General features: G+C 73.2%; 96 protein-coding genes and 5 pseudogenes (1 of these 101 running past the window's edge). 57 read left to right on the top strand and 44 right to left on the bottom strand.

Translation table 11 applies throughout. The annotated features are described in order from the left end of the window. Together ACFW3D_RS13210 and ACFW3D_RS13205 are read right to left on the bottom strand one after the other, a co-directional pair. On the bottom strand, window positions 1-858 hold the 5' portion of the coding sequence (locus tag ACFW3D_RS13210; RefSeq protein WP_500504202.1) for an L-dopachrome tautomerase-related protein. Its footprint begins 153 nt before the window's first position; the window shows 858 of its 1,011 coding nt (coding positions 1-858); it begins with the start codon at window positions 856-858; its stop codon lies beyond the left edge, outside the window. A 610-nt stretch (window positions 859-1,468) separates the two neighbouring features. Beyond that, window positions 1,469-1,648, bottom strand: a pseudogene (locus ACFW3D_RS13205) (helix-turn-helix domain-containing protein); the annotation flags it as partial. A 145-nt stretch (window positions 1,649-1,793) separates the two neighbouring features. Between ACFW3D_RS13205 and ACFW3D_RS13200 the strand changes: the two are divergent. Beyond that, window positions 1,794-2,315 carry a glycine betaine ABC transporter substrate-binding protein gene (locus ACFW3D_RS13200; RefSeq protein WP_500504200.1) on the top strand — a complete coding sequence of 174 codons (522 nt, stop codon included), beginning with the start codon at window positions 1,794-1,796 and terminating at the stop codon, window positions 2,313-2,315. A 65-nt stretch (window positions 2,316-2,380) separates the two neighbouring features. Here ACFW3D_RS13200 and ACFW3D_RS13195 read toward each other — a convergent pair whose 3' ends face one another. Next, window positions 2,381-3,322, bottom strand: coding sequence for an oxidoreductase (locus ACFW3D_RS13195; protein WP_500504199.1), 942 nt, complete (start codon window positions 3,320-3,322; stop codon window positions 2,381-2,383). Between the two features lie 97 nt (window positions 3,323-3,419). On the opposite strand from ACFW3D_RS13195, the gene ACFW3D_RS13190 reads away from it, so the two are divergent. Together ACFW3D_RS13190 and ACFW3D_RS13185 are read left to right on the top strand one after the other, a co-directional pair. Further along, window positions 3,420-4,061 carry a TetR/AcrR family transcriptional regulator gene (locus ACFW3D_RS13190; protein WP_500504197.1) on the top strand — a complete coding sequence of 214 codons (642 nt, stop codon included), beginning with the start codon at window positions 3,420-3,422 and terminating at the stop codon, window positions 4,059-4,061. Continuing rightward, window positions 4,042-4,470 carry a PPOX class F420-dependent oxidoreductase gene (locus ACFW3D_RS13185; RefSeq protein ID WP_500504195.1) on the top strand — a complete coding sequence of 143 codons (429 nt, stop codon included), beginning with the start codon at window positions 4,042-4,044 and terminating at the stop codon, window positions 4,468-4,470. Before ACFW3D_RS13190 ends, ACFW3D_RS13185 begins: the two co-directional genes overlap by 20 nt. Window positions 4,471-4,556: 86 nt before the next feature. Here ACFW3D_RS13185 and ACFW3D_RS13180 read toward each other — a convergent pair whose 3' ends face one another. The 5 genes from ACFW3D_RS13180 to ACFW3D_RS13160 all read right to left on the bottom strand — a co-directional run bounded on the left by ACFW3D_RS13180 (window position 4,557) and on the right by ACFW3D_RS13160 (window position 9,518). Continuing rightward, complete coding sequence (locus ACFW3D_RS13180) at window positions 4,557-4,985, bottom strand: MarR family winged helix-turn-helix transcriptional regulator (protein WP_500504194.1); 429 nt, start codon at window positions 4,983-4,985, stop codon at window positions 4,557-4,559. A 30-nt stretch (window positions 4,986-5,015) separates the two neighbouring features. Further along, on the bottom strand, window positions 5,016-6,860 hold the full coding sequence (asnB, locus tag ACFW3D_RS13175) for an asparagine synthase (glutamine-hydrolyzing) (protein ID WP_500504193.1): 1,845 nt from the start codon (window positions 6,858-6,860) through the stop codon (window positions 5,016-5,018). Between the two features lie 150 nt (window positions 6,861-7,010). Then, window positions 7,011-7,745 carry a polysaccharide deacetylase family protein gene (locus tag ACFW3D_RS13170; RefSeq protein WP_500504191.1) on the bottom strand — a complete coding sequence of 245 codons (735 nt, stop codon included), beginning with the start codon at window positions 7,743-7,745 and terminating at the stop codon, window positions 7,011-7,013. Beyond that, complete coding sequence (locus ACFW3D_RS13165) at window positions 7,742-8,680, bottom strand: DMT family transporter (RefSeq protein ID WP_500504190.1); 939 nt, start codon at window positions 8,678-8,680, stop codon at window positions 7,742-7,744. The genes ACFW3D_RS13170 and ACFW3D_RS13165 overlap by 4 nt, the downstream gene beginning before the upstream one ends. A gap of 4 nt (window positions 8,681-8,684) precedes the next feature. After that, window positions 8,685-9,518: an SDR family NAD(P)-dependent oxidoreductase gene (locus ACFW3D_RS13160; protein WP_500504189.1), complete on the bottom strand. Its 834-nt coding sequence runs from the start codon at window positions 9,516-9,518 to the stop codon at window positions 8,685-8,687. Window positions 9,519-9,824: 306 nt separating this feature from the next. Here ACFW3D_RS13160 and ACFW3D_RS13155 point away from each other — a divergent pair, with 306 nt between their 5' ends. The 8 genes and pseudogenes from ACFW3D_RS13155 to ACFW3D_RS13120 all read left to right on the top strand — a co-directional run bounded on the left by ACFW3D_RS13155 (window position 9,825) and on the right by ACFW3D_RS13120 (window position 21,073). After that, complete coding sequence (locus ACFW3D_RS13155; RefSeq protein WP_500504188.1) at window positions 9,825-10,958, top strand: MGDG synthase family glycosyltransferase; 1,134 nt, start codon at window positions 9,825-9,827, stop codon at window positions 10,956-10,958. A gap of 4 nt (window positions 10,959-10,962) precedes the next feature. After that, window positions 10,963-11,463, top strand: a pseudogene (locus tag ACFW3D_RS13150) (permease); the annotation flags it as partial. Window positions 11,464-11,608: 145 nt separating this feature from the next. Next, window positions 11,609-12,010 (top strand): helix-turn-helix domain-containing protein, encoded by a 402-nt coding sequence (locus ACFW3D_RS13145; protein ID WP_500504187.1) that lies wholly within the window; start codon window positions 11,609-11,611, stop codon window positions 12,008-12,010. Window positions 12,011-12,104: 94 nt separating this feature from the next. Then, a complete protein-coding gene (locus ACFW3D_RS13140; RefSeq protein WP_500504186.1) occupies window positions 12,105-12,515 on the top strand; it encodes a VOC family protein in 411 nt (136 codons plus the stop codon). Window positions 12,516-12,657: 142 nt separating this feature from the next. Then, window positions 12,658-13,728 (top strand): trypsin-like serine peptidase, encoded by a 1,071-nt coding sequence (locus tag ACFW3D_RS13135; protein ID WP_500504185.1) that lies wholly within the window; start codon window positions 12,658-12,660, stop codon window positions 13,726-13,728. A 235-nt stretch (window positions 13,729-13,963) separates the two neighbouring features. Further along, complete coding sequence (locus tag ACFW3D_RS13130; RefSeq protein ID WP_500504184.1) at window positions 13,964-17,293, top strand: ABC transporter permease; 3,330 nt, start codon at window positions 13,964-13,966, stop codon at window positions 17,291-17,293. A gap of 1 nt (window position 17,294) precedes the next feature. Continuing rightward, on the top strand, window positions 17,295-20,069 hold the full coding sequence (locus ACFW3D_RS13125; RefSeq protein WP_500504183.1) for an FtsX-like permease family protein: 2,775 nt from the start codon (window positions 17,295-17,297) through the stop codon (window positions 20,067-20,069). Continuing rightward, window positions 20,066-21,073 (top strand): ATP-binding cassette domain-containing protein, encoded by a 1,008-nt coding sequence (locus ACFW3D_RS13120; RefSeq protein ID WP_500504182.1) that lies wholly within the window; start codon window positions 20,066-20,068, stop codon window positions 21,071-21,073. Before ACFW3D_RS13125 ends, ACFW3D_RS13120 begins: the two co-directional genes overlap by 4 nt. Before the next feature lie 95 nt (window positions 21,074-21,168). On the opposite strand, the gene ACFW3D_RS13115 is transcribed toward ACFW3D_RS13120, so the two are convergent. Next, window positions 21,169-21,879 carry a Type 1 glutamine amidotransferase-like domain-containing protein gene (locus ACFW3D_RS13115; protein ID WP_500504181.1) on the bottom strand — a complete coding sequence of 237 codons (711 nt, stop codon included), beginning with the start codon at window positions 21,877-21,879 and terminating at the stop codon, window positions 21,169-21,171. Window positions 21,880-22,172: 293 nt separating this feature from the next. On the opposite strand from ACFW3D_RS13115, the gene ACFW3D_RS13110 reads away from it, so the two are divergent. The 3 genes from ACFW3D_RS13110 to ACFW3D_RS13100 all read left to right on the top strand — a co-directional run bounded on the left by ACFW3D_RS13110 (window position 22,173) and on the right by ACFW3D_RS13100 (window position 27,734). Continuing rightward, entirely contained in the window at window positions 22,173-26,240 is a 4,068-nt protein-coding gene (locus tag ACFW3D_RS13110) for a discoidin domain-containing protein (RefSeq protein ID WP_500504242.1), read from the top strand. A gap of 95 nt (window positions 26,241-26,335) precedes the next feature. Beyond that, window positions 26,336-26,905 (top strand): GNAT family N-acetyltransferase, encoded by a 570-nt coding sequence (locus tag ACFW3D_RS13105; protein WP_500504179.1) that lies wholly within the window; start codon window positions 26,336-26,338, stop codon window positions 26,903-26,905. Window positions 26,906-26,933: 28 nt separating this feature from the next. Continuing rightward, window positions 26,934-27,734 (top strand): hypothetical protein, encoded by an 801-nt coding sequence (locus ACFW3D_RS13100; RefSeq protein WP_500504178.1) that lies wholly within the window; start codon window positions 26,934-26,936, stop codon window positions 27,732-27,734. Here the strand turns inward: ACFW3D_RS13100 and ACFW3D_RS13095 are convergent. The 3 genes from ACFW3D_RS13095 to ACFW3D_RS13085 are packed head-to-tail and all read right to left on the bottom strand — an operon-like array spanning window position 27,715 to window position 30,481. Beyond that, window positions 27,715-28,275 (bottom strand): cysteine hydrolase family protein, encoded by a 561-nt coding sequence (locus tag ACFW3D_RS13095; protein WP_500504176.1) that lies wholly within the window; start codon window positions 28,273-28,275, stop codon window positions 27,715-27,717. The two genes, ACFW3D_RS13100 and ACFW3D_RS13095, sit on opposite strands and share 20 nt — an antisense overlap. Further along, entirely contained in the window at window positions 28,251-30,035 is a 1,785-nt protein-coding gene (locus ACFW3D_RS13090) for an MFS transporter (RefSeq protein WP_500504174.1), read from the bottom strand. The genes ACFW3D_RS13095 and ACFW3D_RS13090 overlap by 25 nt, the downstream gene beginning before the upstream one ends. Continuing rightward, the gene (locus ACFW3D_RS13085) at window positions 30,032-30,481 is read right to left on the bottom strand and encodes a MarR family winged helix-turn-helix transcriptional regulator (protein ID WP_500504173.1); all 450 of its coding nucleotides are present in this window, start codon (window positions 30,479-30,481) and stop codon (window positions 30,032-30,034) included. Before ACFW3D_RS13085 ends, ACFW3D_RS13090 begins: the two co-directional genes overlap by 4 nt. Before the next feature lie 181 nt (window positions 30,482-30,662). Between ACFW3D_RS13085 and ACFW3D_RS13080 the strand changes: the two genes are divergently transcribed. The 7 genes from ACFW3D_RS13080 (at window position 30,663) to ACFW3D_RS13050 (ending at window position 36,383) form a co-directional block, all read left to right on the top strand. Continuing rightward, on the top strand, window positions 30,663-31,397 hold the full coding sequence (locus tag ACFW3D_RS13080; protein ID WP_500504171.1) for a hypothetical protein: 735 nt from the start codon (window positions 30,663-30,665) through the stop codon (window positions 31,395-31,397). Window positions 31,398-31,500: 103 nt separating this feature from the next. Next, window positions 31,501-32,556, top strand: coding sequence for an ABC transporter substrate-binding protein (locus ACFW3D_RS13075; protein WP_500504169.1), 1,056 nt, complete (start codon window positions 31,501-31,503; stop codon window positions 32,554-32,556). Window positions 32,557-32,671: 115 nt separating this feature from the next. Then, complete coding sequence (locus ACFW3D_RS13070; RefSeq protein ID WP_500504168.1) at window positions 32,672-33,676, top strand: FecCD family ABC transporter permease; 1,005 nt, start codon at window positions 32,672-32,674, stop codon at window positions 33,674-33,676. Further along, window positions 33,673-34,803, top strand: coding sequence for a FecCD family ABC transporter permease (locus tag ACFW3D_RS13065; RefSeq protein WP_500504167.1), 1,131 nt, complete (start codon window positions 33,673-33,675; stop codon window positions 34,801-34,803). The genes ACFW3D_RS13070 and ACFW3D_RS13065 overlap by 4 nt, the downstream gene beginning before the upstream one ends. Next, window positions 34,800-35,609, top strand: a complete 810-nt coding sequence (locus ACFW3D_RS13060; protein ID WP_500504166.1) for an ABC transporter ATP-binding protein — start codon at window positions 34,800-34,802, stop codon at window positions 35,607-35,609. The genes ACFW3D_RS13065 and ACFW3D_RS13060 overlap by 4 nt, the downstream gene beginning before the upstream one ends. A gap of 58 nt (window positions 35,610-35,667) precedes the next feature. After that, the gene (locus tag ACFW3D_RS13055) at window positions 35,668-35,988 is read left to right on the top strand and encodes a hypothetical protein (protein ID WP_500504165.1); all 321 of its coding nucleotides are present in this window, start codon (window positions 35,668-35,670) and stop codon (window positions 35,986-35,988) included. Beyond that, on the top strand, window positions 35,985-36,383 hold the full coding sequence (locus ACFW3D_RS13050) for a VOC family protein (RefSeq protein ID WP_500504164.1): 399 nt from the start codon (window positions 35,985-35,987) through the stop codon (window positions 36,381-36,383). The genes ACFW3D_RS13055 and ACFW3D_RS13050 overlap by 4 nt, the downstream gene beginning before the upstream one ends. Window positions 36,384-36,406: 23 nt before the next feature. Here ACFW3D_RS13050 and ACFW3D_RS13045 read toward each other — a convergent pair whose 3' ends face one another. Continuing rightward, window positions 36,407-37,594, bottom strand: a complete 1,188-nt coding sequence (locus ACFW3D_RS13045) for a HEAT repeat domain-containing protein (RefSeq protein WP_500504163.1) — start codon at window positions 37,592-37,594, stop codon at window positions 36,407-36,409. Between the two features lie 167 nt (window positions 37,595-37,761). On the opposite strand from ACFW3D_RS13045, the gene ACFW3D_RS13040 reads away from it, so the two are divergent. Then, window positions 37,762-38,406 carry an LAETG motif-containing sortase-dependent surface protein gene (locus tag ACFW3D_RS13040; RefSeq protein ID WP_500504162.1) on the top strand — a complete coding sequence of 215 codons (645 nt, stop codon included), beginning with the start codon at window positions 37,762-37,764 and terminating at the stop codon, window positions 38,404-38,406. A gap of 115 nt (window positions 38,407-38,521) precedes the next feature. On the opposite strand, the gene ACFW3D_RS13035 is transcribed toward ACFW3D_RS13040, so the two are convergent. Continuing rightward, a complete protein-coding gene (locus ACFW3D_RS13035) occupies window positions 38,522-39,118 on the bottom strand; it encodes a GNAT family N-acetyltransferase (protein WP_500504161.1) in 597 nt (198 codons plus the stop codon). 218 nt (window positions 39,119-39,336) lie between these two features. On the opposite strand from ACFW3D_RS13035, the gene ACFW3D_RS13030 reads away from it, so the two are divergent. Together ACFW3D_RS13030 and ACFW3D_RS13025 are read left to right on the top strand one after the other, a co-directional pair. Then, entirely contained in the window at window positions 39,337-40,209 is an 873-nt protein-coding gene (locus tag ACFW3D_RS13030; RefSeq protein ID WP_500504160.1) for an alpha/beta fold hydrolase, read from the top strand. A gap of 59 nt (window positions 40,210-40,268) precedes the next feature. Next, window positions 40,269-41,195: a pyridoxamine 5'-phosphate oxidase family protein gene (locus ACFW3D_RS13025; protein ID WP_500504159.1), complete on the top strand. Its 927-nt coding sequence runs from the start codon at window positions 40,269-40,271 to the stop codon at window positions 41,193-41,195. A 6-nt stretch (window positions 41,196-41,201) separates the two neighbouring features. On the opposite strand, the gene ACFW3D_RS13020 is transcribed toward ACFW3D_RS13025, so the two are convergent. Next, window positions 41,202-41,417, bottom strand: a complete 216-nt coding sequence (locus ACFW3D_RS13020; protein ID WP_500504158.1) for a hypothetical protein — start codon at window positions 41,415-41,417, stop codon at window positions 41,202-41,204. Beyond that, complete coding sequence (locus ACFW3D_RS13015; RefSeq protein WP_500504157.1) at window positions 41,414-42,094, bottom strand: RNA polymerase sigma factor; 681 nt, start codon at window positions 42,092-42,094, stop codon at window positions 41,414-41,416. The genes ACFW3D_RS13020 and ACFW3D_RS13015 overlap by 4 nt, the downstream gene beginning before the upstream one ends. Window positions 42,095-42,246: 152 nt before the next feature. On the opposite strand from ACFW3D_RS13015, the gene msrB reads away from it, so the two are divergent. Continuing rightward, window positions 42,247-42,714 (top strand): peptide-methionine (R)-S-oxide reductase MsrB, encoded by a 468-nt coding sequence (gene msrB / locus ACFW3D_RS13010; protein WP_500504156.1) that lies wholly within the window; start codon window positions 42,247-42,249, stop codon window positions 42,712-42,714. A gap of 1 nt (window position 42,715) precedes the next feature. Beyond that, entirely contained in the window at window positions 42,716-43,228 is a 513-nt protein-coding gene (gene msrA / locus ACFW3D_RS13005) for a peptide-methionine (S)-S-oxide reductase MsrA (protein ID WP_500504155.1), read from the top strand. A gap of 93 nt (window positions 43,229-43,321) precedes the next feature. On the opposite strand, the gene ACFW3D_RS13000 is transcribed toward msrA, so the two are convergent. From ACFW3D_RS13000 to ACFW3D_RS12955, 10 genes and pseudogenes are all read right to left on the bottom strand, one after another. Next, window positions 43,322-43,837: a CGNR zinc finger domain-containing protein gene (locus ACFW3D_RS13000; protein ID WP_500504154.1), complete on the bottom strand. Its 516-nt coding sequence runs from the start codon at window positions 43,835-43,837 to the stop codon at window positions 43,322-43,324. Window positions 43,838-43,941: 104 nt separating this feature from the next. Beyond that, entirely contained in the window at window positions 43,942-45,558 is a 1,617-nt protein-coding gene (locus ACFW3D_RS12995) for an ABC-F family ATP-binding cassette domain-containing protein (protein WP_500504153.1), read from the bottom strand. Between the two features lie 44 nt (window positions 45,559-45,602). After that, a pseudogene (locus tag ACFW3D_RS12990) lies at window positions 45,603-46,046 on the bottom strand (ATP-binding cassette domain-containing protein); the annotation flags it as partial. Between the two features lie 257 nt (window positions 46,047-46,303). Then, window positions 46,304-46,936 (bottom strand): annotated as a pseudogene (locus ACFW3D_RS12985) (ATP-binding protein); the annotation flags it as partial. A 70-nt stretch (window positions 46,937-47,006) separates the two neighbouring features. Then, the gene (locus ACFW3D_RS12980) at window positions 47,007-47,312 is read right to left on the bottom strand and encodes a hypothetical protein (protein ID WP_500504152.1); all 306 of its coding nucleotides are present in this window, start codon (window positions 47,310-47,312) and stop codon (window positions 47,007-47,009) included. Between the two features lie 153 nt (window positions 47,313-47,465). Further along, window positions 47,466-47,801 (bottom strand): hypothetical protein, encoded by a 336-nt coding sequence (locus ACFW3D_RS12975; protein WP_500504151.1) that lies wholly within the window; start codon window positions 47,799-47,801, stop codon window positions 47,466-47,468. 40 nt (window positions 47,802-47,841) lie between these two features. Beyond that, window positions 47,842-48,594 (bottom strand): ferredoxin reductase, encoded by a 753-nt coding sequence (locus ACFW3D_RS12970; protein WP_500504150.1) that lies wholly within the window; start codon window positions 48,592-48,594, stop codon window positions 47,842-47,844. After that, window positions 48,564-49,163 carry a molybdopterin-dependent oxidoreductase gene (locus tag ACFW3D_RS12965; RefSeq protein WP_500504149.1) on the bottom strand — a complete coding sequence of 200 codons (600 nt, stop codon included), beginning with the start codon at window positions 49,161-49,163 and terminating at the stop codon, window positions 48,564-48,566. The genes ACFW3D_RS12970 and ACFW3D_RS12965 overlap by 31 nt, the downstream gene beginning before the upstream one ends. Window positions 49,164-49,309: 146 nt before the next feature. After that, window positions 49,310-50,365, bottom strand: coding sequence for an aldo/keto reductase (locus ACFW3D_RS12960; protein ID WP_500504148.1), 1,056 nt, complete (start codon window positions 50,363-50,365; stop codon window positions 49,310-49,312). 90 nt (window positions 50,366-50,455) lie between these two features. Next, window positions 50,456-51,904 carry an MFS transporter gene (locus ACFW3D_RS12955; RefSeq protein WP_500504147.1) on the bottom strand — a complete coding sequence of 483 codons (1,449 nt, stop codon included), beginning with the start codon at window positions 51,902-51,904 and terminating at the stop codon, window positions 50,456-50,458. A 280-nt stretch (window positions 51,905-52,184) separates the two neighbouring features. Here ACFW3D_RS12955 and ACFW3D_RS12950 point away from each other — a divergent pair, with 280 nt between their 5' ends. Next, window positions 52,185-52,775, top strand: a complete 591-nt coding sequence (locus tag ACFW3D_RS12950; protein WP_500504146.1) for a TetR/AcrR family transcriptional regulator — start codon at window positions 52,185-52,187, stop codon at window positions 52,773-52,775. 63 nt (window positions 52,776-52,838) lie between these two features. On the opposite strand, the gene ACFW3D_RS12945 is transcribed toward ACFW3D_RS12950, so the two are convergent. After that, entirely contained in the window at window positions 52,839-54,101 is a 1,263-nt protein-coding gene (locus tag ACFW3D_RS12945) for an NAD(P)/FAD-dependent oxidoreductase (protein ID WP_500504145.1), read from the bottom strand. A 185-nt stretch (window positions 54,102-54,286) separates the two neighbouring features. Between ACFW3D_RS12945 and ACFW3D_RS12940 the strand changes: the two genes are divergently transcribed. Then, complete coding sequence (locus tag ACFW3D_RS12940) at window positions 54,287-55,438, top strand: serine hydrolase domain-containing protein (RefSeq protein ID WP_500504144.1); 1,152 nt, start codon at window positions 54,287-54,289, stop codon at window positions 55,436-55,438. A gap of 28 nt (window positions 55,439-55,466) precedes the next feature. On the opposite strand, the gene ACFW3D_RS12935 is transcribed toward ACFW3D_RS12940, so the two are convergent. After that, window positions 55,467-56,891 (bottom strand): hypothetical protein, encoded by a 1,425-nt coding sequence (locus ACFW3D_RS12935; protein WP_500504143.1) that lies wholly within the window; start codon window positions 56,889-56,891, stop codon window positions 55,467-55,469. A 61-nt stretch (window positions 56,892-56,952) separates the two neighbouring features. Here ACFW3D_RS12935 and ACFW3D_RS12930 point away from each other — a divergent pair, with 61 nt between their 5' ends. Together ACFW3D_RS12930 and ACFW3D_RS12925 are read left to right on the top strand one after the other, a co-directional pair. After that, window positions 56,953-57,693 (top strand): TetR/AcrR family transcriptional regulator, encoded by a 741-nt coding sequence (locus tag ACFW3D_RS12930; RefSeq protein WP_500504142.1) that lies wholly within the window; start codon window positions 56,953-56,955, stop codon window positions 57,691-57,693. A 96-nt stretch (window positions 57,694-57,789) separates the two neighbouring features. Beyond that, on the top strand, window positions 57,790-57,978 hold the full coding sequence (locus ACFW3D_RS12925; protein ID WP_326570932.1) for a DUF4236 domain-containing protein: 189 nt from the start codon (window positions 57,790-57,792) through the stop codon (window positions 57,976-57,978). 9 nt (window positions 57,979-57,987) lie between these two features. Here the strand turns inward: ACFW3D_RS12925 and ACFW3D_RS12920 are convergent, their stop codons facing one another. After that, window positions 57,988-58,590 carry a GNAT family N-acetyltransferase gene (locus tag ACFW3D_RS12920; protein ID WP_500504141.1) on the bottom strand — a complete coding sequence of 201 codons (603 nt, stop codon included), beginning with the start codon at window positions 58,588-58,590 and terminating at the stop codon, window positions 57,988-57,990. Window positions 58,591-58,732: 142 nt separating this feature from the next. Here ACFW3D_RS12920 and ACFW3D_RS12915 point away from each other — a divergent pair, with 142 nt between their 5' ends. After that, complete coding sequence (locus tag ACFW3D_RS12915) at window positions 58,733-59,131, top strand: YybH family protein (protein WP_500504140.1); 399 nt, start codon at window positions 58,733-58,735, stop codon at window positions 59,129-59,131. Window positions 59,132-59,283: 152 nt separating this feature from the next. Beyond that, window positions 59,284-60,012 (top strand): SMI1/KNR4 family protein, encoded by a 729-nt coding sequence (locus tag ACFW3D_RS12910; RefSeq protein WP_500504139.1) that lies wholly within the window; start codon window positions 59,284-59,286, stop codon window positions 60,010-60,012. Window positions 60,013-60,064: 52 nt separating this feature from the next. Here the strand turns inward: ACFW3D_RS12910 and ACFW3D_RS12905 are convergent, their stop codons facing one another. After that, entirely contained in the window at window positions 60,065-60,736 is a 672-nt protein-coding gene (locus tag ACFW3D_RS12905) for an enoyl-CoA hydratase-related protein (protein WP_500504138.1), read from the bottom strand. Between the two features lie 207 nt (window positions 60,737-60,943). Here ACFW3D_RS12905 and tmpA point away from each other — a divergent pair, with 207 nt between their 5' ends. Continuing rightward, on the top strand, window positions 60,944-62,584 hold the full coding sequence (tmpA, locus tag ACFW3D_RS12900) for a 2-trimethylaminoethylphosphonate dioxygenase (RefSeq protein ID WP_500504137.1): 1,641 nt from the start codon (window positions 60,944-60,946) through the stop codon (window positions 62,582-62,584). A 760-nt stretch (window positions 62,585-63,344) separates the two neighbouring features. Here tmpA and ACFW3D_RS12895 read toward each other — a convergent pair. The 4 genes from ACFW3D_RS12895 to ACFW3D_RS12880 form a co-directional block, all read right to left on the bottom strand. Further along, window positions 63,345-64,124: a GntR family transcriptional regulator gene (locus ACFW3D_RS12895; protein WP_500504136.1), complete on the bottom strand. Its 780-nt coding sequence runs from the start codon at window positions 64,122-64,124 to the stop codon at window positions 63,345-63,347. Window positions 64,125-64,240: 116 nt separating this feature from the next. Then, window positions 64,241-66,208 carry a phosphocholine-specific phospholipase C gene (locus tag ACFW3D_RS12890; RefSeq protein ID WP_500504135.1) on the bottom strand — a complete coding sequence of 656 codons (1,968 nt, stop codon included), beginning with the start codon at window positions 66,206-66,208 and terminating at the stop codon, window positions 64,241-64,243. Between the two features lie 30 nt (window positions 66,209-66,238). Then, window positions 66,239-68,002: an endonuclease/exonuclease/phosphatase family protein gene (locus ACFW3D_RS12885; protein ID WP_500504134.1), complete on the bottom strand. Its 1,764-nt coding sequence runs from the start codon at window positions 68,000-68,002 to the stop codon at window positions 66,239-66,241. Window positions 68,003-68,346: 344 nt separating this feature from the next. After that, complete coding sequence (locus ACFW3D_RS12880) at window positions 68,347-69,246, bottom strand: glycoside hydrolase family 19 protein (protein WP_500504133.1); 900 nt, start codon at window positions 69,244-69,246, stop codon at window positions 68,347-68,349. 591 nt (window positions 69,247-69,837) lie between these two features. Here ACFW3D_RS12880 and ACFW3D_RS12875 point away from each other — a divergent pair. Then, the gene (locus ACFW3D_RS12875; protein WP_500504132.1) at window positions 69,838-71,235 is read left to right on the top strand and encodes an FAD-binding oxidoreductase; all 1,398 of its coding nucleotides are present in this window, start codon (window positions 69,838-69,840) and stop codon (window positions 71,233-71,235) included. A gap of 113 nt (window positions 71,236-71,348) precedes the next feature. Further along, window positions 71,349-71,783 (top strand): cupin domain-containing protein, encoded by a 435-nt coding sequence (locus ACFW3D_RS12870; RefSeq protein ID WP_500504131.1) that lies wholly within the window; start codon window positions 71,349-71,351, stop codon window positions 71,781-71,783. An 85-nt stretch (window positions 71,784-71,868) separates the two neighbouring features. On the opposite strand, the gene ACFW3D_RS12865 is transcribed toward ACFW3D_RS12870, so the two are convergent. After that, a complete protein-coding gene (locus tag ACFW3D_RS12865; RefSeq protein WP_500504130.1) occupies window positions 71,869-72,138 on the bottom strand; it encodes a hypothetical protein in 270 nt (89 codons plus the stop codon). Between the two features lie 598 nt (window positions 72,139-72,736). Here ACFW3D_RS12865 and ACFW3D_RS12860 point away from each other — a divergent pair. Then, a complete protein-coding gene (locus ACFW3D_RS12860; protein WP_500504129.1) occupies window positions 72,737-76,117 on the top strand; it encodes a S8 family peptidase in 3,381 nt (1,126 codons plus the stop codon). Window positions 76,118-76,474: 357 nt separating this feature from the next. Here the strand turns inward: ACFW3D_RS12860 and ACFW3D_RS12855 are convergent, their stop codons facing one another. Then, window positions 76,475-77,446: an aldo/keto reductase gene (locus tag ACFW3D_RS12855; protein ID WP_500504128.1), complete on the bottom strand. Its 972-nt coding sequence runs from the start codon at window positions 77,444-77,446 to the stop codon at window positions 76,475-76,477. Between the two features lie 396 nt (window positions 77,447-77,842). Here ACFW3D_RS12855 and ACFW3D_RS12850 point away from each other — a divergent pair, with 396 nt between their 5' ends. Next, window positions 77,843-78,619 carry a hypothetical protein gene (locus ACFW3D_RS12850; RefSeq protein ID WP_500504126.1) on the top strand — a complete coding sequence of 259 codons (777 nt, stop codon included), beginning with the start codon at window positions 77,843-77,845 and terminating at the stop codon, window positions 78,617-78,619. On the opposite strand, the gene ACFW3D_RS12845 is transcribed toward ACFW3D_RS12850, so the two are convergent. Beyond that, window positions 78,577-79,374: a hypothetical protein gene (locus tag ACFW3D_RS12845; RefSeq protein ID WP_500504125.1), complete on the bottom strand. Its 798-nt coding sequence runs from the start codon at window positions 79,372-79,374 to the stop codon at window positions 78,577-78,579. The genes ACFW3D_RS12850 and ACFW3D_RS12845 overlap by 43 nt on opposite strands. 131 nt (window positions 79,375-79,505) lie before the next feature. Here ACFW3D_RS12845 and ppk2 point away from each other — a divergent pair, with 131 nt between their 5' ends. The 8 genes from ppk2 (at window position 79,506) to ACFW3D_RS12805 (ending at window position 87,571) form a co-directional block, all read left to right on the top strand. After that, window positions 79,506-80,315: a polyphosphate kinase 2 gene (gene ppk2, locus ACFW3D_RS12840; RefSeq protein WP_500504123.1), complete on the top strand. Its 810-nt coding sequence runs from the start codon at window positions 79,506-79,508 to the stop codon at window positions 80,313-80,315. Window positions 80,316-80,570: 255 nt separating this feature from the next. Beyond that, window positions 80,571-81,329 (top strand): class I SAM-dependent methyltransferase, encoded by a 759-nt coding sequence (locus ACFW3D_RS12835; RefSeq protein ID WP_500504122.1) that lies wholly within the window; start codon window positions 80,571-80,573, stop codon window positions 81,327-81,329. A 56-nt stretch (window positions 81,330-81,385) separates the two neighbouring features. Next, window positions 81,386-82,345, top strand: coding sequence for a GerMN domain-containing protein (locus ACFW3D_RS12830; RefSeq protein ID WP_500504121.1), 960 nt, complete (start codon window positions 81,386-81,388; stop codon window positions 82,343-82,345). Between the two features lie 99 nt (window positions 82,346-82,444). Then, the gene (locus ACFW3D_RS12825; RefSeq protein WP_500504120.1) at window positions 82,445-83,101 is read left to right on the top strand and encodes a CBS domain-containing protein; all 657 of its coding nucleotides are present in this window, start codon (window positions 82,445-82,447) and stop codon (window positions 83,099-83,101) included. Between the two features lie 89 nt (window positions 83,102-83,190). After that, window positions 83,191-84,258 (top strand): alcohol dehydrogenase catalytic domain-containing protein, encoded by a 1,068-nt coding sequence (locus ACFW3D_RS12820; RefSeq protein ID WP_500504119.1) that lies wholly within the window; start codon window positions 83,191-83,193, stop codon window positions 84,256-84,258. A gap of 170 nt (window positions 84,259-84,428) precedes the next feature. Next, the gene (locus ACFW3D_RS12815) at window positions 84,429-86,372 is read left to right on the top strand and encodes an APC family permease (protein ID WP_500504118.1); all 1,944 of its coding nucleotides are present in this window, start codon (window positions 84,429-84,431) and stop codon (window positions 86,370-86,372) included. Window positions 86,373-86,486: 114 nt separating this feature from the next. Next, window positions 86,487-87,020, top strand: a complete 534-nt coding sequence (locus ACFW3D_RS12810; protein WP_500504116.1) for a hypothetical protein — start codon at window positions 86,487-86,489, stop codon at window positions 87,018-87,020. 56 nt (window positions 87,021-87,076) lie between these two features. After that, window positions 87,077-87,571 carry a universal stress protein gene (locus tag ACFW3D_RS12805; RefSeq protein WP_500504115.1) on the top strand — a complete coding sequence of 165 codons (495 nt, stop codon included), beginning with the start codon at window positions 87,077-87,079 and terminating at the stop codon, window positions 87,569-87,571. A gap of 3 nt (window positions 87,572-87,574) precedes the next feature. Here the strand turns inward: ACFW3D_RS12805 and ACFW3D_RS12800 are convergent, their stop codons facing one another. Further along, window positions 87,575-89,095, bottom strand: coding sequence for an alpha/beta hydrolase (locus tag ACFW3D_RS12800; RefSeq protein ID WP_500504114.1), 1,521 nt, complete (start codon window positions 89,093-89,095; stop codon window positions 87,575-87,577). A gap of 96 nt (window positions 89,096-89,191) precedes the next feature. On the opposite strand from ACFW3D_RS12800, the gene ACFW3D_RS12795 reads away from it, so the two are divergent. Further along, window positions 89,192-90,106 carry a helix-turn-helix domain-containing protein gene (locus ACFW3D_RS12795; protein ID WP_500504113.1) on the top strand — a complete coding sequence of 305 codons (915 nt, stop codon included), beginning with the start codon at window positions 89,192-89,194 and terminating at the stop codon, window positions 90,104-90,106. On the opposite strand, the gene map is transcribed toward ACFW3D_RS12795, so the two are convergent. Beyond that, window positions 90,093-90,860 carry a type I methionyl aminopeptidase gene (map, locus tag ACFW3D_RS12790; RefSeq protein ID WP_500504112.1) on the bottom strand — a complete coding sequence of 256 codons (768 nt, stop codon included), beginning with the start codon at window positions 90,858-90,860 and terminating at the stop codon, window positions 90,093-90,095. The two genes, ACFW3D_RS12795 and map, sit on opposite strands and share 14 nt — an antisense overlap. A gap of 66 nt (window positions 90,861-90,926) precedes the next feature. On the opposite strand from map, the gene ACFW3D_RS12785 reads away from it, so the two are divergent. From ACFW3D_RS12785 to ACFW3D_RS12765, 5 genes and pseudogenes are all read left to right on the top strand, one after another. Further along, complete coding sequence (locus ACFW3D_RS12785; RefSeq protein ID WP_500504111.1) at window positions 90,927-91,208, top strand: helix-turn-helix domain-containing protein; 282 nt, start codon at window positions 90,927-90,929, stop codon at window positions 91,206-91,208. 622 nt (window positions 91,209-91,830) lie between these two features. Beyond that, entirely contained in the window at window positions 91,831-92,469 is a 639-nt protein-coding gene (locus ACFW3D_RS12780; protein ID WP_089227948.1) for a PAS domain-containing protein, read from the top strand. Window positions 92,470-92,479: 10 nt separating this feature from the next. Beyond that, window positions 92,480-93,487, top strand: a complete 1,008-nt coding sequence (locus tag ACFW3D_RS12775) for an ornithine cyclodeaminase family protein (RefSeq protein ID WP_500504110.1) — start codon at window positions 92,480-92,482, stop codon at window positions 93,485-93,487. 32 nt (window positions 93,488-93,519) lie between these two features. Next, complete coding sequence (locus ACFW3D_RS12770) at window positions 93,520-94,650, top strand: DSD1 family PLP-dependent enzyme (protein ID WP_500504240.1); 1,131 nt, start codon at window positions 93,520-93,522, stop codon at window positions 94,648-94,650. Window positions 94,651-94,719: 69 nt separating this feature from the next. Then, window positions 94,720-94,913, top strand: a pseudogene (locus ACFW3D_RS12765) (exopolyphosphatase); the annotation flags it as partial. A 138-nt stretch (window positions 94,914-95,051) separates the two neighbouring features. On the opposite strand, the gene ACFW3D_RS12760 reads toward ACFW3D_RS12765, so the two are convergent. After that, window positions 95,052-96,062 carry a helix-turn-helix domain-containing protein gene (locus tag ACFW3D_RS12760; RefSeq protein ID WP_500504109.1) on the bottom strand — a complete coding sequence of 337 codons (1,011 nt, stop codon included), beginning with the start codon at window positions 96,060-96,062 and terminating at the stop codon, window positions 95,052-95,054. A gap of 363 nt (window positions 96,063-96,425) precedes the next feature. Then, on the bottom strand, window positions 96,426-97,775 hold the full coding sequence (locus tag ACFW3D_RS12755) for a hypothetical protein (protein WP_500504108.1): 1,350 nt from the start codon (window positions 97,773-97,775) through the stop codon (window positions 96,426-96,428). Between the two features lie 208 nt (window positions 97,776-97,983). Here ACFW3D_RS12755 and ACFW3D_RS12750 point away from each other — a divergent pair, with 208 nt between their 5' ends. Further along, entirely contained in the window at window positions 97,984-100,062 is a 2,079-nt protein-coding gene (locus ACFW3D_RS12750) for a SpoIIE family protein phosphatase (RefSeq protein ID WP_500504107.1), read from the top strand. Window positions 100,063-100,215: 153 nt separating this feature from the next. Then, a complete protein-coding gene (locus tag ACFW3D_RS12745; RefSeq protein ID WP_500504105.1) occupies window positions 100,216-102,657 on the top strand; it encodes a SpoIIE family protein phosphatase in 2,442 nt (813 codons plus the stop codon). Window positions 102,658-103,050: 393 nt separating this feature from the next. Here ACFW3D_RS12745 and ACFW3D_RS12740 read toward each other — a convergent pair whose 3' ends face one another. Further along, a complete protein-coding gene (locus tag ACFW3D_RS12740) occupies window positions 103,051-103,548 on the bottom strand; it encodes a cupin domain-containing protein (RefSeq protein ID WP_500504104.1) in 498 nt (165 codons plus the stop codon). A 156-nt stretch (window positions 103,549-103,704) separates the two neighbouring features. Between ACFW3D_RS12740 and ACFW3D_RS12735 the strand changes: the two genes are divergently transcribed. After that, complete coding sequence (locus tag ACFW3D_RS12735) at window positions 103,705-104,766, top strand: NAD(+)/NADH kinase (protein WP_500504103.1); 1,062 nt, start codon at window positions 103,705-103,707, stop codon at window positions 104,764-104,766. On the opposite strand, the gene ACFW3D_RS12730 is transcribed toward ACFW3D_RS12735, so the two are convergent. Next, window positions 104,651-105,676 (bottom strand): LysR family transcriptional regulator, encoded by a 1,026-nt coding sequence (locus ACFW3D_RS12730; protein ID WP_500504102.1) that lies wholly within the window; start codon window positions 105,674-105,676, stop codon window positions 104,651-104,653. The genes ACFW3D_RS12735 and ACFW3D_RS12730 overlap by 116 nt on opposite strands. A gap of 70 nt (window positions 105,677-105,746) precedes the next feature. Here ACFW3D_RS12730 and ACFW3D_RS12725 point away from each other — a divergent pair, with 70 nt between their 5' ends. Continuing rightward, window positions 105,747-106,904, top strand: coding sequence for a TDT family transporter (locus tag ACFW3D_RS12725; protein WP_500504100.1), 1,158 nt, complete (start codon window positions 105,747-105,749; stop codon window positions 106,902-106,904). A gap of 9 nt (window positions 106,905-106,913) precedes the next feature. On the opposite strand, the gene nagB is transcribed toward ACFW3D_RS12725, so the two are convergent. Then, a complete protein-coding gene (gene nagB / locus ACFW3D_RS12720) occupies window positions 106,914-107,696 on the bottom strand; it encodes a glucosamine-6-phosphate deaminase (RefSeq protein WP_500504098.1) in 783 nt (260 codons plus the stop codon). Between the two features lie 254 nt (window positions 107,697-107,950). On the opposite strand from nagB, the gene ACFW3D_RS12715 reads away from it, so the two are divergent. Beyond that, complete coding sequence (locus ACFW3D_RS12715) at window positions 107,951-109,009, top strand: AI-2E family transporter (RefSeq protein WP_500504239.1); 1,059 nt, start codon at window positions 107,951-107,953, stop codon at window positions 109,007-109,009. 242 nt (window positions 109,010-109,251) lie between these two features. After that, window positions 109,252-113,544 (top strand): discoidin domain-containing protein, encoded by a 4,293-nt coding sequence (locus ACFW3D_RS12710; protein WP_500504097.1) that lies wholly within the window; start codon window positions 109,252-109,254, stop codon window positions 113,542-113,544. The last annotated feature ends 95 nt before the right edge of the window (window positions 113,545-113,639 follow it).

Below are 113,639 nucleotides of genomic sequence, written 5' to 3'. Positions count from 1 at the left end.
CCAGATCAGCGGGTTGTCGTGGACGAGGGTGCGGAATCGTCCGTCCGTGTCGCGGACGACGAGCGCGTTGTGTTCGATGTCGCCTCCGTAGACGCGCCCCGTGCTGTCCGTCTCCAGCCCGTCGGACATCCCCTTCGTGCCCAGATTACGAACGGTCCTGGCGATCTGGGAATCCGGGACCCGGCGGTCGGTCAGACCGCTGGTCGGCACGGAGTACAAGGTGCGGCTGGAAAGGGGGCAGTAGTAGAGGGTCTTGCCGTCCGGGCTGAGCGCGATACCGTCCGATCCGATGTTGATGGGGCTGGTGGTGCCGTGCGCCGGCCGGTTGAGCATCCGTTTCCCGTCGATGACGGGGACGAAGTCCGGCACCGGGCGTACGGAAGGTTCGTTGTTGAGTCGCCGCCAGGATGCCCCTGATGCCAGATCCACGATGATCAGGCCGTTGGGGCCGTCCGGGGAGGCGTCTGTGAGGTAGGCCGTGCCCGCCCTGCCGCGCGTGAGGTCGAGTCGCACGTCGTTGACGAAGCTGCGGGGGCCCGCGACCTGACGCGGCAGCAGGATGGTCCGGACGACCTTGTCGGTGCGCAGGTCTACGGCGACGAGCTTGGGCCCGCCCACTGGCGCGTCGCCGAACCGGATGCGCCCGGTGTCGACCACCCACAGCCGGTCCGCCGCGTCGACGACGACGCTCTGCACCCCCAGGAAGTGGTGCGCGGGGTCGCGCGTGTCGGCGGTGTTGATCTCGCGGTTCGGGTAGGGGACCGCCTTTCCATTGCGCACCTCGGCGACCGAGTACGGAACCTTGTCCCCCCAGTGGGGGAAGTTCACGAACACCCGGCCGGTGCGTGAGACGCTCACTCCCGTGGGCATTGCTCCGCCGAACTCCGCGACGGTCTCCAGGCGTTCCCTTTTCTGCGTGGGTGCGGCGGGGCGTTCCCCGGAATCGGCCAGAGAGCTCCCTTGTGAGGTCTGGGCCGCGCCGCCACCGATACAGAGAGCGGCCAGCAGTGCGATGGCTCCACGGCTCGCTGTTTTCCTCCCAGTCACGTTCTGCTCCTGTTCCAGAGTCCAGGGAACGAGAATTTTCCGACTGATTTACCCATCCGTTCATTTACGGCCACAAGAACTCACACGAACCTATGAGCGATGAGGGTGGATCGCAACTGGAGCATTGTCGGGCCGGCGGACGGAAGGCGAGCAAACACGTTCGGCGCACGTTCCGGCACTCTCTGGAATTCGCGAAACGCATCGTGCCGCCCGGCCGCGCCCTGTCATATCCGGGGCGAGGGCATCATTCGCGATTCCACGGTGTCGCGTGCGTGGTGCGGTCCGCGTCGCGCAGGCGCTCCGCCACGTGCGGGGGCATCAGGGGGGCATGGGTGCTGAGGACGTCGAGGAAGGAGGTGGTGACCGGGTCCGGGCTGGTACGGGTGCATCCGGTCAGTTGTCGGCGCACGGGCGGATCGGCCGGAGTGGGCCGGACCCCGCGGGGCAGCCGTTCCAGCAGGGGGCCGCCGACCTCACGTTCCAGCGCCTGGAGCTGATGGGAGAGCCCGGGCTGGGTGGCATGGAGGCTTTCGGCGGCCCGGGTGAACGACCCCTCGTCCACGATGGCCACCAGGTATTCCAGCTGTCGCAGCGTTGCCATGAACTCGGCATATACAAACAATGCCAAATTCTTCTTGGACTTATGGTCGGCGCGGGTGGAGAGTGGTTTTCGTATGACGATCCGACGGGATCGGGTTTTCGGTCACGTTGTGAGGCCTCACTATCGGCCGTACTGCGTGTAGGCGGTGCCGCCTTATGTTCCCGTGGACGAGGTCGGGGAGATTGCCGATCTCGGCCGGCCCGGAATCGCCGGGCGAATGACGACAGTCATCGACGGCATCAACCCCGGCGCAGGAATCAGCCGCTTCTCCGCCACGATGGTGGGTACTTACGGCCTCGACCGGGCCGGATACACCTTCGCGCCCGGGGACGAGGAAGATTTCATCGCCCGTGTGAACCGCGGCATCGCCGCACGCGAATGGTTCGTGATCCCGCTGTGGCGCCCGCAGTTCCTCAACCGCCGCCACCGGCTGCGCCGACTCGAAGAGCCCAAGGGACTTCTGGGCACCGTGGACGACGCCTGCCCGGTCATCGGCCTGGAGGCGCTGGAACGCATTCGCCCCGAGGCGGTCTCACAACTGGACGCTCTGCGTCTGGGCGACGACGGCGTCGAGGACATCGACGCCGTCATCAACGTCAGCGGCCTGAGCCCGCTCCAGGCCGCCGACCGCTACCTCGCGTACCACCACCCCGACATCTCGCCCTGACCCGGCCCACGGCAGCACGAGCGGGAACCGACCGCACCGATGCCGGGGTGCACGGGTCCGTCCGTTCACCGCGAGGGGTACGAAACGCCGGTCAGTTCCTCGGAGATCGTCCACAGCCGGCGCTGGAGCGACGCATCGTAGGACCGACGGCTCGACCGGACGGCCTTCGGGTAGCCCCTGCTCTGCTGGAATCCACGCGGGCCGTAGAACTCTCCTCCCCGGACGTTCGGGTCCGTCGCGGCACGGAGAACGGTCAGCGCCCCCATCGCCGGGGACTGGAGGAGGAGTGGCCGGACGGCGGCGAACGCCGTGCGGGTGAGAGCGGACGCATGCGTCATCGCGTCCTTGGAGCCCGTGGTGTCGGCGCCGCCGGGATGGGCAGCGACGGCGAGCGGCCCGCCCGGGGGCAGCCTGCGCTGGAGCTCGTAGGTGAACAGCAGATTGGCCAGCTTGGAGTGCCCGTACGCGGCGGTCCGGTTGTACGGGCGCGTCCGCCATCCGAGATCGGTCAGGTCGATGGGACCTCCCATGCGGTGACCGGCGCTGCTGAGGGTGACGACGCGCGAGCCGGCGGAAGCGGGCAGCAGGTCGAGCAGCAGCCCGGTGAACGCGAAATGCCCCAAGTGGTTGGTCCCGAATTGGAGTTCAAAACCGTCGGCGGTCGTCCCGCGCGGGGTGTACATCACGCCGGCGTTGTTGATCAGCAGATCGATCCGGGGGCAGCTGCCGCGCAACTCGTCGGCGGCGCCGCGGACCGAGGCCAGGGAGCTCAGATCCAGCCGCAGCACACGCACCTCCGCGGCGGGCGCGGCGGACGTGATCTGGGCCGCGGCCCGCTTGCCCTTGTCCGGGTCGCGGACCGCGAGGACCACGGATGCGCCGCTCCGCGCGAGCGCCATGGCGGTCTGGAATCCGATGCCGGTGTTGGCGCCGGTGACGACCGCGGTGCGTCCGTGCTGATCGGGCATGCGGCCTGCGGTCCAGCGTGCGGGGGTCGGTCGGGGCATGTCTGTCTCCAGGTGTCACGCCGGGGCGGCCTCGATACGGGCACGTCGCGAGGTTAATGCCATTCACCTCGTGGTTAATAGTGTTAACCTCGGAGATGTGACAGTCAACCGGCGCCCCAGCGGCACCCATCACGGAGATCTGCGCAACGCGCTCGAGGAGGCCGCGCTCGCCCTGGTGGCGGAGCGTGGCCCGCACGGCTTCACCCTCGCCGAGGCGTGCCGGAGGGCCGGGGTGAGCGTGTCGGCTCCCTACAAGCACTTCGCCGACCGGGACGCCCTCCTGGCCTCGCTGGCACTGAGGGGCTACCAGGAGCAACAGCGCCGCTACAGAGCCGCACTGACCTCCACGGCGGACCCCGTCGACCAGTTGGCCGCGTTCGCCGCCGCCTACGTACGCTTCGCCGCCGAGGAGCGCGCGCTCTTCGACATCACGTTCCTGGCCGGCCTGGACAAGAGCCGACACCCCGAACTGACGCAGGCAGGTGCCGCCCTGCACGACGACCTGATGCCCGTCACCAGCCGGCTCACCGGTGACCCGGAGGCAGCGTTCGGTCTGCTCGTCCGCGTCTCCGCAGTCGCCCACGGACTTGCCCTGTTCCTCCAGCAGGACATGCTTCCCGGCACCTGGAACACCCTGGCAACGGTCGAGGCCCAAGCGGCGCTCACGGCCCGTGCCCTCATCGACCAACTGGCACACGCCACCGGCGCGGAGGGTCACCATGTCCACCGGGACCGATGACTTCGGGCACGCTCTCGACCGCATCCGCCGGGGCAGGTACGTCAGCCTGACCACACTCCGCAGGGACGGACGCACGGTCGCCACGCCCGTCGGCTGTGTCGTCCGGGACGGGATCCTGTACGCCCTGACACCGCCGGACTCGGGCAAGATCAAGCGGATCCGCAACAACGCTCACGTCACTCTCGCGCCTTGCGGCATGAACGGCACGGTTCCTGCCGGCGCGCCCGTCGCCCCGGGGACGGCCCGGCTCCTCGACGAGGCGGGGACCGCTCGTGTACGCGACCTGATGCGGCAACGGTTCCTCATGTACCGCCTGGTGCTGCTGACCGACCGGATCCTGCGCCGCGAACGCCCACTGGTGGCGATCGCCGTCTCCGCGCGAAACAGGCCACGTCCAGGGGACCGTTGACGACGAGGTCGGTGACGCGGTGGCCCCGGTCCCGGCCTCGGGTGCCGCCGCCGACAGGCCGGGGGTCCGGGGGTGCCGTCCGGGTATCAGTCGCAGTCCGTGAGGCGACGCAGCAGCCGGCCCGCCTCGAGGACCCTGCGCACGTCGTCCGGCGCCAGGGTGCCGAGGCGCGCAGCGAGGGCCTCGGCCTCACCGCGGGCCATCCTGACGAGTTCCCGCCTGCCCGGCGCGGTCATGACCACCCGCGTGGCACGGCCGTCGACCGGGTCGGGTTCGCGGCGGACCAGTCCGGCCGCCTCCAGCTGCCCGATCGCGGCGGTGACCGTGGGCTGGGTGCAGGCCGCCCGCTCGGCGAGGACGCCGACGCGTGAGGGACCGTACTGGTTCAGCAGGGCGAGGACGATGAGCGGGGTCGGCTGCACCCGCGGTTCGGGACGGGCCCGGCGCAGCAGCCGCACCAGTCGGTGCAGGGACACCACGAAGTCCAGGGCGTCGTCCTCGCTGACCGCCGCCATCGTCCGCCCCCTCGCTCCGTCTCCGTCGGGTCAGGGAATCCCGATCGTCGGCGAGTACAGGTCCATCCACAGCGCCAGGTCGAGGGCGCGTTCCAGGCCGTGCCGGGCGGCGTGGGTGCTGACCGGGGTGTCGGTCCGCACCGCGTCCCCCAGCCAGGTCCGGCTGACCAGGTCGAACACCGGGTGCGTGGGCTTGGCCAGCAGGTCCTTGGCGTTCTCCTGGAGCGCGACGAAGTACTTCGGGTCCTGGGTGGAGGGGTAGGGGCTCTTGACCCGGTCGTAGACCGAGCGGGGCAGCACGTCCGCGGTGGCCTCGCGCAGCAGGCTCTTCTCCCTGCCGTCGAAGGACTTCAGCGACCAGGGCGCGTTGTACACGTACTGGACCAGACGGTGGTCGCAGAACGGGACCCTGACCTCCAGCCCGTTGGCCATGCTCGCCCGGTCCTTGCGGTCGAGGAGGATGCGCACGAAGCGGGTGAGGTGGAGGTGGCTGATGACGCGCATCCGGTACTCGAAGTCGCTCTCGCCGTCGAGGCGGTCGACGCCGGCGACCGCGCGGCGGTAGCCGTCGTGGACGTAGCCCTCCAGGTCAAGGGCCTTGGCGACCTGGTCGGTGAGGATGTTGCCGTCGTCGCCGAACTCGGTCGTGAACCGCACCAGCCAGGGGAAGGTGTCGGCCCGGCGGGCCTCCTCGTCGAAGAACTGGCGGTAGCCGCCGAAGACCTCGTCCGCGGACTCCCCCGAGAGGGCGACGGTCGAGTGCTGCCGGATGGCCTTGAACAGCAGGTAGAGCGAGGAGTCCATGTCGCCGAGCCCGGCCGGGATGTCGCGGGCGCGGATCACCCTCGCCCGCACCTCGGGATCGGCGAGCTGGTCGGAGTCGAGGACGATGTCCTGGTGCTCGGTCCCGCAGAGCGCGGCGACGTCGTGGACGAACGGGGTGTCGGGCGTCCCGCGCAGGCTGTCGGGGACGAAGTGCTCGGTCTGGCCGACGAAGTCGACCGCGAAGCTGCGCACCTTCTCGCCCTGTTCACCGAGTTGCCGCGCCGCGAGCGCCGTCATCGCCGAGGAGTCCAGGCCGCCGGAGAGCAGGGTGCAGCGCGGCACGTCGGAGACGAGCTGACGGCGCACGATGTCCTCGAGCAGCTCGCGCACGCGCGCGATCGAGGTCTCCTTGTCGTCGGTGTGCGGCTCGGTCCGCAGCGACCAGTAGACGTGGGTGCGGATGCCGTTGCGCCCGACGGTGACCACCGTGCCGGGTTCGACCTCGCGCATGCCGTCCCAGATCGCGTGACCGGGCGTCTTGACGAACGCGAAGAGCTCCCGCAGCCCGTCCAGGGTGACACGGCGGGGGACGAGCGGGTTGGCCAGGATCGCCTTGGGCTCGGACCCGAACAGCACGCCGTCGTCGGTCGGGTAGTAGTAGAAGGGCTTGATCCCCATCCGGTCGCGGATCATGACGAGCTTCTGTTCACGGCTGTCCCAGATGGCGAAGGCGTACATGCCGTTGAGCCGTTCGGCGACGCCCTCCCCCCACTCAAGGTAGCCGCGCAGCACCACTTCGGTGTCGGAGGTGGTGGTGAAGCGGTGGCCGCGCGCGGCCAGTTCCTCGCGCAGTTCGGTGAAGTTGTAGGCCTCACCCGAGTACACCATCGCCACCGCGCCGCCCTCGGGTGCCTCCGCGCTCATCGGCTGCCGGCCGCCCGGCAGGTCGATGATCGCGAGCCTGCGGTGCCCGAGCGCGGCGGGTCCGTCGACCCACGTGCCGCGGTCGTCCGGACCGCGGCAGGCCATCGTCTCGGTCATCGCGTCGACCGTTTCCTGCTCGTTCCGCAGGTCCCTGCGGAACGAGATCCATCCGGCGATTCCGCACATGCGTATGCCTCCGGGCTGTCACTGTGCCCGTCCGTCGTTCGCGACGTCACGGATCGGGTTGGCCCTGGCCGGCTCCGCGGCGCGGTTGTCACTCTCGGTGATATGTATCGGGCACCTATCAATCGAGTCTCCGTCGGCTCCGGTCGACCGTCAAACGCCGGCGCCGACCCCGTGCTCCACGAGGGGGCCGACCGTCAGACCGGCTTCCCGGCAGACCCCGACCAGCGCGGGAAGCGCCGCGAGGGTCGCCCGCCAGGACCCCGGGGCGGAGGCGTGGTCGCTGTCGTGCAGCAGGACGGTGGCGCCCGCGCGCAGATCGGGGCGGAGCGTCGCCAGCACGGACTCCGCGGTGGCGTCGGGCGTCCAGTCACGGCCCCAGGCGCTCCACAGGACCGGGGTCAGGCCGGCGCGTGCCGCCGCCGCCCAGCGGCCGCCGGTGAGGATGCCGTACGGGGGGCGGTACCAGAGCGGCACGGTGCCGCAGGTCTCGCGGACGGCGCGGACGGCACGGGCCAGGCCGGTCCGCTCGCGTGCCGGATCCGGCAGCCAGGGACGGTCGTGGGTCCAGCCGTGGACGGCGATCTCGTGGCCGCGCCGGGCGGTCTCGCGAACGATCCCGGGGTGCCCGTCCACACGTGCGCCCAGGACGAAGAAGGTGGCCCGGACCGAGAGTTCGTCGAGGGCGTCCAGGAAGTGCGGGGTGGAGACCGGATCGGGACCGTCGTCGAAGGTGAGGGCCACGTGGTCGGGGCGCCCGAGGCCGGCCAGGGCGGGGAAGGCCCGGCGGCGCAGTCCGGGGAGCCAGGTGGCGGCCGGGACGACGTGGCCGGCCGCGAGGACGCCGCCCGCGAGCGCCGCCCGCCGGACGTCGGCGCCGCGCCTCATCGCGGCCCGCCGTGGACGGTGCGGTGCCGGCCCTCCGCGCTGCCCGGGCGGTGCCGGTGCGGCACGTCCCAGCCGCCGGCCACGGCGGGCGAACGCGACAGCCCGACGGCGCCGGCGGCCATCAGGGCGACGCCGGCCGCCTCGGGCACGACGTGCGCCCCCAGCGCGATCCTCTCCTCGAAGAGCGCCCAGCCCAGCGCCACGCTCACCACCGCGTCCCCGATGGTCAGCGCGGGCTGGGACGCCGCGAGGCTGCCGGCCCGCAGGGTGACCTGGAGCAGCAGGAGGCTGAGCAGCCCGACGGCGCCGACGGCGTACAGCTGCCAGGAGGCGAACACCCGGGGCAGGCCCTCGGGGACTCGCCCTGTGACGTCCTTGATCAGTGCCGCCGTGCAGGCGAAGCAGGTCGCCGTGGCGCACCCCAGGACGCAGGCCCGCGCGCCGCCCTCCAGCGCCCGCCCGACGAGCCACAGGACGAGCACGAGCAGCGCCAGCGCCGCACCGGCGCGCGGCCAGGTGCCCGGCAGGGCCTGCGCCTCGCCGCCGGACGGCGTCGCGGCGCCGAGGAACAGGGCCAGCCCTCCGGCCAGCGCCAGGAACCACAACCAGGTCGCGGCGTCGGGCCGCCGGGAGAACGCGAGGCTCCCCGCCATCAGGGTGAACAGCAGCTCGGTCGCCATCAGCGGCTGCACGACCGAAAGCTGTCCCACCGCCAGGGCACTGGCCTGCAGGCCGCCGGAGACCACGAGCGCCGCCATCCCGGCCGCCCAGAACGGGCGCCGGACGAGTTCCAGCAGACGCCGCAGCCGTCCGCGCACGCCGTGCGCCGCACCCCCGTCCTCCTCCTGCTGGAGGGCGGCGCGCCGCTGCAGCGCGGAGGCCGCGCCGTTGGCGAGGGCCGCCAGCAGCGCCAGTACGACGGTCAGGACGGGCACCGCGTCATCCGTACTTGCCCGCGAGCCGCCGGTAGACCCAGGGCATGACGCCTCGCACGGCGACCGGGACGCGCAGCCAGCGGGGGACGTACACCTCGTCCCGTCCGCGGCGGATGGCGTCGGTCACCACCCGGGCCACCCGCTCGACGGGCATCGGGCGTGGCCGGGACCGGGTGTACGCCACGCCGCGCGTCGCGAAGAACGGCGTGTCGACGACACCCGGGACGACGTGGGTGATCCTCACCCCGGTGCCGGCCAGCTCGTAGCGGAGCGAGTCGGCGAAGGCCCCCAGCGCCGCCTTGGCCGCGGAGTAGACGGCCTCCTCGCGGACGCCGACGCTGCCGGCGAAGGAGCCGATCAGCACGATGTGGCCGCTGCGCCGGGCCAGCATGCCCGGCAGCACCCGGCGGACCAGCTCCATCGCCGAGACGACGTCCACCATGAAGATCCGTTCGATGACGCCCTGCGGCATCGAGGCGAAGGGGCCGGCCCAGCCGATGCCCGCCCCGGCCACCAGCAGGTCGACCCGGCCGCCCGTCACGAGCCCGGCGTCGCGCACCAGCCGGCCGGTGCCCTCGGGGTCCGCCAGGTCGGCGGGCAGCGCGGTCCCCGAGGTGCGCTCCGCGACCGCCCGCAGGCGCTCGTGGTCGCGTCCGCTGACCAGCAACCGCCATCCCTCGGCGGCGAGGCGGTCGGCGATCGCGGCGCCGATGCCCGAGGACGCGCCGGTGAGCAGCGCGACGGGGGCCGGTCCGCCGGCCGGGTCCGCCGGGCCGCGCACGGGCTTGCCGTGCACCGCCTTGCCGCCGGAGACCGCTTGGGGAGGCTGAGAGGTCATGGCACCGCTTTCTGTCCCTGCCGCTGCAGCTGCCGCCCGAGGTGGCCGGTACGGCTCCCCCGGGGCACGTCCCCCCTCCGGTCTCAGTAAACCGCCCGATCGCCGGACCGGCTCTGCGGGCGACCCGGCCGGGACGCCCGGGGGGACGCCCCGGCCGTCGGTCGCACGGCGGTACGGGCGCTTCGTTTCAAGACGGGGCAAATCGGTTAGACCCGAGTAGTCCGCGACTGGTGTACGAGGTGATCACGTGCCGGATGTGTTCGCAGCAGCCCCGCCCGTCCGCCCCCGGCGGGACATGGTGTCGCGGTGACGCACACCGGGCGGGCGGGCCGTGAGCCCCGGCGTTTCCTCGTGCTCAGCGCCGCCATGGGAGCCGGCCACGACGCGGTCGCCGACGAGCTCGTCGCACGTCTCACCGCACGCGGCGGACAGGCCCGCCGGGCGGACGTCCTGGAACTCCTGCCCGCCCACGCCGGCGCGGCGCTGCGCGCGTTCTACCGCGCCACCGTCCTGCACCTGCCGCTGCTCTACGCGGGCATCTACGCGACCTTCCTGCGCCCGGGCGGATCACGCCGCACCCCCGGCCCGGGCGGGCTCGCCGGGCTCGCCGAACACGGGCTGGCCGAACTCGTCCGGCGCGAGCGGCCGGGGCTGGTCGTCCCGGTGTTCCACCTGGCGGCGCAGCTCACCGGCGGGATGCGGACCCGCGGATCGCTTCCGGTGCCCAGCGCGGTGGTGGTCACGGACTTCGACGTGCACAGCCAGTGGCTGCACCCCGGCAACGACCTGTACTGCTGCCTCACCGAGAGCGCCGCCCGCCGGGTGCGGGAAGCCACCGGACGCCCGGCCGCGGCGACCGGCCCCCTGGTGGCCTCCCGCTTCCTGGCGACCGCCCCGGACGCCGGGCCCTGGCACCGGGTGTTCCGTTCCCGGGCGCCGGGCCGGCCGGCCGTCCTGCTCTCCGCGGGTGCCTGGGGCGCCGGCACGCACCTGGCGGAAACCGCCGCCCTGCTCGCCCGGGCCGGTTTCCTGCCGGTGGCGCTGTGCGGCGAGAACCGGCGGCTGCGGGCCCGGCTCTCCCGCGTCCCGGGAACGCTCGCGCTGGGCTGGGAACGGGACATGCCCGGGCTGATGAGCGCGGCGGACGCGCTGGTGGACAACGCCGCGGGGCAGACCGCGCTCGAGGCGCTGGCCATGGGGCTGCCCGTCGTCGGCTACCGCCCCATCCCGGGCCACGGCAAGGCCGGGGCGCACCAGATGGCCGCGCTCGGCCTGACCCGCTTCGCCCCCGACCCGTGGACGCTGATCGACGTCCTGGACGGCCTCACCCGACCCCGCCGCACGCAGCGCGCCCCCTCCGCGGCCGCGGCCGCGCTCTTCACCGAGGACACCGCGGCGCACCTGATGGAGGCGTGCGCACCGGATCCGGTCGCGGTCTGACCGCATGGACGCCCTGCTGCACGCCCTGTCCATCACGGGTGCCATGACCTGGGACATCACCTGGGCGCTGATCCTCGGCTTCGCGCTGTCCGCGGTCGTCCAGGCCGTGGCCCGCAAGCAGGGCGTCGTCGGCCTGCTGGGCGACGACCGGCCGCGGACCCTGGTGATCGCGGCGGGCCTGGGCGCCGCGTCCTCCTCCTGCTCGTACGCCGCCGTCGCCCTCGCCCGGTCGCTCTTCCGCAAGGGCGCGGGCTTCACGGCGGCGATGGCCTTCGAGATCGCCTCCACCAACCTCGTCGTCGAACTCGGCGTCCTGCTGGCCCTGCTCATGGGCTGGCAGTTCACGGTGGCCGAGTTCGTCGGCGGACCGGTCATGATCGTCGTCCTGGCGCTGCTCTTCCGGCGCCTGCTCCGCCCTGACCTGCTGCGCGAGGCCCGCGCCCAGGCCGACCGCGGTCTCGCCGGGTCGATGGAGGGGCACGCCGCGATGGACCCGGTTCGCCGTACTGCCCATCCGGTGCTGCGCCCCTGGGGACCGTTCCGCCGTCGGACTCGCGCGACGAGTGCCGGTCCTGGTGAAGGCGGTCTGAAGCCGGCCGTCCCGCACACCGCCCACCGCCCCCGTCCGGGGCGCCGGGGCCTGTGGTCTCATGGGCGGCGTGAGCCGCGCCACCGAAGAGACCAACCGCCGGATGCTCCGGGCACGGGACGCGATGGACCGCGCCTACGCACAGCCGCTGGACGTGCCGGCGCTGGCGCGGATCGCCCATGTGTCGCAGGCGCACTTCACGCGCACCTTCCGGGCGGCCTTCGGCGAGACGCCGCACCGCTACCTGCAGCGCCGCCGCGTGGAACGGGCGATGTTCCTGCTGCGGGAGAGCGACCGCAGCGTGACGGACATCTGCTTCGAGGTCGGCTTCGGCAGCCCGGGGACCTTCAGCCGCACCTTCCGGGACATCGTGGGCACGTCACCGCGGGCCTACCGCAAGCAGGCGACGGCCATCGACGTGCCGACGTGCTTCGCCAAGGCGTGGCTGCGGCCGCGCGCCTGATCACCGGGCGAGCCGTGCCGGCCGCGCGAGGGGACGGGTGGGCCGAGCAGTTTTGGATAAGTTTCCGCCCGGCCCGCGCAGTAGCGTGATGCACATGTTCAACGCCATCACGCACTCGCAGATCTACGTCCTCGACCAGGACGAGGCCCTCGCCTTCTACGTCGGCAAGCTCGGCCTGGAGGTGAACGCGGACGTCGACCTGGGCTTCATGCGCTGGCTCACGGTGAGCGTCCCCGGCCACCCCGAGCGCCAGATCCTGCTGGAGAAGCCGGGCCCGCCGGCGATGTCCGAGGAGACCGCCCAGCAGGTCCGCGAGCTGGTCACCAAGGGCGCCATGGGCGGCCACCTGATCTTCAGCACCGACGACTGCCGCAAGACGTACGAGACCCTGCGGGACCTCGGGGTGGAGTTCACCGAGGAGCCGACCGAGCGCCCGTACGGGATCGACTGCGGACTGCGCGACCCCTTCGGCAACAGCATCCGCTTCACCCAGCCGAAGGCCTGAGCCGCGGCCGCCGCGAGGCGCCCGCGACCGGTCCCAACCGAATGCCCCTCCCGGACGTCTGTATCGCACGTCCTTCCGCCCGGAGGGCCCGTGCCACCGGCACGCGGCCCCCGGGCGGGCGATCAACGCCCCGAGGAGCATCATGCCGTCACGTCAGGCACCCCGTTCCGCCCCTCCGCACCGGCCGCTCCTGGCGACCGCCCTCGTCGCCGCGGCCGTGCTGGTCACCGCCCCGGAGGCGTCCGCCGCCGGGACCGTCCCGCCGTCCGCGGCCGCCGTGGCCACCCACGACCAGGCGGTGACCCGGGCCGAGCGGCAGGCCGTCCTCGACCACTGGACGCCGGAGCGGATCGCGGCGCTGACCCAGCCGTCGTCCGGCAACCCGCCCAAGAGCGGCCCCGACGGCGCCCCGTGGACGGAGCGCAACGGCCTCGCCCGCACAGTGGGCCGGCTGTTCTTCACCGACCACGGCGAGGACGCCAGTTGCACTGCCACCGTCGTCGACAGCGCCAACGGCAGCACCGTCGTCACCGCCGGGCACTGCGTGAACAACACCGACCTCATCGGTGAGGACAACCAGTGGACGCGGAACGTGCTGTTCGTGCCCGGCTACCACGACGGCCGGGCGCCCTACGGGAAGTTCACCGGCCGGCTGGGGGTCGTCGCCCCGGCCTGGCTGGAGAACGACCAGCAGCACGGCGAGGTGTACGGCGCCTACGACCAGGCCTTCGTGGTCCTCAACACGGACGCGCGGGGCCGGACGGTGCAGGACGCGGCCGGCGCGGCGCAGAGGATCGGCTTCGACCGGCCCGGCGGACGGACGGTCCACCAGTTCGGTTACCCCCGCTCGGCCTCGGACCCGGACCGTGAGGGCCTGCCCGAGTACACCGGCGAACGGCTCGCCTACTGCGCCGGACAGCCCGAACAGGTCGTCGGCACCCCCGAGTTCCCCGCGGCGAAGGGCCTGTGGGGGACCGAGTGCGTCATGGGCGGCGGCTCGAGCGGCGGACCGCGGATAGCCGGTCTCGACCCGGAGACCGGCGTGGGCACCGTCGTCGGCGACAACTCCGAGGGCAGCCGGCTCGACGCCGGGGGCAACGCCTGCGACCCCTGGGACCCGGCCCCGGGCTGCGCCCGTCACCTCGTCGGCCCGCAGTTCACCTCCGCCGTCACCGAGCCGCTCTACGAGCGCGCCGGACGCGCCGGACGCTGAGCGGGCGCCGAGCGGGCGCCGAGCGGGCGCCGAGCGGACGGCACCGGCACACCGGGCACCGCCCGGCCGCGGCCGGGCGGTGCCGTTCGCGCCTTTCGCCCAACGGCGTCCGGGATCACCGTCGTTGGGCCCGGAGCCAGTGACTCCCAACCCTCTCCCGGCGGCCGGGAGGGCGTTAGTCTGTGCAATCTCATTGCACGGGCCATCGAGAACGGGGGGCATGGTGCCGGGGTTCGTGTTCCTGCGTCTGCGCGCGCATCGCCTGCTGCTCGGCGCCGCCGTGCTCTCCGTTCTCCTCACCACCTGCGCCGTCGCGGCGCTCGCCGCGTTCAGCTCGGCCGTGGGGGACGCCGGTCTGCGGCGGGCGCTGCAGGAGCAGTCGGCCGCACGGACCCTGGTCGAGATCACCGCCGACGTCGACGGCAAGGACCCGGGCGCGGCGGACGAGGCCGTGCGCGCGACGGTCAGCGGCGCCTACGACGGCCTGCCGGTATCCGTCAGCGCGGTCACCCGTTCCGGGCCGTACGGGCTCCCGACCGCGCTGCGCCCGACCGGAGCCCCGCGCACCGTGGACCCGGACCTGACGGTGCTGTCGACGCTGGACCGGGCGCGGGTGACGATGGCCGAGGGCGCCTTCCCCGGTCCGCCGGCGGACGGCGGCCCGGTCCCGGTGGCGCTGCCCGAGGCCGCCGCCGCAGCGCTGAAGGTGCGCACCGGCCAGGAGATCACCCTGGCCGACCGACTGCACCGCGGCACGCTGCGGGTGCGCGTGACCGGGACATACCGGCCGGTCGACCGGTATGCCCTGTACTGGCGGCTCGACCCGCTGGACGGCCGCGGCGTGCGGACGCTCTCCTTCACCACGTACGGCCCGATGCTCACCGACCCCGCGGCCTTCGGCCCCGGAGGCGTCCCCGCGGTGGAGATGGCGTGGCAGACGCGGGGGAACTTCGCCGCCATGACCACGGCCCGCGCCGACGCCGTCAGCGCGAGCGTCCAGCGGACGGTGCAACGGCTGGACGCCCTGCAGGCCACGAATTCCCTGGTGGCGAAGAGTGAACTCCCCGACCTGCTAACGGAATTGCGCGGCACCCTGCTGGTGAGCCGGTCGACCCTGCTGATCAGCGTGCTGCAGCTGATGCTCCTGGCCGCGCTGTCGCTGCTCCTGGTCGCCGGACTGCTCGCGGAGGAACGTTCCGGCGAGACGGCGCAGTTGCGGGCCCGCGGCGGTTCGCGCGCCCAGATGACGGGTTTCGCCGCGGCCGAGGCCCTGTTGCTGACCGTGCCGGCCGCGGCTCTGGCCCCGCTGCTGTCCGGCCGGCTGGTGCGGTTGCTCGCCGGTCATGGGGCGCTGGCCCGGGCGGGGGTACGGCTCGAACCCTCGCCGGTGACCGCCTGGTGGGTGGCGGCGCTCACCGCGCTCGCCTGCGCCCTCGCCGTCGTCGGACCCGTGCTGCGGCACTCGGGGACGTACGCGCAGGAGCACTCGGCGCGGCGGCGCCGGCGGGCGCTGCCCGCAGCGGCGCAGGCGGGTGCCGACGCGGGGCTGGTGCTCGTGGCCGGCCTGGCCTTCTGGCAGTTGTCCCGCCGCGAGACGGGCGGCGGGGCGCTGAGCACGGACACCTCCGGACGGCTGGGACTGGACCCGGTCCTGGTGGGGGCGCCCGCGCTGTGCCTTCTGGCGGGTGCGGTGCTGGCACTGCGGCTGCTGCCGCTGGCGGCCCGGCTCGGTGAACGCCGCGCGGCGAAGGCCCGGGGGCTGCCGGCGTCCCTGGTGGGCTGGCAGCTGGCGCGCCGTCCCGGACGCGGGGCGGGGCCTGCCCTGCTGCTGGTCTTCGCCGTGTCGATCAGCATGTTCGCGATCGCGGAGAACAGCACCTGGACGCGGTCGCAGGCCGACCAGGCGGACTTCGCGGTCGGCGCCGACCTGCGCGTGTCCGGTTCCGCCACGCCTGCGTTCGGGCAGGGCGGGATCTACGACGACGTCCCCGGCATCACGGCCGTCACCCCGGCCGTCCGCGACACCGTGTCCCTCCCCCGCGACCTCGACGCGACCGTCGTGGCCGTCGACACCACCTCGGCCGCGCGAGTCCTGCGACTGCGCGACGACCTGTCCGCCGAATCCCTCGCCGACCTCATGCGGCCCCTGCGGGCGGACGGCGGCCCCGCCGCCCGCGACGCGGGGTTCGTCCTGCCCGACGGTACGGACCGGCTCCGCCTGACGGTCCGGCTCCGCGCCCTGGGGGACGGGGACCGCACCCTCGCCGGCACCGTGACGGACGAGTTGTCCGTGACGCTGACCGACCGGTACGGCGTCCCGTACACGCTCTCCCTGGGCGAGGTCCGGGCCGACGGCGAACAGCACGTACTGGAGGCCGACTTCGGATACGTGACGGGCCGGGCACGCGGCGCGGGCCCGGCCGGGCCGCTGCGGCTGACCGGCCTCAGGGCCGAGTACCCGGTGCCCCGCAAGAACGAGCGGCACAGCCTGACCGTCACCGGCGTGCACGTGGTGACCGGCGGCGGCGTCCGCGAGGTGCCCGCCCCCACCACGACGGCCTGGTCCGCCGGCACGCAGATCGACAACCCGGACTTCCCCGAGGCCCCCGGCCTCGGCTACCGCCCCGCGCACGCCGGCGCACCGCGTTCCGCCGCCGGCACCCCGCTGACCGTCCGCTACGACACCGGCGAGGAACCCTTCCAGAAGGACACGCCGAGCGGTGCCGACGGGGCCGCCCTCACCCTGCGGGCCGGGCCGCGGCCGCCCGCGGTGCTGCCCGCGGTCGTCACCGACGCCTTCCTGGGCGCGCTCGACGCGAAGCCCGGCGCCACCGTTCCCGTCGAACTCGGCGGCACACGGCTGTCCCTGCGCATCACCGGGTCGGTCCACGCGCTGCCCACCACCGGGCGGGACGGCTCCACGGGCACCGGCGGCGGCGCCGTCCTGCTGGACCTGGCGAGCCTCGAGCGCACGCTCGTCTTCCAGGAACAGCGCGGGCTGGAGCCCACCGAGTGGTGGCTCGCCGCCGGGCCGTCCGGCGCGCCCCGGGTGGCCTCGGCCCTGCGGGCCCGGGGGGACGCCGCCACGATCGTGGTCCGGGACGAGGCGCGGGCGGAGTTGCGGCGCGATCCGCTCGGCGCGGGTCCGCTGTCGGCCCTGCCGGCGGCGGTGGTGGCGGCCGCGGTGCTGGCCGCGGTGGGCTTCGCGGTCGCCGCGGCGGGTGCGGTGCGGGAGCGCTCGGAGGAGTTCGCGGTGCTGCGGGCGCTGGGGGCGCCGCAGAAGTCGCTGGCGCGGGTCATCGCGGCGGAGCAGGGGCTGCTGGTGCTGACGGCGGTGGGGGTGGGGGCGCTGCTGGGCGGGGTGCTGACCCGGTCCATCGTGCCGTTGATCGTCCTGACGGCGCGCGCTGACAGCCCGGTGCCCGCGGTACGGGTGGAGTTGCCGGCCGTGCCGCTGCTGGAACTGCTGGCCGCGGTGGCGGTGCTGCCGCTGCTGGCGGTGGTGGTGGCGGCCTTGCGCACGGCCGATCCGGTCCGCGCGCTGCGCCGGCAGGGAGGGGAATGAGATGACCGAGGTGCGTGCGCCCCGGCCGGCCTCGTGGACCGGTGCCCGACTGCGCGCCGCTCCGGGCGGGGCGCTGGCGCTGGCCGCCCTGGTACTGGTGACCGCGTTCCTCGCGGCGGCGCTGCCCCGCACCGTCGAGGCGTACGAGGACGCCGCGCTGCGGGACACGCTCCGGCGGGCCTCCCTGCCCGACCGCAGCGTCACCGCCACCTTGGACGTCTCGTTCTCCGGGGCACGCACCGGAGTCGGTTCGCCGTTCCGGGCGAGCGCCCTCGCCAGGACCGAGGACGCGTTCCGCAGTGTGGTGCGGCCACCGTTGGCCCTGGACACCGCGCAGACCGTGTACGGGGTGCGCAACGCGGTTGCGGCGGCCGCGACCGACCGCGGCCTGCCGCGTCCGACCGGGAACCGCGATCCGCGGGCGACACTCGTCTCGCAGCCGGGCCTCGCCGCCCGCTCCCGGCTCGTCGCGGGGCGCATGCCCGCGTCCGCCTCCGGTGGCTCCGGTGAGCGCGAGGTGGAGGCGGTGCTCACGGCCCGGACCGCGAAGGTGATGGGCGTCAAGGCGGGTTCCGCGGTCCACCTGCTGGACACCACCGGGGCCGGGCTGACCGTGCGGATCACCGGGATCGTCGAACCGCGCTCGCCCGGCGCCGCCTTCTGGAACGCCGAGCAGGACCTCCTCGCCCCGACCCTGGTGAGCGTCCCCGGGCCGCCCGGTGAGGACCCGGAGCACTACTGGCACTTCACCGCGCTGATCGGCCAGGACGCGGGCGGTGTGGTGCTCGACCTGCCCGAGGGCGCCCGTCTGTACTGGCACCATCCCGCCGACGTCGGCTCGCTCTCCGCCCGCGACGTGCCCGCGCTGCGCGACCGGCTGGCGTCGCTGTCGGGCGGGCCGGACTCCACCAAGCTGCGGCTGCTGACGGGCAGTCGGGCGATCACCGTGGGCCAGGACGGACTCGCCGAGCTGCTGGGGCCGTTCGTCCGGGAGCGAGAGGCGGCCGCGCCCCTGGTGCTGATCGCGGCGGTGGGCGTGGGCGCGGTGGCCGGCATCGTGCTGCTCATGGCGGGCGGGCTGTCGGCGACCCGCCGCCGTACCGAACTGCGGCTGCTGCGGGCCCGCGGAAGCAGCCTGACGCGCCTGTGCGCGAGTCTGCTGACGGAGACCGCGGTCGTGGCCGTGCCGTGCGCGGCGGCCGGAGTGCTGCTCGCGCTGCTGCTGGTGCCGGCTGGACGCTCGGCGCCCTCACTGCTCGCGGGGGCGCTGGTGGCGGCGGTCACCGTGCCGGCGCTGCCGCTGCGGGCGGTGCTGCTCGTCCGCCGGCTGGGTCCCGAGCAGCGCGACGACCTCGTGCAGACCCGGCCCTCGCGCCGCCGTACGGTGGCGGAGCTGACGGTGGCGGTCGTCGTGACCGGCGCGGTCGTGGCGCTGCGCCGCCGGGGCACCGCGGACGGCGGCACCGACCTGCTGACCGCCGCGGCACCGGTGCTGGTCGCGGTCATCGGGGCGCTCGTCCTGCTGCGGCTCTATCCGCTGCCGCTGCGGCTGCTGTCCCGGCCCGCGGCCCGGCTGCGGGGCACCGTCCTGTACCTGGGGCTGGCGCGGGCCGGCCGCACGCCCTCCGCCACGGCGCTGCCGCTGGTGGCCGTGCTGGTGGCGCTGGCCGTGACATCGTTCGGGGGCTCGGTGCTCACCGGCGTCGAGAGCGGCCGCGACCGCGCCGCCACGCGCGCGGTCGGCGGTGACGCCCGGATCGACACCCTCAACACGCTCCCGGACGGGCTGGACGCACGGGTCCGGCGGGTGCACGGCGTGCTCGGCACATCGCCCGTGCGGATCGAGTCGGGACTGTCGACGACGCCGGCAGGGACCCCCTACGACCTGGTGGTCGTGGATCCGGCCCGCTACGCCGCCCTGGTGTCGTCCACGGGGATCGGCGCCCCCTTCTCCGCCGACCGCCTGGAGGGCGACGGCACCGGTCCGCTCCCCGCGATCGTCTCCCCGGGACTGGCAGGGGAGTTCGGCACGACGACCGCAAGCGTGCAGGCCGCCGCCGGGGCCACACCGGTGCGTACCGTCGCCGTGCGCGACGTGACGCCGGCCGTCCAGGGCGGCGACTTCGTGATCGTCTCCGCCGCGGGTCTGGCCCGCACGCACCCCGAGACCGCCGACTCCCCCGTCCAGGCCCCGACCGCGCTCTACGTGACGGGGCCGCGGGTGGACGGGCGGGGGCTGAACGGCGTCGCGCGCGCCGCCTCACCGGACCTGACGGTGGCCCTGCGCTCCGAGGAACGCGCCTCGTTCACCTCCTCGGCGCTCCAGACCGGCGCCCGCCGGGTGTACCTGGCCGCCGTGGCCGCGGGCGCCGGCTACAGCGCACTGGCCCTGCTGCTGTCGCTGATGGTGCACACGCCGCAACGCAAGGCGCTCCTGGCGCGGCTGCGGACGATGGGGATGACGAGCCGCCAGCGGCAGTGGCTCGCCGTCCTGGAGACGCTGCCGCAGGTCCTGCTCGGCGCCCTCGGCGGCATCCTGGTCAGCCTCGCCACGGTCCCGCTGCTGCGTCAGGGGGTGGATCTGACCGCGCTGGCCTTCTCCGCGGCCAAGCCGGTCACCGGAGTGTCCGGGACGGTGCTGCGCACCGACGCGCCGTCGCTGCTGCTGCCCGCGGCCGCGCTGGTCGTACTTGCCTGCGCGGTGCTGGCGGGCCAGGCGTGGCTGACAGGACGGCGCGGAGAGGGAACGGAACTGCGGATGGGGGAACGTGAATGAGCCAGGACACACCGGGGACGGCGGAGCGCGGCGGCACGACGCTGGCGGAGCTGGAACGGCGCGTCATCGAGAGCCGGGAGCAGCCCGCCTACGGGCACGACGCCCTGATCGTCTGCGACCGCCTGGTGCGGATCTTCACCGCCCAGGGCGTGGAGGTCCAGGCCCTGCAGGGGCTGGACCTCCTGGTCGCCGAGGGCGAACTGATGGCGCTGGTCGGAGCGTCCGGCAGCGGCAAGTCCACCCTCCTCAACATCCTCGCCGGGCTGGACACCCCCACCGCGGGGGCGGCCTCGGTCGCCGGCTTCGACCTCCTCACCATGAACGCCGCGGCACGCCTGCGCTACCAGCGCGAAGTCGTCGGCTTCGTCTGGCAGCAGACCTCACGCAACCTCCTGCCCTACCTCACCGCCCTGCAGAACGTCGTCCTGCCCATGCGCCTGAGCGGCCTCGCGGGCCGCCGCGACCGTCACGCCCGGGCCACCGAACTGCTCGAGATGATGGGCGTCGGCTACTGCGCCGACCGCCGCCCGCAGCAGATGTCCGGCGGTGAGCAGCAGCGCACCGCGATCGCGGTGGCGCTGGCCAACCGCCCCTCGCTGGTGCTGGCCGACGAGCCGACCGGGCAGCTGGACTCGGCCACCGCAGAGCAGGTCTTCGCAGCCTTCCGCACCGCCAACGAGCAGCTCGGCACGACGATCGTCGTCGTCACCCACGACCAGGCGGTGGCCGCCGCCGTCGACCGCACCGTCGCCATCCGCGACGGCCGCACCGCCTCCGAGGTCGTCCGCCGCACCAGCACCGACGACGAGGGCCGCACCACCGTCCACGCCAGCGAATACGCCACCGTCGACCGCTCCGGCCGCCTCCAGCTCCCCCGCGACTTCACCCACGCCCTCGACATCCGCAACCGCGTCATGCTCGAACTCGAACCCGACCACATCGCCGTCCGCCCCGACCGCCCCGACCGCCCCGCCGACGACGCCGAGGGCGCACGGGACTCCTGATCCCGCTGTCCGTGGCGGGTGCGAGCATCGCTCCGCGCAGTTCACGAGGCGACGGCTCACGCCGGTCGCTGCGGCGCGGTGGCGCAGTGGCGTCATCACGGCAACAGGCGTGCGGGCAGCGCCGTCTCCCGCACCGTGCCGCCGGTCCCGGGCTCCACTCGGTGCAGGGTCGGGCCCGGTCGTTCCGCGACCACCTCCGTGAGCTCGCCGTCGGTGAACAGGGCCGCCGCGCCGTCGTCCAGTGCCCAGCCGGCGGGCAGTTCCCCCGCGGCCACGGCGGCGCGGAACGCCGGATTGCGGGCGGGCTCGCTGTCGTAGTGCGGGCAGAAGCCGCCCGGGAGCAGGCCGAGACCGTCGTGCAGGGGCGTGACGGGACCGAAGGAATCGGTGAGGCAGGCCTGGAACCAGCAGTTGACACCGGCGCTGATGCCGCACAGGAGCACGCCCCGGTCATGGGCCTCGCGGAGGACCGCGTCGAGGCCGTGCACCCGCCACACGGCGAGCATGGCCGCGGTGTTGCCGCCGCCGACGTAGACAACGTCCTGGGAGAGGACGAAGGAACGCAGATCCTCGTGGTCGCGGCGGAAGAGCGGCAGGTGGGCGGGTTCGCAGTCGCGCGCGGCGAACGCCGCGTGGAACTCCTCGACGTAGGGCTGCGCGTCACCGCTCGCGGTGGCAACGAAGCAGACCTTCGGGCGAGGCCGTCCGGTGGTGCGCAGCACGTATGTGTCGAGCGGTGAGCCGGGGGCACCGGGCGACCCGGAGAACCCGCCGCCCAGCAGCACGATCCTTCTCTTCACGGTCATGAGGACATCCTCGACGGCCGCCCGGCGGGCGGCACCTCTCGCCCCGGAACGCGGCCGGACCGGCCAACGGCGCGGACGGGCCAACGACTCTGACGGCGAACCGGGCCGATGTCAATATGTATTCCTAATTTAGGAGAATCCCGGAACGCGGCGTGCCCAAAACCTTGACAGGCTCTTCCCGGCGGGTGCATGTTCGGCAACGTTGTCATCGGGATGGCAACGTTGTCATCGCCATGATGCCAGGCCGTCTCGTCATTGAACATCCCTGAACGGAGCCGCTGTTCATGCCGGATATGTCCTCCCTGCCCTCCCGACGCGCCGTACTCTCCACCGGCTCCACCCTCCTCGCGGGGTTCGGGCTCGGCATGGCCTTCCCCGCCGCCGCCACGGCGCAGACCCGGTCCTCGAACCCCGCCGGCGCCCGGGGCGAGCTCGCCGCGTACCGCCCCGTCACGGTGTCCTCCACCGACTACGCCCCCACCCCGGCCGAGTTCGCCGTCGACGGCCTCGACCGGGTCGGCGTGCGGGGCTCCGGCTGGCGGGCCGCCGCCGGCGACCCGCAGTGGATATCCGTCGACCTCCAGGCCCTGTGCGAGGTCGAGTCGGTGCGCCTCACCTTCGAGGCGACGACCGACGACCCGCCGTACACCCCCGGGACGGGCGGCAACCCGCGCGACAACACCACCGGCCAGGAGATCCTGTCGAGTTGCGCCGTCGCCTTCGTGATCGAGACCTCGCGCGACGGGAAGTCGTGGACCGTCGTGCACCGCACCGACGACGGCAAGGGCGGGGTCGTGGAGATCGCCCTGCCCGAACCCGTCACCGCCCGCTGGGTGCGGATGACCGTCACCAAGCGCTCCAACGCCAACCCGCTGGGCCTCAACGGCCTCCAGGTGTACGGCACCCCGCGCGGCAAGCGCCCCGAGGCCACCGGCTGGACCGACTGGGGCACCCACCACCGCACTCCCCCGGCCCTCGAGGTCGCCGCCGACGGCACCGTGCCGCTGGAGTCCGGCTGGGACCTGACCATGGACGACTGGGCGGGCGGCACCGCCGCGGAGCTGTCGGCGCCGTCCGTGGACACCAGCGCCTGGCTGCCCGCCGTCGTGCCCGGGACCGTGCTGTCCTCGCTCGTCGCCGAGGGCCACCTGCCCGACCCGGTCGCCGGCTTCGCCAACCTGCACATCCCCGAGGCCCTCTCCCGCCACTCCTGGTGGTACCGGCGCGAGTTCCGCCTGCCCAAGGGCCTGCGCACCGGGGCCGGACGCCGCGTCTGGCTGGAGTTCGACGGGGTCAACCACGAGGCCGACGTGTGGCTCAACGGCAAGCAGGCCGGCACCCTCACCTTCCCCTTCGCCCGCGCCGCCTACGACGTGACCGCTCTCCTGGCCGCCGACGGCCCGCAGGCCCTCGCGGTGAGGATCAGCCCCATGCCGTTCCCCGGCAGCCCCGGCGACAAGGGCCCTGCCGGGCTCGCCTTCGTCGACGCCGGCGCGAACATGATGAACCGCAACTCGCCGACCTACCTTGCCTCCTCCGGCTGGGACTGGATGCCCGCCGTGCGCGACCGGGCCGCCGGCATCTGGAACCACGTGCGGCTGCGCTCCACCGGCGACGCCGTCCTCGGCGACCCCCGCGTCGACACCGTCCTGCCGGACCTGCCCGACACCGGCACGGCCGAGGTGACCATCGTCGTCCCGGTCCGCAACGCCGCCGCGGACGCCAGGTCCGTGACCGTCACCGCCGCCTTCGACGGCGTGCGCGTGCAGCGGACGGTCACCGTGCCCGGGGGCGGCAGCACCGACGTCGTCTTCGCCCCGGCCTCGGACCCGAAGCTGCGCGTGCGGAACCCGAAGCTGTGGTGGCCCAACGGCTACGGCGAGCCGGAGCTGCACCGCCTCACCCTCACCGCCTCCGTGTCCGGGCAGGAGAGCGACCGGCGCACCACGCGCTTCGGCCTGCGTCAGTTCGGCTACGAGTACGACGTTCCGCTGACCTTCCAGTCCGGCTCCAACGCCTACGCGCAGACGGTGACGTTCACCCGCCGGACCGCCCGCTACGTGCGGATCCTGTGCCGCACCCGGGCCACCGACTGGGGTTCGTCGATGTGGGCGCTGTCGGTGGCCGACAGCACCGTGCCCGACCTCGACCTCGCAGTGCACAAGGACGCGACCGCCTCCTCCACCGACGACCCCAGCAACCGCCCCGGCAACGTCACCGACGGGGACCCGGGCACGCGCTGGTCGTCGAAGTTCGAGGACGACCAGTGGGTGCAGGTCGACCTCGGCTCCGCGGTGCCCTTCGACCGCGTCGTCGTCACCTGGGAGCAGGCGTACGCCGAGACGTACACCGTCCAGGTCTCGGACAACGGCGACGACTGGACCGACGCCGCGTCCGTCGACAACGCCGCCGTCCCGCTGCCCTTCCAGACCTCGGGCTCGGCGAGTCTGCAGGACGTGGAGTTCGCCGCGACCACGGCCCGCTACCTGCGCATCCTCTGCCACACGCGCGCCACCAGCTGGGGCTCGTCGATGTGGGGCCTGTCGGTGGTCGACAGCGGCACACCCGGCACCGACCTGGCGCTGCGCAAGGAGGCCACCGCCTCGTCCTCCGAGGGCGACGGCAGCGGTCCGGGCAACGCGGTGGACGGCAAGCCCGGCACCCGCTGGTCCTCGGCGTACGAGGACGAGCAGTGGATCCAGGTCGACCTGGGCTCCCCGGTGCGGTTCGACCGGGTCGTCATCACCTGGGAGCAGGCGTACGCGAAGACCTACACCGTCCAGGTCTCCGACAACGGCGACGACTGGACGGACGTGAAGTCCGTCGACAACTCCACCGTCCCGCTCAAGATCAGCGTCAACGGCGTCCGGGTCTTCGCCCGCGGCGGCAACTGGGGCTGGGACGAGCTCCTGCGCCGCATGCCGGCGGAGCGCATGGACGCGGCCGTGCGCATGCACCGCGACATGAACTTCACGATGATCCGCAACTGGGTGGGCAGCAGCAACCGCGAGGAGTTCTACGCCAGTTGCGACGAACACGGCCTGCTGGTGTGGAACGACTTCCCCAACGCCTGGGCGATGGACCCGCCGAACCGCCAGGCCTTCCTCGACCTGGCGCGGGACACGGTGCGGCGCTACCGCATCCACCCCAGCGTCGTGGTGTGGTGCGGCGCCAACGAGGGCAACCCCCCGGGCCCGGTCGATGAGGGGATGCGCACCGCGGTGCGCGCGGAGGCCCCCGGCCTGCTCTACCAGAACAACTCGGCGGGCGGCATCGTCTCCGGCGGCGGCCCGTACGGCTGGGTCGAGCCCGAGCGGTACTACTCCGCGTCGACCTACGGCGGTGGCAGCTTCGGGTTCCACACCGAGATCGGCATGCCGGTCGTCTCGACCGCCGAGACGATGCGGCGCATGGCCGGCGACGAGCCCGAGTGGCCGGTCGGCGGTGTCTGGTACCACCACGACTGGAGCACCCGCGGCAACCAGGCCCCGCAGAACTACCGCGCGGCCATCGAGGGCCGGCTCGGCACGGCCGAGAACCTCGACGACTTCTCCCGCAAGGCGCAGTTCGTCAACTACGAGAACTTCCGCGCCATGTTCGAGGCCTGGAACGGCCGGCTGTGGGAGGACGCCTCCGGCCTGATGCTGTGGATGTCGCACCCCGCCTGGTACAGCACGGTGTGGCAGACGTACGACTACGACTTCGACGTCAACGGCGCCTACTACGGCGTCCGCAAGGCCGCCGAGCCCGTCCACGTGCAGGCCGACCCCGTGAGCGGCAAGGTCGTGGCGGTTAACCACACGCCCGCGGCTCTCAAGGGTGCGACGGTGTCCGCGCGGCTGCTCGACCTGTCCGGCCATCCGCTGTCCGCGGAGCGGCGCGGCACGGTGGACGTCGCGGCGTCCGCGAAGGCGGAGGCGTTCACCGTGGCGTGGACGGACGGCCTGCCGGACTTCCACCTGCTGCGGCTGAAGCTGACGGACCGTCACGGAGAGGTGCTGTCCGAGAACGTCTACTGGCGTTACCGCAAGCCCGAGCACATGCAGGCGCTCAACAAGGCCGCGCGGACCCGGGTCGCCGCCGACGTCACGGACACGGACCTCTCGGGCGACCGTCACGGGCTGACCGCGCGGGTGAGCAACCGGGGGTCCTCGGTCGCCTCCCTGGTCCGGCTCTCCCTGCTGGACGCCCGCTCCGGCGACCGGGTGCTGCCGACGCTGTACAGCGACAACTACCTGTGGCTGCTGCCCGGTGAGAGCCGCACGGTGACGCTGTCCTGGCCCGCGGGGGCGCTGCCGTCGAAGCGGCCGGAACTGCGGGTCGACGGCTACAACGTGCCGGCGGTCACCGCGCGGCCGTAGCCGGTCGCGCCGCCGTGGCGGTCACCTTCCCGGTGGCCGCCACGGCGGTCCCGCGCGCCGGGAACCCGTCCCACATCGCGGACGTCTGACAGGAGGTGACGACTTCTCCATCCCTGATGCGCCCGGCGCGGTTCGGCGACCTGGCGGCCATCGTGGACGTGCACACACAGGCACGTGCCGCGTACTACCAGGCGGGCGGCCTGCCCGGATCCGAGATCGACAGCCCCGACGGGTGGGCGCGCCGCCGCGCGACGTGGGCGCACGCCATCCAGTCGAGCGCGACGACGGTGCTGTGCGCCGTCGAGGACACCGAGGTGGTCGGTGTGGTGGCCATGGGGCCGCCCAAGGAGGGCGCGGAGGCCGCGCCCTCGTGCGGTGAGCTGCACCGGATCCATGTGCGCCCGGACCGCTGGGGCCGCGGCGTCGGAGGGCTGCTGCACGCCGAGTTCGTGCGCTTCCTGCGGGAGTCCTCCCTGGAGACGGGGCTGCTGGACGCCTGGGAGCGCAACAGCCGCGCCCTCGCGTTCTACAACCGTCACGGCTGGGTCCCGGAGGGCGGTCGCCGCCCCGGCCCGGGCGGCGTCGACTTCCTGCGGCTCCGGCTCGACCTGGGCGGCCGCATCGCCGCCACGGTGTCCTCGAAGGGCACCGTGCCGCTGGCCTGACCTGCGGCCCACTGGCATTCTGTGCGGCGTGCTGATCAACGGCTACGACCACGGACCTCTGACGGCCGGTGAGCCGCTGGTGGACCGGCCCGGCTTCTGGGCGAACCACCTCCTGGGGTGGTGCCAGGCCGGGCCGGACGGCGAGCGCCCCGAGCCGCAGTGGTTCGGGGACGACGGCGCCGACACCGACGCCCTGGCGGAGGTGCTGTACGACGAGCGGGCCTGGCCCGTCCTGCGGGTGCCGTTCCGGGACGGGCACAGCGCCGTCGCGGTCTTCCGGAACTTCGCCGACGACCCCGGGCTGGACTTCCTTCTCACCCATCCCGGCTGGGCCGGGGCGGAGACCCTGCTCTCGTTCGACGGCGACCGCCGCGGCCCCGGGTTGCGGTGGCGCCAACTGGTGCACGTCGCGGACTCCGTGCCGGATCGCGGGCCGGAGTCCGGACCGGACTCCGGGCCGGAAGGGGGCCTGTACGGCCCCGCCGCCCGGCTGCTGCTCCTGCTGCCCGTGCTCACCGACGGCCGGCGGAACGCGACCGAGGCCGTTCCGCGGATCGCCTCCGCGCTCACCGCGGTCGGGGCGCCGCAGGAGACGGCGGCGCTCACGGCCCGCTGCCTCATCGACGGGCCGGGGGACGGGGCCTGGCACGACCCGGCGTGGGGCTCGCCGCTCAGCGGCGGCACTCCGCGTGCCGGGGAGGGCGATGGATTGCCGGGCCGGGTGCCGTTGCCGGGCCTCGGCGTGACCGCCGCCCAGGGGGAACGGCTCGCCCGCGCCCTCGGCGGGCACGGGGAGCCGTCCACGGGGATCAGTGCGCGATCGACTTGACCCATTCCTCGACGGTGACGACGTCCGCCTGCCGGGGGAACACCTTCTCCGTGAGGACGCGGTGCACCTCGGGGTCGGAGTCCAGGCATCCGTCGGACAGGACGGTCAGTCCGTAGTCGAGGTCGGCGGCCTGACGCAGCGTGGACAGGACCACGCCGGAGGTGGCGATTCCGGTGAGCACGAGGCTGTCGACGCCGCGCGCCCGCAGGACCATGTCGAGGTCGCTGCCCGCGAAGGCGCTGACGCGCTTCTTGGTGACGACCACGTCGCCGGGCGCGGGCGCCACGTCGGGGTGGATCTCGGCGCCCGGGTCGCCCTCGGCGAAGCCGCCGCCCAGGGCGAGCGCGCCGAAGGTCCTGTTCCGGGCGCTGACCTCCGGGTGCCCGGCGCGGAACCCGATGACGACGTAGAGGACGGGGACGTCCGCGGCGCGCGCGGCGTCGATCGCGTCACGCAGCCGGGGCAGGTGGCCGTCGTCCCCGGTGAAGCGGTCCGTGATGGCCCGCTGGACGTCCATCACGAGGAGTGCGCTGTGCGCCATTCTTGCTGTCCTTTGTTCGTGCCGTTCTTGCTGTTCGTGCCGTTCGTGTCGCTCGGGTCGTTCGGGCCGTCACCGGGACGGCGCGCCGCGGGGGTGTCGCGGCGGCCGCGCAATGCCGAGGCGAGCGCGGCGATCAGGGCCATGACGGTGGCCGCCCCGAAGACGGTGACGAGTCCGTGGTGGAAGGGGCCGGAGACGAGCGCGGGGAAGAAGCCCGTGCCGGTGAGGATGTGCACCTGGTGCTCGGGCAGGGTGGCGAGGACCCCGCTGGGCCCGAGCAGATGGCCGATGGGGTTGTCGCCCAGGAAGGTGGCGAACAGGGTGCTCACCGGCGGCAGTCCGGCGACCTGCTCGGCCGTGCCGGCGGGCACGCCGTTCGCCCGCAGGCCGCTCTCCAGCGTCTGCGGCAGCGAACCGGCGAGCCCGGCGATCATCAGCGAGAAGCACAGGCCGATGGAGAGCGCGGTCCCGGAGTTCTGGAAGGTGGAGCGCATGCCGGAGGCGACACCGCGCTGTTCGGGTGCGACGCTGCCCATGATCGCGGAGGTGTTGGGGGCCGAGAACATGCCCTGCCCGATTCCGCTCACCAGCAGCATTGCCGCGAAGGCGGGGTACGGGAAGTCGACCGGGAGCGCGAGCAGGCCGACGAACGAGGCGGCCACCAGTACCAGTCCGGTGGTGGAGAACAGCCGGGCGCCGAAGCGGTCCGACAGATGCCCCGACAGCGGTCCCGCCACCAGGAAGCCCACGGTCAGCGGCAGCATGAAGATGCCGGCCCACAGGGGCGTCTGCTCGAAGTCGTAGCCGCGCAGCGGCAGCCAGATGCCCTGCAGCCAGATGATGAGGGTGAACTGCAGGCCGCCGCGGGCGATCGCGGTGAGCAGCGCCGCGAGGTTCCCGGCGGCGAAGGCCCTGACGCGGAACAGCGCGAGCTGGAACATCGGCTCCGCGACCCGGGTCTCCGCAACGCAGAACACCACGAGCAGCAGCACGCCCGCCGCCAGGCCGCCCAGCACCCAGGGGTTGGTCCAGCCCGTGGGGTGGCCGCCGTAGGGCTGGATGCCGTACGTGATGGCGGCGAGCAGGCCGCCGGCCCCGGCGGTGAAGGTGAGGTTGCCGATCCAGTCGATGCGTCCCGGCTTCCGCGCGCCGGTCTCCCGCAGGCTGCGGTAGGACCAGACGGTGCCGACGATGCCGATGGGCACGCTGATCCAGAACACGGCGCGCCAGTCGACGGTGGCCAGCAGGCCGCCCGCGATCAGCCCGAGGAACTGGCCCGCGAGCGCGGTGATCTGGTTGATGCCGAGCGCCATGCCGCGCTGCCGGGTGGGGAAGGCGTCGGTGAGGATGGCCGCCGAGTTGGCGGTCAGCATCGACCCGCCGACGGCCTGCACGATCCGGAAGCCGATGAGCCACAGGGCGCCGCCCCCGCCCCGCAGCGGGTCGAGGGAGAGCGCGAGCGACGCGCCGGCGAAGATCGCGAAGCCCATGTTGTACATGCGGACGCGGCCGAACATGTCGCCGAGGCGGCCGAGCACGACCACGAGGACGGCGGAGACCAGCAGGTAGCCGAGGATCATCCAGAGCAGGTAGCCGATGTTGCCGGGGGCGAGCGGGTCCAGGCCGATGCCGCGGAAGATGGCAGGCAGCGAGATGATCACGATCGAGGCGTCGATGGTCGCGATCAGCACGCCGAGCGTCGTGTTCGACAGCGCCACCCACTTGTAGCGGTCGCCGCCGTCCACCTGCGCGGCGGTCACAGCTCCTCCGCCAGCCTGTCGAGCAGCGGCAGCGCGTCGACCAGCCGGCGTCGCTCCTCCGCGGTGAACTCCCCGTCCAGCACGGCGGCCAGCCGCTGCACCGACTCCGACCGCCGGTCCGCGAGCACCTTGCGCCCCGCTTCCGTCACCGTCATCACGACGCGCCGCCCGTCGTGGGCGTCGGGGCGGCGGCTCACCAGCCCGCGTTCCTCCAGCGCGGCAAGCGTCGTCGCCATCGCCTGCGGGCGCACCCGCTCCAGCTCGGCGAGCGCGCCCGGCGAATCCGGGCCGTCCCGGTCCAGCCGCGCGATCACCGACACCTCCGACAGCGTGACGTCCCCCACGGCGTGCGCCTGCCGCAACCGCCGCGCGATCCGCCCCACGCTCAGCCGCAACGCGGCCCCGACCTCGGTCGGGTCACCGGCTTCGAGTGCCTTCGCATCCATATTCAGTAACAGTAGATTGATCAATCTGATGTAACTTTCCGGCTCCGGTCAAAACCAGGCCAAGAGACGGCTCCCGCCGCACGGCCCCGCCGGACCGCGATCTTCGATCCCGGTGACGCCGGGGCCCTTCTGCGCCAGTCTCTGTAGGACGTCACCGCGGAACCGTGCGACAGGGAGAGTCATGGACCTCAGCAAGCAGCCCATCGGCCGGGTCAGCCTGGACAAGGGATCAAGGGCGACCATCCCCCTGGAGAAGAAGGACCCGGAACTGACCATCGTGGCGTCCCTCGAATGGGACGGCGGCAGCGACGCACGCCGGAGCCAAGGCGCGGACCTGGACCTCTACGCGCTCTTCGTCCCGGCCACCGAGGCCGTCCGCGGGGCGGAACTGCCACCGGGTCACGTCTTCGAGCGTCCGCCCGGCGGGATGCTCAACCGTGCCGCCCGGGAGGCGAGAAAGGCACACGGCGCCGAGCTCGCCGCGCGCGTCGACACCGGGCACGCCGTGTTCTGGAAGGACCTCGGGGCCCTGGACCAGGCGCCGTTCATCCGGCTCGACGGCGACTCCCGCGAGCCCGGCACCGAGACCATCCGCATCCGGCGCGCCTCGGAGCAGGGATACGCGCTGATCTGCGCTTACAGCGCCGTGTCCAACGGCACGGGCAGTTTCCGGAGCTACGGCGCCCGTGCGGTGGTCACCGACGGCCGCGGCTCCACGGTGACGGTTCCGCTGTACGAGGAGAACAGCTTCGCCTACTGGGTCGCCATCGCCTTCATCGACTTCACGGATCCGCGAGGAGTGGGCATCCAGCACGTCGAGCGCTACAGCCGGCGCTGGTCCGAGAGCCGTCCCGTCCTGCACACGGACGGAACGATCGTCATGGACCGGGGCCCCGTGCAGTTCAAGCGGGGGTGACCGGAACGCACGGGGACCCCCCGATTGCGGAGGACCCACAGGCAACGCATAAGGTTAGGCTCGCCTAATACTTCAAAGGTGAACCACGTACAGGAGTCTCCACATGTCTCTTCGGCGCCGCGGCACAGCCGCCGTCGCTGTCGCCATCGCCGCCGCGCTGTCCCTCGCGGCCTGCGGCGGGTCCAGCAGCAACGGGAAGGAGGGCAGCGCAGCCGCCTCCGCGACCGCCGGTTCCAAGGACTCCAAGTCCGTCGCACAGGGCGGCAAGGACTTCGGGGACGCCGCGGAGAAGACGGCCGCGATGGGCACCACCGCCAAGCCGGGCGAGTGGCCGCGCACCATCACGCACGCCATGGGCAGCACCGTCCTCAAGGCGCAGCCGAAGCGCGTCGTCGTCCTGGACGTGGGCGAGCTCGACAACGTCGTCTCGCTCGGCGTCAAGCCGGTCGGCCTCGCGCCCACCGAGGGTTCGCCGGAGCTCCCGTCCTACCTCAAGGGCGAGGCGGGCAAGCCCGCGAACATCGGCACCATCAACAGCCTCAACCTCGAGGCGATCGCCGCGCTCAAGCCGGACCTGATCCTGGGCAGCCAGCTGCGCGCCGCCGACTCCTACGACGAGCTGTCGCAGATCGCGCCGACCGTCTTCTCCATCCGCCCCGGCTTCACGTGGAAGGAGAACTACCTCCTCAACGCCGCCGCGCTGGACAAGACCGCGCAGGCCAAGGCGAACCTGGACGCCTACGCGAAGAAGGCGGCCGGCCTCGGCACGAAGCTGGGCGCCGACAAGCCGAGCGTGTCGATGGTGCGCTACATGCCCGAGGGCAAGATCCGCCTCTACGCGAACGACTCCTTCATCGGCACCATCCTCAAGGACGTCGGCATCCCGCGGCCGAAGAACCAGGACATCGAGGACCTGGCCGCCGAGATCAGCGCCGAGAACATCGACCAGGCCGACGCCGACTACATCTTCACCGGCGTCTACGGCGACCCCAAGGCCACCGACAAGTCCAAGGCCCAGGGCAACCCGCTGTGGAAGAACCTGAAGGCGGTCAAGGACGGCCACGCCTTCGACGTCCCGGACGAGACCTGGTACCTCGGCCTCGGGGTCACCGCGGCCAACGCGGTCCTCGACGACCTGGAGAAGCACCTCACGGCCTGAGCCGTCGAGGCAGGCCGTTCCAGAGCCGTGTGCCGGGCGCCGGCGGGCCGTCGTGCCCGTCGGCGCCCGGCGCGCGTACGACACCCGACCCGGAAAGAGAGAGTGAGCGCGGCGCATGGCGCGACCGACCCGTCGCCGTATCGCCTGGCTGGTGGGGTGCGCGGCGATGCTGCTGATCGCCGTCCTGCTGAGCCTGGCCGTCGGCAGCCGTCAGATCGCCCCCGGCGAGGTGGTCCAGGCCCTGCTGCACGGCGGCAGCAGTGACGACGCCCAGGTGGTGCGGGCGCTGCGCGTGCCGCGCACCGTCATCGGCGTGCTGGCCGGCGCCGCCCTCGCCGTGGCCGGGACCGTGATGCAGGGCATCACCCGCAACCCCATCGCCGAACCCGGCATCCTGGGCGTCAGCCAGGGCGCGTCCGTCGGGGTGGTGTGCGCGATCGCGTTCCTCGGCGTGCACACGCTCACCGGGTACGTCTGGTTCGCCTTCGTGGGTGCGGCGGTCGCCGCCGTCGCCGTCTACGCCGTCGCCGCGGGCGGCTACCGCGGCGCCTCCCCCGTGAAGCTCGCGCTGGCGGGCGCCGCGATGAACGCCTTCCTCGCCTCGGTGGTCTCCGGGATCGTCACGACGGACGCCCACGCGCTGGACGAGTTCCGGTTCTGGCAGGTCGGCTCGATCAGCGGCCGCGGCAGCGACGTCATCGGCCAGATCTGGCCGTTCGTGGCCGCCGGGCTGCTGCTGGTCGCGGCCATGGCCCGGGGCCTGGACGCGCTGGCGCTCGGCGACGACGCGGCCAAGGGCCTCGGCCACAACGTGGCGCTGCTGCGCGTCCTGGGCGCGGTCGGGGCGACCGTGCTGACCGGCGCCGCCGTGGCCGCCGTCGGCCCGATCGCCTTCACGGGCCTGGCCGTTCCGCACATCGCCCGGGCCCTGGTCGGTGCGGCGCACCGCTGGGTGCTGCCGGTGGCCGCCCTCCTCGGGCCGGTGATGATCCTCGCCTCCGACGTGCTCGGCCGTATCGTCTTCCCGCCCTCGGAGGTGCCGGTGGCCGTCATGACCGCCCTGCTCGGCGTGCCCTTCCTCATCGCGCTGGTGCGGCGCCGGACGGTGGTCGCCGCATGAGCCGCACGAAGACCACGCAGATCACCGGGCCGACCGTCCCGCCGCCCACCGCCCCCACCGCCCCGACCGCCGCCCGCTCGGTGCGCCCGGCGGGCCACACCGTGGTGCGCCGCGGGCGCGGCAGCTTCCTCGTCCACCGCAGGGCCGTGCTCGTCGCCGCCGCGCTCGCCGTGCTGCTGGCGGCGGCCGTCGTGGTCTACCTCTGCGTCGGCGAGTCCTTCGTCTCCCCGGTGGAGGTCGTCAACGTCCTCCTCGGCCGGCCCAGCCCCGACCAACTCGTCGTCGGCACCCTGCGGCTGCCGCGGCTGGTCCTGGGCCTGCTCGCCGGTCTCGCCTTCGGCGTCGCCGGGGCGCTGGTCCAGACCGTCGCGCGCAACCCGCTGGCCAGCCCCGACGTCATCGGCGTGACCCACGGCGCGGGCGCCGCGACGGTCGCCGCGATGAGCTTCGGCCTCGCCTCGCACACCGCGCTCCCGTACGTCTCGATCGGGGGCGGGCTCGCGGCCGCGCTGCTGGTCTACGTCTTCGCCTGGCGCCGCGGGCTGCACGCGTCGCGCTTCGTCCTCGTCGGGATCGGCGTCTCGGTCGCCCTGGGCTCGCTGACCCAACTCTTCCTCACCAAGGGCGACTTCCTCGTCGCGCAGCAGGCCAAGGTCTGGCTGACGGGCTCGCTCAACAGTCGCGGCTACGACCAGGCCGCGCCTCTGGTGACGGTGCTGCTCATAGCGGTCCCCGCGATGCTGTGGGCGGCCAGGGCCCAGCGCGGGGCGTCCTTCGACGACGACACCGCCGTGTCCCTCGGCATCCGGCTGGACCGGATACGGCTCGGCCTGACCGCGCTCGGCATCGTCCTGGCGTCGGTGGCGACGGGAGCGACCGGACCGGTCGACTTCGTCGCGCTCCTCGCACCGCAGATCGCCCGGCGGCTGACCCGTACCGCGCAGGTCCCGCTGCTGTCCTCGGCGCTGACCGGCGCGCTCGTGGTCGTCGTCGCGGACCTGCTGGCCCGGCGCCTTTTCTCCCCCGTCGAACTCCCCGTCGGCGTCCTCACCGCAGCGGTGGGCGCCCCGTACCTGATGTGGCTGATCGCCCGCACCCGCAGCCGTTCCGGAGGCACCACCTCATGAGCCGAACCAGCCGACTCACCGCCCGGGAACTGACCCTGGCGTACGAGGACCGCACCGTCGTCGACGGCCTGGACCTGGAGATCCCGGACGGCCGGGTCACCGTCATCGTCGGCCCCAACGCCTGCGGCAAGTCCACGCTGCTGCGCGCGCTGGGCCGGCTGCTCAAGCCGCGCTCCGGCACGGTCCTGCTGGACGGCACCGAGCTCGCCCGCATCCCAGGCCGGCAGATCGCCCGTACCGTCGGCGTACTCCCGCAGAGCCCCACACCGCCGGACGGCATCACCGTCGCCGACCTCGTGGCGCGCGGGCGCCAGCCGCACCAGAAGTGGTGGCAGCAGTGGTCCGAGGCCGACGAACGCGCCGTCGCCGAGGCCCTGGAGCACACCGGCACCGCCGATCTCGCGGACCGGCCGGTCGACGAGCTGTCCGGCGGGCAGCGCCAGCGGGTGTGGATCGCCATGGCCCTCGCGCAGGAGACCGACCTGCTCCTGCTGGACGAGCCGACCACGTACCTCGACATCGCCCACCAGGTGGAGGTGCTGGACCTGGTCCGCCGCCTGAACCACGGGCGCGGCCGCACGGTCGTCGCCGTGCTCCACGACCTCAACCAGGCCGCCCGCTACGCCGACCACCTCATCGCCATGAAGGCCGGCCGGATCGTCGCCCAGGGCCCGCCCCGCGACATCGTCACGGCGGAACTGGTCCACGAGGTCTTCGGCCTCACGTCCGTCATCGTCCCCGACCCGGTCACGGGCAGTCCCCTCGTCGTCCCCGGGGTCCCCTGGCAGCCCGTGGCCACCGGCTGACCCCTCCCCCGCCGAACGCGGCACGGCGGAGGCCGCCGGACTCCGCCATACTGCCCGGGTGAACGCACCGGCGGGCCCCGTGATCCTCTTCGACGACGACCTCCACATGTACGTCCTCAGGGACGTCGCCCACGCCGAGGCCTACTGGGAACTGCCGGAGGAGTTCACCTGTGGCTTCGACGCGCACGCCCGCCCCCTGCGCATGACGGGCGAACCCCATCGGGTCGCCCTCGCACTCACCGGCGCGGCACCGGCCGAGGCGGAACTGCGCCGCCTCGTCGCCGACCACTACCGGCGTTTCCTCCCCCGGGAGGGGCCGCCGCTTGCCGCCGGCCTGGCGGAGTTCGTGGCGGCGCTGTCCGGGAGCATCGGATCATGAGCGGAACCCATCTGAGCGTCAAGGACCTCGTCGTCGACTGTGCCGATCCGGAGCGGCTGGCGGCGTTCTGGGGCGAGCTCCTGGGGCGCTCGGTCGTGGCACGGATCGGCCCGTACGTCTGGCTCGCGCGCGGCGAGGGGCCGGGCCTGGGCTTCCAGCGGACGGACGAGCCCAAGTCCGGTAAGAACCGCGTCCACTTCGACGTGGCCTCGCCCGATCCTGCCGCGGAGCGGGCGCGGATCGAGGCGCTGGGCGGGCAGGTGCTCGACGCGTACGCGGAGGGCGGGTTCCTGGTCATGGCCGACCCCGAGGGGAACGAGTTCTGCGTCGTCCCCGAGGGGCCGTTCGAGCTCGACGACGACGGACGCGCGAGCTACCTGCGCGACGGCGGCTGATCGGGGACGCCCGGCCGGCGCCCTCAGCCCGTGCCGGCCGGCGCGGCCGCGAGGAGGTCTCGCAGCGGGTCGCGCTCCGTGGGGAGTCCCGCGGACCGCAGCCAGGAGACGCGGTTGGCGATGTTGCCCCAGCACTCCTCCCGGTCGGCCAGGGCCTGCAGGAAGGCGCGCTGGGCGTCCGTCAGCGGCCGGCCGGGGGCGTACGGAGTGGGAAAGGCGGAGGCGAGGAGCGGGCCCCACTCGCTGTCGACGGTGTACTGGCTGAACATCGGGACCAGCGCGAGGGCGGCCGGGAGGACCTCCTCGAAGTCCCGGGCGCGGTCGAGCAGTCCGCGGAGCAGGGTGAAGCGGAACCAGCCGTCGAACTGGGGCAGCGGCTCGCCGAACCACGCGTCGGCGGCCGCGGGGTCGCCGAGCGCGTCGAGCAGGGCGGCCACGGCACCGGGGCCGGTGGTGCCCAGGGCGGCGCAGGCGCGCACCGCCGGGTCAGGGTCCGTCAGGAGGCCGCCGGTGTCACGGCCCCAGGCACCCAGCGCCAGGAGGGCGCCCGCCCGTTCGCGGCGGTCGCCGTCGCCCCCGGCGATCCGCTCCAGGCGTTCGGCCGCGGCCGGTATGCGGTCGGCGAGTTCGGGTGCCCGGAGCAGATGCGTCACCGCGCCGAGGGCGGCCTCCCTGACGGTGGGGTCCGCGTCGTCAAGCCAGGGCGCGACCGCGTCGAACAGCTGCGGCCGGACGGCACGGCACGCCTCGATCGCGGCGATCTCCTCGGCCCACTCGTCGTCACCGACGCCGTCCTCGCTCTCGTCGCCCTCGTCGTCATCGTCGTCATCGTCGTCCTGGTCACCCTCGTACGCCGCGGAGTCGGCGAGTTCGCCCAGCCATTCCAGGAGCGCGGCGCGCAACGGCCGGACCCGGTCGTCCCAGGGGAAGAAGGCCTCGTGGACGGCGAGTGTGCGGGGGTCGTCGAGGATGCCCGCGATGAACAGCGCGGCCGGCGGGGTGGCGGAGTACAGCGACCCCTGGTGCAGGACGGACATCTCCAGCCGGCCGAGCGACTCCGCCTGCACCTCCGGGTCGTCGTGCAGCAGGCCGAGCAGGTCGTCCGGGGTGCCGTCGGCGGGCCCGTAGGCGTGGGAGAGGGCGGCCCAGTCGGTGGCCGTCAACAGGACGGCGGGTTCGGGCAGGTGTGCGGTGGCGTCGTTCGCGGACATGACGGCAGTCTTCAGCAGGGGTCCGACAACGGCCGTGCACATCAGGCGAATCCGGCTCTTTCGCCCGCGTTTCCACGTTAGCTGTGGGGCGGCAGTGAGCCGTGTGAAGAGGGGGAGTAGATTGCGGCTGCCATTGGCATCGGATTTAGCGACAGCCTGGAGAACTTGTGACCGCATCCCCCCGCCGTGCCTGGGCCCGCCCCGGCACCCTGATAGCAGCGGCCGCGACCGGCATCATCGGTCTCGGCCTGTGCGCCACCCCGGCGTCCGCCCACACGCCTCGCTGGAGCGCTGACTGCTCCAAGGTGGAAGTCCACCTGAAGGCGTACAACGGCAACGTCAAGAACACCGTGACGATCACCGCGGACGGCAAGGACCTGCTGCCGACCACGGAGTTCGACACCTCGTTCGAGCAGACCATCGACATCCCCGCGCACACCGCTCCTGTGCAGCTGCACATCGACGTGGTGGCCGGTGACGGCGAGAAGTACTCGTTCAAGGACGACACGACCTCCCCGGTCTGCGAGGGTTCGGGCGACACCACGCCCACGCCCACCCCGACCCCCACCCCGACGGAGACGAAGACCACCGAGTCTCCGAAGCCGAGCGAGGCGCCCAGCGAGTCGGCCGGCACGGCCCCCTCCGCTGCGCCCTCGACCCCCTCCACCGACGAGTCCCCGGCCGGCGACCTCGCCGAGACCGGTGCCTCCAGCTCCACCCCGCTGCTCGCGGGCGGTGCGGCCGTCGCGCTGCTCGCCGGCGGCGGTCTGCTCTTCGCGAACCGCAAGCGTCGCGCCGCAGCCCGTCACTGACCCAGGTCGCTGACGGCGGCGCGGTGACGCGCCGTGCATGACACAAGGGTGCCGGACCGTGCTCCGTACGGTCCGGCACCCGGCTTTTTGCGCCCCGCAGGGCGCGCGCCCCGCCTCAGCCCACGGGCCCCGGCGCGGCGGAGGCCTCGAACTCCCCCTTGCGCAGCCGGTACACCTGAAGCCGCAGGTCGTAGTACTTCTCGGTCTCCCCGACCCATTCCATGCCGACGCTGCGGGCGGTGGCGGCGCCGCGGTCGTTCCGCGGGCGGACCACGGCGAAGAGTTCGTCGACGCCCGACGCGAAGGCGTACTGCGCCAGCGCGCGTCCGGCCTCACCGGCCAGGCCCCTGCCCCAGAACGGCTGGGCGAGCTGCCAGCCGATCTCGAGGTCCACGCCGTACGGCGGGAGCGGCAGCACGGCCGCTCCGCCAACGAGTTCACCGGTCTCGCGCAGTTCGATCGCCCAGCGGCCGGCCGGCCGCTCCAGGTCGGCACCGCCGTCCTGCCAGGAGCGCAGAAGCTCCCGCATGGACGTCACGTCGGGCTGCCGGGTCATCGCCGGCGCCAGCCAGCGGGTCACGTCGTCCGTCCCGTAGACGGCGAGCGCCGCTTCCGCGTCATCGGTGCGCCACGGCCTCAGGACGAGCCGGGGGGTGACGATCCGGGTTTCCTCGTTGCCCTTCGCGCGCTGTGCCGTGGCCGTACCAGTCATCTGCGTCTTCCGTCCCTGTCGCGGGCTCCGCCGGCCGTACGTACGGCGGGCGCCCGAAGTCCCCTGTGACCATGCACAACACCAGGAGGCCGCCGTGACTTCCCGCACCCCTCCGTTCTCTCGCCGGTCCAGCGGTGACCTAACCCCCATCACTGGCTTGACAGGTTACCTCGATCCTGTTTGCATGTAACCATCGAAGCGATCCGAAGGGGTTAGACATGGTCACCGTGCACCACCGCTACGCAGAGGTCCAGGGACACCGGCTCTTCTACCGGGAGGCGGGCCCGGCGGACGCCCCCGTCATCGTGCTCCTCCACGGCTTCCCGACCAGCTCGTTCATGTTCCGCGAGCTGATCCCGCGGCTCGCCGGCCGCTACCGCGTCATCGCGCCGGACCACCTCGGCTTCGGGTTCTCCGACGCCCCCGGCACCGACGAGTTCACGTACTCCTTCGACGCCCTCGCCGACCTCACCAGGGGCCTGCTCGACCGCCTCGGCGTCACGCGCTACGCGCTCTACGTCCAGGACTACGGCGCGCCGGTCGGCTGGCGCCTCGCGCTTGGCGACCCCGGCGCCGTCACCGCGATCGTCACCCAGAACGGCAACGGCTACGAGGCCGGACTCGTCGAGGAGTTCTGGGACGACGTCCGCGCCTACCAGCGCGAGCAGACCCCCGAGACCGAGGCGGGCGTCCGCATGGCGCTGAGCCTCGAGGGCATCAAGTGGCAGTACGTCACCGGAGTGGCGGACGGGACGACCGTCAGCCCCGACACGTGGCACCACGACTTCCAGCTGGTCTCGCGGCCCGGCAACGACCTCGTGCAGCTCACGCTCTTCCGCGACTACGCCACGAACTTCCCGCTCTACCCGCGCCTGCACGAGTACCTGCGCACCCACCCCGTGCCCGTGCTCGCGGTCTGGGGCGAGAACGACCCCATCTTCGGACCCGACGGCGCCCGGGCGTTCGCCAAGGACGCCCAGCGCTCGGAGGTGCACCTCCTCGACGGGGGCCACTTCCTCCTGGAGACCCACGTCGAGCCCGTCGCGGAGCTGATCCTGGGCTTCCTCGACAGGGCCGGGCTGCCGCACTGAGCCCGCGCACCTCCCGCACCCCGCGTCCACCACGCCGCCGTACGACGATTGCGAGGACCATGACCCACCACACCGGCTTCCATGAGGGAGAACTCGCCGTCCAGCGACGTGCCGGCGTCGCGCACGAGGCCGCGCGGCTGCGGGGCATGCTCGGCCCGCCGCGCCTCGGCGGCGTGGCCCCCTTCCTCGCCGACCGCGACCTGGCCGCACTCGGCGCACACGACGAGGACGGGCGCCTGTGGGTCTCCCCGCTCACGGGAGCCCCCGGCTTCCTCTCCACCCGGGGTGACGCCGTACGGGTCGCGGCCCGCCCTCGTGCGGGCGACCCGCTGGCCGGGCTCCCCGTCGGCGGGGCCGCGGCCCTGATCGTGATCGACTTCGCGGTCCGCCGCCGGCTGCGTCTCAACGGCACCCTCGCCGCGGCCGACGACGCCGGCTTTGAGCTCGCCGTCGACCAGGCGTACGGAAACTGCCCCCAGTTCATCCAGCAGCGCCTGCTCGGCCCCGCACCGGCGGACGGCCCCGGCGGCGAGGACGCACCCGCGGCCGGCGCACGGCCCGCCGACCGGCTCGGCGCGGCGCAGGCGGCAATGGTGGGCCGGGCCGACACCTTCTTCCTCGGTACCGCGCACCCCGAGCGGGGTGCCGACGTCTCCCACCGGGGCGGCCCGCCCGGCTTCGTCAGGGTCGCGGAGGACGGCAGCCTGTGGTGGCCGGACTACGCCGGCAACAACATGTTCAACAGCCTCGGCAACCTGGCGAGCGACCCCGCCGCGGCTCTGCTCTTCGTCGACTTCGCCACCGGGACGACGCTGCAGCTGTCCGGCACCGCCGTCGTCGACTGGACCGCGCCCGGTGTCCCCGGCGACGACGGCGGCACGGGCCGCCGGGTCCGCTTCACGCCGCGGCACGTGGCCACCGGGCAGGTCCCCGTCCGGGGGGAGGGGGTCCTGCCGTACCGGCTGAACCCGCCGCTCACCGGCTGACCGCGGTCAGCCCCCGGTCACCGCGGCCAGCAGCCCGCGGAAGTCCTCCTCGCAGGCCGGGCAGCCGCGCAGGTGGACCGCGACACCGGGGTAGCGCCGCTCCGGTGCCGCGTCCGCCAGGAACAGCTCCAGGTAGACGTCCATCAGATCGAGCGCGGCGTCGCAGCCGGGGTCCAGGGGATCGCTGCGCAGGAGGTCGTCAAGGCCCTGCCATTCTTTCATGAGCGCCTCGCTGTCGTCAGGGGCAGATGTCCATTGGCTGCGAGCCGGGCACGGAGCTTACGCCGTGCGTCGAACATCGTCTTGTAGAGCGCGTTGCGGTTCGTCCCGAGCTCCGCGGCGAGCGTGTCGGCGTCCACGCCGTTCACCGCGAGCGCGGTGAACACCCGGCGCTGGCGTTCGGTGAGCTCCTCGTCGACGGCCTCGCGCAGGGCGTCGACGAGCTCACGGGCCTCGCTCTGCCGCACGGGGTCGACGCCGAGCCGGTCGGGCAGCCGCTCCCACGCCTCGGGGTCGAGCCGCACGCCGGCCGTCCGCCAGAAGTGCCGGCCGAGCTTGCTCGACACCTCGTGCATGACGAACTTGTACGCCCAGGTCGTGAAGCGGCTGTCGCCGCGGAATTCGCCGATCTTCCGGGTGATCGACAGCAGGGCGTCGGCCGCGGCCTGGTGGGCGATGTCGTCCAGTTCCGGCCCGGTGATGCCGTGCCGCGAGCCGCGCCGGTTCAGCTCCGCGTACGCGATCCGCAGCAGCAGCGCGTGCAGCCGGCCGGTCGCCTCCTCGTACGCCTCGCCGTCCGCCGACAGCGCCCGCACCCACTGCGCGGACTCCGCGTCCATGGACCGGCCGCCCCGGCGGCCCCCGTCGCCGGCCAGGCCGTCGTTCTGTGCGGAACCCATGCCGTGATCCTAGACGCGGCCGCCCGCCCCCACCTCCACCGCGGCTCCCCGCGCCCCCGCGGAGAACCGGTCGCTCCCGGGAGGTAAGACCCGCGCGTTCCCCGTCACCAATGGGCGTACGGAAAAGAGAGAGCCGCGAGCAAGGAGGGACCGTGACCGGCTACCGCAGGAACCCGGAGGCCGTCTCGCGACTGTCACCGGAGCAGTACCGCGTGACACAGGAGAACGGCACCGAGCGCCCCTTCACGGGCGCCTACCTGGACAACAAGGAGCCCGGGATCTACGTCGACGTGGTCTCGGGAGAGCCGCTGTTCGCCTCGGTCGACAAGTACGACAGCCGCAGCGGGTGGCCGAGCTTCACCCGGCCGCTGGACCGGAGCACCGTCGTGGAGCGGCCGGACCCGGGGTACGGCCTGCTGGCCACCGAGGTCCGCTCGGCGGCGGGCGACAGCCACCTGGGACACGTCTTCCCCGACGGCCCCCGGCAGACCGGCGGCCTGCGGTACTGCATCAATTCCGCCTCGCTGCGCTTCGTCCACGCCGATGACCTGGAGCGGGAAGGTTACGGGGCCTACCTCGGGTTGTTCGACAATGGTGACAGGACCGATTCGGAGGATTGACATGGCAGGACAGACACAGAGGGCCGTACTCGCGGGCGGCTGCTTCTGGGGCATGCAGGACCTGATCCGCAAGCAGCCCGGCGTCGTCGCGACCCGCGTCGGCTACACGGGCGGCGACGTGCCCAACGCCACCTACCGCAACCACGGCACCCACGCCGAGGCGATCGAGATCCTCTTCGACCCCGAGAAGACGGACTACCGGGCGCTGCTGGAGTTCTTCTTCCAGATCCACGACCCGTCGACGCGGAACCGCCAGGGCAATGACATCGGCATGAGCTACCGCTCGGCGATCTACTACGTGGACGACGAGCAGAAGCGCGTCGCGGAGGACACCATCGCCGACGTCGACGCCTCGGGCCTGTGGCCCGGCAAGACCGTCACCGAGGTGGAGCCCGTCGGGCCCTTCTGGGAGGCCGAGCCGGAGCACCAGGACTACCTGGAGCGCTACCCCGAGGGGTACACCTGCCACTTCCCGCGCCCGAACTGGCGGCTGCCCGCCCGGACGAAGGGCTGACCGGCCCCGTCGCGCCGCCCTGGTGACGGGCTCGGGCGGCGTGGCGGCCCACGGCGGCCCGGGACCCGCGCGGTCCCGGGCCGCCGTCCTGCGTCAGCCCGCGGCCGCGTCGCGGGCGCGCCGGTGGTGGCGCCGGGCCTTCATACGGTTGCCGCAGGCGGCCATGGAGCACCAGCGGGCGGTGTTGGCCTTGCTGCGGTCGAGCAGGAACAGCCGGCAGTCGTCATTGGCGCAGGGCCGCAGCCGTCCGGGCCTGCTCTCCTGCAGCTTGCCCCAGCCCGTGACGGCCCGGACGGCCGGCAGGCGGTCCGCGGGCGCCTCCAGCACCCAGTCGATGCCGTGCCCGGTCACCCGGGGCAGCCGGGCGACCCCGGTGAGCAGTTTCTGAAGGTCGGCGGGCGCCCCGTCCCCGCGCGTCACGCGCTGCAGCACGTCGCGTGCCGCCAGGAGGTGGCGCAGCTCCTGCGTCGTCCCTGCTCCGCCGTGGGCGCGCAGCCAGCGGCGGCCGGCCTCCGGGTCGGCCAGGGAGTCCATCGGGGTCCCGTCGACGACCGGGGTCGTGTTGAGCAGCTCCAGCAGGAAGTCGTCGTCCGTCGTGTCGGCCGTCATGCTCGGCGCTCCCATTCCCGGGTAACCCTCCATTGCGTGTTTGAAGGTTACACCTCCAGGTGCGGGCCCGGTGGGCGCGGCGGGTACGGCGGGCGCCCCTGCGCTCACGAGGTCTCCAGCCGCAGTTCGCGGCCGCTCCAGCGGGAGCGGAGCCGCCGGTCGTGACTGGCGACGACGATCGCGCCCGGCCCCGGGCCGAGCGCCTCCTCCAGTTCGTCGGCGAGCCGTGGCGAGAGGTGGTTGGTGGGCTCGTCGAGCAGCAGCAGCTCGGGCGGGTCGGCCACCAGCAGGGCCAGGGCGAGGCGGCGCCGCTGCCCCACGGACAGCCGCCCGACCGGCCGGTCCAGCTCCGGCGCGCCCAGCAGGCCGAGGCCGGCCAGCGGCACCGCCTCCGCGCGCTCCGCGCCGAGCGACGACGCGTAGGTCTCCCGCGCCGTGCGGTCCGGCAGCTCGAAGACCGTGTCCTGGGTGAGCAGGCCGACGGTCAGGCCCTCCCTGCGGAGCACGCTGCCCGTGGCCGCCAGCCGCCCGGCGAGCACCGCGAGGAGGGTGGACTTCCCCGCCCCGTTCACCCCGGTGACCAGCAGCCGGTCGGCCGCCGGCACGTCGAGGCGGTCCAGGGTGAGCCTGCCGGGCACACGGACCTCGCGCAGCGCCAGCAGGACGCCCTCGGCGGACCGGGCGGCGAGCGCGGCGGCACGGAACCGCAGCGGCTCCGGCGGCCGGGCGACCTGGTCGCGCTCCAGTTCACCAAGCCTGCGGGCGGCGTTGCGCACGCGCCGGGAGATCTGCTGCTGCACACGGCCGCCGGAGTGGCCGTACCCCATCTTCTCGTTGTCGCGTTTCGGCCGGTCGTGCGCCACCCGGTGCGCGGTGGCGTCCACCGAGCGGCGCAGTTCGGCGAGTTCCTCCTGCTCGGCGTCGAAGCGCCGCTGCCAGCGGGCCCGTTCGGCGTGCTTCTCCTTCAGGTAGGCGCTGTAGTTGCCGCCGTGGCGGGTCGGGCCGTCCGCCGCCGGGTCGAGGTCGATCACATCGGTGCAGACGGCGTCGAGGAAGGCCCGGTCGTGGCTCGCGACCACCACGGCACCCGGCAGGCCGCGCAGTTGCTCCTCCAGGAAGGCCGCGGCCGCGTCGTCCAGGTGGTTCGTCGGCTCGTCGAGCAGGAGCGCGGTGGGCCGCCGCACCAGGAGAGCGGCGAGCGCGAGGCGGCCGCGCCGGCCGCCGGACAACCGTGACAGCGCGCGGTCGCGCGGGACGTCCCCGAGGCCGAGTCCGGCGAGCACGATGTCGGCGCGGCGGTCGGCGTCCCAGACCTCTTGGGTCCGTGCGGTGTCGAGCGCTTCCGCGTACGCGTCGAGCAGTTCGCCCTGGGCGGGAGCGTCCTGCGGGGTTTCGGCGAGGGCGGCGGCGAGCCGGTCGAGCTCGGCCAGGAGACGGCGCGCCTCGCGCAGGGCGTCGTCGAGGACGTCGCCGACGGTCGAGCTGCCGGAAAAGGGCAGCTCCTGACGCAGAAAGCCCAGGTCGGGCGGGCGGACCACGGTTCCGGAGTCGGGCTCGGCCACCCCGGCCAGCAGTTCGAGGAGGGTCGACTTGCCGGCGCCGTTCTCGCCGACGAGACCGATCCGGTGCCCGGGGGCGGCGGTGAGGGAGAAGCCGTCGAGCACACGTCGGCCGCCGAAGGTGCGGACGAGGTCATGCGCGGACAGGGCGGGCTGGGTCACGGGGATCACCATGCGAAGGGGTCGGCGGCCGGGGCGGTACGGGGGACGATCTGCCCGCCGCTCGGGGGGCGCGGCGGCCGGACGGCGGAGACGTCCCCGGGGCCGGGCCGGGCCGGCTCGACGCGGGTGCGTTCCTCGATGTCCCGGAAGTCGCCGATGGTGGCGAAGGGCTCCTCGGCGGTGTCCCCCGACTCGATGGCGTCGATCGCGCGGATCACGTCGGCGACCCCCATGGCCCCGGCCACGGTGAGGTCTGCGGCCGGCGGCAGGCTCTGCGGCGGGTGGCCCGGCGTCCCGTCGGCGGTGACGGTGCCGCCGCGCGGCCGGCACTCCCCCGCGATCAGCTCGAGGAGGGTGCTCCTGCCGGCGCCGTTCGGCGCGACGGGACCGGTCCGGCCGCCGCCGATGAAGGACAGATGCTCGAAGACGGGGGTGTCGTCAGGCCGGGAGAAGGACAGGTGGGAACAGATGACGTACGCGTCGGACACGGGTGGGCCCTCGGGAGGTCGCCGCGCACGGCCAGGGGGCCGCCGCGCGGGAAAGGAAGAGTGGGAAGGCATGACGGAACGGCCACGGCGTCGGCGCGTCGTGCGCGCCCGCCCATGGCCGAGGACACCCGGTATCACCCGGAGATGTCGTCGTCACCCGCCACGTTCGGACTCCCTTGGTTCCCGATTCGGAAATGCGCGTCACCCTACCAGCCGCCCCGGCGGGCCGGTCCGGCCCGCCTGCGCGGCCGCCCGCCTCAGGCGTGCGTCAGCTCCTGCTCGGCCCAGATCGTCTTGCCCGTCTCCTCGTAGCGCGTGCCCCAGTGCTGTGTGAGGGAGGCCACCAGGAAGAGACCGCGTCCGCCCTCGTCCTGCAGACGGGCGTGGCGCAGGTGCGGTGCGGTGTCGGCGTCGTCGTGCACCTCCACGGTCAGTGCCCGGTCCAGGATGAGCCGCAGCCGGATGGGGCCCTTCGCGTGCCGGATGACGTTGGTGGCGAGTTCGCTGACGGCCAGGTCGATGACCGGCGCGTGGTCCTCCAGCCCCCACTCCGCCAGCCGGCCGTGCGCGGCACGGCGGGCCTCGCGGACCGAGGGCGCCTCGGCCGGGAAGGTCCAGCACGAGATGTGGTCGGGGGCGATGGACCGGGTCCTGGCCACCAGCACGGCGGCGCCGTCCTGCGGCGTCGCGCCCCGCAGGACCTTGTAGACGATCCGGTCGCACACCTCCTCGGGGGCGGCCACGGGATCGGCGGCCACCTCGCGCAGCCGGCTGAGCCGTTCCCCGGCCTCGGCGGGGTGGCGCCGCGTGCTTCCGTCCGAGTACAGCGTCAGCAGGCTCCCGGCCCGCAGCCGCTTCGTCACGGTCTCGTAGGGCGCGCCCTGGCCGAGCTCCGCACCGGGAGGTACCTCCTGCCGGGGCCGCGGGTCCGCGGGCTCCCTGCGTCCGTCCCGACGAGGCTCAGTGGTCCGCCATGGCGCCGCGCCCCGGGTGCTGCGCTGCTCCGGTGTCCCGGTCCGGGGCGCTGAGGTAGGCCCAGCCCAGGGGGTTCCAGCGCAGCCGGCGCACCTCGACGCCGTCGAACGCGGCATTCTCCCGCGCCGCACGCTCGTGGGCGTCCGCGGCACGGAGCATCGCGGTCCGCACGGCGTCCTCGGCGTCGGCGGCCCCGCCGACCACGTAGTAGTGGCTGCGCACGGCACCCCGGGCCGTGCTGAACCGCAATCCGACGAACCATCGGTCCTCGGGGGCGACGGTGGCAAGCATCGGCTCTGCTCTCCTCGTTCGCGGTCTCCGTGGCGGCCGTGTCCGGACCACCACCCGTCGATCCCTTGGAACAGCGGGCGCGGCGCCCTCCATCGCAGGTCGGCCCGGCCCCCGTGAACCTGGGAACGCCGGTACCACCCCGGCGCCGGCGGTTCAGGCCCCCTCGGCGGGGCGGTACCGGACCGCGCAGGTGAAGACACCGGAGCCGGACCGCTCGCACTCGACGTAGGCGGCGGTCCCAGCCTCCTCGGCGGGCGGGCGCCAGGGCATCACGGCCTCGCCGGCGAGCAGCGCCTCCAGGGTCTGCAGCCGGGGGTCGCGCAGGGTGGGGTGGTGCTCGTAGCCCGCCGCGCCGAGGGCCAGGGCGACGGCCATGCCGAGCAGGTTGACCTCGGTGGGCTGTTCTGGCGGTGCCGTGCCCTCCGTCGGGTGGAGGCGGACGCCCTCGTCGGGCACCTCGATCAGGCGGGCGGCGTAGCGCTCGGTCATGGCCGGGGTGGTCTCCTTCCGGTGCGGTGACGCGGGGCTGTCACCCGCTGGGACCGAAGCGCTCGGTGCGGATCCGGTCCGGGTGGTGACCCAGGGCCACCAGCAGTCCCGCGGCCGTCTCGACGAAGCCGGTGGGGCCGCACACGTAGCAAGTGGGCTCAAAGTCCGCGGGCCAGCCCCATTCGGCCAGGTCACGTGCCTGGATCCGGCCCACGGGGCGGGAAGCGCCGTCCGGTGCCGAGCGGGTGTAGAGGGTCGTCGTGTCGAGGCCGGGCGCGCCCCGGTCCAGTTCGGCCGCGTAGAACCGGTCCTCGGGCGTGCGCACGGAGTACAGCAGCCGGAACGGGGCGCGGCTGCCCGCCGCGGAGCGGCCGCGGAGCATCGCCATGAGCGGGACGAGCCCGGAGCCGCCCCCGACCAGCAGGACCGGTTCGGTCTGCTCGGGGTGCCAGACGAACCAGCCGCCGACGGGGCCGCGGATCTCGACGGCGTCCCCGACGGCGAGGTCGTCGGTCAGGTAGGGCGAGACCTCGCCGTCCTCGACGCGCTGGACGGTCAGTTCGACCCGGTCGCCGTCGGCCGCGGAGGCCAGGGAGTAGCTGCGCTGGGTGCTGTAGCCGTCCTCCGCGGTGAGCCGGACGTCCACGTGCTGACCCGGCAGGTGGCCCGGCCAGCCGGGCACGTCGAACACGAGGGTCCGGGCCGCCACGGACTCGATGCGCCGTTCCACCAGTTCGGCGGCCTGCCAGCGCAGGCGGTCGCCTAGTCGCCTTGGTACCGCTGTTCGCGCCATGGGTCTCCGTAGTCGTGGTAGCCGACGCTCTCCCAGAAGCCCGGCTCGTCCTCCAGGAGCAGCCGGATGCCGCGCACCCACTTCGCCGACTTCCACAGGTACAGGTGCGGGACCAGCAACCGGGCGGGGCCGCCGTGCTCGGGGGCGAGCGCGTCTCCGTCGTACTCGTGGGCGATCCACGCCTGCCCGTCGAGGAGGTCCTCCAGGGGCAGGTTGGTGGTGTAGCCGCCGTAGGAGTGGACGAGCGCGTACTCGGCGGCGGTCTCGACGTCGGCGAGCAGCGTGTCGAGGGAGACGCCCCGCCAGTGGGTGCCGAACTTCGACCACTTGGTCACGCAGTGCAGGTCGACCGTCGGGGTCTCGGCGGGCAGGGCCATGAGTTCCGTCCAGTTCCACCGGTGGCGGGTGCCGTCCTCGGTGGTGATGGTGAACTCCCAGTCGTCGTGGACGATCCGCGGGGTGGGGCCGGCCGACATGACGGGGAAGTCGAAGGTCTCGTACTGTCCCGGCGGGAGCTTGTTGCCCGACGTGGGGCGCCGGCCGTGGAATCCGCGCGAGATGATGGGCATGCCGCGCCGTCCTTCCTCTGCTCGCCGCCCCGGCTCGCCCGTGGTGCGGAACCCCAGCATCCCGGACCGGGGGGATCCGGTCCACCGGAGCCCGCGGGACGGCGCGGCCCCGGTCGTCCTGACCGGGGCCGCGCCGCCGCGGGAGCTCAGGCGACCGGGCGGGGCGGCTCGGCCACCACGGAGGCGTCGCCGCCGCGCAGCCGCTCCAGCACCCCGGCGGTGGCCTCGTGGGGGACGCCGAGCGGTACGGCGCTGACCTCGCTCAGGCGCGTGTACTGCTCGGGGGTGAGCCGTACGTCGAGCGCGCCGAGGTAGTCCTCGAGCTGGGCGCTGTTGCGCGGGCCGATGATCGGCACGAAGGGGGTGGCGGCGCGGGCGGCGCGCTCGCGGAGCCAGGCCACGGACACCTGCGCCGGCGTCGCCCCGGTCTCCTTCGCGACGGCCAGGACGGTGTCGACGACCGCGGTCTTCTGGGCGGACGACTCGGTGTGGATCAGCGTCTTCAGGTCGCTGAGCCGGCCCTCGTCGCCGCCGCGGTACTTGCCGGTGAGCAGGCCGCCGCCGAGCGGGGACCACAGGGCGGCGCCGAGCCCGAGGCTCTCGGCCATCGGAAGCAGTTCGCGGTCGGCGGTCCGTTCCACGAGGCTGTACTCGACCTGGATGCCAGCGACGGGAGCCCAGTTCCTCAGATCGGCGAGGGTGACGGCGCGGGCGACCCGCCAGGCGGGGAAGTTCGACAGGGCGGCGTGCAGGATCTTGCCGGAGCTCACCAGGTCGTCCAGACCGCGCAGGATCTCCTCGACGGGCGTCAGGTCGTCCGGGAAGTGCACCCAGAACAGGTCGAGGTGGTCGGTGCCGAGGCGCTTCAGGCTCGCCTCGAGCGACAGGACCATGTTCTTGCGGCCGTTGCCGCTGCGGGAGACGTCCGTGCGCGGGGTGGCGCCGACGCTGTACTTGCCGGCCACCACGAAGTGGTCGCGGTCCGCGGCGAGGAAGCTGCCGAGCAGTTCCTCCGACTCGCCGAACTGGTAGTTGTCGGCGGTGTCCACGAAGGTGCCGCCGGCCTCGGCGAACCTGTCGAACATCCGGCGGGACTCGTCCGGGTCGGCGCCGGCGCCCCAGCGGGTACCGAAGTTGCCGGTGCCGAGGGCGTACTCGGAGACGCGCAGTCCGGTCCGGTGTCCGAAGGTCGTGTAACGCATCAGGTTTCTCCTTGAGGGGGTGGTGCTGTCGTGGGGTGGTGGTACGGAAGGGGGTTTGCGGGGGGCGGGGGGGGGGCCGCCGGCGGTGCGTCAGCCCCGCCGGGCGGTGCGGGGGCTGATGCCCAGTGCGGCGAGCGCGCTCAGCGCCACGACGCCGGCCGAGATCCACCAGGCGAGCGAGAAGGCGTGCGCCGGGTCCCGGGGGCCGGCGGCGGCCAGGACGACGACCAGGCCGCTGACGCCGAGCACGGTGCCGACCTGACCGGCCATGGTGACGACGGCGCTGCCGGTGGCCGCCCGTTCCCTGGGCAGGCCCGCGGTGGCCGACGAGATCATCGTGGGCAGGGCCAGTCCGACGCCGACCCCGGCGACCAGCCAGCCGGGCAGGATGTCGACGGCGTAGTCGAGGCGCCCTCCGGCGTGGAGGGCCGTCCAGGCGGTACCGAGGGCGACCAGTGCCGAGCCGAGCGCCGCGACGGTGCCCACCGGCACGCGCCGGCCGATCCGCCGCCCGAGGGCGGAGGCGGCGAACACCATGGCCGGGCCGGGTGCGATGCCGAGTCCGGTCTCGATGGCCGACCAGTGCCACACCTGCTGCAGCCACAGGGTCAGCCCCAGCAACTGGAGCCCGAAGGCGGCGTAGAACAGCAGGGCGGCGATGTTCGCCGAGGCGAAGACGCGGTCGCGCAGCAGGTTCAGGTCGACGACGGGGACGGGGTGGCGGGCCGAGCGCAGGAGGCAGGCCACGAGCGCCGCGGCGGCGACGGCGAAGGCACCGGCGGTGGGTGCGGTCGCCCACCCCCATTCCGGGCCCTGGACAAGGCCCAGCGCGAGCGCGCCGATCGCCAGGACCAGCAGCGCCCCGCCGAGGAGGTCGGGCAGCCGGGCGTCGGTGTCCGGCCGGCCGCCCGGCAGCAGCCGCACCGCGAGGACGAGTGCCGCGGCGCCGATCGGCAGGTTCAGCAGGAAGATCCACTGCCAGGCCAGCTGGACGAGCAGACCGCCGACCACGGGCCCCGCCGCCGCGGCGAGCGAGCCGCTGGCCGCCCAGATCTGCACGGAGCGGGTGACCTTCGCGGGCGGCGCCGTGGTCAGCACGAGCCCGAGGCTGGCCGGGGTGAGGACGGCGGCACCCGCAGCCTGCAGGAAGCGGAAGGCGACCAGGACCCACAGTTCGCCGCTGAGCGCGGCGCCGAGGCTGGCGAGGGTGAACACGCCCAGTCCCAGCAGGAATCCGGCCTTGCGCCCGTAGCGGTCGGTCAGCCGCCCGGCCGGGACGAGCAGCGCGGCGTACACGATCGCGTACCCGTTGAGGACCCAGCTGAGCCGGGACAGCGAGGTCTCGCCGACGCCGTGGCCGATGGGGGTCAGGGCGACGTTGACGACGAAGGCGTCGAGGGCGGAGAGGAACACCGAGGTCGCCAGGACGGCGAGCACGAGCCCCGGGCGCGGGGGGCGACGTTCGGCGGCCGGGCCGGCGGGGGCCGGCGCCCGCTCGACGGCGGTGCCGCCGGCGGGGCGCGAGGGGGTACGGGTCATCGATCTGTCTCCGGGGGAAGGGGCACGGTCGCGCCGTACACGGGCCGGGCGGCCCGGTCGGCGGGGAGACCGGAGGGTCGCCGCGGCGCTGCGGCGCGAAGCGTGGTCGTGCGCGGGGACACGGGGTCCTCGTCCCCGTGACGGGGACGAGGACGAGGGGGGCTGGAACGGCGGGACCGGCAGGAGGGTCCGCCGGGCTTAAGTAAACCGATCGGTTTCCTTATGTGCCCCACCGTAGCAGCCGTTTCCGGTGAAGTAAAACGATCGGTATCCTTGAGGCATGAGCGAAGCACCCTCCCCCGTACGCAGGCGCAGCGGCCGAGGCGCCCGGGAGCGGATCCTCAAGGCGGCGACGGAGCTGTTCACCGCCCAGGGGGTCAACGCGACCGGGATGGACCAGCTGGCCACCGTCGCCAACGTGTCGAAGCGCACCCTGTACACGCACTTCGCCGGCAAGGACGACCTCGTCCACGCGTACCTGACCGCGCTCGAGGACGGTCTGCTCCCCGCGGAGGCGACCCCCGGCGAGCCCGGCCCGGACCCGCGGGAACAGCTCCTGGCGATCTTCGACTGGCGGCCGCGGACGACGGACGGCCCGCTGCGCGGCTGCCCCTTCCTCAACGCCGCCGTCGAGATCCCGGACCCCGGCCACCCGGTCCACGTGCTGGTGGCCGCCTACAAGACCGAGTTCGCCCGCCGGCTGACCGCCCTCGCACGGCAGGCGGGCGCCCGCGACCCCGAGGAGCTCGGCGAACGGCTCGCCCTGCTGTACGACGGCGCGGTCGCACGCAGCACCGCGCTGAACACGACAGGGCCGGGCGCCCACGCCCGCGCGATCGCCACCGTCCTCGTGGACGCCGCGATCGACTGAGCGCCGCACGCCCCGCCGCCGCCCGGGCCCTTCAGCGATTCAGCGCCCCAGCCCCTCAGCCCCTCAGCGCAGCCGCGTCGCCGCCCGGCGGCGGTCCGCCAGCACCTCGCGGGCGGCCCGCGTGCCCGAGGCCAGCGCGCCCTGCAGCGAGCCGGTCGCCCGGTGGTCACCGCACACATGACGTCCCGGGGCGAAGCGGGTGGTACGGGTCATCGCATGCGGCGCCGGCATCGCGGGCAGCGCCTCGCGCACGGTGCAGCGGTGCAGCGGCTCCCAGGAGGCGGCGTCCGCCCCGTACACGTCCGACAGCGCCGCGGTCAGGGCCGGCTCGTCCGCGGGCCCCGGCGCGCCGAGCACGGAGGTCGCCACCAGGGCGCGGCCGTCCGGGGAGAGTCCCGGCTGCACCTCGGTGAGGACCACGGTGTTGAGGAAGCGGCGGCGCTCGTCCACCATCAGCGTCGGTTCGGCGAGCGGCGAACCGTCGGCGGCGTGGTAGTAGGTCGTCACGGTCCGCGTCGGCGGGGTCGTGAGGCCGGGCAGCAGCCGTGCGGCCGCCCCCGGTCCGGTGGCCACCACCACGACGGGCGCGGCGATGCCGGTGCCGTCCTCCAGCAGCACGCCGTCGACCGTCAGTTCGCGCACGGGGGCCTCGGTGCGGACCGTTCCCCCCGGCAGCCGTCCGGCGAGCTGCGCGGGTACGGCGCCGATCCCCTCGGCGGGCAGCGCGAGGGTGCCGCGCAGCATGCTGCGCCAGACGAAGTGGAAGAAGCGGCTGGAGGTCTCCAGTTCGTCCTCCAGGAACACCCCGGACAGGAACGGCCGGAACAGGGTCTCCACCAGCTCGGGCGAGATGCCCGCGGCGGCCAGCGCGGTGAGCGTCGTGGTGTCCGCTCCCGCGCGCAGCCTTCCCGCGGGCAGCACCATGTCACGGGCGCTCAGTACCCCCAGCGCCACCAGGTCGCGCCCCGACGCGAGCCGTCCGGGCAGCAGGTCGGCGGTCGCGTACGGCGGGCGGGTCGGGTCGGCGAAGCGCAGCCGCCCGCGGGAGGTGTGCACCAGGACGCCGGGGGTGAACGGCCGCAGCCTCAGCGGCTCCAGTTCGAGGCGCCGCTTCACCTGGGGGTAGGAGGTGTTGAAGACCTGGAAGCCGCGGTCGAGGAGGAAACCGCGGTGCCGGTCGGTGCGCATCCGCCCGCCGACGGCGTCCGAGGCCTCCAGCACCCGCACCGTCAGGCCCGCCACGGCGAGATCCGCCGCGCACGCCAGTCCGGCGGCGCCCGCCCCGACCACGATCACGTCACAGCGGCCACCGCGCTCCTGCTGCATGGATCCGGTGCCCTTTCCTCCGTGTACACCCCGGTACGGGGCGGCTTTCCGTACGCTACGCGGGTGCCCGGGGCCGGTCCCTGCAACACACCGCCGAACGGGGGCGCCCGGCCCCGGCGGACCGATGAGTCCGCGCCGCGACGGGAGTCCCCCTACGGGAGGGACACCCGAGGGAAGGTGGAGCGATGGAGCCGCAGTTGCGCGACGTCCTGCAGGCGTTCGTGGACGACGGATCGGTGCCGGGAGCGGTGGGCCTCGTGGCGCACGGCGACCGGGTCGAGGTGGCGGCCGTGGGGACCCTGGGCCTCACGGACCCGGCCCCCGTGACCAGGGAATCGGTCTTCCGCATCGCCTCGATGACCAAACCGGTCGTCGCCGCGGCGGTGATGATGCTCGTCGACGACGGACGGATCGCCCTGTCGGACCCCGTCGCCGCGTGGCTGCCGGAACTGGCCTCGCCCGTGGTCGTCCGCACCCCGGCGGGCCCGCTCGACGACGTGGTGCCGGCCGCGGCGCCCATCACCGTCCTGGACCTGCTGGCCTCGCGTGCCGGTTACGGCTTCCCCGCGGACTTCTCCCTGCCCGCGCTCGCCCCGCTGTTCGGCGAGCTGAAGCAGGGGCCGCCGCGCCCCCAGCAGGTCATGGCGCCGGACGCCTGGATGGCGGCACTGGCCGGGATCCCGCTGCTGCACCAGCCGGGCGAGGCCTGGCTCTACAACACCTGCTCCGACATCCAGGGCGTCCTGGTCGCCCGGGCGTCGGGCCGTCCGCTGCCCGAGTTCCTGGCCGAGCGGATCTTCGAACCGCTCGGCATGACCGACACGGGCTTCACCGTGCCCCCTGCCGACCTCGGCCGCTTCGCCGGCTACTACCGTCCGGATCCGCGGGGAGGGCTGGAGCTGGTGGACGCGCCCGACGGGCAGTGGAGCAGCCCTCCGGCGTTCCCGTCCGGCGCGGGCGGCCTGGTGTCGACCGTCGACGACTGGTACGCCTTCGGCCGGATGCTCCTCTCGGGCGGCACCGCGGGGGGCCGCCGGCTGCTGTCGGCGGAGTCCGTGCGTCTGATGACCACCGACCACCTGCCGCCCGCCGAGCGCGCCGCGAACGAGATCTTCCTGGAGGGGCAGGGCTGGGGCTTCGGCGGTTCCGTGGACGTGGTGGCCGTCGACCCGTGGAACGTGCCGGGACGCTACGGCTGGATCGGCGGCACCGGCACGGCGGGTCACATCACCCCTGCCACGGACACGATCACGGTGCTGCTCACCCAGGTCGAACTGGCCGGCCCGGCCGCACCCGCGACGATGCGGGCCTTCTGGCGCCACGCGGCCGGGGCCTGAGCCGACGGGGCCCCGGGGCGCCCTCCGGTCACGCCTCCCGCGGTTCCGTCGAGAGGAAGACCGGGGTGACCGAGAGCGGGACGCCGACGGTGCCCGCGGCGCGGCGCAGCGGGACGTCGGCACCGAAGACGTCGGCCGCGTGGGCGGCGGCGTGGGGCCAGGCGATGTCGACGAGGATCGCGGGGTCGTCCTCGCCGGTGAAGGGGTCGCCGGAACGCCACAGGACCCGGAGCGGGCCGCGGCCCTCCCGGGCCACCTCGAAGGCGTACAGGCCGGGGTGGTCCTCCGTGGTGAGGCGGCGGACGTCCGTGACGCCGTCGAGGTGCGCGGTCAGCAGCGCGAAGGCGTCGGCGGAGGGGCGGCGCCGGGTCGGCGCGGTGCCCTCGTAGTCCATCAGGGCGAGCCTGCCGAAGAGGAAGCCCATGAGGTTGAGGCGGTCGCGGTAGCCGGGGATCTCCGGGGCGAGGTTCCAGCAGGCGGTGCGGGTGAGGCCGCAGGCGAGGGCCAGGAGGGTGCGGGTGACGATCTGGCGGCAGTTGACGCGGTCGCGGCGGGCGGCGAGCTCCGGCGCGCAGTCCTCCATGAACATGCGCAGCTCCGGCGGGAGTTCGGGGGCGTGTTCGTAGAGCAGGCGCATCGTCGCGCGGTCCGGGGTCTCGCCCGGCTCCGCCGCCCCGGTGAAGGCGGCCGTCATCGCCCGTTCGAGCTCCGCCTGGGCCCGGGGGAACTCGAAGAGCGTGGGGCCGTTGTACTCCCCCGCCACCACCGGGCGTTCGTCACCGTGCCGGCGCATCATCGCACGCACCTGGGCGACCTGGTCCGGGATCGCGTGCGGGTCGCCGTACAGGTGGACGTCGAAGAGGTCGTAGGCCTCGCGGCCGTGCTCGACGACGTGGTCGAAGAACCGCCGGGCCTCGCTGTCCGCGGGACCGGACAGCACGTCGAAGCCGCAGCCGCCGAGGACGACCGCGGCGGCCGGGTCGGCCGCCCGCACGGCGCGGTGGAAGGCGGTGAGCTGGGCCACGTACTCCGGCGCGGTGCCGGCCCAGAGGAGTCCGGTGTTGCTGGGCTCGTTGCCGCACTGCCAGTAGTCGACGCGGCCCCCGCACCGGGCGACCAGGTCGCCGACGAAGCGCTCGTAACCGGCGGGGTCGAGCGCCGGTGAGGACGGGAGGAATCCGGCCGGCTGCCGGGTCGCCCACGGGGAGCTGGAACAGACGGTGACCCAGAGTTCGGTCGCCGGGTCGAGCTGCCCGAGGACGGCGTCGACGGCGGACCAGTCGTACCGGCCGGGCTCCGGCTCGACCTGGCCCCAGTAGAGGAAGACGCGCACCAGCGTCGCGCCGAGCCCCCGCGTCTCGGGGACGAAGCTGTCCGGCGCGCCGAACATGCCGTAGCTGATGCCCCGGACGACACCGAGGCGGATCCCGGCCGGGGCGGTGGACTGGCCCATGACTGCTCCCTCACTCTTGCGTATACGCCATATACTCTAGCTGACGTTATAAACTCCCCTCGTGAAGGAGACCCCTGAGGGCGCCCCGGCCCCCTTGATCTGGACGCGGCCCGCGCCGCGGCGCCGGCAGAGCCCGCTGGAGCGGGAGGACATCGTGCGCGCCGCGATCGCCGTCGCCGACGAGGGCGGGCCGCAGGCCCTGACCATGGCCGCGGTGGCCAAACGGCTCGGGCCGTACACGCCGATGGCCCTCTACCGCCATGTGATGAGCAAGGACGGCCTGGTCGACCTCATGCTCGACGCCGTCACGGCCGAGATCCCGCTGCCCGCCGCGCCGGGTGAGGACTGGCGGGGCGATCTGCACGCGGTGGCCACAGGGAGCTGGGCCGCGGTCAAGCGGCACCTGTGGTTCGCCCAGCTCGCCCCCACGCGCCCGCCGCTGGGGCCGCACATGATGCGCCGCACCGAGTTCGTCCTCCAGGTGCTCGTGGGCCGCGGCGCCACGCTGGGCGAGGCCATGACCTACGCGGCGCTCCTCGACCGGCACGTCCTCGGCAGCGCCCAGCAGGAGGCCGAGGAGCTCGCGATGCGGCGCCGCCATGGCATCCGCACCCCGGGGCAGCTCGCCGCGGCCGTCACCGCCGCGCGCGAACTGGCCGCGGGGGGCGGGCGGCACCCGCTGCTCGCGCGGTGGATGGCGGCACCCTCCGGACCCGGGCTCGACGAGCAGTTCGAGCTCAGCCTGGGGTTCCTGATCGACGGCATCGCCACTCGCCTGCCGCGGGGCGGCCGCCCGGCCTGACGCGGGCGTCCCCGACTCGCCTGAGGAAAGACCCCGTTGAAAGGCCGTCAGCAGGGCACACGTACTCCAGACCGAACTCTCGGAAAGGAGCACGACGTGCCTCTTCGCTTCCGCAAGTCGTTCCGGATCCTGCCCGGCGTCCGCCTGAACATCAACAAGCGCTCGCTGTCCATCACCACGGGCAGCAAGGGCGTCCACCACACGGTCAACACCCGCGGTGAACGCACCGAATCCGTCGACCTCCCCGGGCCGTTCTCCTGGCGGCGCACGCGCAAGGGGCACTGACGCCCGTCGTCATTCGAGGATCCAGCCCGCCATCCAGCGCTCCCGCACGGCCGGCCACTCCGTGGCGACCAGCGAGTAGTACACGGTGTCGCGCCACGATCCGTCGACCCGGCGGCAGTGCCGGCGCAGCACGCCCTCGCGGATGCCGCCGATGCGGGACACCGCGTCCTGCGTCGCCACGTCGAGGTCGTCCAGGCGCCACTGGACGCGACCGAAGCCCAGGTCCTCGAAGGCGTAGTAGACCAGCATGAAGTGGGTCTCCAGGTGCACCGGGCTGCCCCACAGGGCCGGGTCCAGCCAGCTCCAGCCGATCTCCACGCGCTCGTCGACGACCGAGATGTCGATGTACGCGGCCCAGCCCGACGGGCGCTCCGTGGCGTGCGGGACGACCGCGAACACCACGGACTCGCCCGCGGCGGCCTGCGCCAGCCGCTGCTCCACCAGCGAGGCCATCTCGCCCGGTGAACCGGGTGGCGTCGTCGACAGCCAGCGCCACATCCCCTCGTCGGCGCGCGCCGCGGCGAACAGCGCCGGGACGTGCAGCGGCGAGAGCGGGACCAGCCGCGCGTACCGGCCGTCGATGGTGACCGAAGCGGGGAAGCGTACTGCCATATCCGCACGCTAATCCGGCGGGCACGCCGCCGCACCAACTCGCGGATTCCCGCCCACGCGCCCCACACGTCCCGTCACTCACGGGTGACAGGATGACGACGGACGGTGGCCGCCGCACCGGCGGCACGGGAGGGCGGGCACCATGCGGGACGACGAGGCGCGGATCCGGGCGCTGATCGAGCACTGGGCGGAGGCGGTGCACCGGGGCGACCTCGGGGCCGTGGTCGCCGGCCACGCGGAGGACATCGTGATGTTCGACGTGCCGCCGCCCCACGACGGCGTCCGGGGCCTCGCCGCGTACCGGGAGGTGTGGCCGCCGTTCTTCGCCTGGCAGGCCATGGGCGCGTCGTTCGAGATCGTGTCCCTGGAGGTCACCGTCGGCGGCGACGTCGCGTTCGCGCACGCCCTGCTCCGCTGCGGAACCGCGGAGGACTTCGCCCGGGACCCCGAGGCCCGGCTCCGCCTCACGTTCGGGCTGCGCAAGCGGGACGGACGCTGGGTGGTCGCCCACGAGCACCACTCCTTCGCCCACGCCGGCTGACCGGCCCCGCCTCGCGGTCGCCTCGGCCGCGTGGTCCAGGACGCGGACCGGTGGCGGGACGTCGCCGCCCTCCTGCCGGAACGAGGCCTTCGCCGGGCCGCGCTCGGTCCGCGGCGGCGAGCACGGTCCGGCGGCGCGATAACGTGCGCGGCATGACAGCCGACTTCGACGTGCGGCGGGAGCTGGCCGCGGGCATGACCGACCCGGCCGGGGCCCTGCGGTTCGTGCGCCGCTTCGCCGCACACTGGCTCTCGCCCCTGCGGGACGGCGACGGGTACGGTGAGCCCGAACTGGCCGCCGCCGAGGAGCGCCTGGGCCTCGCCCTCCCCGCCGTACTGCGCGACGCCTACCGGCTCTTCGGCCGGCGCGCCGACCTGACCAGCAATCACGACAGGCTGCTCGCCCCGGCGGAGCTCCACGTGGACTCCCGCGAGGAGGCGCTGGTCTTCCGGTACGAGAACCAGGGCGCCGCGTCGTGGGGCATCCTCCTCACCGACCTCCACAAGCCCGATCCGCCGGTCGTCATGAAGCCGGACCTCGCGGACAAGGAGGCCGAGCGGTGGTCGGCGTGGCTGGACCGCTTCTCGTGGGCGTGCGTCGAGATCGTCCTGTCGGAGTCGCTGCACGAACCGTCCGAGCTCGGCGACTCCCGCGAGGTCGTCGACAAGGGCCAGTTCGAGGCCCTGGGCGGCCGGTTCACCCCGCTGCCGTTCCCCGCCTACCCGCCCGGTGAGGGCCTGGGCGCGCGCTGGTACGCCGGGACCGACGTCATACTCCGCGAGGACGACCGCACCTGGCTGTCGGCGCGGGCCCGCACCGCGGAGGCGCTCGACCGGGTGCGCGACGACCTCCCGGGCGACTGGCTGGACGACCCCCGCTGAACCCGGCGGCCCGGACCGCCCGGTCGGTCCGGGCGGCCTTCGGCGTACCGGCTCAGCCGAGGGGCACGTCCTCCTGGCGGAGGGCCTCCAGCGCGGGGCCGTACATGCGGGTCTTGATCGTGCCGAGGGTCGGGCCCGCCTTCCCCGCCAGGGGACGGGCCACGGCGACGGCCGCCTCGCGGACCTCGTCCTCGCCCGCCGTACCGTCCACGATGCGCTCGGCCAGCGCGTCGAGGCCGCCGTAACGGCGCGCTGTGGTCATGGCCTCGTGGGCCGTCTGCGGGTGCAGGCGGGCCTGGATGAGGGCCGACATGCCCGGGGTGAAGGGGATGTCGATGTCCGCCTCGGGCAGGCACCAGTAGCCGCGGTCCGCCCGCATCACGCGGAAGTCGTGGGCCAGGGAAAGCATCGCGCCCGCGGCGAAGGTGTGGCCCTGCAGGGCGGCGACGGTGGCCACCGGCAGCGTCAGGAAACGGGCGAGCAGCGCCTGTACGCCGGTGACGTAGGCGCCGGCCTGGTCGGCATGGGCGAACAGCCACTCCAGGTCGAGTCCGTTGGACCAGAACTTGCCGGTCGCCGCGGTGACCAGGGCCCGCGGCCCCTCCGCCTTCTCCACCTCGTCGAGGAGCGCGTCGACGGACGCGAGCCAGTCCGGATGGAAGCGGTTCTCGGTGTCCCCGAGGTCGAGGATGAAGACGTCGTCCTGGCGGTCGAGCGTGGGCATGTCTGCTCCTTGGGTGGTCCCGCTCCCTCACCGACGTACCTACCGGTCGGTAACTGCCTTGCCATGCTACAAGCAACGCCGCCGGGTGTCCCCCTCCTTGCGTGCCGGGGTGTTCGCCGCCGCGCCATGCCGGGGTCACCTCCCTGTCGCCTCCGCCTGTGACGGTCGGAGAAGTTGGCTATACAACTTTTCCCCCGAGGAGTGACCGTGTCCGCCCTTCCCAGCTTCCCCGTCGGTGATCTGCCGGCGATGTGGCTCCGTGACAACTGCCCCTGCGCCGAGTGCCGCGACCCGCGGTCCGGGCAGAAGCTGTTCCAGATCGTCGCCCTGCCCGCCGGGCTGCGGGTGGGCTCGGCGGCCGACGCCGCCGGGGACGGCGGGTCCGCCGCCGTGGAGGTGGTCTGGGAACCCGACGGGCACCGCTCGACGTATCCGCTGACGTGGCTGGAGGCCTTCCGGCCCGGCCGGACCGGGCACGGTGACCTGCGCACCGAGGCCGGGAAGGAGCTGTGGACCGCGCGCGACGTCCCCGGGCGGCTGCCCGAGGCCGGCTGGGAGGAGTACCTCGGCGAGCCGGGCGTTCGCGCCCGGATGCTGGAGTCGGTGCTGCGGCTCGGCTTCATGCTGCTGCGCGGTGTGCCCGGGCGGGAGGGGCAGGTGCTCGAGGTGGCGGAGACCTTCGGGTACGTCCGCGAGACCAACTACGGAAAGCTCTTCGACGTGCGCGTCGAACCGGACCCGAACAACCTGGCCTTCACCTCGGCCGCCATCACGCCGCACACCGACAACCCGTACCGGGACCCCGTTCCGACGCTCCAGTTGCTGCACTGCCTGGTCAACGACGCGGCCGGCGGCGACTCCGGCCTCGTCGACGGCTTCGCGGCGGCCGCACTGCTGCGCCGCGAGAACCCCGAGGCGTTCGACGTGCTCACCCGCACACCCGTGCCCTTCGTCTTCCGCGACGCGGGGACCGAACTGCGCGCCGACCGACCGCTGATCGGCACCGACCCACTGGGCCGGGTACGGGAGGTGCGCTTCAACAACCGCTCGATCGGCACGCTGCGCATGGCCGCGGACGAACTGGAGGCGTTCTACGCGGCCTACCGCACCTTCGCCGAGCTGCTGCTCCGCCCCGAGCTGCAGCTGGACCTGCGGCTCGCGCCCGGCGACTGCCTGGTCTTCGACAACACCCGGCTGCTGCACGCCCGTACCGCCTTCGCCCAGGACGGGGCGCGCCACCTGCAGGGCTGCTACGCCGACCTGGACGGGCTGGCGAGCACCCTGGCCGTGCTGCGCCGTACGGACACCCTGGAGCCGCTCGCCGAGCTGTTCGCGGGCGCGGTCTCGGCGGAGTACCTGGGCGAACCCGTCACCATGGCCCAGCACATGCTGCAGGCGGGAGCCCGGGCCGAGGCCGCCGGTGCCCCGCCGCACCTGGTGGCCGCCGCGCTGCTGCACGACATCGGGCACGTGGAGGGCGAGGTCGTCACCGGCCGGGACCTGATGGCCGGCCACGACAACCGGCACAGCCACACCGGCGCCGACCTGCTCGGCCGCTGGTTCGGCCCCGAGGTCACCGAGCCGGTACGGCTGCACGTCGCGGCCAAGCGCTACCTCTGCGCCGTCGAGCCGGGCTACCACGACCGGCTGTCGGAGGCCTCCAAGTACACCCTGGAGGTCCAGGGCGGCGTCATGACACCCCGTCAGGCAGCGGAGTTCGCCGGGCTGCCGGGCGCGGCGGACGCGGTCGCCGTCCGCCGCTGGGACGAGGAGGCGAAGGACCCGGACGCCGTCACGCCGCCCTTCGAGCACTTCCTCCCGCTGCTGACCGCGCTGATGCGCGGCTAGAGCCCTGCGGAGGTGCCGGCCGGGTTCGGGCCAGGAGGAGGCGGGGGTGGCTCCGGTGGTGGCGGTGGTGGTTTGGTTGTCGCGCCGTCTCGCTCCCTTCGGTCGCAAGGATGCGTGCTGCGGATGGGGAGGGTGGCGGCCTGGGGTTGGTCGGCGGTGTGCGGTCGGGTGGGTGTCGGGGGTTCAGGCGCCGGAGCGGGGTGCCTCTCTGGTGGCGGGGGTCTCGTTGCCGTCAGCGGGTACAGATGGCCGCTTCCACGCCATCGGTGGATGGTGGGCGCGCCCGCCGTAACCGGCGTCTGCGGATGATTCGAGGTGCTGTCGAAGGGCGAGCGGGACATCGGGCTCGCTTTCGCCGATATGTTCGGCGGAACAGAGCCCGATCTCGGAAAGACACCCCCCAAGCCGGGTGCCTGCCGGAGAATCACCCGCAGACGCAGGTCACGGCAGGCGCGCCACCCACGAAGAGTGGGCGTGGCAACCAGCCATCTGTACCCGCGGACGGAAACGAGACCGATGCCACCGGAGAGGGACCCCGCTCCGGCGCCTGAACCCCCGCCGACCACCCGCCCGCACACCGCAGCGAAGGCCCGCCCCCACCCTCCCCATCCGCAGCCCGCCGCTGTGCGACCGCAGGGAGCGAGACGGCGCGACCGCCGAACACCGGCGGCACCACGCCCCCACTCCGCCCCACCCCACCGAGGTGCCCAGGCAGCAGAGGCAGCAGCAAGCCGGTGGCCTGCTCGCGGCTCCGGGACGGTCAGCCCCGTTCCGGGCGGGGGCTGTGGCGGCGGCCGAGGGTGGAGGCCGCCACGGAGTTGTGCACCGTGAAGGCGATGGTGCCGGGCAGGTAGCGGTCCTCGGACCACTCCACCGGCGCCCCCTCGGGATCGGTGGTGCGGCGCCGCTCGCGCAGCAGGACCTGCCCGGGCGGGCAGTCCAGGAGGCGGGTGTCGTCGGCGTCGGCCCATGCGAGGTCGATGGTGTGGTCGGCGTCGGTGAACAGCACGCCGTGGGCGACGAGTGCCTCGGTGTGGGAGACGGTGTCGGGCGGCAGTGCTGCCACCAGCGCGCCGATCCGGGCCGGGTAGAGGGAGCGTTCGACCATCACCGGCTCCCCGGACAGGGTCCGCACCCGCAGCACCAGGTAGACCTCGGCGCCGTCCTCCAGGCCGAGCTGACCGGCTTCCGAGGGCTCGGCGGGCCGCCGCACCACGCTGTCCACCCGGCCGCCCGGGGTCTCCCCGATGGACCGGGCCCAGTTGGTGAAGCTCAGCAGCTCCGAGAAGCTCTGCGCCCGCGGGCCGCCGAGGACCGTGCGGCGGGTCCCGCGGCGCGAGGTGACCAGGCCGTCCGAGCGCAGCACGGCCAGCGCGTGCCGGACCGTGCCGCGCGAGACGCCGTAGCGCTCGGCGAGGGTGCCCTCGGGGGGCAGTTTCGTGCCGGCGGCGTACTCGCCCGCGATGATCGCCTCGCGGAGTCCGGCCGCGACCTTGCGGTAGCGCAGCTCCTCGTCCGGGGTGCCCTGCTCCTGCCGCACCGTGGTCTCCTGCGCTGCTCGTGCCGTGCGGGCCGCACCCGCGGCCGGTTCCCCCGACCCTACCGGGAGGGGACGGGGGCCGGGCGGCGGCCCGTCCCCGTCCCCTCCGGCGCGCGTCACACGGCGTGGACGGTTCCCGCGTACCGCTGGACGAAGCGGGTGCCGGTGCCCGCGGTGACGGTCACGTCGTAGCGGCCGCCGTCGGTGCGCCAGGTCACCCGCGTACGATCGCCCGCCCGGACCCACACGGTCTGCTCCCTGCCCGCGAAGTCGTTCGGCGTGAGCGTGAAGGCCGCCTCGGTGCCGCCGTCGTTGCGCAGGTAGAACTCGACGGCCGCGTTCTCCGGCCGCCCGTCGTGCCGCAGGGTGGCCGTGACGGCCGGCACGGCGACGTCGTCCTGGCCGTCGGGGACGATCGTCCCGGAGAAGCGGCGGACGAAGCCGTCGGCGCCGTGCACGGAGAAGTCGTAGCGGCCGTCGGTGGCCGCCGCGTCCCACACGTAGGTGCGCGAGGAGCGCGGCGGCACCGTGAACGGCGTGCCGGTGAAGGGCAGCGCCGTGTTGGGCAGCACGGTGAAGTGGTAGCCGACGGTGCCGTCGTTGGTGAGCCGGCAGGTGACCTTGCCCGTGGCGCGGTCGACGGTCACGTCGGCCCACGGCCGGTACGGCAGCGGGCGGTGCGGCCGCCGTCCCTCCTCCTGCCCGGGCATGGTGGAACGGTCCGGCACCTTCACCGCGGGCAGCGACTTGTTGGCGTCGGCCTTGGCCATCAGCGCGACGGTGTCCGGCAGTGCGGGGATGCTGTAGTCGGGCTTGGTGAAGTCGAAGCAGCTGGTGAGGTCGCCGCAGACGGTGCGCCGCCAGTCGGAGATGTTGGGCTCCTTCACCCCGGTGACCCGCTCGAGGAAGCGCAGCACCGACGTGTGGTCGAACACCTGGGAGTTGGCCCAGCCGCCGCGCGACCACGGAGACACGACCCACAGCGGCACCCGGCTGCCCAGGCCGATGGCCTTGCCGTTCGCGAACTCGTCCTTGGTGCCCGGCTCGGGGAACGGCGGGATGACGTGGTCGAAGTAGCCGTCGTTCTCGTCGTACATGAGCAGGAAGACGGTGTGCTTCCACACGTCGGGGTTGGAGAACAACGACTGCAACGCGGTGTTCACCCAGTGGGCGCCGTAGTCGGGGCTGGCGTCGGGGTGCTCGCAGAAGAGGTACGGCGCCACCAGCCAGGAGACCGTGGGCAGGGTGCCGTCCTTGCAGTGCTGGTCGAACGCCGTGAGGTCGAACTTCGTCATGGCGTTGACGTAGCGCGGGTCGTCCTTGGGGAACTCGTGGAACTGCCTGAAGTACGACAGGGCGTTGTCGTCGTAGTCGCCGTTGACGTCGTCCGAGCCGTCGGGGTTGTGGTAGACGCGCCAGGTGATGCCCGCCTCCTCCAGCCGCTCGGCGTAGGTCGTCCAGTCCGCCACCGGGTTTCCGGTGACGGGGGTGTTGTCGGTCCACGGGCCGGTGGTGCCGTCGACGCCGGGGCCGGCGGTGCCGGTCCAGAGGTAGAGGCGGTTGGGGTCGGTGGGCCCGTTCAGGGAGCAGAAGTAGCCGTCGCAGAGGGTGAAGGCGTCCGCGAGCGCGTACTGGTAGGGGATGTCCTCGCGGGTGAAGTAGCCCATGGTGCGCTCGCCCTTGGCGGACACCCACTTGTCCATCGCGCCGTTGTTGACGGCCGAGTGGCCGCTGTCCCAGTCGTGCGGGAGGCCGCCGGCGTTCTGGGCGTTGTACTTGGTGGTGTCCATGCGGAACGGCAGGAGGTGGCCCTCCTCGCGCCCGCGGGCGGGCTGGCGGAACACCGGGTCGCCGTTGCCCAGGACGGCCGCCTGGCGGTCGCCGAAGCCCCGTACGCCGCTGAGGGTGCCGAAGTAGTGGTCGAAGCTGCGGTTCTCCTGCATGAGGATCACCACGTGCTTGACGTCCTCGATGCTGCCGTGCCGCGGGCCGTGCCCGGCGGCCTCTGCCGTGCCGGGGAGCCCGACGGCTGCGGCGGCTCCCGCGGCGGTGCCGATGAATGCGCGGCGGCTGAACTCGGTCATGGGTGAGTGTGTCCTTAGGGTCGTTCGGGGTCAGCCGCGGGCGGACAGGGAGAAGGTGACGACGGCGGCCGCGTGGTCGGAGGGCCAGCCGTTGCCCGCGGTGTCCGGGACGGGCCGGGGCCGGCCGGTGACCAGGGTGTGCGCCTCGACGACCTTGAGCGGGCCCGCGTACTGGACCTGGTCGATGCGGTCCTGGGGTTCGGCGCCGCCGCCCTCGTGCTGCGGCCTGACGGGCGACCAGGTGGTGCCGGGGTCCTTCGCGGGATTGGAGTGCTCGGCGCGGAAGGCGTCGGTGAGGCCGGCGTCCTCCAGGGCCTCGGTGACGGGCCAGCGCAGCCGGCCGGTCCCCCCGTGCGCGGACGAGGTGCGGCTCGTCCAGTCGCGGTGCGACGGCGAGGCGAGGCCGGCGGCCAGCACGACGGGACCGCGGGAGGCGATGTCCCGGCGCATGGCGGCGACCAGGGCCTGCGTCTGCCGGTAGCGCGCGGTGGTCCTCTCCGCGGCCTCGACCTGCGCGGCGGTGCGACCGGCGAGCACGGCGTACGGCCCGTAGTCGGCCTCGTCCAGTTGCGCCGTCCACAGCCGCACGGTGCGGTCGCCCGGCAGCCGGAGCGTCACGGCGGCGGCCGGCAGCGAGGCGGTGGGGGCGAGGGGGTCGCCGAGCGGGTGGCGGCTCACGATGCCGAGGCCGCCGGCCTGGTACGCGTGCCAGCCGAGCGCGGCGGCTAGCCGCCGGGCACCGTCGTCACCGCACTCCTGGAGCGCGACGGCGTCGAGGCCCTGGGTCAGCACCAGCCGCAGCTGCTTCTCCAGCGTGCCGTCGACGTGGCTGCCCGCGTCCCACAGGTTCAGCGTGGCGACCTTGAGCGTCAGCCGGTCCTTGCTCGCGCGGACCGGCACCTGCACGGTCACGGTGTCGCTGCCGACGGCGCTGTCGGTGACGGAGACGACCAGCCGGCCGGGCGTGCGCGGCGCGAGGGCCGGTGCCTTGCCGCTGACGGTGCCGTCCGCGTCGACGGTCAGCCACGGGTCGCCGCCGGTGCGCTTGAAGGTGGGTCCGCCCTCGGCGTTGCCCTCCGGCCTGATCCACAGGCCCCCCAGTTCGACGGAGAAGGCGGTACCCGCGGTCTGCGCGGCGGTCGTGACGGCGTCCACGACCGCGTGCGGCCGAGGGATGACGGGGCGCGGCACGAAGCTGAAGGGCGCGGTGCGGGCCAGGATGCCGTAGCCGTCCTTGGCCAGCAGGTAGGCGGTGTACGGCCCGCCGCTGAGACCGGAGGTGTCGATGGTGATGTCGCCGGACGCGGCGGGGGTGTACTCCCAGGCGAGGGAGGCGCCGTTGCCGGGGACCCGGTCGCCGTCGTAGACGCCGATCCAGTTCTTGGCGTGGGGTGCGTCGGTCGTCCAGTGGAAGGAGACCTTGTCGCCCTCGAAGGGGTGGGGCGTCGTCAGTTCGACCGAGTCGCCGGTGGGCGGGCCGGCGAAGCTGAACGGCTCGGTCTCGGCGAGGATGCCGTAGCCGTCCTTGGCCAGCAGGTAGACGGTGTACGGGCCGCCGCTCAGTCCGGAGGTGTCGAGGGTCGTCCTCCCCGAGGTGCCGGTGACGTACGTCCACACCAGCGAGCCGCTGCCGCTGCCGGGGCGGCGGTCGCCGTCGTAGACGCCGATCCAGTTCTTGGGGTCGGGAGCGTCCGTCGACCAGGTGAAGGTGAGTTTGTCGCCGCGTTGCGGAGGCGTCGTGGAGTCGAGCGCGATGCTGCTCCCGGATGCGGCGACCTGTGAGAGGGATGGCACGGTGTTGGGTCCTCTCCGCCCCGGCGCCGCCGCGGCGGCGTACGGGTGGGCAAAGTTGTCTAGATAACTTCGCCTCCCAGCAAGCCGTCCCACGACGACGAACCCGTGAACGAGAGGTTGCCGCCGTCCGGGAATCAGGCGGAAATCTGAGGTTCGCGCGCGCGGCGATACGGGCCGTCGTCCGTCCCCGCAACCGCCTTGAGCAGCGACGTCACGGGGATGGGCATGCTCCACGACGGATTCAGCGCGCGGAGCGGCGGCCTCCCCCCGGGCCGCCGCTCGGGGGGAGGCGGCGTCATGCACCGTTCAACGGTGCACGGTCCGCTGCGCGCAGGTCAGATGGTTCAGCAGGTGAGGTTGCCACCCGGGGCGACACCCAGGATCTGGGTGAAGCGCTGGTAGTTGTTGACGCGGCTCTGCACCTGCGCGGGGTTGCGGCCGTCGCACTCCAGGGAGCCGTTGATCGAGCGGATGGTCTGGCCGAAGCCGGCCTGGTTCACCATGGCGTTGTGCGGGGTCATGGTGCCGGGGCCGCTCTGGGTGTTCCAGTACCAGAGGCCGGTCTTCCAGGCGACGGCGGCGTCCTGCTCGACGAGCCAGGGGTTGTGGAGCAGGTCGATGCCGAGGGCGTCGCCGGCGGCCTTGTAGTTGAAGTTCCAGCTCAGCTGGATCGGGCCGCGGCCGTAGTAGGCGGCCTGGCCGGCGGGGCAGCCGTAGGGCTGGCTCGTGTCGCAGTAGTGCGGGTAGTTCGCGGTGTTCTGCTCGACGATGTAGACCAGTCCGCCGGTCTCGTGGGCGATGTTGGCGAGGAAGGCGGCGGCCTCCTGCTTCTTCACCGTGTCGCTGCCGGTCTTGGCGAAGCCGGGGTACGCGGAGAGGGCCGCGACCAGGCCGCTGTAGCTGTAGAAGGAGTTCCGGTTCGGGAACATCTGGTTGAACTGGGCCTCGCTGACCACGAATCCCGAGGGGTTGCCGGGGTTGCCCGGGTCGGTCGTGCCGCCGCCGCAGGCCCCCTGGTCGGCCCAGACGCCCCATTCGCCGGTGGTGCCGGGGGTCTCGCCCTGCGTCCACCACTTGGCCTGCCAGTTGTGTCCGCCGTAGGAGGCGCTCATGCCGCCGGTGTAGACGGCGCCGGCGCTCCACGGCGTGGCGCAGGTCGCGGCGGAAGCCGTGCCGGCGGGGAGGGCCACCGCCAGGCCGGCGGCAGCCGTGAGTGTGGTCAGGGCGGCCAGGGTACGTCGCATCACCGTAACTGCTCCTTGTGTGGGGGGAGTTGTTGCGCTTCGCACTGAGCAATGAACCGGATTGGCCTATACCTGTCAAGGTCTAGACCAACATCGCCCTCCCGGCCGGGACACGGTCCGCGTTGCCCCGGGTTGAGGCTCCGCCCGGTCGGCATAGCGTGGAATCAGGCCGGCGCCGGTGGGCGGGCGAGCCCCTTGAGGGGACGTTATGCGCCCGCCCGTGGACCGCGCCGCCGGCCCACGGGGGGATGCGCCGGAAGCGCACGAGGAGCGTCGGCCCTGGTGCCGGCCCTCGTCCGAGCACGTGCGGGAAGCGTCGTCCGCACCGCCTTCCGGGCTTCGGAACCGGCGACGACCGAGGGCGCGGACCTGTCCGTGACGTGCCCCCTGCACGTCGGCGCCGGATCGGATGCGACGTGCGCGAGGCGGAGGCCGGGCGAACAATGGAATCAGCGGGTTTGCCGCACCGTGCCGGTCCCCGTCACAGGCGCGCGAGGGTACGCGTCCCGCCCGGCATGCGGCTCGGACCTCGCGTCCCGGTCATTCCCCACATGCTGAAGAACGCCACACACATGAGCAGGGGTGTTCGTCATGGGCCGTATCAACGGGCAGGCGCTCCAGGGCCTGCGAGAGGCGCTGCGGGGGCCCGTCGTCACGGCGGGTGACCCCGGCTACGACGAGGCCCGCAGCATCTACAACGCCATGATCGACCGGCACCCGGCGGCGATCGCCGGCTGCGTCGACGTGGCGGACGTGCGGACCGTGATCTCCTTCGCCCAGGACACCGGGCTGGACCTGGCGGTGCGCGGCGGCGGACACAGTGGTCCGGGGCTGTGCCTGACCGACGGCGGACTGACGCTGGACCTGACGCCGATGCGGTGGGTGCACGTCGACCCGGGGACGCGGACCGCGCGCGTGGGCGGCGGAAGCGAACTGGGCGACCTCGACCACGCGGCACACGCCTTCGGCCTGGCCACCCCCGCGGGGATCATATCGACCACCGGCGTCGGCGGACTCACCCTCGGCGGCGGCCACGGGCATCTGACCCGCACGTACGGGCTGACCATCGACAACCTGCTGTCCGCCGACGTCGTCCTTGCCGACGGCACGTTCGTCACCGCCTCGGAGCACGAGCACCCCGACCTGTTCTGGGCCCTGCGGGGCGGCGGCGGCAATTTCGGTGTGGTCACCTCGTTCACCTTCCGGCTGCACCCCGTGGACACCGTCGGCGTGGCGCTGACCGTCTGGCCCGTGGACCGCACTCGCGAAGTGCTCCGGTGGTACCGGGAGTTCCTCCCCGCCGCACCCGAGGAGCTCAGCGGCTTCTTCGCCCTGCTGACGGTGCCGCCCGGGCCGCCCTTCCCCGAGCCGATCCACGGCCGGAAGGTGTGCGGCGTGGTGTGGTGCCACACGGGCGGCCTCGAAGCGGACGCCCTGGAGAAGGCGCTGGCCGTCGTCAACGAGCCCGGACCGCCGGCGTTCCACTTCACCGGCCCCATGCCCTACCCCGCGCTGCAGAGCATGTTCGACGGGCTGATGCCGAAGGGACTGCAGTGGTACTGGCGCGGCGACTTCTTCGACGCCGTCCCGGAGGAGGCCATCGCCGTACACGAGAAGTACGGCGAGAACCTCCCCACCGGCCTGTCCACGATGCACCTGTACCCGGTCGACGGGGCGACCCGCCGGATCGGCACCGACGACACGGCCTGGGCCTACCGGCACGCGGTGTGGTCCGGCGTCATCGCCGGCATCGACCCCGAGCCCGCCAATGCCGGGCTGATCCGCCAGTGGTGCGTCGACTACTGGACCGATCTGCACCCGCATTCCATGGGCGGCGGCTACATCAACTTCCTCGGCGAAGAGGAGAAGCCCGACCGGGTGCAGGGCACCTACCGCGGCCACTACGACCGGCTGGCAGCGGTCAAGAACACCTACGACCCGCACAACTTCTTCCGCGCGAACCAGAACATCCCACCCGCCGCTTCCTGACGGTCCCGGTCCAGCGCATGCGGAGGGGGAGCGATGTTCGCCCCCGATCATCCCGAGCAGACGTCCGCACGGCACGGTTCCATCCCCGCACGACCATCAGGGAGGTACGGCGCATGTCGGAAGGGAACTCCGCACAAGGGGCCGGGGGGCACTCGTTGCCACCCGAGGTCAAGGTGCTGCAGGAGGTCAGGCCACCGTTCCTGCCCGAGGGCGCTTCGGGGATGACCGTCCTCGTCGAGTGGCCCCCCGGCCACCCCGGGGCAGCACCGCACCGTCACTCCGGTCCGGCTTTCGGCTACGTGATGTCAGGCACCATCCGGTTCGAGCTCGAAGGCGAGCCGGAACGCTTGGTCAGCGCCGGTGAGACCTTCTGGGAGCCGGGCGGTGACGTTATCCACTACCAGGACGGCAACGCCCTGACCGATGCGCCGAGCACGTTCGTCGTCACCATGCTGTGCGCGCCGGGGCAGCCGATGCTCGTCTTCGTCGACGAGGACGAGCTCCGGCAACGGGCGCACCTGCGCGCCCCGCGTCCCAACGCTTCATGACTCCATGACGCCATGACTCCATGGCGCAGGCCGAGTCACCCCGCGGGTCGACCGGTCCGCACAACAGCCACCGGCGCGGTCCCGGTCACCCGCCGAGTTCCGGCGTACCCACGGCCGGAGTGCGGCCGGTCGGCTCGGAGTGCCCCTTCTCGAACCAGTCCGGTGGCGTCTTCCGGCCGGTCCCGTAGGCCATGTCGGTGTCCAGGAGGTAGCCCCAACTGGGCAGGTGGTCGTGGACCGCTCCCACGGCGAGCGGCCACCCGTTGGCCTCGTCGCGGCGCCAGTCGGCGACGAGTTCGGCCACCACGCCGAACCACGACTTGATGTGCACTCCGGCCCGCGAGAGGTTGGCCACGACCGCATCGGGGTGTTGACGGCGAGAATGCCGGTGCCGTCACCGGACACGCTCGAGGCGTGGCGGCGACCCCCGACAGCGCTGACCGGACCGCTGCACGACACGTGACACCAGGTGACGGCCGCGCCGTGTGCTGCGACATCGAGCCGCCGGCACGTTTGTGCCGGGTTCGGCGATTCGGACTTCGGACTTCGGACTTCGGCCTGCCGGATTCCGCCGCGGGATAGTCGGCCCCTTCGCATCCGGTCCTTCGAATGGGGATGCCGGGGAATTCTCCGATTCCCGCCGGATTCCGCACGAGGGCGGCCCGAGGACTGCCGGCCCTCATGCATCGACGGTCTTCCCTGAAATATTGGTCGGCCCACATCACCGCAGGTGGCATCCGATGCGCACCCGCCCTGCCGATCGGCGAGCGGATTGGCGCAGAAAAGTGCGGTATCGCCGTACATAATTCATCAGTTGGCGACCTCGTTACCTTTCATCCATCCAAGATCCACCCGTTGACACCCTCTCGGGACTGGTGCTTCGCTGTGCGGCGCACCTCAAGTCCACCGTGAAACCCACGCGTTGGCGCGGGGTGAATGAGCGAGAGGAAACCGTGAAATTCACATCCAAGAGACCTGCGATCGGCACGGTCCTGGGAATCAGCATGCTGCTGGTCGCCGCCACCCCATCGGCGTCCCTGGCGCTCACCAACCCCACCGGGACGGCATCGCCGGCCACACCGTTCTCGGCCCCGGCCCTCGGAACGGGCCTCGGCACCGAGCATGCCTCGGACGGCACCGGGGCACAACGGTGGATCCCGCTGATCACCGGTGACCGCATCGCGGTGAACGCCAAGGGCGACATCGTTGCCGCGCGTCCCGCCAAGGGCCGGGAGGACATACCCATCCGGGTGGAGACCCGCGACGGCCACACCTACGCCCTGCCCGACGACGCCCGGAGCCTCGTCGACAGCGGCCGGGTGGACCGGCGGCTGTTCGACATCACCACCCTGAGCACGCCGGCCTACGCGCACCGCCAGGACCTGCGGCTCATCGTGATGTACGACGCGGCCCGGCCGGCCGCCAGGACGGCCCTGCGCTCCAGTGGCGGCGCCGAGGTCCGGCGCACGCTGCCGAGCGTCAACGCCGATGCCGTTGCCGCGCCCGCGAACGGCACCGCGGCACTGTGGTCCGCGGTCACCAACGGGTCCGCCGACGCGATGAACCGCACCGTCGCACCGGGTATCGCCTCGGTGTGGCTGGACAGCGTCGTCCAGGCGAGCCTGGACAAGAGCGTCCCCCAGATCGGTGGCCCCGAGGCGTGGGCGGCCGGGTTCGACGGCACGGGGACGCGTGTTGCCGTTCTCGACACGGGCGTCGACACCTCCCATCCCGATCTGGCCGGGCAGGTCGTCGCCGCGCAGAACTTCTCCGACTCGCCGGACACCGATGACCATTTCGGTCACGGCACGCATGTCGCGTCGATCACGGCCGGTACCGGCGCGAAGTCCGGTGGCACGTACAAGGGTGTGGCGCCGGGAGCGCGTCTGCTCAACGGCAAGGTCCTCGGCGACAGCGGCAGCGGCAGCATGTCCCAGATCATCGCGGGCATGGAGTGGGCGGTCGCCGAGAAGGCGGACATCGTCAACCTCAGCCTCGGCACCTACGACTCCCCGGAGATCGATCCGGCCGAGGCGGCCGTCAACAGGCTGTCGGCCGAGAGCGGAGCCCTCTTCGTCATCGCGGCGGGCAACAACGGCGAGCAGGGACCCGCAACGGTCGGTTCGCCGGGCAGCGCCGACGCCGCCCTGACCGTCGGCGCGGTCGACAAGCAGGACAAGCTGGCCTCCTTCTCCAGCACCGGCCCGCGCGTCGGTGACGGCGGCATCAAGCCGGATCTGACGGCGCCGGGTGTGGCCATCGGGGCCGCGGCCGCGCACGACAGCTACCTGAGCACGGTCGCCCCCTCCGTCGCGGACGGCTACATCGCCCTCAACGGCACCTCCATGGCCACCCCGCACGTCGCAGGCGCCGCCGCCATCCTCGCCCAGCAGCACCCCGACTGGAGCGGCGACGACATCAAGGACGCGCTGGTCTCCTCGACGACGCCCGGCGGGTACACGGCCTTCGAGCAGGGCTCGGGCCGGGTCGACCTGCGGAAGGCGATCAAGCAGACCGTCGTCGCCCGCGAGACGTCGCTCTCGTACGGTGTCGCGCAGTGGCCGCACACCGACGACCAGCCGCTCACCAAGGACCTCACCTACCGCAACTCGGGCGACTCCCCGGTCACCCTGAAGCTGACCGTGGACGCCACCGGACCGGACGGAAACCCCGCGCCCGGCGGGATGTTCACCGCGGACGACCAGGTCACCGTCCCGGCGCACGGCGAGGCGACCGTGAAGGTCACCGCCGACACCCGCCTCGGCGGCGACACGACCGGTGCCTTCACGGGACGGATCACCGCCACCGGCGACGGGCAGACCATCGGCACCGCCGTCGCCGTGGACCGCGAGTCGGAGATGTACACCGTCACCGTGAAGACCCTCGACCGCAACGGCAAGCCCGCGCCCGCCCCCGCCTGGGACGCTCAGCTGCAGGGCCTGTCGGGACTCGCCAAGGGCACCAACACCGTGCTGAGCGGCGACGTGCACTCGCTGCGCGTCCCCAAGGGCCGGTACTTCCTCAACAGCATGGTCCGGGTCGACCCGGAGGGTTCGTACGACCAGGGCGGTGACTGGTTCAACCAGCCCGACCTCGAGGTCACCAAGGACACCACGGTGACGGTGGACGCACGCACCGCCAAGCCGCTCGACATCACCGTCCCCGACCGTTCCGCCCGGCAGGTCCTCGGCTTCTTCAGCGCGGGCCTCGAGATGTCCGACGGATACAGCACCCGCTACGGGGTCTTCACCGACTCCCTCGCGAAGTACCGCACCGGCCACCTCGGCCCGAAGGCGGCCGCGGGCGACCGGCTGACCCAGCAGCTCATGACCACCTTCTCCACCGGTGTCAACGGGCACGACGAGTACCACCTGGTGTACCAGCCGACCGGCGACAGGTACCTCACCGGCTTCACCCACCACGCCAAGTCGCGTGAGTTCGCCAAGGTCCAGGTGAAGCTCGGAGCGCCCGCCAAGGGGAAGTCCGGTTTCATCACGCCGGGCACCGAGGGCGGTGCGGGCCTCGGCACCGTGCACGCCCTGCCCTACACCGGCACGCTGCACCTGCTGTCGGGGAACCCCTCGTGGCAGCTTGGCTTCATGCAGGTCGACGCGAACGACGCCTACGAGACCAGCTATGACGCCCTCCCGAGGACGTTCAGGGCCGGACGCTCCTACGAGCACGTGTTCAACGTCGGAGTCTTCGGGCCGGACCTCCCGGAGGGCGCCGGGCTCGTCGGACTGGTCCGTGCCGACGAAGCGATCGACGGACGGCTCCCGCTCTTCTCGGACAGCGAGGGGAACATCAGCAACAACAACTCGCCGATCGAGAGCGCGCGGACGTCCCTCTACCGCAACGGTGAGCTCGTCAACACCAGCATCTACCCGATGGACGTCTTCTACATCGCGGAGAACGAGCGGGCCGACTACCGGCTGACCGTCTCGGTCGACCGCGGCGCGGTCGCCGACGTCTCCACGAGCATGACCGCGAGCTGGACGTTCTCCTCCGAGTACGCCCCGGGGATCACCAAGCTCCCGACCTCCGTAGTGCGCTTCACCCCCGCGCTGTCCCTCGACAACACGGGCAGGGCCCGGGCGAAGGTGCGGGTCCCGGTGACCGTCCACGGCACCGCCGCGGGCAGGAACCTCAAGTCCCTGAGCGTGTGGGCCTCCTACGACAAGGGAGCCCACTGGCAGAAGCTCAGCGTGTGCGACGGCCGGGTCCAGGTCACCAACCCCGCGGCCGGCGGCAGCGTGTCGTTCAAGGCCCAGGCCGTGGACAAGCAGGGCAACACCGTCGACGAGACCATCCTCGACGCCTACCTGACGAAGTAGCCCACAGCGGAAAGGCCCCCGCCCCGGCGGGGGCCTTTCCGCCCGGGGCCGGAGGTGCCGACGGGCGGGCCCGGAGGCGTGAGGCGTGCGATGACGCCTCCGTCAGAACGCCCGCGTCGCCGCCGCGTTGTCACACACCGGCGGGCAGTCCGGTCTCACAAGGCGCGGGCCGCATGACAGGGCAGTCCGCGGTGGTGTCCATCGGCCCGGTACGGCAGGGGCCATGCGCACCCGAAGCGCCCGTCCCAGCGGTGGAGGCGGGCGCTTTGCGCGCTGCGCGGTCAAGCGGACGTACAACCCCGGGACCTGTCCCACCCGACGAGAACGTCACGCCGTCGACGGCGGCCCGGTGGCGGCTCAGGAGAAGCCCACGACGGCGTGCGGCCGGTAGGGGCTCTCCAGCTCCTTCAACTCCTCCTCGGTGAGACGCACGTCCAGCGCGGCGGCGGCGTCCTCCAGGTGGGCCCGCTTGCCGGCGCCGACGATGGGCGCCGTGACCCCGGGCTTCCCCAGCAGCCACGCCAGGGCGATCTGCGCCCGCGACAGTCCGCGCCGGGCCGCGATGGATGCCACGGCCTCGACGATCACCCGGTCCTCCTCCAGGTAGAGGGTGCCGCCGAACTCGTCGGTTTCCTGCCGGGCGCTGCCGGCGTCCCAGTCACGGGTCAGCCTCCCCCGGGCGAGCGGGCTCCAGGGGGTGACCCCGACGCCCTGGTCCGCGCAGAGCGGCAGCATCTCGCGCTCCTCCTCGCGGTGGAGGAGGTTGTAGTGGTTCTGCATGCTGACGAACTTCGTCCAGCCGTGGCGCTCAGCCGTGTACTGGGCCTTGGAGAACTGCCAGGCGTACATGGAGGACGCGCCGATGTACCGCGCCTTGCCCGACCTCACCACGTCGTTCAGGGCCTCCATCGTCTCCTCGACCGGGGTGTGCGGGTCCCAGCGGTGGACGATGTAGAGGTCCACGTAGTCCGTCCCGAGGCGGCGGAGGCTCGCCTCGATCTCGGTGAGGACTGCCTTGCGCGACAGGCCCGCTCCGTTGGGGCCCGGGCGCATGCGGCCGTTCACCTTGGTGGCCAGCACGACCTCCTCGCGGGAGGCGTACTCGGCGAGGGCCCGGCCGACGATCTCCTCGCTGGTGCCGTCGGAGTAGACGTTGGCGGTGTCGAAGAACGTGATGCCGGCCTCGACGGCGCCGCGTATGAGGGGGCGGGCGGCGTCCTCGTCCAGCGTCCACGGATGGCTGCCGCGGTCGGGTGTGCCGTAGCTCATGCAGCCCAGGCAGATCCGTGAGACGTCCAGACCGGTACTGCCGAGTTTCGTGTACTCCACGTCCATGCCTCCGCGTGGTGGTGTGCCGGCTTCGCTCGCCGAACGGCGCTCCCGAGTATGCAAGCCTGTGGATCTTCGCGTCGACGGGGCCTGCGCGGGACGGGGCGAAGCCCGCCCGGATTACGCGGAGATGAGCCCCAAGATCACTACGCCCCACTTCGGGACTTCCGCCCCGTGAGCGACGTGGGCGATGTCACATGCCCCGTTTTGCGCCCTTCATCATGGCTTTGACCTGCGACTTTTCGGAACATCGGATTCCGGTTCCGGTGACTGCGCAGGTCAGGCCCTTGCGCCGGCGGGAATGCTCCCGCAGAGTCCTGACGTAACCGGCCCCGGCCGCGCAGCGCGGCAGCCGGCATTCCGGGCGGGGGCTAGCCGAAAGGGTCCTCGTCTCACATGCGCAACCAGGCCAAGCACCGCCGCGGGCGTTCCCTGCGGCTCAAGCTGTCCGCCGCGGCTGTCGCCTCCGCCGCGGCCTTCGGCGGCACCGCGTGGGCACTCCAGCAGTCCGGCTCCGACGGCTCCGCGCCCGACCGCGCGTCCGCCTCGTCCGAGGGCCACGTCACCTCGAGCGCGCCGAGCGCCTCCGAGCAACCGGAGCGCGGCCTGGTCGAGGCCGACAGCGGCCGCCGGGACGTGGCGCCGGAGGCGAAGGAGAAGAAGGACACCGGCACGGCGCCCTCGAAGCGACCGGCCCCGGCGAAGGCCAAGGCCAAGAAGAAGCCGGAGCCCGCGCAGAGCACGGCGAAGCCCACCCACACCGGGCCGGCCCATCCGAAGCCGCCCGCGAGCACGCCGACCCCGAAGCCCACCCACAGCGTCACGCCGCCGTCGGCGCCCACAACGACGCCGACACCGACACCGACACCGACCCACACGCCGGACCCCACCCCTCCGGCGACGACCCCGCCGGCGACCACTCCGGCTCCGACCGCGACGCCCACGCCCAGCGCCCCGCACACCCCGGTGCCCCCGGCCGCGGAGGACGCCAAGCCCCCGCGGACCGCCCCGCAGCGCACGGACGCCGCGTTCCTCCCCCCGTTCTCGGCGATTCCGCAGCCGCGCCCGCACGGGCACGGTCCCGGCCTCGGCCTCGGCCCCTGGCTGCCCTTCCCGGCGACCGCCCCCGGTCACGCCGCCGGCGCCCCGGACGGTACCGGCCCGGTCGGCTGAGCCTCCGGCTCACCCGTCCCTCGTTCGCCGAGCAACCGCATCGCGGTCTCCCTCAGGACGTCGTCGTCCGGGCGCAGATGCTCGGGCACCCACTCCCACAGGGTCGCCATGAGCCGCCGGCGCGAGTCCGCCCAGACCCGGAGCCGCGGCCGCAGTGCCGCGACGCCCACGGGCGTGGGGCCCGCGAGCGCCGTGAGCGACGCGACGGCGGGCGACGGATCGCCGGTGATCCGCCAGTGCGCCTCCGCCGCGCGCATCGCGTCCCACTCGTATCGGGCGTCGCGGAACACCTCGATGCGCGGCAGCAGTCCGGCCGCGGGCACGGCGGCCCCGGTCGCCCGGTACGCCACGCGGACGGCCGCGCGCCGTACGGCCGGGTCGCCGTCCGCGAGGAACGGCAGCGACTCCGGTACGCAGGCCCCCACCCGCACCCGCGCCTCCTCCTCGACATCGCTGCGCGCCGCGCGTTCACGCTCGCCCGCCGCGCCCGCGAGCAGCAGCAACAGGCCGTCCCGGTGGCAGGGCACGTGCGCGACGGCATGCGCGAGGAAGGGAACGGCGGCGGCGGTGGCCGGATAGACCGTGCCCTGGTGCAGCACGTTGTCGTGCAGACCGCCGAGGGCCTTGTCGATCCGCTCCGCGTCCCCCGAGTACAGGTCGCGGATCAGGCCCGGAACGTCCAGGGCGCTGCCGTACGCGTGCCACAGCTCGGTCCAGGCGACGGAATCGAGCTCATCCGGTGGTCGTGATCTCACCCCCGTCACGCTGGGGGGCGGCTCCGGCAGTCCCCGCGTGGGCCGGTCGGCGGACGCCCGGGCCCGTTCCGCCGTGCCGGGCGCCCCGGGACCGTACCGTGGGCGTCCTACGGAAGCGAGGGCACCGGGGCATGGGTGACAAGAAGCGGCAGGACCGCCTGCCGCGCGGCGTGTACGAGCGGGAACTGCTGCGGCTGCAGGTCGAATTGGTCAAGCTGCAGGAGTGGGTCCGGGCCGGCGGGCACCGGCTCGTCGTCGTCTTCGAGGGACGCGACGCGGCGGGCAAGGGCAGCACGATCAAGCGGGTGACGGAGCACCTCAACCCGCGCATCGCACGCATCGCCGCGCTCCCCGCGCCGACCGAACGCGAGCGCACCGAGTGGTACTTCCAGCGCTACGTCGACCATCTGCCGGCGGGCGGCGAGATCGTGCTGTTCGACCGGAGCTGGTACAACCGCGCCGGCGTCGAGCACGTGATGGGCTTCTGCACCCCCGAGGAGCACGTGCGCTTCCTGCACCAGTGCCCGATCTTCGAACGGCTGCTGATCGAGGACGGCATCATCCTGCGCAAGTACTGGTTCTCCGTCAGCGACGCCGTGCAGGAGCAGCGCTTCCGGGCCCGCCTGGACGACCCGACCCGCCGCTGGAAGCTGTCGGGGATGGACCTGGAGTCCATCACGCGCTGGGAGGCGTACTCCCGGGCCAAGGACGAGATGTTCGTGCACACCGACATCCCCGAGGCCCCCTGGTACGTCGTCGGGAGCGACGACAAGCGCGCCGCCCGCATCAACATGATCGCCCACCTCCTTTCCGGCATCCCGTACGAGGAGGTCCCGCTCCCCGCCATCGAACTCCCGCCCCGCCCCGACTCGACCGGCTACCAGCGCCCACCCCGCGACCTGCAGACCTACGTCCCCGACCACGCGGCATCCCTGCGCTAGTCCTTGAGCCGCTCCGGCCGCTCCTGGCCGCCGCCCGGGAAATCCGTCGGGAAACCGTGCCCGGCGTACCTGGGGAAGGGGTCGGGGCGGGGCCCAAAGGGGGTGGGGGCGGGCTCGGGACGGGGGGCGGACCGGTCGGGCGGGACGTGGCGCCGGAGCGGGGGAGGCGGGCGTACGTGGGGTTGGGGCAACGGCGCTGAGCTGGGATTTCGGGGTTGCGGGGCCTAGCGTGGTCCCCTCGGGAAAGGGGATCTGATGGACCGTGGAATCCGCGATGTCGACGACGTGCTGAGGCTCCTGGACGACCTGTTCGCCGCGGGGGCCGACCGCTGGACGGAAGGGGCGGCCGACTGGTGGGACGCGTTCTACGAGGACCGGTCCCGGCCGGTGCCGTTCTTCGTGGACAAGCCGGACGAGAACCTCGTGGAGTGGCTCGACCGGGGCCTGGTCGCGCCGGGTGGCCGGGTCCTCGACCTCGGGTGCGGTCCGGGACGCAACGCGCGGTACCTGGCTGCGCGCGGGTACACCGTGGACGCCGTCGACCTCTCGCCCGCCGCGATCGCCTGGGCCGAGGAGCGGGCCCACGAGGCCGGGGCGGCCGTGCGCTTCCACCGCGGTGACGCCTTCGCCCTGGCCGGGACGGTGCTGCGCGGCCCGTACGACCTGGTGCACGACTCGGGCTGCTTCCACCATCTGCCGCCGCACCGGCGCATCAGCTACCTCGCCCTGCTGGACGAGGTCCTGGCGCCCGGTGGGCATCTGGTCCTGACGTGCTTCGCGGCCGGCGGCATGGGGTCCGAGCTCGACGACGCGGACTTCTACCGCGAGTCCCGGCTGCACGGCGGCCTGGCCTACACCCCGGAGGCGCTGCGCCGGATCTTCTCCGGCCTGACGGAGGTGGAACTGCGGCGCATGCGCGACGAGCCCGCCGAGTCCGCCCGCTTCGGCGAGGACTTCCTCTGGGCGGCGCTGTTCCGGGCGCCCGGAGGGCCGGTGGGTGACCCTCCCGGGTGATGGTGTGCGGGGGCGGGAACGGGCACTCTGGGCGCATGCCGCAGGGGAGGACTCAGATGAACGGTGCCCGGCTCTCCGCCCCACGCCCCGCGCGGGCGCTCGCCGCCGCTCTGCTGGCCCTGGCCCTGCTGTCCGCCTGCGGCGGCTCCGGCCGGGAAGCCTCCGGGACCCCGTCCCGGACCGGCACACCTCTCGCCTCGGCGAGCAGCAGGTCGCCGGACCCGACCGCCTCCGCTTCAGCCTCCACGTCCGCGTCCCCGCCCGCGGCCCCGCCCGCGGCCCCCACGGCGACTCCCCGCCGGGTCCGCGCGGCCGTCTACTTCCTCCACGACGGCAGGCTCTCGGCGGCGCCGCGCACGGTCTCCGGCCCGGCCACCGCGGCCGCGGCCCTGCGGGCCCTGCTCGCCGGCCCGAACGGCGCCGAGCACGGCCATGACCGCACGACGGCGATCCCCTCGGGAACGGCGCTGCGGTCGCTGGCCGTACGCGACCGCGTCGCCACCGTCGACCTCTCGGGCCGCTACGACGACAGCGCCGCCGCCGGCACGTCCGTGCCCGCCCGGCTCGCCCAAGTGGTGTTCACCGCGACGGGGTTCCCCGGTGTGGAGAAGGTGCGCTTCCGCGTGGACGGACGGCCGCCGGCCGCGGCTCTCGGCACGGCGGCCGGCGGCCGCCCCCTCGGCCGCGCCGACTTCGAGGACCTCTCCCCCGCCGTCCTCGTGGAGTCGCCGCTCCTCGGCGACACCGTCACCGCCCCGTTGCGCGTGCACGGCACCGCCAACACCTTCGAGGCGGAGTTCCGGCTGCGGCTCTCCGACGGCTCCGGCCGCACGCTCGCCGACGTACGGGTGGCGGCCACCTCCGGCAGCGGCACCCGGGGCACCTTCGACGTGACCGTGCCCTACCGCGCGGCCGACGGGCGGCCCGGACCGGGCACCCTCACCGCGTACGTCCTGTCCGCCGAGGACGGCCACCGGGTCGTCGTGGACTCGGTACCCCTCACCCTCACGGGGTGAGCGGCACCGGCCGGACCGTGCGCCCGCCGCCCCACCGGCCGAGACTGGAACCAGGGGCTCGTCAGCGAGGGGGGCCCGTCCCGGGTCCAGGAGGCCGCCATGAACGCCGACCGGCAGCCGATGACGGTGGGCGACGTGATGACGTGCAGGGTCGTCGCGGTCACCCGCCGCGCCTCGTTCAAGGAGATCGTGCGGGCCCTGGAGCAGTGGCACGTCAGCGCGGTGCCGGTGGTTGAGGACGGCACCCGCGTCGTGGGCGTCGTCTCGGAGGCCGACCTGCTGCGCAAGGAGGAACGCCGTGCGGACGAGCCGCCCCCGGTGGGCGCGTCCGGCGGGTCACGCGCGGCCGGCAAGGCGTCCGCGCTGACCGCGGAGCAGTTGATGACCGCGCCCGCGGTGACCGTGCGCGGCGACGCCTCGCTCGCCCAGGCGGCCCGTGCCATGGCGCGGCACCAGGTCAAACGGCTGCCGGTCGTCGACGCCCGCGGCATGCTCAAGGGTGTGGTCAGCCGGGGCGACCTGCTGAAGGTCTTCCTGCGTTCCGACGAGGACATCGCCCGCGACGTCCGGGAGAACGTGGTCGCCCGGCTCTTCCCCGGTGCGTGGCGGTCGGTGGAGGTCGACGTGGAGGAAGGGGTCGTCACCTTGAGCGGGCTGCTCGGCGACCGCTCGCTGGTGCCGGTGGCGGACCGCCTGGTGCGGTCCGTGGAGGGCGTCGTGGACGTGCGCTTCGAGCTGACGCCGAACCGCGTGTGACGGACGGCCCGCCCGCGCCGGATGCGAGGGCCGCCACCCGCGCCCACGCTGGGAGGGGGACACACCTCGGCCGGAAGGAGCGGAACGCCATGAAGGCTTGGGTCTTCCAGGGTCCGGGACGGGCCGCCTGGCAGGAGGTGGCCGATCCGGTCCTCCAGGACACGGGCGACGCCATCGTCCGTGTCGACACCGTCGCGGTCTGCGGCACCGACCTCCACATCCTGCGGGGCGACGTGCCGGACGTCGCTCCCGGTACGGTGCTCGGCCACGAGGCCGTGGGCGAGGTCGTCGAGACCGGCGCGGACGTGGACACCGTCCGGCCCGGCGACCGGGTGCTGGTCAGCTGCGTCTCCGGGTGCGGGCGCTGCCGGTTCTGCCGTGAGCAGGCCTACGGACAGTGCCTGGACGGCGGCGGCTGGGTGCTCGGGCACCTGATCGACGGCACGCAGGCCGAGTACGTGCGCGTACCGTACGCCGACACCTCCCTCCACCCGCTGCCGCACAACGTGAGCGGGCACGAGGCCGTCCTGCTCTCCGACGTCTTCCCCACGGCCTACGAGGTGGGCGTCCTCAACGGCCGGGTCCGGCCGGGGGACACGGTAGCCGTGGTCGGCTGCGGCCCGATCGGGCTGGCTGCCGTCGCGACCGCCCAGCTGTGCTCCCCGCACACCGTGATCGCCGTCGACGTGGCGGCGGCCCGCCTGCAGGCGGCGAAGAACCTCGGCGCGGACGCCGTGGTCACGGCGGGCGAGCAGCCCGAGCAGCTGGTCGCCGACCTCACCGGAGGGCTCGGCGCGGACGTGGTGATCGAGGCCGTGGGACTGCCGGAGACCTTCGAGATGTGCACGCGGCTGGTCCGGCCGGGCGGCCGGGTCGCGAACGCCGGGGTGCACGGCGGGCCGGTCACGCTCCACCTGGAGGAGCTGTGGAACCGCAACGTCACCATCACGACGGGCCTGGTCGACACGTACTCCACGCCCACCCTGCTGCGGCTACTGGAGGCCCGGAAGCTGCCCACCGGCGCGTTCGTCACGCACACCTTCGAACTGCACGAGATGGCGGAGGCCTACGAGGTCTTCGCGTCGGCCGCCGACACCGGCGCGCTCAAGGTCGTCCTGGGCGGTCCGCACCATGACGTCCTCGTGCCCAGGTTCTGACCGGAGGGCGGAGCAGGGCGTAAAGGACACGTCAGGGACCCCGCGGCGACTCTTGACGGAATCTTAACGGCGCACGGCGGCCGTACGGGGAATCGGGCGGCGACCGGTGCGTACGCTGACCAGGCCATCTCGTGGTGGCGGGAACCAGTCGCAGTACGTCAGGAGCATCCATGACCTCCCCCGTCCCTACGGGTCGCCTGCGCGCGTGGATGCTCGAGGGCCTGTCCGACATGGCCCGGCACCAGCAGGGCGGACAGGCGGCCCCGGAGCGGCAGGACCACGGCCAGCGCTGGTGGCGGGTGATGTGCCTGACGGGCGTCGACTACTTCTCCACCCTCGGCTACCAGCCCGGCATCGCGGCGCTGGCGGCGGGCCTGCTGTCGCCGGTGGCCACCATCGTGCTGGTGGTCGTCACGCTGGCCGGCGCCCTGCCCGTGTACCGCCGGGTGGCCGAGGAGAGCCCCCGCGGCGAGGGCTCGATCGCCATGCTGGAACGGCTGCTGTCCTTCTGGAAGGGCAAGCTCTTCGTCCTGACGCTGCTGGGCTTCGCGGCGACCGACTTCCTCATCACCATCACCCTGTCCGCGGCCGACGCCTCCACCCACCTGGTCGAGAACCCGCACCTGACGGAGGCGCTGCACGGGAAGCAGATGCTCATCACGCTGCTGCTGGTCGCGCTGCTCGGTGCGGTCTTCATGAAGGGCTTCCTGGAGGCGATCGGCGTCGCGGTCGCCCTCGTGGGCCTCTACCTGGCACTCAACGTGGTCGTCGTGGTCGTCGGTCTGTGGCACGTGGCCACCGCGGGGCACGTGGTCACCGACTGGTCGAACGCGCTGACCACGCAGCACGGCAACGTCCTGGTGATGGTCGGGGTGGCGCTGCTGGTCTTCCCGAAGCTCGCCCTGGGCCTGTCCGGCTTCGAGACCGGTGTGGCGGTGATGCCGCACGTCAAGGGCGATCCGTCCGACACCGAGGAACGTCCCGCGGGGCGCATCCGCGACACCAAGAAGCTGCTGACCACAGCCGCCGTGATCATGAGCTGCTTCCTCATCGCGACCAGCTTCATCACCACGCTGCTGATCCCCGCGAACGAGTTCGAGGCCGGCGGCAAGGCCAACGGCCGTGCGCTGGCCTACCTCGCGCACGAGTACCTGGGCAACGCCTTCGGCACCGTGTACGACGTGTCGACGATCTGCATCCTGTGGTTCGCCGGGGCCTCGGCGATGGCCGGGCTCCTCAACCTCATGCCGCGCTACCTGCCGCGCTACGGCATGGCGCCGCACTGGGCGCGCGCGGTGCGGCCGATGGTGCTGGTCTTCACCCTGGTCGCGTTCCTGGTCACGTGGATCTTCGACGCCAACGTCGACGCCCAGGGCGGCGCTTACGCGACCGGTGTCCTGGTGCTGATCTCCTCCGCGGCGATCGCGGTGACCATCGCCGCCCGCAAGGCGGGACAGCGCAACTGGACGATCGCGTTCGGGGTGATCTCCGCGGTCTTCCTCTACACCACGGTCGTCAACGTCTTCGAGCGCCCGGACGGCGTGAAGATCGGCGCCTGCTTCATCGTCGGCATCATGCTGATCTCGCTGCTGTCGCGGCTCGCCCGCGCCTTCGAACTGCGCATCACCGGCATCGGCATGGACGACATGGCCGAGCGCTTCGTACGGGACATCTCCCACCGCACGATCCGCTTCATCGCCAACGAGCCGGACCGGCGGGACGTCGCCGAGTACCGGGACAAGATCAAGCAGATCCGGTCCGACAACGACCTGCCGGCCGAGGAGGACTTCGTCTTCGTCGAGGTGACCGTCGCCGACCCGTCCGAGTTCGAGGCGGGCCTGATGGTCCGCGGTGAGGTCCTCCACGACCGCTACCGCGTCCTGACCCTGGAGAGCTCGTCCATCCCGAACGCGCTGGCGGCGTTCCTGCTGCACGTCCGCGACACCACGGGACAGCGTCCGCACATCTACTTCGAGTGGACCGAGGGCACCCCCTTCGCCAACTTCCTGCGCTTCTTCCTCTTCGGGCAGGGCGAGGTCGCCCCGGTCACCCGCGAGGTGCTGCGCGAGGCCGAGCCCGACCGCGGCCGCAGGCCCCGCGTCCACGTCGGCTGATCCCCCGCGTCAGGAGCCCCCGCACGTCAGGGGCACGCAAAGACCGGACCGGCCCTCGTCAAGGGACCGTCAGGGCCACGCCGGGCGGGTCGCGCGCTGCCTACGGTCGGCCCCATGGAACGGCGAACGGCTCCGCGGCCCGCGCGGCAGGACACGATCGGTGACCGCCATTGGCGTGCCGATCTGCGGCGCGCGCTGGGTTGCGCGCTCGCCTTCCTGTGCCTGGCGGTGCCGCTCGACGCGGTCGCGGGCACGCTCACCCCGCGGCGTGCGGCGCTGTGGCTGGGCCTGGCCCTGATCGTGCTCGTGCTGCTCCACCCGGACCGCGTGACCGCGGGTGACGGGTGGCTGGCGGTGCGCGGCCCGCTGCGGGAGCGGCGGGTGCGGACCGACGCGCTGACCGTGGTCCGCCAGTCCCCCGGTCCGTCGCGGCGTCTGGTGCTGTGGGACGCGCACGGCCGGTGGCTGGAGCTCGATCCCCGTGTCCTGGAGGCGAATCCGCTGCTGTGGCACCGGCTGGACGGGGACGCCCGGCGCTCCCGCACGGCCGGCACGCTCCGTGAGGGCGCCGAGGTGCTGGGCCGGCTCGGCGAGCGGATCGACGGCGCCGCGGCGCGCGCGGTGCTCGATGCGTCCGGGATGGGCTGACCGGCCGCCCCCGGGGAGCGCCGCCGTCGGTCGTAGGTCGAGAAGTGAGGTTGTCCGTGATCGAGTCGCCGTATGGGGGCACACCGGGTGCGGGCCGGCGGGTGGTCGTCGGCCTGAGCGGTTCTCCCGGCAGTCTGGCCGCGCTGCACCGGGCGGTCGCCGAGGCCCGGTCCCGGTCCGCGGGACTGCTGGCGCTGCTGGCGTGGGAGCCGCCCCCGGAGGAGTTCACGTACCGCCGGGTGCCGCTGCCGCCGCGCACCCACGACTGGGAGCAGGAGGCACGGCAGCGGCTGCGCGTCGCGCTGGAGGATGCCTTCGGCACCGACGCCCCGCCCGGGATGCCGGACTTCCGCGCCGGAACGTGCCGCGGGCCCGCCGGGTACGTGCTGGTGACGGCGGCCGCCCGCAGCGAGGACCTGCTGGTCGTCGGCACCGGGTCGCGCGGCCTGCTGCCGCGGGCGCTGCGCGCCTCGGTCGCCCGCTACTGCGTCGCGCACGCGGCCTGCCCGGTGCTGGCCGTACCGTCTTCCCGGCTGCCCGCCGGGGTCTGAGCCTCAGCCCCGCAGGTGCCGCAGGACGGTGCGCATCGCCCGTTCCACGGCGCCGCGCGCCTGCTCGCCGTGGTCGGTCGTCTCGAAGCCATGGACGCCGTCCGGGAGGTCGAGGACGTCCACGTCCGTCCCGGCCTCCTTGGCGGCGGCGAGGAACTCCTCGACCGTCGCCGCGATCTCCGTCCGCTCCCGTCCCACCCGGGTCAGGACGAGCGGCAGCGCGCCCGCGCCGTGGACCGCGGCCGCGGGCCGGAAACGGGACGTGGTCAGGCCCCAGTTGGGCAGCGGCGCGAGGACGGGGTAGGTGGCCGCCACGCAGCGCAGCCATGGCGGCGGGGCCGCCAGCCAGTCCGCGGACAGCAGCCCGCCGGCGGAGAAGAACCACAGCGCGACGCGGTCGGCGTCGACCCGCGGATCGGCACGGACCCGCTCGACCGCGTCGGCGAGGTCCCCGGCGGCGCGCGGGAAGTCGCCGAGGTCGTGCAGCCGGTGGTCGACGGTCACACCGACAGCCCCGTGGGCCGCCGCGAGCCAGCCGTAGCCGACGAAGGCCGGCCAGTCGCGCGGGGTCGGCCGGGCGCCGGCGGGCACCGGGCCGCCGTGCACGAACACCACGGCCGGCCGGGGTCCGCCGTCGACGGATCCGGGGAGGTACAGGTCGGCCCGCTCGCGGCGCTCGCGGGGCCGCTCGGGCACGTCGAGGAGGAACGGCCGCAGATGGGCGGGCAGTTCATCCGTCCTGGCGATCCGGTGACCTTCCCCGGCGGCCGCTTGCAGCAGGGCGTCGGCGAGTTCGCCGGGGGCGGAGAGCATCGGCCAGTGACCGGTGGCGAGTTCGAAGAAGGTGACACGCGGGTCGGTGAGCGCCTGGAGTCCGGGGTGCCCCAGGCCCACCAGCGCCTCCACCATGGCGATGCTCGAACCGTTGCCGGTGCACAGGACGCCGGTCGTCGGCAGGGCGGCGGCCGCCCCCGACAGGCGCAGCGGCCGGGTGAGCGTCCCGGCGGGCTGGGGTGCGGCGTCGGCGGCGAGCCGGACGAGTGCGGCAGCGGGCACGCCGGCCGTACTGCCCCAGCGTTCCCAGGCCCCGTTCGCCGGCGGGGCGATGCGCCACGTGTCGTCACCCGGGGCACTCAAGGCGGTGAGCCGGGCGCGCAGTTCCTGGTCGGGCACCAGTTGCAGCGGCGGGTCGCCGTCCCGCGGCATGCCCGCGTCCAGGTGGACGACGCGGGCGACGCGTCGGGGCCGCCGGTCGGCGGCGGCGACCACCGGGTGGATGCCGTAGCCGTGGCCGACGAGCACCACGTCGGCCGCGTCCGGGGACCCGGCACCGTCGATGACGCCCAGGACGTCCTCGACGTGGGTCTCCAGGTCGGTTCCGGACCCGGCCGGGCGGCCGGACCCCGCCATGCCGGTGAGGCTCACCGGGTGGGCGCCGGCGCCCGACGCCCGCAGCCGGCCGGCGACGTCCTCCCACACCCAGCCGCCCGTGTGGGCCTCGCCAACGAGTACGAACACGGTCATGTGTGCCTCCCTGCACGCGGTGGTCCGCGAAGCGGCCGTCCCGGCCGCCCGCGCTCACCGGTACGGTAGGAACTCCCCCTGAGGGAGGTTCAAGCGGTGGAATCCGACGGCACGTTGAGCATCGGGGAGCTCGCCGGGCGGGCCGGTGTCCCCGTCAAGACGGTCCGCTTCTACTCGGACCGCGGGCTGCTGCCCGAGTCCGCCCGCAGCGCGGGCGGCCACCGCCGCTACGCCCCCGAGGCGCTCGCCCGCCTCCGTCTGATCCGCTCCCTGCGCGCCCTGGACCTGCCGGTGCCGGACGTGGCGCGGGCCCTGGAGCGGGAGGACGCCCTGGAGGACGCCGTCGCGGGCCACCTGAGGACCCTCGGCTCCCGGCTGGCCGCCCTGCGCTGGCGGGAGGCCGCGCTGCGGCTGCTGCAGGACTGCACCGCCGAGGAACGCGCCGAGCGGCTGGAGCTCGTCGGCGCCGTCCCCGTGCCCCCGAGCACCGATCCGATGGCCCGCTTCTGGCGCCGCTGGCTGCAGCCCGCGCGGCTGCCGGCCCCCGTACTGGCCCGGGTCGTCGAGCTCGCCGTGCCCCAGCCACCGGACGAGCCCGGCCCGGCGCAGGTGCTGGCCTTCGCCCGGCTGCACGCCTTCACCTCGGCCTCCTGCCCGCCCGGTGCGGTGCACCGGCTCGCGGCGCACCGGCCCGACGCGGGCCCCCGTCCGGCCGTCCTGTACGAGGGGCTCTACGAGGCCTACGAGCTGGCCGCACCGGACGTCCTGGCCGGCCGTGCCCCCGGCGCGGGCGAGGCGCTGGACTGCTTCGTCACGGCCCACGCGCGGTCGTTCGACACGAGCGACACCCCCGGCTTCCGCCGCCGGCTGAGCGGCATGCTCGCCCTGGAACCCCGTATCGACCGCTACTGGCAGCTCGTGGGCGAACTCAGGGGCCCGGGGGAAACGACCCCGGGGGCTGCCCACACCTGGCTGCGCTCGGCGCTCGAGGGCCAGGTCACAGCGCGGTGAGGATGCGCGGGCCCTCGTCCGTGACGGCGACGGTGTGCTCGAAGTGGGCGGCGCGGCTGCCGTCGTCGGTGTGCAGTGTCCAGCCGTCGGGGGCCGTACGGTAGCCGCCGCGTCCCCCGGCCATCAGCATCGGCTCGATGGCGAGGGCCAGTCCGTGCCGCAGCGGGTAACCGCGTCCCGGGCGGCCCTGGTTGGGCACGTGGGGGTCCTCGTGCATCCGGCGGCCGATGCCGTGGCCGCCGAAGTCCCCGGGCATGCCGCACCGGGCCTCGCGGGCGACCGTGCCGATGGCGTGCGAGATGTCGCCGATGCGGTTGCCCACCGTCGCCGCGGCGATCCCGGCGTCCAGGGCCCGGCGTGTGGCCTCGATGAGGCGCAGGTCGGCGGGGCGGGGGGTGCCGACGGTGAAGCTGATCGCGGCGTCCCCGGTCCAGCCCTCCAGTTCGGCGCCGCAGTCGACGCTCACCAGGTCGCCGTCCCGCAGCCGGTAGGCGGTGGGGATGCCGTGCACGACGGCGTCGTTGACCGAGGTGCAGATCACCGCGGGGAACGGCGTGGGGGCGAACGACGGCCTGTAGCCGAGGAACGGCGACCGCGCGCCCGCCGCGTCCAGGACGGCGCGGGCCGCCTCGTCCAGTTCGCGCAGCGACACACCGACCCGCGCCGCCTCACGGGCGGCGGCGAGCGCACGCGCCACGACGCGCCCGGCCTCCCGCATCGCCGCCAGTGCGGCGTCCGTCTTGATCTCCACCATCTCCGTGACTCCTCGTTCCGCCCCCTGGGGGCACCCAATTCTTATACCGGTATTAGTATCACGGGCATGGTGCGAACTCCCCTGACCCCCTGGGAACGGCAACGCGGCGAACGCTTCGGAGCGCTGCTGCGCCGGGCCCGCGGCGAGCGCAGCATGGTCGAGGTCGCCGCGGCGGCCGGCGTCTCCGCCGAGACCCTGCGCAAGATCGAGACCGGCCGCGCCCCCACGCCGGCCTTCTTCACCGTGGCAGCCCTCGCGGCGGCGCTGGACGTCTCCCTGGACGACCTCGCCTTCGCGTGCGTCCCCGAAGCGGATGCCCCCGAGGGCGGTGCCGCGCTCTCCGCGTAGCGGTGCCCTTCGCCACCCGGGGCTGTGGATGTGGCCTGTGCTTGCGTGCGGGTTCTTTGCGCCTGCGGGCGGCTGCGCCAGGCCGCCCGTCCCGTGCGGGTGCGTTGCGCCTGCGGCGCGCCGTTTCCCCCGGCGCCCCCTCCCCCATCCCGGTCCAGTGAGTGCGGGTCTGCGCCGGAGGTGTGCGGGTGCGTTCCGTGCGGGCCGGTTGTCCGCGTGCGGGTCCGCTCATGGTTGCGGTTGGGGGTTTTCCCCGCCACCCGCCCTCCCCCAGCCTTCGGCCGGGGGGACCCCCAGGGGCGCACCCCGCCACACCCCCTCCCGCTGTGTGGGCGACTGAAACAACAAGCTCAGGCCCACGAGTCGGTAGCCCGTTGCCCAGGCTGCCCAACCCGGAAACTCAGGGGCCTGGCCCTGCAGAGCAACAATGGCATGCGCATGGCATCCAAGATCCCCGGCCCGCTCATGCACGCCCAGGTGCGATCGCTCTCATCGGCGGGGTTGAGCGCGGCTCGGAGAATGCTTTAGCATCATTGTCTAAAGATGGAATCCGAGTCCAGGATGGAGGCGGGCCGTGGAGCATCCCGTGGCTGAGCGGCCGGAGGGCGACCGCAGGGGTCCCGTGGCCGTCGCTGCGGCCGAGGGCGACGAGCACCTCGTCCGCGAGGCGGAGAAGATCGCTGTGGCGTTGGGCCGCATGTTTCCCGGGCTGTGTGAGGTGGTGCTGCACGACCTGCGGGACCCCCAGCAGGCAATTCGGGTGATCGAGAACAACCTCTCCGGCCGGGAGGTCGGGGATTCGGCCACGGAGCTGGGCCTGGCCCGCATCGCGGATCCGCAGTACCCGAGCGTGATCCAGAACTACCCCAACCAGTTTCCCGACGGTCGGCCGGTGAAGAGCACGTCGATCGGCATCAAGAACGCCGCGGGCCAGTACATCGCTGCCCTGTGCCTGAACCTTGACGTGTCCGTCCTGTCGCCGGTCACGCTGGCGTTGTCGAACCTCGTGGCCACCGATGTCGAGCACCGCGAGCACCCGCTGGAGAATTTGCGGGACCGCAACGTGCGCGAGCTGCGCCGAACTGTAGAGGCGCTGGCGGCGGAGCGCGGTGCCACCCCCCGGTCGCTGAGTCGGGATGACAAGAAGGCGCTCGTGCGGCAGCTGCAGGGCGAGGGCTACTTCGAGGGACGCGACGCCGCCCAGACCATCGCGGACCTGCTGGGCGTGTCCCGGGCCACGGTCTACAACTACGCCAAGTAAGGGGCCGTACATGACCGACGCCGGACCGGCCGCACGCACCGCACCTGCTTCTCCGCCCGGTTCCGGCCCGCCGTCGGACACAGGCCGTGGCCTGCTGTTCATCCCGGAGGAACAGACGGCTGCGCTCGTGGACGAGGAGCTGGCTCTGGAAGCGGCACGCGCGGCCTTCGCCGCGACGGTGCAGGGCGTGGTCTTCCCTTCCCTGACCGTGCACGGCTCCGATCCGCACAACCGGTTCACGCTCAAGCCGTCGGCGTCCGCGACGCATGCCGGGGTGAAGATCGGCACCTACTGGCCGGACAACCTGAGAGATGGGCTCCCGCGTCACCACTCCACTTTGCTGCTGCTCGACCAGAGGATCGGCCGGATCGCCGCCGTCCTGGAACTCGGTGCCGCGAACGCCTACCGGACCGCCGCGGCCGACGCGCTCGCCGTCGACCTGCTCGCCCCCACCGGCGCCGCCACCCTTGCGGTCTTCGGCACCGGCCATCAGGCCGCCTATGAGGCGCGGGCCGTCGCCCGGGTCCGGCCGATCGGCGAGATCCTGATCGTGGGACGCGACAAGGCCCGCGCAGCGACCGTGGCTGCCGCACTCACCGCGGAGGGACACACAGCACGTGCGGCCGGTGCCGAGGAAGCCTGCGCGAGCGCCGACGTGATCGTCACCGCAACCACCGCACGGGCCGAAGACCCTCCCCTGTTCGAGGCCGAGTGGGTCCGCCCCGGCACGCACCTGTCCTGCATGGGCGCCGACGCCCCCGGGAAGCGGGAGCTGCCCCCCGCCCTGTTCGCCCGCGCACGGGTCTTCTGCGACCTGCCCGAGCAGGCACGCCGCATGGGCGAAAGCCAGCACGCACCCGAGGACACCGTCCTCGTCCCCCTCGGCGAGGTCCTCACCCTGCGCGCCCAAGGACGCACCGACCACCGTGACATCACAGTCTTCGACAGTTCCGGGATCGGACTGCAAGACCTCTACCTGGCTCTGGCACTCCTGAAGAAGATGGACATCTCCCTGTGACCCCCACCCCCACCCCCGCCGCACAGACCCTGATGGATCCGGACACCCCGTTCGCCGTTGTCGACGTGCACAAGAGCCTGCGCAACATCGAACGCCTGCAGGCCAGGGCCGGCCGGCTCGGGGTCACTCTGCGCCCGCACATGAAGACAGCCAAGAGCCTCGACGTCGCCGCGCTTCTGAACGACGGCACCACGTGTCCCATCACCGTCTCCACCCTCGCCGAGGCCGAGGCGTTCGCCGACGGCGGCTACACCGACATCACCTACGCCGTCGGCATCGATCCCCACAAGCTCCCCCGCGTCACCGCTCTCCTGCGGCGCGGCGTGACCGTGCGAGTCCTGCTGGACAGCATCGAGCAGGCCGTCTTCGTCGCGGACGCCTCCGGACAGGCCGGCCTGCCCATCCCGGCCCAGATCGAGATCGACTGCGACGGCCACCGCGGTGGTCTCAAGCCCGACGACCCCGCCCTCACCGAAATCGGCCGCATCCTGCACGACGCGGCCTGCCTCGACGGCGTGCTCACCCACGCAGGCGAGTCGTACTTCGCCTACAGCGCCGAAGAACAGCGCCTGGCCGCACAGAACGAACGTGACAGCGCGGTTGCCGCAGCCGAACGTCTCCGTGCGGCCGGTATGCCCGTGGCCTGCGTCAGCGTCGGCTCCACCCCCACCGCGCACGCGGCCGAGGACCTCACTGGGGTCACCGAACTGCGGGCCGGTAACTACATGTTCTTCGATCTGGTGATGGCCGGCCTCGACGTCTGCCAGGTGCAGGACCTCGCCCTGTCGGTGGTCGTCACCGTCATCGGCCACCGCCCCGAGTACGGGTGGATCGTCACCGACGGCGGCTGGATGGCCATGTCCCGCGACCGCGGCACCGCCGCCCAGGCGCAGGACCAGGGCTACGGTCTGGTCACCGACATGGCCGGCCACCTCATCCCGAACCTGGTCATGACGGCCGCGAGCCAGGAACACGGCACCCTCACCGCCCGCGACGGCACCGACTTGCCCGACCTGCCGGTCGGCACCCGGCTGCGCATCCTGCCCAACCACGCCTGCGCCACCGCCGCCCAGCACCACGGCTACCACGTTGTCGACAGCAGCAAGGGCACGGAGCCCGCCCCGATGATCCAAGCGCGCTGGCCCCGCATCACCGGCTGGTGACCTGCCCCGGGCAAGGGGGGCGGACCATCCACGCGGTGAGGTAGGTGAAGGCGGCCCCGGGTGAGATTGCAGCGTGCGGCGATCCCGGTGATGCACCCGGGCCGGGTCGACGTGATCGGCGCCAGGGCCCTGGTACTGCTGCGGATCATGGAGCGCACGGGCGCACGGGCGCCCGGGAGGTCGTGGTCTGCGAGCACGACATCCTCGACGGCATCGCCCACAAAGCGGCAGAGGACGTCGAGCGGGATAAGCGCGAGGGCTGACCTGCAGCAACGCACAGAACAGGGCCCCCGCCGGATCGGCAACAGGCAGGGGCCCTGTCGTCTGCCCCGCTCACAGTCGAACGTTACGAGCGGGGCGCGAGGCGGCTCCGGTTCGCCTTCCAGGTGGGCCCGGTACGGTCAGGGTGGTCCGTCCAAAGTGCTCTGCCGGAGATGTTTTGTTTCCGGTGAAAGCCCACTCCGACCCGACCGAAAGTCGCGGGGGCTCACGCCGTACGCCGTCTTGAAGACGCGACTGAAGTGGGGTGCGCTGGCGAACCCCCACCGGTGGGCGATGGCCTCGATCGTCATGAACTGATGCACTGGCGAAGCCAGTTCCCTCCTGCATTCTTCGAGGCGCTGCGTCCTGATCCATTCACCAAGGGTGATTCCCGCGCGGGACAGGGTCAGGTAGAGCCAGCGTACGGAAACGTTGTGCTCGGCTGCGATACGCTCGGCAGTCAGATCGAGGTCTGCCAAATGGAGGCGCACGTATTCCTGAACACGCTCAAGAAGTGTGCTGTTCAGGAGCGTTCTGGCCATGTCGTCCCCGTACAGGACCATGGTGACCACAGCCCTGATCAGGTCGACACTGGGCTCCGCGAACAGGGCGGTATCGGTTTTACCGGCAGCGCCCCGAAGACGAGCCAGTCGGGTGAAGAACGCTGCTGTGGCGCCCACGGTCGGTCGCTCCGAACTGAGTGGACCAGCCGTGATCCGATCGAGCAGGGACGGCCGCAGTCCCAGGATGTGCGTGGGAACGCTCACTAGAACTCCACGTACTGGGCCGTGGAACAGAACCTCGTAGGGCTTCGCATTGTCGAGCACCATGAGATCCCCGGCCCTTATCAGTCCGCGCCTGCCCGCCTGGTGGAACTGGGAGACCCCCGCTTCCCGGATGGAGACGAGAATCTGCGGCACCATCTCCCCGTCCACCGGGGCATCAGTGCGCCGGATGCGGGTCACGTTCCAGCCGATCTCCGAGACTTTCACCGACCCGAGCGCGCTGGTGGTCGCGTGAGCCCGCTGGCGATTCGGATCCGACGGAAGGTCCACCTCTGCGCGGCCATTGACGACGAACCCCGAGAGTTCACGGATCGCATTCGCTCGATCACCGGGAGCCAGCGACGCTACGTCAAGTTCATCTGCCACGCGGGCTTCCTCCTGAACCAGTCGTGGAGCCTGCATTGGACGGCAGATTCCCAGCGTACTGCGGCAAATGATCTATTCTTAACGGTTTTGCTGAATTTTAAGCATGTATTCCGTTACTAGTTCTTTTGCGGGCCGGGGGCGGCGTTGCAGAACCCCCCCCCTGAGCCGAACGGCGAGGGGCCGGGCCGTGGCGTGTTGCACCGGGCCGATTGTTCGGTGCCGGGCGGCGGATGGCTGAGCCGTCAGGAAGTCGAGAGCGCCCTCGACGCGCGCGACGGCATCGCCTTGAGCATCACCTGAGCAGGGTCTCCGCAACCGCAACCGCAACCACAACGCACTCGCACAACCGGCCCCCACGCCCCCTCAGTTGCCCCCGAAGCCCCCGCCGTCGCCGAAGCCCCCACCGTCACCAAGACCCCCGCCGAAGTCGCCGGGGTCGAAGTCCGCGCCCGAGTAGTCACCGCCCTGGAGGTCCGGCGGTCCGCCGCCGAAGCCGTCGCCGTACGCGTACGGACCGGGGCCGCCGAGAGAGCTGCCGAGCAGCGTCCCCACCAGAATCCCGGGCAGCATCCCGCCGCCGAAGTAGCCCTGGGCCCAGGGGGCGTAGGCCGGGCCCGCCTCCCAGTAGGGGCGGGGGCCGCGGGGGGTGCCGACCTGGCGGGCCATGGGCTCCAGGCCGTCCGCGAGCCGGGCGGCGTCGGCCGCGCACACCGGCACGGCGCGCTCCGCCCCGCCGCCCTCGGGGGTCCACGGCACGTCCTGGACGGAGGGGCCGTGCCGGGGGTCGAAGAAGCACGGCGGGCGACGCTCGGGCAGCGGCCCGCCCTCCATGCGCGCATCCAGGGTGGCGAGCGCGAAGCGCCCCTCCTCCAGGGCCTGGCTGACCCGCTGGACGTCGCCGGGGGCGTGCGCCCGGTCCATGGCGGCCTTCGCGGTGTCGTAGGCATCCAGGGCGCGCGTGTAATCCGCGCGCATCGCGTCGTCGGCGGCCGCGCCGCCCGGGTCGAAGCCGATCCGGCTCAGCTCCTCGCCGAAGGCGGTGATGTCCTCGTCCACCACCGGACGCAGTTGGTCGAGCCGGCTCCTGTCCTGCTCCTCGCGGCGCCGCTTGGCCCGCCGCGAGATCAGGACTGCCCCGCCGCCCCCGACGAGGACCAGGACGCCGAGCGCGACCAGCACACCTGTCCCGCCGCCGACGGAGCCGCCGCCCCACGAGGCCGGGGCGTGGCCGCCGGCCTGCGGAAGTGCCTGGTCGACGAAGCCGGTGACCATCGCGGCGGGGTCGCCGGGGTCGGAGCGGCGTACGGCGCCGGCCAGGTTCTCGACGGCGTTGCGCGACATCACGACGGGGTCCGCGCCGGCGTCGAAGCGGTCGCCGAGGGCGACGGCGTACACGCCGGTGATGCCGACCTTGGTCCGCAGGTCCTTCAGGAGCGTGGCGGCGGGGAACTCCGCGGTGTCCGGGAGGACGGCGACGAAGACCGGCCGGCCGGCCTTCTCGATGCGCCCGGCGAGGGTTTCCGCCTCCGCCGGCGACAGCACGTCGCGGGCCCGGGGGTCGACGTACACGGGTCCTTCGCGCAGGGCCGCGGCCGCCGTGTCGAGGCCGCCGGCGGCACGTGCCCCGGCGCCCGTCGCGACGACGAGGCAGAGCACGCCGCAGATCACGGCGAGTACCGGCACGAGGCGGAGGATCCGCCGGACGGTCCCCATGTCTACGACGCTAACCCAGATCGGGCGGGCGCGGCGCGAGCGGGGAGCCGGCTACCCGCTCCCCGGGCGGTGTCCGGTATCTCCGATAGGCTGTTCTGTCGGAATTGCCCGACAATGAGCGACATCGACCGTTTGGTTTCGGCGGGTGGGGGCCGGCGGGGACCGACCGGATGAGAACGCCCCTCGTTCCCGGGGATGGGTCGTCGCGGTGGACATACAGCAGTCGGCGAAGGATGTCGGTCAGCCCCAGACGGCGGTGGGGCAGGCAGGTGTGTTCCGCGACCTGCTGCCCATCGCGATGTGGCGGATCGACTCCGAGGGACGCATCTGCCAGTGGTCGCTGGCCGCGCAGGAGCTCTTCGGGCACACCGCGGAGGAGGTGCTGGGCCGCAGCGCCACTCCCCTGCTCGTCCCCGTGGCGAACTGGGAACTGGCCGACGAGCTGACCCGCAGGGTGCTCTCGGGCGAGGCGGTCGTCGGCACGCTGCCGGTACGCCACCGCGACGGCCACCTGGTGACGATGGAGATGTGGATCTGCCCCACCGCCGACCCGCAGGGGCGCACCGGGCTGCTGGGCATCGCGGCCGAGACCTCGGCGGTGCTGCGCATGCGGGACTCGCTGGCGGCCCTGGAGGGGCTGTTCACCCAGTCCCCCATCGGTCTGGCGATGCTCGGGCCCGACCTGCGCTACGTACGGGTCAACGAGGCGCTGGCCCGCATGAACGGGGTCCCGGCCGCCCAGCACATCGGCAGGCGCGTGAGCGAGGTCGTGCCCGGTCTCAACACCATGGCGCTGGAGACCGTGATGCGGCAGGTGCTGGCCCGCGGCGAGCCGGTGGTGGACTTCCGGGGCCTGGGACGGACGGGCGCCGACCCCCGCAACGAGCGGGTCTGGTCGTGCTCGTTCTCCCCGCTCCTCGGCGGCGGCGGCCGCCGGCTGGGCGTGATCGCCACCCTGATCGACATCACCCGCGAGGAGCGGGCGCAGCTCCAGGCCACCCGCGGACGGCAGCGGCTCGCGCTGCTCGCCGAGGCCGGTACGCGCATCGGCACCACGCTCGACCTGCGTCAGACGGCCGAGGAGGTGGTGCAGGTGCTCGTGCCCCGGGTGGCCGACTCCGCGGACGTGCACCTGCTGGAGGAGGTCCTCGACCCGGACGAGGCCACCGCCTCCGCGCACGGGATGGTGCGCCGCCTCGCGGTCTCCTTCGCCGACCCCGCGGCCCCCGCCGAGGACCTGGCGGTCGGCATGACGCACCAGGTCCCCCGAGCGTCGGCGTACGAGCAGGTCATGGTGGAGGGGCGGCCCATGAGGCTCACCAGGGCCGACATACCCCGGCTGGTGCCCGGTCCGCAGAACGAACGGCTGCGGAGCTACCTGCGCACCCTGGGCTCCGCCCGCATGATCCCCCTGGTGGCCCGCGGCACGGTGCTGGGCATCGTCATGGTCACCCGCTCCCGCAGGCGCGAACCCTTCGACGACCAGGACGACCTGCTCATCGACGAACTCGCCGCCCGTGCGGCGCTCAGCATCGACAACGCGCGGATGTACTCGGCCCAGCGCCGCGCCGCCCTCACCCTGCAGCGCAGCCTCGCCAACACGGCGCTGCCCACGGTGCCCGGGCTGGAACTCGCGGGCCGCTACCTGCCCGCCAGCGACCAGGAGGTGGGCGGCGACTGGTTCGACGTCATCGCGCTGCCCGGTGACAGGACTGCCCTGGTCATCGGCGACGTCATGGGCCACGGGGTGCACGCGGCGGCCGTAATGGGGCAGTTGCGGACCACGGTGCGCACCCTGGCCCGCCACGACATCGCCCCGGCCGAGCTGCTGCGCTCGCTGGACGCGGCCGTCGCCGACGTCGGCGAGAACGAGATGGCCACCTGCGTCTACGCCGTTCACGACCCGGCCGACGGCAGCTGTCTGGTGGCCCGGGCCGGGCACCCGCCGCCCGCGGTGGCCGGGCCGGGGGGCGAGGTGGCCTTCCTGGACGGCCCGAGCGGTACGCCCCTCGGCGTGGGCCGCCGGGACTTCCAGACCGAGCGGGTGCCCCTGCCACCGGGCGCCGTGCTGGTCCTCTACACCGACGGACTGATCGAGGCCCGCGACCGCAACCTCGACCAGGGCATGCGCCAACTCGCCCGCTCACTGCGCGATCCCGGCCGGCCGCTCTCCCGGATCTGCGACCGCGCCCTCGCCAGGCTGCTGCCCAGCGGCGCGCAGGACGACGTCGCGATCCTGCTGGCCCGGCCGCTCCACCCCGCCACCCGCCATGAGCCCCCGCACTGAGCGCGCGGCCCCGCCCGGCGGGCCACGCGGTACCGGCCCGGCGGGCCGATACTGGAGCTGTGCCCCCACGGGCGCCCGTCCCGAGCCCCGGCGGGAAACCACGCCAGGTGACGCAGCTCGCCCGGTTCTCCCGCACGTGCGACGGTGGTAGCGATGGACAACCCGGCCAAGACGTTCAGCGAGTCACCGGAGGACCCGTTCTCGGTGCACAGCGCGGCCTCGGTGGTGCTGGACGACGACGCGTCCGTGGTGGGGTGGAGCTCGCGAGCCGAGACGCTGCTCGGGCACCGGGCCCGGGACGTACTGGGCCGGCCGGCGCCCGAACTCCTCGTCCACCCCGCCGACCTGGAACTCGTCCTCCGTGTGACGGCGGCCTGCCTCCGAGAGGGCGGCTGGTTCGGGGTCGTGCCCGTGCTGCACCGTGACGGACGGCGGGTCGAGGTCGGCTGCCGGGTCCGCGCCGTCGCACGGGAGGACGACCGCCGCGAGTGGTACGTGGTCGCGGCGCCCGCGACCGAGGTCGTTCAGTGGGAGACCGACAGGTGGGTGCTGGACGGACTGTTCCGCCGTTCCCCCATCGGGCTGGCGGTCTTCGCGCCGGACCTGACGTTCCTGCGCGTGAACCGGGCGATCACCAAGTTCAGCGGCGTCTCCGCGGAGAAGCACCAGGGCATGCGAACGGCGGACTTCCTCTTCGGGCCGGACGCCGACGCCGTGGACGAACAGCTGCGGCAGGTGCTCGAGACGGGCCGGTCCTCGATCTTCGCCGAGCAGCCCTGCCGGCTGCGCCGCGACCCGCAGCGCGAACTGTACGTGTGCGTATCGGCGTTCCGGATGCAGGACACCAACGGGCACGTACTCGGGGTGACCCAGACCGTCGAGGACGTGACCGAGCGCTACCGGGCCCGCCGCAGGCTGGCCCTGCTCAGTGAGGCCGGGGCCCGTATCGGCACCACGCTGGACGTCGGCCGCACCGCCCGCGAACTGGCCGAGGTCGCCGTGCCGGGGCTCGCCGACAGTGCCTCCGTCGACCTGCTGGAGGCCGTGCCCCAGGGGGACGAGCCCGCCCAGGACGCCTTCCCCGTGGTCTGCCGCGCGGCGGTCCAGTCGGTCTTCCCGGACACCGAGAGGCTCATGTACCCGGTGGGCCGGACCATCAGCATCCCCCCGGGCTCCACACAGGCGCGGTCGCTGGCCGAAGGCCGTCCGGTCTTCGAGTCGGACATGGACCGGGCCATGGCCTGGCTCGACGAGGACCCCGCGCGGGCCAGGGCCGCCCGCGAGGTCGGCGCGCACTCCCTGATGGTGGTGCCGCTGCTCGCCCGCGGGCTCGTGCTCGGGCTGATCAGCCTCTGGCGGACGCGCCACCGCGAGCCCTTCGAGCCCGACGACCTCACCCTCGCCGAGGAGTTCGCCGCCCGCGCGGCCCTGAGCATCGACAACGCACGCCGCTACACCCAGCAGCACCAGGCGGCCCTCACCCTGCAGCACAGCCTGCTCCCCGGGGAGGTGCCGCGGCACCCCGCCGCCGAAGTGGCCCACCGCTACCTGCCGGCCAACACCGCCACCGGGGTCGGCGGCGACTGGTTCGACGTCATCCCGCTCTCCGGGCTCCGCATCGCGCTGGTGGTGGGCGACGTCGTCGGCCGCGGGCTGCACGCGGCGGCCACCATGGGCCGGCTGCGCACCGCCGTGCACACCCTGGCCCACCTGGACCCCACCCCGGACGAGGTGCTGTCGCACCTGGACGACCTCGTGGACCGGCTGGCCTCGGAGCAGCGCTCGAGCGACGAGAACGCCCCACCGGTCGTGGGCGCGACCTGCCTGTACGCCGTCTACGACCCGGTCTCCCGGCGCTGCTCGCTCGCCCGGGCCGGTCATCCGCCCCCCGTGGTCGTCACCCCGGAGGGCCGGGCCAGCCTGGTCAACATCCCCCCGGGCCCGCCGCTGGGCCTCGGCGGCCTCCCCTTCGAGACCGCCGAGATCGAACTGGCCGAGGGCAGCACGCTCGCGCTGTACACCGACGGCCTGCTCTGCACCCCTTGCCGCGACGTCGACGACAGCATCGCGATGCTCTGCGGGGCGCTCACGGTGCCGTCCGGCTCGCTGGAGGAGACCTGTGGCGCCGTCGAGGACACCCTCCTCAAGGGACGCCGCGGCACCGAGGCCGCCGACGACGTGGCCCTCCTCCTCGCCCGGACCCGCGTCCTCGCGCCGGAGCAGGTCGCCACGTGGGACCTCCCACCGGACGCCACCGCCGCCGGGCGGGCCCGCTCGCTCGTGGAGTCCCGGCTCGCGGAGTGGGGGCTGGAGGAGGCGGCCTTCGTGACCGAACTGATCGTCAGCGAGCTGGTCACCAACGCGTACCGCTACGCGGGCGGCCCCATCACGCTGCGGCTGATCCGCGACAGCCACCTCATCTGCGAGGTCTCCGACACCAGCAGCACCTCCCCGCACCTGCGCCGGGCCCGCACGACCGACGAGGGCGGGCGCGGGCTGTTCCTGGTGGCCCAGCTCAGCGAACGCTGGGGTACCCGCTACACCCGCGAGGGCAAGACGATCTGGACCGAGCAACCCCTGCAGGGGGATTTCTGACCGCGTACGGCACGTCGGCCCCCGGCCCGAGCAGCCGCCCTGCGGCGCCACGCCCCGCCCCGGGGCCGGAAGTCCCGAGGGCGCCGAGCCGCGGCCGTCGACCACGTCCACCGCCTCCCGCACGACGGCCGGCCCCCCGGAACCGGATCCCGCGGCTCTCGGCGCCGCGCCGAGCACGACCACGGCATGATCGCCACCACCGGCCCGATCGGCCGCACCGCTGCCGCGTCCGGTCCGACGGCCGTGCGGACGCGTCAGCAGGCCTCCGCCGGCACGGGCTCGCCACAGAGCACGTTGAACCCCCTTCGCACGCCGGCCCGCCCCGCGGAGTACCGACCGCGGCGCGCCGACGCGTCTCCGCTCGACGCCGCGCTCCTGGGCCCGCCGAAAGGATCAGCGCGGTGGCAGTCCGGTGCCGCAACGGGAGCAGTAGAGGGCGTCGCTCTCGCCGGACAGGCGGCCGCACTCCGCGCAGACGCGGTGCAGGAGGCAGGCCGCGTCACCCGCTTCCGGCGCGGGGGCGGGGGCGGCGATGGCGAGGCCGGGGCGGCGGGCGTGGACCGTGAGGTAGGTCAGACCCGCTGCGCCGGCGGACAGCGCGCGGCACGTGCCGCGGGGCAACCAGGCGAGGGCGCCGGGCGCCAGGGTCGTCTGGCGTCCGCCGTCGTCGCCCGAGAGGTGGCCGCCCCCGGCGACGACGTACAGCAGGACGTCCAGCTCCGCCTCGACGTGCGGCCGGACCTCGGTGCCCGCCGGGAGGCGGATGACGTTGGCGTCGAGCTGGCGGCGGTCCGCACCCAGCCGCCACAGCGCTCCGCGCTGTCCGACGGGCGTACGGCCGATCAGGTCCGCCACTTGGGCGAGGACACCCGGCGCGGGCTTGGTCTCCACGTTCGTCCTCCCTGCACCTGTGGAACAGCCGAACCGTACTCCGCCCCACGCGCCGCCGCACGGCGGCGAGGGCACGGCGTCCCGACGCGACGCGCGCACCGGGGAGGCGGACGATGGGGGCATGACACCGGAGCGGACGCCGCCGGGGAGGCCGTGATGCCAGTGGGCCGGATCGGGTTGGTCGTGCACGGGGCGCGCGAGGACGCGAGCGAGGCCGCCGCGGCGGTGGAGCGCTGGTGCGCGCGGCACGGGGTCCCCGCGGTGGAGATCGACGTGTGGGCCAAGGACCGGCCGCGGCACAGCGGTGAGGAGGAGGCCGCCTCCGCCGGTTACCCGGACCTGGTCGTGACCCTGGGCGGCGACGGCACCTTCCTGCGCGGCGCGCGGGTGGCCGCGGCGTGCGGGGCGGCGGTGCTGGGCGTGGACCTGGGGCGCGTCGGCTTCCTCACCGAGGTGTGCACCGATGACGTGGAGCGGGCGCTCGACTGCGTGCACGAGGGCCGGGCGACCGTCGAGGACCGCATGACGCTCACGCTGCGGGCGTCGCGGCCGCTGGAGATCCCCGAGGGCATCGAGTCGCTGCTGCGGTACGGGCGGGGGCCCGCGCTCCCTCCGCCGCGGGTACGGCCCAGCGACCCCGAGGACGTGGGCTGGGGCGTGCCGATGGCCGTCAACGCCGTGAACGACGTGGTCTTCGAGAAGCTCGCCCGGGACCGGCAGGCCAGTCTCGCGGTGTACCTGGCGGGCCGGCTGTTCGCGTCCTATTCCGCGGACGCGATCGTGGCGGCCACGCCGACGGGTTCCACCGCGTACAGCTTCGCGGCGGGGGGCCCGGTGGTCTCCCCGCACATGGACGCGATCGTGTTCACCCCGGTCGCGCCGCACATGGCCTTCGACCGCACCTTGGTGGCGGCACCCGACGAGGTCGTGGGGGTCCGGGTGCTGACCCGTTCGGGCCGGGTCGCGGTCAGCATCGACGGCCAGTTGAGGGGCGTCCTCGATCCGGGCGACTGGGTCGGGGTGTACAAGGCCCGGCACCGGCTGCGGCTGATCCGGCTGGGGCCGACCGACTTCTACGGGCGGGTGCGCGACCGCTTCCGGCTCAGTGACGCGCCGGCCGCGGCCGCCGACGGGGAGGTCCCGCCGCTGTACCGGCCGAAGGCTCCGGTCCCGCCCGACCTGCGGAATCTTCGGTTCCCGCCCCCGAACGGGCAGTGACCGCGCCCTGCCGGGCGATCCCTGCCAGCTCCCGCGCCGGCCCGGTCAGGTCACGCCCTCGGGCCCGCACCACGCGCAGCGTCCGCGTGAGGTCGAGTCCGGTCACGGGGACGGCGACGACGCTGCCGCTCGCGAGTTCCGCGGTGAGCGCGAGGGAGCTGAGGACGGCCGGGGCGAGGCCGTCGGCGACGGCGGTCTTGATGGCGGTGGTGGACGGGAGTTCGAGCAGCGGGTCGGCGAGGGCGAGCCCCGTCGCCAGGCTCAGGGCGTGCTCGAGGTGGCGGCGCGTGCCGGAACCCCGTTCGCGGCTGACCAGCGGCGTGGCGGCGAGTTCGGCGGGGCCCACGCCGGACCGGCGGCGCGCCCAGGGGTGGGCGGGGGCGACGACGACGGTCAGTTCGTCGCGTGCGACGGGCTGGGCGGCCAGCCCCCGCGGGACGTCCGGTCCCTCGATGAAGCCGAGGTGGGCCTCGCCGGCCAGGACGGCCGCGGCGACGTCCTCGGAGTTGCCGGCGGTGAGCGCGACCGTGGTGCGCGGGGCGCCGGCCCGCAGGGTCAGCAGCCACTGCGGCAGGAGGTACTCGGCCACGGTCATGCTGGCCGCCACCTGCAGCCGGCACTCCGCGGTGCCGCGCAACGAGGTGATCCCGGCGTCGAGTGAGGCGGCGGCGTCGACGGCGGTGCGCGCCCAGTCCGCGACGAGCGCACCGTCCTCGGTGAGCCGTGAGCCGCGCGGTGACCGTTCCAGCAGTTGCAGGCCGAGCCTGCGTTCGAGGTGCCGTAGGCGGGAGCTGGCGGCGGGCTGGCTGACGCCGTGGGCGCGCGCGGCGGCGCCGACGCTGCCGAGGCTCGCGACCGACAGCAGCAGGTCGAACGCCGCCAGGTCGCTCACACGCTCGGGCAGGGGCATAAGCCCAGTCTATGAGCCCATCGGGAACTGGTCCCTACCGCCCGGGCCCGGCCCGGGCGACGCTACGGGCATGCCTTCGACGCTCGCTGTTCCCTCCGGACCCGGCGCCCACCCGCGCACCGGGCCGCTGCGGGAGCCGGCCCATCCCTCCCGGCTCTTCCGCGACCTCGGCCCCAACTGGTACGCCTCCGTGATGGGCACCGGCATCGTCGCCACGGCGGCGGCCGGCCTGCCCGCGCACGTACCGGGACTGCGGACGGCCGCCACGGTCGTGTGGGCGCTGGCGGCCGTCTGGCTGGTGGTGCTCTCCGCGGCCTGGGCGGTGCACTGGACGCGCTACCGCGACCGAGCCCTGGCGCACGCCGGACATCCGGTGATGGCGCACTTCTGGGGCGCACCGGCGATGGCGCTGCTGACCGTCGGCGCGGGCACCCTGGCACTGGGCTCGGACTGGATCGGGCCGCACGCGGCCCTGGCCGTGGACGGGGTGCTCTGGTCGGCGGGCACCCTGCTCGGCCTGGTGACCTGGGTGTGGATCCCGTACCGGGCGATGACCGACCACCGGGTCGCCGACGACTCGGCGTTCGGCGGCTGGCTGATGCCGGTCGTCCCGCCGATGGTGTCCGCGGCCACCGGGGCCGCCCTCGTCCCGCACCTCCCCGCGGGGCAGGCGCGGCTGACGCTGCTGCTGGCGTGCTACGCGATGTTCGGGATGAGCCTGCTCGCGAGCCTGGTGATCATCCCCCAGATCTGGGGCAGGCTGGTGCGCCACAAGACGGGTCCGGCGGCGATGGTGCCGACCCTGTGGATCGTGCTCGGCCCGCTGGGCCAGTCGGTCACGGCGGCCAACCTCCTCGGGCACGCGGCGCCCACCGCGCTGCCCCGCCCCTACGCCACCGGGGCCGAGGTCTTCGGCTACCTCTACGGCGTGCCCACCTGGGGCTTCGCCATGATGTGGCTGGCTCTGGCGGCGGCGCTCACCTTGCGCACCGCGCGGCGCGGTCTGCCGTTCGGCCTGACCTGGTGGAGCTTCACCTTCCCGCTGGGCACCTGCGTGACGGGCACGAGCGCGCTGGCGCTGCGGCTGCACTCGACGGCCTTCCAGGGGGCGGCGCTGGTCCTCTACGCGGGGCTGGTGGCGTCGTGGGTGCTCGTCGCGGTGCGGACCGTCCGCGCCGGGGCGCGCGGCACGCTGTTCCTGCCACCCGCCCCGGCACCCCGCGCGTGAACGCGAGGGTCAGAGTCCCTGCCAGGCCGGCTTGGCCGCGTAGGTGGCCCTGAAGTAGTCGGCCAGCTTCAGCTTGGACGCGGCCGCCTCGTCGACGACGACCGTGGCGTGCGGGTGCAGCTGGAGCGCGGAGGCGGGGACGACCGCCGCCAGCGGACCCTCGACGGCCAGGGCGACCGCCTCGGCCTTCGCCTCGCCCGTGGCGAGCAGCACGAGGTGCCGGGCCTCCAGGATGGTGCCGATGCCCTGGGTGATGACGTGGTGCGGCACGTCCTCCGGACGATCGAAGAAGCGCGCGTTGTCCTTGCGGGTCTGCTCGGTCAGCGTCTTGATCCGGGTCCGCGAGGCCAGCGAGGAGCACGGCTCGTTGAAGCCGATGTGGCCGTCGGTGCCGATGCCGAGCAGCTGGAGGTCGACACCGCCGGCCTCCGCCAGCGTCCGCTCGTACGCCGCGCACGCCGCGGCGATGTCCCCGGCGGTGCCGTCGGGTCCCATGAAGGACTCCTCGGCCAGGCCGAGGGGCTCGACGACCTCGCGCAGCACCACGGAGCGGTAGGACTCCGGGTGCCCGGCGGGCAGGCCGACGTACTCGTCCAGCTGGCAGATCCGGGCGTCCGACACGTCCGCGGCGCCCTCCCCGACCAGTCCGGCGAGCGCGCGGTACACCGGGAGCGGGGTCGATCCGGTGGCGACGCCGAGCAGCGCGTCGGGCTTGCGGCGCAGCAGGTCCGCGATGGCCCCCGCGATGAGTTCGCCGCCCGCGGTGGCGTCCGGAACGATGACGACTTCCACTTCGGGACCGCCGATCTGGTGAGAGAGACCGCTACTGGTTTAGACCAATTTAGCAGCCGGGGCCCCCGGAGATCCACCGTCGGCCGGGGGTGCCTTCGGGCGAATGCGCCGCGCGCCGCGTTGGAGGGCACGCCGCCGGTGGTAGCAAGCAGGGACAGGCGCGCGGGAACGCGGGCGCACGGCCGGGCACGGCGGGGAGGTGCGGGACGGTGTCCCAAGGACGGCGGATCCGGATCCGCGCGGGGCGCCGGGAGGTGCGGGGCCCCGCCCGGCGGCCCGGCGTCCGGGTGTTCCCCGCGCTGAGCACGGCCGCCGCCTACTCCTGGCGGCTGCTCGTCGTGGGGGCCGTCGTCTATGCCGCGTTCGCCACCCTGGGCCGGTTCCACGAGATCGCGGTGGCGGTCTTCCTCGGGCTGGTCGGCACCGCCATGCTGCGGCCGCTCACCGATCTGCTCGCCCGAGCGATTCCGCGCTCGCTGGCCGTCGCCGTCTCGCTGATCGGCAGCATCCTCGTCGTGTTCGGCATCCTGGCGCTGGTCGGCGAGGTGGTCGCCGGCGAGACCGGCGGGCTGCAGCGCGAGTTCAGCGCGGGACTGACCCGGATCGAGCGCTGGCTGGAGGCCCCGCCGTTCCGGCTCGACCCCGAGGCACTCAACGACCTGCAGTCGAAGATCGGGCAGTGGCTCTCCAGCCACCGGTCGGCCCTGATCAGCACCGCGCTCAGCGGCGCCGGACGCCTGGTCGAGGTGCTGACGGTCTTCGCGCTGGCACTGTTCTGCTCGGTGTTCTTCCTGCACTCCGGCGACCGGCAGTGGTCCTGGTTCTGCGGGCAGCTGCCGAGAGGGGTCCGCGGCCGGGTGTCGCTGGCGGGCCGTGCGGCATGGCGTACGTTCACCGGTTACACGCACGGGATCGTCCTGGTGGCGGCGACCAACGCGATCCTGGTGGGCGTGGCGCTGTACCTGCTCAGGGTGCCGCTCGCGCTGCCGCTGGCGCTGCTGGAGTTCTTCGCCGCGTTCGTGCCGCTGATCGGCTCGCCCATCGCCCTGGCGGTCGCCGCCGTGGTGGCGCTGGCCGCCAAGGGGCCCATCATCGCCGCGGTCGTCGTGTGCCTGATCGTCGTCATCGGCCAGATCGAGGGCCATGTGCTGCACCCGCTCGTGATGAGCTGGGCGGTGCGCCTGCATCCCGTGGTCGTCGCGCTCACCGTCATCGGCGGGGCCATCGCCGCCGGGGTGATCGGCGCGGTGGTGGCGGTGCCGCTCGTCTCCGTCCTCTGGTCGGTGTACCAGGCGGTGCGCACCGCCGAGTAGCACGCGCAAGTTCTTGCGGTGCTTCCGCAACGCCCTGTCGGCTGGACGACACTCCAGCGCAAGCGGGTGTCGGCTGAGATGAAAGCCCGGTCGGGGGCATAGACGCCTGGAAACACCTCTGCAACTATCGGCTCGGGCCGCGCAATTAACAAAGCAATCGATGCAATTTTCTCAGCGTGGCAGCCGTACCGCATGCGACATGTCATGGCACCAACAACTCTGACGAGAGGCACAGGGACGACATGCCAAGGAAACGGTTCATCCGGCGGCTGCTGGCGGGGGTGATCTCGGCGGGCCTGGTGCTGCTCGGCCAGTCGGCCCTGCCCGCCGCGGCCGCCGGCGGCCCCAACCTCGCCGCGGGGGCGCCGGCCACCGCGAGCAGTTCCCACGCCGAGTACGGGGTCGCCAACATCACCGACGGCAACCAGAACACCTACTGGCAGAGCGCGGGCAGTTCCTTCCCGCAGTGGGTCCAGGTCGACCTGGGCAGCAGCACCAGCATCGACCAGGTCGTCGTCAAGCTGCCCGCCGCGTGGGAGGCCAGGACCGAGACCTTCGCGGTCCAGGGCAGCCCCGACGGCTCCACCTTCTCCACGCTGTCCGGCTCGGCCGGGCGGAGCTTCGGCCCGGGTTCGGGCAACACGGTGACCATCGACTTCTCGGCCACCCCGAGCCGGTTCGTACGGCTGAACATCACGGCCAACACCGGCTGGCCCGCCGCCCAGGTCTCCGAGCTCGAGGTGCACGGCTCCGCCGTCTCCAGCGACAACCTCGCCCAGGGCCGCACCCTGACCGCGAGCAGCGGCAACGCGCCCTACGTCGCCGGCAACGCGGGCGACGGCAACCAGACCACCTACTGGGAGAGCGCCAACAACGCCTTCCCGCAGTGGATCCAGGTCGACCTGGGGTCCTCCGTCGCGGTCACCAAGGTGGTGCTGAAGCTGCCGCCCTCCTGGGAGGCCCGGACGCAGACGCTGTCCCTGCGCGGCAGCACCGACGGCTCGTCCTTCAGCGACCTGGTGGCGTCCCGGGACTACTCCTTCACCCCGGGCGGCAACAACACCGTCACGATCAGCCTGAGCAGCACGACCACCCGCTACCTGCGCGTCAACGTCACCGGCAACACCGGATGGGCCGCCGCGCAGCTGTCGGAGCTGGAGGTCTACGGCCCGGCCTCCGGTGACACCTCCGCGCCGAACGCGCCCACCGGCCTGGCCTACACCGAGCCCGGCTCCGGCCAGATCCGGCTGAGCTGGAACGCCGCCACCGACAACGTCGGCGTCACCGGCTACGACGTCTACGCCAACGGGGAACTGCGCACCAGCGTCTCCGGCAGCACGCTCACCTTCACCGACAACCAGCCCGACAGCGCCACCGTCAGCTACTTCGTGCGCGCCAAGGACGCGGCCGGCAACGTCTCCGGCAACAGCAACACCGTCACCCGGACGGGCTCCGGCGGCGACACGCAGGCGCCCAGCCAGCCCGGCAACCTCGCCCTGACCCAGCCCGGCTCCGGGCAGGTCAAGCTGACCTGGACCGCCTCCAGCGACAACGTCGGCGTCACCGGCTACGAGGTGTACGCCAACGAGGTGCTGCGCACCACGGTGTCGGGCAGCACCCTCACGTACACCGACAGCCAGCCCGACACCGCGACCGTCTCCTACTACGTGAAGGCCAAGGACGCGGCGGGCAACCGAAGCGTCGCCAGTGCCACGGTCACCCGCAACGGCTCGGGCGGCACCGGCTCCAACATGGCCGTCGGCAAGCCGATCACGGCCTCGTCCAGCACGCAGAACTTCGTCGCGGCCAACGCCAACGACAACAGCCTCACCACCTACTGGGAGGGCGCCGGCGGCAGCTACCCGAACACGCTGACCGTCTCCCTCGGGGCGAACGCCGACGTCACCTCGCTGGTGCTCAAGCTCAACCCCGACGGCGCCTGGGGCACCCGCACCCAGACCGTCCAGGTGCTCGGCCGGGAGCAGGGCGCCAGCGGCTTCACCAGCCTCAAGGCGGCGGCCGACTACACCTTCAACCCGTCCTCCGGCAACACGGTGACCATCCCGGTCAGCGCCCGGGTCGCCGACGTACGGCTGCAGTTCACCGCCAACAGCGGCGCCGCCGCTGGCCAGGTGGCGGAGTTCCAGGTGATCGGCACCCCGGCGCCGAACCCGGACCTGACCATCAGCGGCATGTCCGTGTCGCCGGCCGCACCGGTCGAGACCGACCCGGTCAGCCTCTCCGCGACCGTGCGCAACATCGGTGAGCTGGCCTCGGGCGCCACGAACGTCACCTTCTACCTGGGCACCACCAAGGTCGGCACCGCCGCGGTCGGCGCGCTGGCGGCCGGCGCCTCGACCACGGTGACGGCGAACATCGGCGTCCGGGACGCGGGCAGCTACCCGCTGAGCGCCAAGGTCGACGAGGCCGGGGACGTCATCGAGCAGAACGACACCAACAACGCCTACAGCAGCCCGACCGCACTGGTCGTCAGGCCGGTCGACAGCTCCGACCTGATCGCCTCCCCCACCGGCTGGTCCCCCGGCAACCCGGCCAAGGGCAACACCGTCACCTTCTCGGTCGCGATCAAGAACCAGGGCACGGTCGCCTCGGCGGGCGGCTCGCACGGCATCACCGTCACGGTCACCGACACCGTCTCCGGCTCCGTTGTCAAGACACTGACCGGCTCGTACAACGGCGCCATCGCCGCGGGCAGCACCACGAGCCCCGTCTCGCTGGGCACCTGGACCGCCGCCAACGGCAAGTACACCGTCAGGACGGTCATCGCGCCCGACGCGAACGAACTGGCCGTCAAACAGCAGAACAACACCAGCACCCAGTCCCTGTTCGTCGGACGCGGCGCCAACATGCCGTACGACATGTACGAGGCGGAGGACGGCGTACTCGGCGGGAGCGCCGCCGTGGTCGGCCCCAACCGCACCGTCGGCGACCTCGCGGGCGAGGCGTCCGGCCGCAAGGCCGTCACGCTGAACAGCACCGGCAGCTCGGTGGAGTTCACGACCAAGGCCAGCACCAACACCCTGGTCGTGCGCTACTCCATCCCCGACGCCGCGGGAGGCGGCGGGATCAACTCCACCCTGAACGTGTACGTCAACGGCAGCTTCCTCAAGGCCATCGACCTCACGTCCAAGTACGCGTGGCTGTACGGCAGCGAGACCGCCCCGGGCAACAACCCGGGTGACGGCAACCCCCGCCACATCTACGACGAGGCCAACATGATGCTCGGCACGACCGTGCCGGCCGGGGCCAAGATCAAGCTGCAGAAGGACGCCGCCAACGGCAGCCAGTACGCGATCGACTTCGTCAACACCGAGCAGGTCTCGGCGATCGCCAACCCCGACCCCGCCGCCTACACCGCGCCGACCGGGTTCACCCACCAGGACGTGCAGAACGCCCTGGACAAGGCCCGGATGGACACCACGGGCACCCTGAAGGGCGTCTACCTCCCGCCGGGCGACTACGAGACGGGCAGCAAGTTCCAGGTCTACGGCAAGGCCGTCAAGATCATCGGCGCGGGCCCCTGGTACACCCGATTCCACACGCCGGCCGGCCAGTCCAACACCGACGCGGGCTTCCGCGCCGACTCCACCGCCAACGGGTCGTCCTTCTCGGGCTTCTCCTTCTTCGGCAACTACACCTCGCGCATCGACGGTCCCGGCAAGGTCTTCGACTTCGCCAACGTCGCCAACATGACCATCGACAACGTCTGGAACGAGCACACGGTCTGCCTCTACTGGGGCGCCAACACCGACAACGTCACCATCACGAACTCCCGGATCCGCGACACCTTCGCCGACGGCGTCAACATGACCAACGGCAGCACGGACAACCACCTCGACAACATCGAGGCCCGTGCCACGGGTGACGACAGCTTCGCCCTCTTCTCGGCGATCGACGCCGGCGGGGCGGACGAGAAGAACAACCTGTACGAGAACCTGACGTCCCTCCTGACCTGGCGCGCCGCGGGCATAGCCGTCTACGGCGGCTACGCCAACACCTTCCGCAACATCCTCGTCGCGGACACGCTGGTCTACTCGGGCGTCACGATCAGCTCCCTGGACTTCGGCTACCCGATGAACGGCTTCGGGACCGACCCGACCAACCTCCAGAACATCTCCATCGTCCGCTGCGGCGGGCACTTCTGGGGCAGCCAGACCTTCCCGGGCATCTGGCTCTTCTCCGCCTCGAAGGTCTTCCAGGGCATCCGCGTCAGCGACGTGGACATCGTGGACCCGACCTACAGCGGGATCATGTTCCAGACCAACTACGTGGGAGGCCAGCCGCAGAACCCGATCAAGGACACGGTGCTCACCAACGTGTCCATCACCGGTGCCCACCGCAGCGGTGACGCCTACGACGCCAAGTCGGGCTTCGGCCTGTGGGCCAACGAGATGCCGGAGTCGGGACAGGGTCCGGCGGTCGGCTCCGTCACCTTCAACAACCTGACGATGAACGACAACTACCTGAACATCAAGAACACCACGTCCACCTTCACCATCAACGTCAACCCGTAGCACGGGGACGCGCAGGCGCCGTGGGGGCCGGCCAAACAACCCGCCGGGCCCCCGGCCGCCCGCATAACCCCCCCCCCCCCCCCGAACCCCCACCG

The sequence above is a fragment of the Streptomyces sp. NPDC058864 genome, from assembly GCF_042742985.1.
Lineage (GTDB): Bacteria > Actinomycetota > Actinomycetes > Streptomycetales > Streptomycetaceae > Actinacidiphila.
The sequence above is the reverse complement of the archived record's forward strand: the minus strand, read 5'-3'. Positions and strand labels throughout refer to the sequence as shown.

Bases quoted from the DNA above. Each gene is read 5' to 3' on its own strand.
- ACFW3D_RS13070 (WP_500504168.1), top strand. From the start codon at position 32,672: ATGGCGCGACCGACCCGTCGCCGTATCGCCTGGCTGGTGGGGTGCGCG.
- asnB (WP_500504193.1), bottom strand. From the start codon at position 6,860: ATGTGCGGAATCGCCGGATGGATCTCGTTCCGCAGGGACCTGCGGAAC.
- ACFW3D_RS12955 (WP_500504147.1), bottom strand. From the start codon at position 51,904: ATGACCCGTACCCCCTCGCGCCCCGCCGGCGGCACCGCCGTCGAGCGG.
- ACFW3D_RS12730 (WP_500504102.1), bottom strand. From the start codon at position 105,676: ATGCCCCTGCCCGAGCGTGTGAGCGACCTGGCGGCGTTCGACCTGCTG.
- ACFW3D_RS12770 (WP_500504240.1), top strand. From the start codon at position 93,520: ATGGATCCGGACACCCCGTTCGCCGTTGTCGACGTGCACAAGAGCCTG.
- ACFW3D_RS12965 (WP_500504149.1), bottom strand. From the start codon at position 49,163: ATGCCCATCATCTCGCGCGGATTCCACGGCCGGCGCCCCACGTCGGGC.
- ACFW3D_RS13060 (WP_500504166.1), top strand. From the start codon at position 34,800: ATGAGCCGAACCAGCCGACTCACCGCCCGGGAACTGACCCTGGCGTAC.
- ACFW3D_RS13160 (WP_500504189.1), bottom strand. From the start codon at position 9,518: ATGACCTCTCAGCCTCCCCAAGCGGTCTCCGGCGGCAAGGCGGTGCAC.
- ACFW3D_RS13075 (WP_500504169.1), top strand. From the start codon at position 31,501: ATGTCTCTTCGGCGCCGCGGCACAGCCGCCGTCGCTGTCGCCATCGCC.
- ACFW3D_RS12800 (WP_500504114.1), bottom strand. From the start codon at position 89,095: ATGACCGTGTTCGTACTCGTTGGCGAGGCCCACACGGGCGGCTGGGTG.
- ACFW3D_RS12890 (WP_500504135.1), bottom strand. From the start codon at position 66,208: ATGACCGAGTTCAGCCGCCGCGCATTCATCGGCACCGCCGCGGGAGCC.
- ACFW3D_RS13080 (WP_500504171.1), top strand. From the start codon at position 30,663: ATGGACCTCAGCAAGCAGCCCATCGGCCGGGTCAGCCTGGACAAGGGA.
- ACFW3D_RS12815 (WP_500504118.1), top strand. From the start codon at position 84,429: ATGACCTCCCCCGTCCCTACGGGTCGCCTGCGCGCGTGGATGCTCGAG.
- ACFW3D_RS12935 (WP_500504143.1), bottom strand. From the start codon at position 56,891: ATGGGCCAGTCCACCGCCCCGGCCGGGATCCGCCTCGGTGTCGTCCGG.
- ACFW3D_RS12905 (WP_500504138.1), bottom strand. From the start codon at position 60,736: ATGCCCACGCTCGACCGCCAGGACGACGTCTTCATCCTCGACCTCGGG.
- ACFW3D_RS13170 (WP_500504191.1), bottom strand. From the start codon at position 7,745: ATGAGGCGCGGCGCCGACGTCCGGCGGGCGGCGCTCGCGGGCGGCGTC.
- ACFW3D_RS12735 (WP_500504103.1), top strand. From the start codon at position 103,705: ATGCCAGTGGGCCGGATCGGGTTGGTCGTGCACGGGGCGCGCGAGGAC.
- ACFW3D_RS12950 (WP_500504146.1), top strand. From the start codon at position 52,185: ATGAGCGAAGCACCCTCCCCCGTACGCAGGCGCAGCGGCCGAGGCGCC.
- ACFW3D_RS12775 (WP_500504110.1), top strand. From the start codon at position 92,480: ATGACCGACGCCGGACCGGCCGCACGCACCGCACCTGCTTCTCCGCCC.
- ACFW3D_RS13015 (WP_500504157.1), bottom strand. From the start codon at position 42,094: ATGGGTTCCGCACAGAACGACGGCCTGGCCGGCGACGGGGGCCGCCGG.
- ACFW3D_RS13195 (WP_500504199.1), bottom strand. From the start codon at position 3,322: ATGCCCCGACCGACCCCCGCACGCTGGACCGCAGGCCGCATGCCCGAT.
- ACFW3D_RS12975 (WP_500504151.1), bottom strand. From the start codon at position 47,801: ATGACCGAGCGCTACGCCGCCCGCCTGATCGAGGTGCCCGACGAGGGC.
- ACFW3D_RS12850 (WP_500504126.1), top strand. From the start codon at position 77,843: ATGCGCAACCAGGCCAAGCACCGCCGCGGGCGTTCCCTGCGGCTCAAG.
- ACFW3D_RS12835 (WP_500504122.1), top strand. From the start codon at position 80,571: ATGGACCGTGGAATCCGCGATGTCGACGACGTGCTGAGGCTCCTGGAC.
- ACFW3D_RS13045 (WP_500504163.1), bottom strand. From the start codon at position 37,594: ATGTCCGCGAACGACGCCACCGCACACCTGCCCGAACCCGCCGTCCTG.
- ACFW3D_RS13140 (WP_500504186.1), top strand. From the start codon at position 12,105: ATGTTCAACGCCATCACGCACTCGCAGATCTACGTCCTCGACCAGGAC.
- ACFW3D_RS13025 (WP_500504159.1), top strand. From the start codon at position 40,269: ATGACCCACCACACCGGCTTCCATGAGGGAGAACTCGCCGTCCAGCGA.
- ACFW3D_RS12725 (WP_500504100.1), top strand. From the start codon at position 105,747: ATGCCTTCGACGCTCGCTGTTCCCTCCGGACCCGGCGCCCACCCGCGC.
- ACFW3D_RS12910 (WP_500504139.1), top strand. From the start codon at position 59,284: ATGACAGCCGACTTCGACGTGCGGCGGGAGCTGGCCGCGGGCATGACC.
- ACFW3D_RS13095 (WP_500504176.1), bottom strand. From the start codon at position 28,275: ATGGCGCACAGCGCACTCCTCGTGATGGACGTCCAGCGGGCCATCACG.
- ACFW3D_RS13110 (WP_500504242.1), top strand. From the start codon at position 22,173: ATGTCCTCCCTGCCCTCCCGACGCGCCGTACTCTCCACCGGCTCCACC.
- ACFW3D_RS12915 (WP_500504140.1), top strand. From the start codon at position 58,733: ATGCGGGACGACGAGGCGCGGATCCGGGCGCTGATCGAGCACTGGGCG.
- ACFW3D_RS12785 (WP_500504111.1), top strand. From the start codon at position 90,927: ATGGTGCGAACTCCCCTGACCCCCTGGGAACGGCAACGCGGCGAACGC.
- ACFW3D_RS12920 (WP_500504141.1), bottom strand. From the start codon at position 58,590: ATGGCAGTACGCTTCCCCGCTTCGGTCACCATCGACGGCCGGTACGCG.
- ACFW3D_RS12825 (WP_500504120.1), top strand. From the start codon at position 82,445: ATGAACGCCGACCGGCAGCCGATGACGGTGGGCGACGTGATGACGTGC.
- ACFW3D_RS12980 (WP_500504152.1), bottom strand. From the start codon at position 47,312: ATGCTTGCCACCGTCGCCCCCGAGGACCGATGGTTCGTCGGATTGCGG.
- ACFW3D_RS13035 (WP_500504161.1), bottom strand. From the start codon at position 39,118: ATGACTGGTACGGCCACGGCACAGCGCGCGAAGGGCAACGAGGAAACC.
- ACFW3D_RS13145 (WP_500504187.1), top strand. From the start codon at position 11,609: ATGGGCGGCGTGAGCCGCGCCACCGAAGAGACCAACCGCCGGATGCTC.
- msrA (WP_500504155.1), top strand. From the start codon at position 42,716: ATGGCAGGACAGACACAGAGGGCCGTACTCGCGGGCGGCTGCTTCTGG.
- ACFW3D_RS13000 (WP_500504154.1), bottom strand. From the start codon at position 43,837: ATGACGGCCGACACGACGGACGACGACTTCCTGCTGGAGCTGCTCAAC.
- ppk2 (WP_500504123.1), top strand. From the start codon at position 79,506: ATGGGTGACAAGAAGCGGCAGGACCGCCTGCCGCGCGGCGTGTACGAG.
- ACFW3D_RS12970 (WP_500504150.1), bottom strand. From the start codon at position 48,594: ATGGCGCGAACAGCGGTACCAAGGCGACTAGGCGACCGCCTGCGCTGG.
- ACFW3D_RS13050 (WP_500504164.1), top strand. From the start codon at position 35,985: ATGAGCGGAACCCATCTGAGCGTCAAGGACCTCGTCGTCGACTGTGCC.
- ACFW3D_RS13185 (WP_500504195.1), top strand. From the start codon at position 4,042: ATGTCCACCGGGACCGATGACTTCGGGCACGCTCTCGACCGCATCCGC.
- ACFW3D_RS12710 (WP_500504097.1), top strand. From the start codon at position 109,252: ATGCCAAGGAAACGGTTCATCCGGCGGCTGCTGGCGGGGGTGATCTCG.
- ACFW3D_RS13180 (WP_500504194.1), bottom strand. From the start codon at position 4,985: ATGGCGGCGGTCAGCGAGGACGACGCCCTGGACTTCGTGGTGTCCCTG.
- ACFW3D_RS12830 (WP_500504121.1), top strand. From the start codon at position 81,386: ATGAACGGTGCCCGGCTCTCCGCCCCACGCCCCGCGCGGGCGCTCGCC.
- ACFW3D_RS13135 (WP_500504185.1), top strand. From the start codon at position 12,658: ATGCCGTCACGTCAGGCACCCCGTTCCGCCCCTCCGCACCGGCCGCTC.
- ACFW3D_RS12940 (WP_500504144.1), top strand. From the start codon at position 54,287: ATGGAGCCGCAGTTGCGCGACGTCCTGCAGGCGTTCGTGGACGACGGA.
- ACFW3D_RS13115 (WP_500504181.1), bottom strand. From the start codon at position 21,879: ATGACCGTGAAGAGAAGGATCGTGCTGCTGGGCGGCGGGTTCTCCGGG.
- ACFW3D_RS12755 (WP_500504108.1), bottom strand. From the start codon at position 97,775: ATGGGGACCGTCCGGCGGATCCTCCGCCTCGTGCCGGTACTCGCCGTG.
- ACFW3D_RS13120 (WP_500504182.1), top strand. From the start codon at position 20,066: ATGAGCCAGGACACACCGGGGACGGCGGAGCGCGGCGGCACGACGCTG.
- ACFW3D_RS13030 (WP_500504160.1), top strand. From the start codon at position 39,337: ATGGTCACCGTGCACCACCGCTACGCAGAGGTCCAGGGACACCGGCTC.
- ACFW3D_RS12880 (WP_500504133.1), bottom strand. From the start codon at position 69,246: ATGCGACGTACCCTGGCCGCCCTGACCACACTCACGGCTGCCGCCGGC.
- ACFW3D_RS12960 (WP_500504148.1), bottom strand. From the start codon at position 50,365: ATGCGTTACACGACCTTCGGACACCGGACCGGACTGCGCGTCTCCGAG.
- map (WP_500504112.1), bottom strand. From the start codon at position 90,860: ATGGTGGAGATCAAGACGGACGCCGCACTGGCGGCGATGCGGGAGGCC.
- ACFW3D_RS13020 (WP_500504158.1), bottom strand. From the start codon at position 41,417: ATGAAAGAATGGCAGGGCCTTGACGACCTCCTGCGCAGCGATCCCCTG.
- ACFW3D_RS13085 (WP_500504173.1), bottom strand. From the start codon at position 30,481: ATGGATGCGAAGGCACTCGAAGCCGGTGACCCGACCGAGGTCGGGGCC.
- ACFW3D_RS12875 (WP_500504132.1), top strand. From the start codon at position 69,838: ATGGGCCGTATCAACGGGCAGGCGCTCCAGGGCCTGCGAGAGGCGCTG.
- ACFW3D_RS12745 (WP_500504105.1), top strand. From the start codon at position 100,216: ATGGACAACCCGGCCAAGACGTTCAGCGAGTCACCGGAGGACCCGTTC.
- ACFW3D_RS13065 (WP_500504167.1), top strand. From the start codon at position 33,673: ATGAGCCGCACGAAGACCACGCAGATCACCGGGCCGACCGTCCCGCCG.
- ACFW3D_RS12820 (WP_500504119.1), top strand. From the start codon at position 83,191: ATGAAGGCTTGGGTCTTCCAGGGTCCGGGACGGGCCGCCTGGCAGGAG.
- ACFW3D_RS12870 (WP_500504131.1), top strand. From the start codon at position 71,349: ATGTCGGAAGGGAACTCCGCACAAGGGGCCGGGGGGCACTCGTTGCCA.
- ACFW3D_RS12810 (WP_500504116.1), top strand. From the start codon at position 86,487: ATGGAACGGCGAACGGCTCCGCGGCCCGCGCGGCAGGACACGATCGGT.
- ACFW3D_RS13125 (WP_500504183.1), top strand. From the start codon at position 17,295: ATGACCGAGGTGCGTGCGCCCCGGCCGGCCTCGTGGACCGGTGCCCGA.
- ACFW3D_RS12945 (WP_500504145.1), bottom strand. From the start codon at position 54,101: ATGCAGCAGGAGCGCGGTGGCCGCTGTGACGTGATCGTGGTCGGGGCG.